Origin of the sequence: Qipengyuania aquimaris, assembly GCF_009827445.1 — a bacterium.
Lineage (GTDB): Bacteria > Pseudomonadota > Alphaproteobacteria > Sphingomonadales > Sphingomonadaceae > Qipengyuania > Qipengyuania aquimaris.
On record NZ_WTYI01000001.1, the window covers coordinates 822,440 to 935,089 of the forward strand.

The 112,650-nt window shown below is 61.3% G+C and carries 109 protein-coding genes and 1 tRNA gene (2 of these 110 only partly in view); 72 read left to right on the plus strand and 38 right to left on the minus strand.

The features are described 5' to 3' along the window. Both GRI34_RS04055 and GRI34_RS04060 read left to right on the plus strand, forming a co-directional pair. Nucleotides 1-366 carry the 3' end of an NAD(P)H-hydrate dehydratase gene (locus tag GRI34_RS04055; RefSeq protein WP_325065178.1) on the plus strand. 1,020 nt of this gene lie to the left of the window's left edge, so 366 of the gene's 1,386 nt are visible here — the last part of the coding sequence; its start codon lies beyond the left edge, outside the window; its stop codon occupies nt 364-366. Then, entirely contained in the window at nt 363-1,559 is a 1,197-nt protein-coding gene (locus tag GRI34_RS04060; protein ID WP_160594844.1) for a class I SAM-dependent RNA methyltransferase, read from the plus strand. The genes GRI34_RS04055 and GRI34_RS04060 overlap by 4 nt, the downstream gene beginning before the upstream one ends. On the opposite strand, the gene GRI34_RS04065 is transcribed toward GRI34_RS04060, so the two are convergent. The 4 genes from GRI34_RS04065 to GRI34_RS04080 are packed head-to-tail and all read right to left on the minus strand — an operon-like array spanning nt 1,556 to nt 4,342. Beyond that, nucleotides 1,556-2,329 (minus strand): hydrolase 1, exosortase A system-associated, encoded by a 774-nt coding sequence (locus tag GRI34_RS04065; protein ID WP_160594845.1) that lies wholly within the window; start codon nt 2,327-2,329, stop codon nt 1,556-1,558. The genes GRI34_RS04060 and GRI34_RS04065 overlap by 4 nt on opposite strands. Beyond that, nucleotides 2,326-3,006, minus strand: coding sequence for an alpha/beta hydrolase family protein (locus GRI34_RS04070; protein WP_160594846.1), 681 nt, complete (start codon nt 3,004-3,006; stop codon nt 2,326-2,328). Before GRI34_RS04070 ends, GRI34_RS04065 begins: the two co-directional genes overlap by 4 nt. A gap of 12 nt (nt 3,007-3,018) precedes the next feature. Continuing rightward, complete coding sequence (locus GRI34_RS04075) at nt 3,019-3,318, minus strand: phosphopantetheine-binding protein (protein WP_160594847.1); 300 nt, start codon at nt 3,316-3,318, stop codon at nt 3,019-3,021. Nucleotides 3,319-3,355: 37 nt separating this feature from the next. Then, a complete protein-coding gene (locus GRI34_RS04080; RefSeq protein ID WP_325065179.1) occupies nt 3,356-4,342 on the minus strand; it encodes a GNAT family N-acetyltransferase in 987 nt (328 codons plus the stop codon). Between GRI34_RS04080 and GRI34_RS04085 the strand changes: the two genes are divergently transcribed. The 12 genes from GRI34_RS04085 to GRI34_RS04140 all read left to right on the plus strand — a co-directional run bounded on the left by GRI34_RS04085 (nt 4,335) and on the right by GRI34_RS04140 (nt 19,381). Beyond that, complete coding sequence (locus GRI34_RS04085) at nt 4,335-5,888, plus strand: acyl-CoA ligase (AMP-forming), exosortase A system-associated (RefSeq protein ID WP_160594848.1); 1,554 nt, start codon at nt 4,335-4,337, stop codon at nt 5,886-5,888. The two genes, GRI34_RS04080 and GRI34_RS04085, sit on opposite strands and share 8 nt — an antisense overlap. Continuing rightward, entirely contained in the window at nt 5,885-7,111 is a 1,227-nt protein-coding gene (locus GRI34_RS04090) for a pyridoxal-dependent decarboxylase, exosortase A system-associated (protein WP_160594849.1), read from the plus strand. The genes GRI34_RS04085 and GRI34_RS04090 overlap by 4 nt, the downstream gene beginning before the upstream one ends. Before the next feature lie 159 nt (nt 7,112-7,270). After that, the gene (locus GRI34_RS04095; protein ID WP_090479425.1) at nt 7,271-7,912 is read left to right on the plus strand and encodes an XrtA/PEP-CTERM system exopolysaccharide export protein; all 642 of its coding nucleotides are present in this window, start codon (nt 7,271-7,273) and stop codon (nt 7,910-7,912) included. 15 nt (nt 7,913-7,927) lie between these two features. Continuing rightward, nucleotides 7,928-9,448: an XrtA system polysaccharide chain length determinant gene (locus tag GRI34_RS04100; protein WP_160594850.1), complete on the plus strand. Its 1,521-nt coding sequence runs from the start codon at nt 7,928-7,930 to the stop codon at nt 9,446-9,448. Nucleotides 9,449-9,452: 4 nt separating this feature from the next. Then, complete coding sequence (locus GRI34_RS04105) at nt 9,453-10,463, plus strand: P-loop NTPase family protein (protein ID WP_160594851.1); 1,011 nt, start codon at nt 9,453-9,455, stop codon at nt 10,461-10,463. 4 nt (nt 10,464-10,467) lie between these two features. Then, a complete protein-coding gene (locus GRI34_RS04110) occupies nt 10,468-12,108 on the plus strand; it encodes a preprotein translocase subunit YajC (RefSeq protein WP_325065180.1) in 1,641 nt (546 codons plus the stop codon). A gap of 13 nt (nt 12,109-12,121) precedes the next feature. Continuing rightward, a complete protein-coding gene (locus GRI34_RS04115) occupies nt 12,122-13,318 on the plus strand; it encodes an XrtA/PEP-CTERM system-associated ATPase (RefSeq protein WP_160594852.1) in 1,197 nt (398 codons plus the stop codon). A 20-nt stretch (nt 13,319-13,338) separates the two neighbouring features. After that, a complete protein-coding gene (locus GRI34_RS04120) occupies nt 13,339-14,211 on the plus strand; it encodes an XrtA system polysaccharide deacetylase (RefSeq protein ID WP_160594853.1) in 873 nt (290 codons plus the stop codon). Beyond that, nucleotides 14,208-15,269 (plus strand): FemAB family XrtA/PEP-CTERM system-associated protein, encoded by a 1,062-nt coding sequence (locus GRI34_RS04125; protein ID WP_160594854.1) that lies wholly within the window; start codon nt 14,208-14,210, stop codon nt 15,267-15,269. The genes GRI34_RS04120 and GRI34_RS04125 overlap by 4 nt, the downstream gene beginning before the upstream one ends. A 2-nt stretch (nt 15,270-15,271) precedes the next feature. Continuing rightward, complete coding sequence (locus GRI34_RS04130) at nt 15,272-16,486, plus strand: TIGR03087 family PEP-CTERM/XrtA system glycosyltransferase (protein ID WP_160594855.1); 1,215 nt, start codon at nt 15,272-15,274, stop codon at nt 16,484-16,486. Next, a complete protein-coding gene (gene xrtA / locus GRI34_RS04135) occupies nt 16,476-17,471 on the plus strand; it encodes an exosortase A (protein ID WP_325065181.1) in 996 nt (331 codons plus the stop codon). Before GRI34_RS04130 ends, xrtA begins: the two co-directional genes overlap by 11 nt. 11 nt (nt 17,472-17,482) lie before the next feature. Beyond that, on the plus strand, nt 17,483-19,381 hold the full coding sequence (locus GRI34_RS04140) for an XrtA/PEP-CTERM system amidotransferase (RefSeq protein WP_160594856.1): 1,899 nt from the start codon (nt 17,483-17,485) through the stop codon (nt 19,379-19,381). Here the strand turns inward: GRI34_RS04140 and zapE are convergent. The 3 genes from zapE to GRI34_RS04155 are packed head-to-tail and all read right to left on the minus strand — an operon-like array spanning nt 19,378 to nt 21,744. After that, nucleotides 19,378-20,493: a cell division protein ZapE gene (gene zapE / locus GRI34_RS04145; RefSeq protein ID WP_160594857.1), complete on the minus strand. Its 1,116-nt coding sequence runs from the start codon at nt 20,491-20,493 to the stop codon at nt 19,378-19,380. The genes GRI34_RS04140 and zapE overlap by 4 nt on opposite strands. Beyond that, nucleotides 20,490-20,960, minus strand: a complete 471-nt coding sequence (locus GRI34_RS04150) for a PaaI family thioesterase (protein WP_160594858.1) — start codon at nt 20,958-20,960, stop codon at nt 20,490-20,492. Before GRI34_RS04150 ends, zapE begins: the two co-directional genes overlap by 4 nt. A gap of 1 nt (nt 20,961) precedes the next feature. Next, nucleotides 20,962-21,744 carry a succinate dehydrogenase iron-sulfur subunit gene (locus GRI34_RS04155; RefSeq protein WP_090479401.1) on the minus strand — a complete coding sequence of 261 codons (783 nt, stop codon included), beginning with the start codon at nt 21,742-21,744 and terminating at the stop codon, nt 20,962-20,964. A 121-nt stretch (nt 21,745-21,865) separates the two neighbouring features. Between GRI34_RS04155 and GRI34_RS04160 the strand changes: the two genes are divergently transcribed. After that, the gene (locus tag GRI34_RS04160; RefSeq protein WP_160594859.1) at nt 21,866-22,519 is read left to right on the plus strand and encodes an HAD family hydrolase; all 654 of its coding nucleotides are present in this window, start codon (nt 21,866-21,868) and stop codon (nt 22,517-22,519) included. Here the strand turns inward: GRI34_RS04160 and GRI34_RS04165 are convergent. Next, on the minus strand, nt 22,497-23,669 hold the full coding sequence (locus GRI34_RS04165; RefSeq protein WP_160594860.1) for a hypothetical protein: 1,173 nt from the start codon (nt 23,667-23,669) through the stop codon (nt 22,497-22,499). The two genes, GRI34_RS04160 and GRI34_RS04165, sit on opposite strands and share 23 nt — an antisense overlap. Nucleotides 23,670-23,751: 82 nt before the next feature. On the opposite strand from GRI34_RS04165, the gene GRI34_RS04170 reads away from it, so the two are divergent. The 3 genes from GRI34_RS04170 (at nt 23,752) to GRI34_RS04180 (ending at nt 26,538) form a co-directional block, all read left to right on the plus strand. Next, nucleotides 23,752-25,083, plus strand: a complete 1,332-nt coding sequence (locus GRI34_RS04170) for a lipopolysaccharide biosynthesis protein (RefSeq protein ID WP_160594861.1) — start codon at nt 23,752-23,754, stop codon at nt 25,081-25,083. Next, on the plus strand, nt 25,080-25,835 hold the full coding sequence (locus GRI34_RS04175) for a nucleotidyltransferase family protein (RefSeq protein WP_160594862.1): 756 nt from the start codon (nt 25,080-25,082) through the stop codon (nt 25,833-25,835). The genes GRI34_RS04170 and GRI34_RS04175 overlap by 4 nt, the downstream gene beginning before the upstream one ends. Nucleotides 25,836-25,944: 109 nt before the next feature. Then, nucleotides 25,945-26,538 carry a class I SAM-dependent methyltransferase gene (locus GRI34_RS04180; RefSeq protein WP_325065182.1) on the plus strand — a complete coding sequence of 198 codons (594 nt, stop codon included), beginning with the start codon at nt 25,945-25,947 and terminating at the stop codon, nt 26,536-26,538. Between the two features lie 48 nt (nt 26,539-26,586). Here GRI34_RS04180 and GRI34_RS04185 read toward each other — a convergent pair whose 3' ends face one another. Beyond that, nucleotides 26,587-29,316: an Rne/Rng family ribonuclease gene (locus GRI34_RS04185; protein WP_160594864.1), complete on the minus strand. Its 2,730-nt coding sequence runs from the start codon at nt 29,314-29,316 to the stop codon at nt 26,587-26,589. A gap of 436 nt (nt 29,317-29,752) precedes the next feature. Here GRI34_RS04185 and GRI34_RS04190 point away from each other — a divergent pair, with 436 nt between their 5' ends. The 6 genes from GRI34_RS04190 to GRI34_RS04215 all read left to right on the plus strand — a co-directional run bounded on the left by GRI34_RS04190 (nt 29,753) and on the right by GRI34_RS04215 (nt 36,962). Next, a complete protein-coding gene (locus tag GRI34_RS04190; RefSeq protein ID WP_160594865.1) occupies nt 29,753-30,634 on the plus strand; it encodes an N-acetylmuramoyl-L-alanine amidase family protein in 882 nt (293 codons plus the stop codon). A 117-nt stretch (nt 30,635-30,751) separates the two neighbouring features. Further along, nucleotides 30,752-33,196, plus strand: a complete 2,445-nt coding sequence (locus tag GRI34_RS04195; RefSeq protein ID WP_199800228.1) for a penicillin-binding protein 1A — start codon at nt 30,752-30,754, stop codon at nt 33,194-33,196. An 89-nt stretch (nt 33,197-33,285) separates the two neighbouring features. Then, nucleotides 33,286-34,413, plus strand: a complete 1,128-nt coding sequence (prfB, locus tag GRI34_RS04200) for a peptide chain release factor 2 (RefSeq protein ID WP_160594867.1) — start codon at nt 33,286-33,288, stop codon at nt 34,411-34,413. Between the two features lie 56 nt (nt 34,414-34,469). Then, complete coding sequence (locus GRI34_RS04205) at nt 34,470-35,129, plus strand: class I SAM-dependent methyltransferase (protein WP_160594868.1); 660 nt, start codon at nt 34,470-34,472, stop codon at nt 35,127-35,129. A gap of 36 nt (nt 35,130-35,165) precedes the next feature. Continuing rightward, nucleotides 35,166-36,572 (plus strand): NAD(P)H-dependent flavin oxidoreductase, encoded by a 1,407-nt coding sequence (locus GRI34_RS04210; RefSeq protein ID WP_160594869.1) that lies wholly within the window; start codon nt 35,166-35,168, stop codon nt 36,570-36,572. Nucleotides 36,573-36,578: 6 nt separating this feature from the next. Continuing rightward, nucleotides 36,579-36,962 (plus strand): hypothetical protein, encoded by a 384-nt coding sequence (locus tag GRI34_RS04215; RefSeq protein WP_160594870.1) that lies wholly within the window; start codon nt 36,579-36,581, stop codon nt 36,960-36,962. Between the two features lie 3 nt (nt 36,963-36,965). On the opposite strand, the gene GRI34_RS04220 is transcribed toward GRI34_RS04215, so the two are convergent. After that, nucleotides 36,966-37,394 carry a nuclear transport factor 2 family protein gene (locus GRI34_RS04220; RefSeq protein WP_160594871.1) on the minus strand — a complete coding sequence of 143 codons (429 nt, stop codon included), beginning with the start codon at nt 37,392-37,394 and terminating at the stop codon, nt 36,966-36,968. A 289-nt stretch (nt 37,395-37,683) separates the two neighbouring features. Further along, nucleotides 37,684-38,706: a 2-hydroxyacid dehydrogenase gene (locus GRI34_RS04225; RefSeq protein ID WP_160594872.1), complete on the minus strand. Its 1,023-nt coding sequence runs from the start codon at nt 38,704-38,706 to the stop codon at nt 37,684-37,686. Nucleotides 38,707-38,789: 83 nt separating this feature from the next. Here GRI34_RS04225 and GRI34_RS04230 point away from each other — a divergent pair, with 83 nt between their 5' ends. Further along, nucleotides 38,790-39,260, plus strand: a complete 471-nt coding sequence (locus GRI34_RS04230; protein ID WP_160594873.1) for an SH3 domain-containing protein — start codon at nt 38,790-38,792, stop codon at nt 39,258-39,260. Here GRI34_RS04230 and GRI34_RS04235 read toward each other — a convergent pair whose 3' ends face one another. Together GRI34_RS04235 and GRI34_RS04240 are read right to left on the minus strand one after the other, a co-directional pair. After that, nucleotides 39,261-39,575: a hypothetical protein gene (locus GRI34_RS04235; RefSeq protein ID WP_160594874.1), complete on the minus strand. Its 315-nt coding sequence runs from the start codon at nt 39,573-39,575 to the stop codon at nt 39,261-39,263. It abuts the gene before it with no gap. 67 nt (nt 39,576-39,642) lie between these two features. Then, nucleotides 39,643-40,839, minus strand: a complete 1,197-nt coding sequence (locus GRI34_RS04240) for a thiolase family protein (RefSeq protein ID WP_160594875.1) — start codon at nt 40,837-40,839, stop codon at nt 39,643-39,645. A gap of 89 nt (nt 40,840-40,928) precedes the next feature. Between GRI34_RS04240 and GRI34_RS04245 the strand changes: the two genes are divergently transcribed. The 23 genes from GRI34_RS04245 to GRI34_RS04350 all read left to right on the plus strand — a co-directional run bounded on the left by GRI34_RS04245 (nt 40,929) and on the right by GRI34_RS04350 (nt 62,491). Beyond that, nucleotides 40,929-42,359: a coniferyl aldehyde dehydrogenase gene (locus GRI34_RS04245; protein WP_199800108.1), complete on the plus strand. Its 1,431-nt coding sequence runs from the start codon at nt 40,929-40,931 to the stop codon at nt 42,357-42,359. Nucleotides 42,360-42,412: 53 nt separating this feature from the next. After that, nucleotides 42,413-43,606 carry an SMP-30/gluconolactonase/LRE family protein gene (locus GRI34_RS04250; protein ID WP_234028144.1) on the plus strand — a complete coding sequence of 398 codons (1,194 nt, stop codon included), beginning with the start codon at nt 42,413-42,415 and terminating at the stop codon, nt 43,604-43,606. 118 nt (nt 43,607-43,724) lie between these two features. Then, nucleotides 43,725-44,099, plus strand: a complete 375-nt coding sequence (gene ndhC / locus GRI34_RS04255; protein WP_160594877.1) for an NADH-quinone oxidoreductase subunit A — start codon at nt 43,725-43,727, stop codon at nt 44,097-44,099. A 13-nt stretch (nt 44,100-44,112) separates the two neighbouring features. After that, entirely contained in the window at nt 44,113-44,679 is a 567-nt protein-coding gene (locus tag GRI34_RS04260; protein WP_245755806.1) for a NuoB/complex I 20 kDa subunit family protein, read from the plus strand. A 10-nt stretch (nt 44,680-44,689) separates the two neighbouring features. Continuing rightward, the gene (locus GRI34_RS04265) at nt 44,690-45,538 is read left to right on the plus strand and encodes an NADH-quinone oxidoreductase subunit C (protein WP_160594878.1); all 849 of its coding nucleotides are present in this window, start codon (nt 44,690-44,692) and stop codon (nt 45,536-45,538) included. After that, complete coding sequence (locus GRI34_RS04270) at nt 45,538-46,068, plus strand: hypothetical protein (protein ID WP_160594879.1); 531 nt, start codon at nt 45,538-45,540, stop codon at nt 46,066-46,068. Before GRI34_RS04265 ends, GRI34_RS04270 begins: the two co-directional genes overlap by 1 nt. Next, complete coding sequence (locus GRI34_RS04275) at nt 46,065-47,282, plus strand: NADH-quinone oxidoreductase subunit D (RefSeq protein WP_160594880.1); 1,218 nt, start codon at nt 46,065-46,067, stop codon at nt 47,280-47,282. Before GRI34_RS04270 ends, GRI34_RS04275 begins: the two co-directional genes overlap by 4 nt. Next, the gene (locus tag GRI34_RS04280; RefSeq protein WP_160594881.1) at nt 47,282-47,953 is read left to right on the plus strand and encodes a complex I 24 kDa subunit family protein; all 672 of its coding nucleotides are present in this window, start codon (nt 47,282-47,284) and stop codon (nt 47,951-47,953) included. Before GRI34_RS04275 ends, GRI34_RS04280 begins: the two co-directional genes overlap by 1 nt. After that, on the plus strand, nt 47,950-48,093 hold the full coding sequence (locus tag GRI34_RS13185; RefSeq protein ID WP_177201835.1) for a hypothetical protein: 144 nt from the start codon (nt 47,950-47,952) through the stop codon (nt 48,091-48,093). The genes GRI34_RS04280 and GRI34_RS13185 overlap by 4 nt, the downstream gene beginning before the upstream one ends. Further along, a complete protein-coding gene (nuoF, locus tag GRI34_RS04285; RefSeq protein ID WP_160594882.1) occupies nt 48,093-49,385 on the plus strand; it encodes an NADH-quinone oxidoreductase subunit NuoF in 1,293 nt (430 codons plus the stop codon). The genes GRI34_RS13185 and nuoF overlap by 1 nt, the downstream gene beginning before the upstream one ends. After that, nucleotides 49,385-51,373, plus strand: a complete 1,989-nt coding sequence (nuoG, locus tag GRI34_RS04290; protein WP_160594883.1) for an NADH-quinone oxidoreductase subunit NuoG — start codon at nt 49,385-49,387, stop codon at nt 51,371-51,373. Before nuoF ends, nuoG begins: the two co-directional genes overlap by 1 nt. After that, the gene (locus GRI34_RS04295) at nt 51,370-51,561 is read left to right on the plus strand and encodes a hypothetical protein (RefSeq protein ID WP_160594884.1); all 192 of its coding nucleotides are present in this window, start codon (nt 51,370-51,372) and stop codon (nt 51,559-51,561) included. The genes nuoG and GRI34_RS04295 overlap by 4 nt, the downstream gene beginning before the upstream one ends. Continuing rightward, nucleotides 51,558-52,619, plus strand: coding sequence for an NADH-quinone oxidoreductase subunit NuoH (gene nuoH, locus GRI34_RS04300; RefSeq protein WP_090479330.1), 1,062 nt, complete (start codon nt 51,558-51,560; stop codon nt 52,617-52,619). The genes GRI34_RS04295 and nuoH overlap by 4 nt, the downstream gene beginning before the upstream one ends. Further along, entirely contained in the window at nt 52,616-53,101 is a 486-nt protein-coding gene (nuoI, locus tag GRI34_RS04305) for an NADH-quinone oxidoreductase subunit NuoI (RefSeq protein WP_090479327.1), read from the plus strand. The genes nuoH and nuoI overlap by 4 nt, the downstream gene beginning before the upstream one ends. Nucleotides 53,102-53,128: 27 nt before the next feature. Further along, nucleotides 53,129-53,749: an NADH-quinone oxidoreductase subunit J gene (locus tag GRI34_RS04310; RefSeq protein ID WP_090479324.1), complete on the plus strand. Its 621-nt coding sequence runs from the start codon at nt 53,129-53,131 to the stop codon at nt 53,747-53,749. Beyond that, nucleotides 53,746-54,051, plus strand: coding sequence for an NADH-quinone oxidoreductase subunit NuoK (gene nuoK / locus GRI34_RS04315; RefSeq protein ID WP_090479321.1), 306 nt, complete (start codon nt 53,746-53,748; stop codon nt 54,049-54,051). The genes GRI34_RS04310 and nuoK overlap by 4 nt, the downstream gene beginning before the upstream one ends. A 6-nt stretch (nt 54,052-54,057) precedes the next feature. Beyond that, nucleotides 54,058-56,049 (plus strand): NADH-quinone oxidoreductase subunit L, encoded by a 1,992-nt coding sequence (nuoL, locus tag GRI34_RS04320; protein WP_160594885.1) that lies wholly within the window; start codon nt 54,058-54,060, stop codon nt 56,047-56,049. Next, nucleotides 56,049-57,593, plus strand: coding sequence for an NADH-quinone oxidoreductase subunit M (locus GRI34_RS04325; RefSeq protein ID WP_160594886.1), 1,545 nt, complete (start codon nt 56,049-56,051; stop codon nt 57,591-57,593). The genes nuoL and GRI34_RS04325 overlap by 1 nt, the downstream gene beginning before the upstream one ends. After that, complete coding sequence (gene nuoN, locus GRI34_RS04330) at nt 57,593-59,047, plus strand: NADH-quinone oxidoreductase subunit NuoN (protein WP_160594887.1); 1,455 nt, start codon at nt 57,593-57,595, stop codon at nt 59,045-59,047. The genes GRI34_RS04325 and nuoN overlap by 1 nt, the downstream gene beginning before the upstream one ends. Next, nucleotides 59,044-59,766 carry a biotin--[acetyl-CoA-carboxylase] ligase gene (locus GRI34_RS04335; protein WP_160594888.1) on the plus strand — a complete coding sequence of 241 codons (723 nt, stop codon included), beginning with the start codon at nt 59,044-59,046 and terminating at the stop codon, nt 59,764-59,766. The genes nuoN and GRI34_RS04335 overlap by 4 nt, the downstream gene beginning before the upstream one ends. A 3-nt stretch (nt 59,767-59,769) precedes the next feature. Further along, nucleotides 59,770-60,546 (plus strand): type III pantothenate kinase, encoded by a 777-nt coding sequence (locus GRI34_RS04340; protein WP_160594889.1) that lies wholly within the window; start codon nt 59,770-59,772, stop codon nt 60,544-60,546. Beyond that, nucleotides 60,543-62,198, plus strand: coding sequence for a ribonuclease J (locus GRI34_RS04345; RefSeq protein ID WP_199800109.1), 1,656 nt, complete (start codon nt 60,543-60,545; stop codon nt 62,196-62,198). The genes GRI34_RS04340 and GRI34_RS04345 overlap by 4 nt, the downstream gene beginning before the upstream one ends. A 17-nt stretch (nt 62,199-62,215) precedes the next feature. Continuing rightward, a complete protein-coding gene (locus GRI34_RS04350) occupies nt 62,216-62,491 on the plus strand; it encodes a DUF1467 family protein (protein ID WP_160596389.1) in 276 nt (91 codons plus the stop codon). A gap of 4 nt (nt 62,492-62,495) precedes the next feature. On the opposite strand, the gene GRI34_RS04355 is transcribed toward GRI34_RS04350, so the two are convergent. After that, on the minus strand, nt 62,496-65,105 hold the full coding sequence (locus tag GRI34_RS04355; RefSeq protein WP_160594890.1) for a coiled-coil domain-containing protein: 2,610 nt from the start codon (nt 65,103-65,105) through the stop codon (nt 62,496-62,498). Nucleotides 65,106-65,177: 72 nt separating this feature from the next. On the opposite strand from GRI34_RS04355, the gene GRI34_RS04360 reads away from it, so the two are divergent. The 4 genes from GRI34_RS04360 (at nt 65,178) to GRI34_RS04375 (ending at nt 69,146) form a co-directional block, all read left to right on the plus strand. Continuing rightward, entirely contained in the window at nt 65,178-65,477 is a 300-nt protein-coding gene (locus GRI34_RS04360; protein WP_160594891.1) for an Hpt domain-containing protein, read from the plus strand. Nucleotides 65,478-65,701: 224 nt separating this feature from the next. Beyond that, on the plus strand, nt 65,702-66,736 hold the full coding sequence (locus GRI34_RS04365; protein ID WP_160594892.1) for a hypothetical protein: 1,035 nt from the start codon (nt 65,702-65,704) through the stop codon (nt 66,734-66,736). Nucleotides 66,737-66,777: 41 nt separating this feature from the next. Beyond that, nucleotides 66,778-67,734, plus strand: coding sequence for a hypothetical protein (locus GRI34_RS04370; protein ID WP_160594893.1), 957 nt, complete (start codon nt 66,778-66,780; stop codon nt 67,732-67,734). Next, nucleotides 67,731-69,146, plus strand: a complete 1,416-nt coding sequence (locus tag GRI34_RS04375) for a sensor histidine kinase (RefSeq protein ID WP_160594894.1) — start codon at nt 67,731-67,733, stop codon at nt 69,144-69,146. The genes GRI34_RS04370 and GRI34_RS04375 overlap by 4 nt, the downstream gene beginning before the upstream one ends. Before the next feature lie 51 nt (nt 69,147-69,197). On the opposite strand, the gene gltA is transcribed toward GRI34_RS04375, so the two are convergent. Next, nucleotides 69,198-70,484 (minus strand): citrate synthase, encoded by a 1,287-nt coding sequence (gltA, locus tag GRI34_RS04380; RefSeq protein ID WP_160594895.1) that lies wholly within the window; start codon nt 70,482-70,484, stop codon nt 69,198-69,200. A gap of 10 nt (nt 70,485-70,494) precedes the next feature. Further along, entirely contained in the window at nt 70,495-71,949 is a 1,455-nt protein-coding gene (gene gltX / locus GRI34_RS04385; protein WP_160594896.1) for a glutamate--tRNA ligase, read from the minus strand. A gap of 28 nt (nt 71,950-71,977) precedes the next feature. On the opposite strand from gltX, the gene GRI34_RS04390 reads away from it, so the two are divergent. Next, on the plus strand, nt 71,978-74,161 hold the full coding sequence (locus tag GRI34_RS04390) for a ComEC/Rec2 family competence protein (protein ID WP_160594897.1): 2,184 nt from the start codon (nt 71,978-71,980) through the stop codon (nt 74,159-74,161). Nucleotides 74,162-74,226: 65 nt separating this feature from the next. On the opposite strand, the gene lexA is transcribed toward GRI34_RS04390, so the two are convergent. From lexA to GRI34_RS04435, 9 genes are all read right to left on the minus strand, one after another. Beyond that, complete coding sequence (lexA, locus tag GRI34_RS04395) at nt 74,227-74,931, minus strand: transcriptional repressor LexA (RefSeq protein ID WP_160594898.1); 705 nt, start codon at nt 74,929-74,931, stop codon at nt 74,227-74,229. A gap of 125 nt (nt 74,932-75,056) precedes the next feature. Beyond that, complete coding sequence (moaC, locus tag GRI34_RS04400; RefSeq protein WP_160594899.1) at nt 75,057-75,530, minus strand: cyclic pyranopterin monophosphate synthase MoaC; 474 nt, start codon at nt 75,528-75,530, stop codon at nt 75,057-75,059. After that, nucleotides 75,527-76,330, minus strand: coding sequence for an indole-3-glycerol phosphate synthase TrpC (gene trpC, locus GRI34_RS04405; RefSeq protein WP_160594900.1), 804 nt, complete (start codon nt 76,328-76,330; stop codon nt 75,527-75,529). Before trpC ends, moaC begins: the two co-directional genes overlap by 4 nt. Further along, the gene (gene trpD / locus GRI34_RS04410; RefSeq protein ID WP_160594901.1) at nt 76,327-77,319 is read right to left on the minus strand and encodes an anthranilate phosphoribosyltransferase; all 993 of its coding nucleotides are present in this window, start codon (nt 77,317-77,319) and stop codon (nt 76,327-76,329) included. The genes trpC and trpD overlap by 4 nt, the downstream gene beginning before the upstream one ends. Next, complete coding sequence (locus GRI34_RS04415; RefSeq protein WP_160594902.1) at nt 77,316-77,930, minus strand: anthranilate synthase component II; 615 nt, start codon at nt 77,928-77,930, stop codon at nt 77,316-77,318. Before GRI34_RS04415 ends, trpD begins: the two co-directional genes overlap by 4 nt. Nucleotides 77,931-77,989: 59 nt before the next feature. Next, nucleotides 77,990-78,952 (minus strand): prolyl aminopeptidase, encoded by a 963-nt coding sequence (gene pip, locus GRI34_RS04420; RefSeq protein WP_160594903.1) that lies wholly within the window; start codon nt 78,950-78,952, stop codon nt 77,990-77,992. Beyond that, nucleotides 78,942-79,793, minus strand: a complete 852-nt coding sequence (locus GRI34_RS04425; protein WP_160594904.1) for a phosphodiester glycosidase family protein — start codon at nt 79,791-79,793, stop codon at nt 78,942-78,944. Before GRI34_RS04425 ends, pip begins: the two co-directional genes overlap by 11 nt. After that, a complete protein-coding gene (trpE, locus tag GRI34_RS04430) occupies nt 79,790-81,304 on the minus strand; it encodes an anthranilate synthase component I (RefSeq protein WP_160594905.1) in 1,515 nt (504 codons plus the stop codon). The genes GRI34_RS04425 and trpE overlap by 4 nt, the downstream gene beginning before the upstream one ends. Before the next feature lie 8 nt (nt 81,305-81,312). Beyond that, nucleotides 81,313-83,250 carry a peptidylprolyl isomerase gene (locus GRI34_RS04435; RefSeq protein WP_160594906.1) on the minus strand — a complete coding sequence of 646 codons (1,938 nt, stop codon included), beginning with the start codon at nt 83,248-83,250 and terminating at the stop codon, nt 81,313-81,315. Nucleotides 83,251-83,464: 214 nt separating this feature from the next. On the opposite strand from GRI34_RS04435, the gene tpiA reads away from it, so the two are divergent. The 3 genes from tpiA (at nt 83,465) to GRI34_RS04450 (ending at nt 86,398) form a co-directional block, all read left to right on the plus strand. Continuing rightward, nucleotides 83,465-84,226, plus strand: a complete 762-nt coding sequence (tpiA, locus tag GRI34_RS04440) for a triose-phosphate isomerase (RefSeq protein WP_160594907.1) — start codon at nt 83,465-83,467, stop codon at nt 84,224-84,226. A 76-nt stretch (nt 84,227-84,302) separates the two neighbouring features. After that, entirely contained in the window at nt 84,303-84,662 is a 360-nt protein-coding gene (gene secG / locus GRI34_RS04445) for a preprotein translocase subunit SecG (protein WP_160594908.1), read from the plus strand. Between the two features lie 101 nt (nt 84,663-84,763). Further along, nucleotides 84,764-86,398 carry a CTP synthase gene (locus GRI34_RS04450; RefSeq protein WP_160594909.1) on the plus strand — a complete coding sequence of 545 codons (1,635 nt, stop codon included), beginning with the start codon at nt 84,764-84,766 and terminating at the stop codon, nt 86,396-86,398. A 329-nt stretch (nt 86,399-86,727) separates the two neighbouring features. Here the strand turns inward: GRI34_RS04450 and GRI34_RS04455 are convergent, their stop codons facing one another. Continuing rightward, on the minus strand, nt 86,728-87,195 hold the full coding sequence (locus tag GRI34_RS04455) for an Hsp20 family protein (RefSeq protein ID WP_090479249.1): 468 nt from the start codon (nt 87,193-87,195) through the stop codon (nt 86,728-86,730). A gap of 170 nt (nt 87,196-87,365) precedes the next feature. Between GRI34_RS04455 and grxC the strand changes: the two genes are divergently transcribed. The 4 genes from grxC (at nt 87,366) to GRI34_RS04475 (ending at nt 89,042) form a co-directional block, all read left to right on the plus strand. Continuing rightward, nucleotides 87,366-87,632: a glutaredoxin 3 gene (gene grxC / locus GRI34_RS04460; RefSeq protein ID WP_160594910.1), complete on the plus strand. Its 267-nt coding sequence runs from the start codon at nt 87,366-87,368 to the stop codon at nt 87,630-87,632. Continuing rightward, nucleotides 87,629-88,444 carry a carbon-nitrogen hydrolase family protein gene (locus GRI34_RS04465; protein ID WP_160594911.1) on the plus strand — a complete coding sequence of 272 codons (816 nt, stop codon included), beginning with the start codon at nt 87,629-87,631 and terminating at the stop codon, nt 88,442-88,444. The genes grxC and GRI34_RS04465 overlap by 4 nt, the downstream gene beginning before the upstream one ends. Nucleotides 88,445-88,450: 6 nt before the next feature. Continuing rightward, nucleotides 88,451-88,927 (plus strand): DUF1178 family protein, encoded by a 477-nt coding sequence (locus tag GRI34_RS04470; protein WP_160594912.1) that lies wholly within the window; start codon nt 88,451-88,453, stop codon nt 88,925-88,927. A gap of 38 nt (nt 88,928-88,965) precedes the next feature. Next, nucleotides 88,966-89,042, plus strand: a tRNA-Arg gene (locus GRI34_RS04475). A gap of 128 nt (nt 89,043-89,170) precedes the next feature. On the opposite strand, the gene GRI34_RS04480 is transcribed toward GRI34_RS04475, so the two are convergent. From GRI34_RS04480 to hppD, 5 genes are all read right to left on the minus strand, one after another. Beyond that, nucleotides 89,171-90,328: an MFS transporter gene (locus GRI34_RS04480; protein WP_199800110.1), complete on the minus strand. Its 1,158-nt coding sequence runs from the start codon at nt 90,326-90,328 to the stop codon at nt 89,171-89,173. A gap of 14 nt (nt 90,329-90,342) precedes the next feature. Then, on the minus strand, nt 90,343-91,257 hold the full coding sequence (locus tag GRI34_RS04485) for a haloalkane dehalogenase (RefSeq protein WP_160594914.1): 915 nt from the start codon (nt 91,255-91,257) through the stop codon (nt 90,343-90,345). Nucleotides 91,258-91,318: 61 nt separating this feature from the next. Further along, the gene (locus GRI34_RS04490; protein WP_160594915.1) at nt 91,319-92,197 is read right to left on the minus strand and encodes a mechanosensitive ion channel family protein; all 879 of its coding nucleotides are present in this window, start codon (nt 92,195-92,197) and stop codon (nt 91,319-91,321) included. Nucleotides 92,198-92,281: 84 nt separating this feature from the next. Further along, nucleotides 92,282-92,854, minus strand: coding sequence for a VOC family protein (locus GRI34_RS04495; RefSeq protein ID WP_160594916.1), 573 nt, complete (start codon nt 92,852-92,854; stop codon nt 92,282-92,284). Continuing rightward, nucleotides 92,851-93,972: a 4-hydroxyphenylpyruvate dioxygenase gene (gene hppD, locus GRI34_RS04500; RefSeq protein ID WP_160594917.1), complete on the minus strand. Its 1,122-nt coding sequence runs from the start codon at nt 93,970-93,972 to the stop codon at nt 92,851-92,853. Before hppD ends, GRI34_RS04495 begins: the two co-directional genes overlap by 4 nt. A 140-nt stretch (nt 93,973-94,112) precedes the next feature. Between hppD and GRI34_RS04505 the strand changes: the two genes are divergently transcribed. From GRI34_RS04505 to GRI34_RS04545, 9 genes are all read left to right on the plus strand, one after another. Continuing rightward, nucleotides 94,113-95,267: an acyl-CoA dehydrogenase family protein gene (locus tag GRI34_RS04505; protein WP_199800111.1), complete on the plus strand. Its 1,155-nt coding sequence runs from the start codon at nt 94,113-94,115 to the stop codon at nt 95,265-95,267. A 132-nt stretch (nt 95,268-95,399) separates the two neighbouring features. Then, nucleotides 95,400-95,636: an FtsB family cell division protein gene (locus tag GRI34_RS04510; RefSeq protein WP_325065183.1), complete on the plus strand. Its 237-nt coding sequence runs from the start codon at nt 95,400-95,402 to the stop codon at nt 95,634-95,636. Between the two features lie 126 nt (nt 95,637-95,762). Further along, nucleotides 95,763-96,845: a pyruvate dehydrogenase (acetyl-transferring) E1 component subunit alpha gene (gene pdhA, locus GRI34_RS04515; RefSeq protein ID WP_160594919.1), complete on the plus strand. Its 1,083-nt coding sequence runs from the start codon at nt 95,763-95,765 to the stop codon at nt 96,843-96,845. A 3-nt stretch (nt 96,846-96,848) separates the two neighbouring features. Then, entirely contained in the window at nt 96,849-98,231 is a 1,383-nt protein-coding gene (locus tag GRI34_RS04520) for a pyruvate dehydrogenase complex E1 component subunit beta (protein ID WP_160594920.1), read from the plus strand. 214 nt (nt 98,232-98,445) lie between these two features. After that, entirely contained in the window at nt 98,446-99,717 is a 1,272-nt protein-coding gene (locus GRI34_RS04525; protein WP_160594921.1) for a pilus assembly protein TadG-related protein, read from the plus strand. Beyond that, nucleotides 99,714-100,172, plus strand: a complete 459-nt coding sequence (locus tag GRI34_RS04530) for a TadE/TadG family type IV pilus assembly protein (protein WP_160594922.1) — start codon at nt 99,714-99,716, stop codon at nt 100,170-100,172. Before GRI34_RS04525 ends, GRI34_RS04530 begins: the two co-directional genes overlap by 4 nt. Continuing rightward, nucleotides 100,172-100,576 (plus strand): TadE/TadG family type IV pilus assembly protein, encoded by a 405-nt coding sequence (locus tag GRI34_RS04535; protein ID WP_160594923.1) that lies wholly within the window; start codon nt 100,172-100,174, stop codon nt 100,574-100,576. Before GRI34_RS04530 ends, GRI34_RS04535 begins: the two co-directional genes overlap by 1 nt. 59 nt (nt 100,577-100,635) lie before the next feature. Then, nucleotides 100,636-101,307, plus strand: coding sequence for a hypothetical protein (locus GRI34_RS04540; RefSeq protein WP_160594924.1), 672 nt, complete (start codon nt 100,636-100,638; stop codon nt 101,305-101,307). Nucleotides 101,308-101,341: 34 nt separating this feature from the next. Further along, nucleotides 101,342-101,812 carry an EF-hand domain-containing protein gene (locus GRI34_RS04545; RefSeq protein WP_160594925.1) on the plus strand — a complete coding sequence of 157 codons (471 nt, stop codon included), beginning with the start codon at nt 101,342-101,344 and terminating at the stop codon, nt 101,810-101,812. Here GRI34_RS04545 and trmFO read toward each other — a convergent pair whose 3' ends face one another. After that, complete coding sequence (gene trmFO, locus GRI34_RS04550) at nt 101,813-103,180, minus strand: methylenetetrahydrofolate--tRNA-(uracil(54)-C(5))-methyltransferase (FADH(2)-oxidizing) TrmFO (RefSeq protein ID WP_160594926.1); 1,368 nt, start codon at nt 103,178-103,180, stop codon at nt 101,813-101,815. It abuts the gene before it with no gap. 68 nt (nt 103,181-103,248) lie between these two features. Between trmFO and GRI34_RS04555 the strand changes: the two genes are divergently transcribed. Continuing rightward, nucleotides 103,249-103,920 carry a lysoplasmalogenase gene (locus tag GRI34_RS04555; RefSeq protein WP_160594927.1) on the plus strand — a complete coding sequence of 224 codons (672 nt, stop codon included), beginning with the start codon at nt 103,249-103,251 and terminating at the stop codon, nt 103,918-103,920. On the opposite strand, the gene GRI34_RS04560 is transcribed toward GRI34_RS04555, so the two are convergent. Then, a complete protein-coding gene (locus GRI34_RS04560; RefSeq protein WP_160594928.1) occupies nt 103,917-104,759 on the minus strand; it encodes a TauD/TfdA dioxygenase family protein in 843 nt (280 codons plus the stop codon). The two genes, GRI34_RS04555 and GRI34_RS04560, sit on opposite strands and share 4 nt — an antisense overlap. After that, nucleotides 104,756-107,590 carry a DNA gyrase subunit A gene (gene gyrA / locus GRI34_RS04565; protein WP_160594929.1) on the minus strand — a complete coding sequence of 945 codons (2,835 nt, stop codon included), beginning with the start codon at nt 107,588-107,590 and terminating at the stop codon, nt 104,756-104,758. Before gyrA ends, GRI34_RS04560 begins: the two co-directional genes overlap by 4 nt. A 303-nt stretch (nt 107,591-107,893) precedes the next feature. Here gyrA and GRI34_RS04570 point away from each other — a divergent pair, with 303 nt between their 5' ends. Continuing rightward, nucleotides 107,894-109,186, plus strand: coding sequence for a hypothetical protein (locus GRI34_RS04570; RefSeq protein WP_160594930.1), 1,293 nt, complete (start codon nt 107,894-107,896; stop codon nt 109,184-109,186). 63 nt (nt 109,187-109,249) lie between these two features. On the opposite strand, the gene GRI34_RS04575 is transcribed toward GRI34_RS04570, so the two are convergent. The 4 genes from GRI34_RS04575 to GRI34_RS04590 are packed head-to-tail and all read right to left on the minus strand — an operon-like array spanning nt 109,250 to nt 111,952. After that, nucleotides 109,250-109,975 carry an NYN domain-containing protein gene (locus tag GRI34_RS04575; RefSeq protein ID WP_160594931.1) on the minus strand — a complete coding sequence of 242 codons (726 nt, stop codon included), beginning with the start codon at nt 109,973-109,975 and terminating at the stop codon, nt 109,250-109,252. Nucleotides 109,976-110,011: 36 nt separating this feature from the next. After that, a complete protein-coding gene (locus tag GRI34_RS04580; protein WP_160594932.1) occupies nt 110,012-110,653 on the minus strand; it encodes a carbonic anhydrase in 642 nt (213 codons plus the stop codon). Further along, nucleotides 110,653-110,961, minus strand: a complete 309-nt coding sequence (locus tag GRI34_RS04585) for a P-II family nitrogen regulator (protein WP_160594933.1) — start codon at nt 110,959-110,961, stop codon at nt 110,653-110,655. Before GRI34_RS04585 ends, GRI34_RS04580 begins: the two co-directional genes overlap by 1 nt. 10 nt (nt 110,962-110,971) lie before the next feature. After that, entirely contained in the window at nt 110,972-111,952 is a 981-nt protein-coding gene (locus GRI34_RS04590; RefSeq protein ID WP_160594934.1) for a sodium-dependent bicarbonate transport family permease, read from the minus strand. 101 nt (nt 111,953-112,053) lie between these two features. Between GRI34_RS04590 and lipA the strand changes: the two genes are divergently transcribed. Continuing rightward, nucleotides 112,054-112,650: the 5' portion of a lipoyl synthase gene (gene lipA, locus GRI34_RS04595; RefSeq protein ID WP_160594935.1), read on the plus strand. 357 nt of this gene lie beyond the right edge of the window; only the first 597 of its 954 coding nucleotides appear in the window; its start codon is at nt 112,054-112,056; the stop codon falls past the right edge of the window.

Here is a 112,650-nt window from a genome sequence, read left to right on the forward strand (position 1 = left end):
CACGAGGGCGAATTGGCGGCATTGTGCGAATCCTTCGGAGTCGAGAAGAACGGCAAGCTCGATGGGGCACGCTCATTGTCGGCGGCGACAGGCCTGACGGTCCTGGCCAAGGGGCCGGACACGATCCTGGTGGGTCAGGGCACTACGGTGTTCTTTCCGCAAGGAAGCAGCTGGCTGTCGGTGGCCGGGTCCGGGGATGTGCTCGCTGGGATATGCGCGGCGCGCCTCGCCGGATCGCGTAGTCCTATGGAGGCGGCACAGGACGCAGTCTGGTTGCATCACGAGGCAGCGCGCCTGGCCGGTCCGGCCTTTACCGCCTTGCAGCTTGCACATTGCGTCAAACCGGCCATGGCGTCGTTCTCATGAGCGAGACAGAGGAAATCGTCCGTATTGCCGCCAAGGGCGACGGCGTCACACAGTCGGGCAGGCACATTGCGGGTGCCGTCACCGGAGACACAGTGACGCCGGATGGATCGATCGAAGCCGGTCCACATCAAGTGACGCCACCTTGCCGTCACTTCGGCAAATGTGGCGGGTGCCAGCTCCAGCACGCGGATGAAGCGGCCCTCATGCAATTCGTGACCGACCGTGTGGTCAATGCCGCGCGGGGCCAGGAGATCGAGATCGGCGAGGTCCTGCCGACCCACCTTTCACCGGCGCGCTCGCGGCGGCGTGCGACCCTCCATGCGCTCAAGGCGAGGAAGGGCGCCGTCGTCGGTTTCCGCGAAGCGCGCAGCAACCGCATCGTCGACATGCAGCAATGCGAGATCCTCGACCCGCGCCTGTTTGCGCTGGTCGCACCCCTTCGCAAGCTGGTCGCCAGCCATGCCGAACGCACACCGGTGGATGTTTCGCTGACCCTTGCCGACCAAGGCATCGATTGCTCAATCAAGGGGATCGAGGCTGACGGACTGGCAGCCACCGAAGCCCTGCTGGACTTTGCGCGGGACCATTCCCTTGCGCGTCTCTCGCTTGACCAGGGGTTCGGCCCGGAAGTTGTCTGGGAACCCGAACCCGTGACGATTTCGCTCGGCGAGGTTCCGGTCGGCCTGCCGCAAGGCGCATTCCTCCAGCCGACGACGGACGGCGAGGAGGTGTTGCTCGCCGATGCGAAGCGCTGGCTGGCAGGGGCGAGCACGGTAGCCGACCTATTCTCAGGCCTCGGGACATTCGCATTCGCTCTCGCAGGCTCGGCCAAGGTTCTTGCTGCAGAAGCGGCGCGCGACGCGCATCTCGCTTGCAATTCGGCCGCCAACAGCCGCGGCATCGCTGTGCACGCCATGCATCGAGACCTGTTCAGGAATCCATTGCAAGCGACCGAAATTTCGAAGTTTTCTTCTGTCCTTCTCGATCCGCCCCGTGCAGGGGCACGGGAACAGGTCGCGCAGATTGCCGCGAGCGAAATCGAACGGGTTGTGTATGTGAGCTGCAACCCGTCAAGCTGGGCGCGCGATGCGAAGACGCTGATCGATGCCGGGTTCAAGCTGGAAGCGTTACGTCCGGTCGGTCAGTTCCGCTGGTCGACGCACGTCGAGCTTACCAGCTACTTCACGCGCTAGGACCGCAGCGCTGCGAGCACCTGCGTCCGCAGCCATTCACGGGCGTGAGATTCGGCATAGGCGTGGCCGGCCGAACTGCAGATGGCGATACGCTCGTCGAGGCCCCAATCGGCAGCGAAAACCTGCGCTGTCCGGTCGTTTTCGGCGACGAGGAAGCGGACTTTCCCTTCGAATTGCGAAAGACCCTCGCGGAGCGGGGCGATAGGGGGATTGGTTGTCGGGCCGCTTCCGGACGCGTGCCGGATACCGCTTGCCAGTTTCTCAAGGTCGACCTTTCCGCTCAGCAGGCGCCAGATTTCCTTCGGCTTGCCGAGTTTTGCGAGATAGCGCGATCGTACAGTGGCGGCAGGCGGTAGCGTCTGCGAACTGTCAGCAATCGCCCAGGGGTTGCTCAGCACGAGACCATCGAACCCGGCACCCTCTGCCAACATGAGCGCCGAGGCACCATCGCAATTGCCGAAACCGACCACACGGTTCACCTGGGGCGAGAGCGCGCGAAAGGCCTGTAGTGCGGAGGTGATGTCCTTGCGCGACTTCTCGTATCCGCGATCTTCGCCTTCGCTATCGCCGATCCCGCGCCTGTCGAAGCGAAAGACGGGAAAACCAGCTTTGGCGACTTCGGCAGCAAGGCGTGCCTGCCATCCGAATGCCCCCGCGCGCGGCTCCTGACCGCCCGTCACGATCAGCAATCCGGTCGTGCCGGGCGCATTGTCGAGCGTTCCGCCGAGGCTCAGCCCACCGCAGTGGAAGGCAAGATGGAGGCGGCTCATGAGGCTCCAGCCTCTTTTGCGATGACAGCGGCGAGGGCTTTCGCCTGCTTTTCGTCTATGCCACCCTCGCTGCTTAGCCAGAGCGCGCGGCCTCCGATTTCCTCATGCGCGATAGTTGTGACCCCATCGCTCTGGTCCGTTTGCGTTTCGCAAAGCTGCTGCGCCATGGCAGGCGCGATCTGCCAACCCGCAATGGTACCTCCGCTTGCGCGGGCGCTATCGAGAATTTCCGAGGGGCTGCGGTGGTTGCCTGCCTCCTTCTCGGCAAGGCTCTGCGCACGTGCCATGGCGCGCAGCAGTTTTGCGGGATCGTGCGAGGCGTAATGGAAGGCGGGAACCGCGCCCGTGTCGAGCGTACAGGCCGATCTTACGAAGAGTGCGCGGCTGACACCGAAATGTTCGGTCGCTGAAGTAACTGCTGCGCGCCATGCCGACAGGGTTTGCGCGGCCTGGGGCTGGAGGCTTTCGTTCGTCCCCGGCAAGTCCGGCATGACGCTGGTTAGGCCGAGATCCTGCAAGGTGCGCATCAACAGGACGAGCTGCGCGCGCACCCGATTGGCCTCATCGAACAGCGGCGGAATTATCAGAAGGTCGGGATTGGCCTTGCGGGCAGTGGAGAGCGCCATTTCCATGCTCGTCCCGCCATCGGGAAGCGGGGCGGGCCATTCAATAAACATGGAAAAGCGCGCTCAGCCTTCGATGACCTTGGCTTCGGCAAAGGCCAGGAGAGCGCCGTAGGTCTCCAGCATTTCTCCGTCGACGTCGTCGTCTTCGATGATGATATCGAGGCGGTCTTCCATCTCGGTGAGAAGTGTTGCGACGGCCATAGAGTCGAGTTCCGGCAGGTGACCGAACAACCCGGTATCGCCGTCGAATTCGGCAACCTGCTCGGGATCGAGTGCCAGCACGTCGGACATGATGGACCGCAAGGCGGGATCGATGGCGGTGCGGCTCGGACCGGTCGGCTCGGATGTGGCGGTTTCGCCCATAGGTCTGAAAGGTTCCCCTCTTGAAGCGGAGGCCGCCTTAGCCGTGCGCCTTGCGCGGTGCAAGGCGGCCAAGCATCCGCTTGGCAAGGGCCGGCCAGGCAGCCGGTTGCCGGATGTCGAGGCAGGTAAGGTGGAAGCGAGGGCGGCACTCCTCCATCCAGTCGCGTTTGTAAGAGTCCGAACCCGTCCCGAAGTCGATCAGGTCTACGCGATCGACGTCGATTGCATATTCGAACAGCGCCGCAGTGAGGACAGTGCCTGCCGAATAAGGCTCCGCGCTCTCGAGGTGGGCGAGCTTGTGGATGGAGGCGACACCGTTTTCGACGCTCCAGAACTGCGCGGCGACGGGGTCACCGTCTACCCGAGCGATGCCGAGACGGTAGGCTCCGCGACTGTCTTCCTGCCGTGCAAATGCCTTCAGGATGTCGGCCCGCTCCTCGCGTGGTTTCCAGCTCCTGTCATAGATTGCTTCGTAATTTTCCCACTCATCTTTCTGGAATTCAGTCGAAATTTCGATATCGACCTTGGGTGCCTTGCGCTTGACTGTCGTTTTCATCCGGCCCGGACGCGCGTTCCAGTATTCGGCGAAACTGCGTCCCTGGACGTAGAGGACGTGATTCTCATCGCACTGCTCGCCATGCACAGACCAACCTGCATGCTCGAAAGCTTCGCATAGCTCTTCGTAGCACCCGTCTTCCGCCGCTAGCGGGTACAGGTCGAGGCGATGCGTTGTCTTCTTCAGGTCGTGGGCGATCTCGACGAGAATGCGCGATGTATCGCCGCCGCTGGCAAGCGGTTTCCAGGAAAATGCGAACCAGTTCGTGAGCGGCTCGAGACCTTTTTGCCCGCGCGTCAGCGGAAGGGCGACAGTCCTCTCCCCTTCGGTACCGACAGCGACCAGCGGCGCTGCGCCATGCGTTTCCAGCAGGCGGTACCATTCATATCGGTCGAAAGGTCCCGCTTCCGGGCTGCCGAGCCCTTGCAGTTTTGTAACCGTGTCGTGATAGCTGACCGTGATGACCACCGGTAACTCCCCGTCTGGATCGCTCCAGCCTGATCCCACGCCGCAACCGTTGGATCAACTCGCCGAGCTTGGCGATGCACAGTCACGCGCTCTCGTGTTGAGAGCCAAGGTGCTCACCTACGCTGACTTGCGCCAGGGTGTGGCGCTACTGGCAGGGTTGCTGGCCAGCAAATGCGAGCAGGGATCGCGGGTTGCCAGCTGGGCCGCGAAGGGAGAACTCACCTGCCTCCTGCCGCTTGCCGCTGCACGTGCGGGGATGATCCATGTACCTATCAATCCCCTGCTCAAGCATGGGCAGGTTGCGCATATCCTGCGGGACAGCGGCGCCTGCCTGCTCATGGCGACGCCTGCACGCCTCAAATCGCTGGAAGAAGGCGACATCCCGCCGAACTGCGAAGTAATCGCGGAGGACGATGTTTCCGGGCTGGCCAGCGCAGCCGGCCAGTCGCTTGGTCCTTCGGACCGCGACCCGGACGAGCTCGCTGCGATCCTGTACACCAGCGGATCCACCGGAGCGCCCAAAGGCGTAATGCTGAGCCATGCGAACCTGTGGCTGGGCGCGGTCTCGGTCGCCCACTACCTTGGCATGGAGGCGGACGATGTAACACTCGCCGTACTCCCCTTGAGTTTTGATTACGGGCAGAACCAGCTGCTCAGCACCTGGTACGCAGGCGGCTGCGTCGTGCCGCTAGATTACCTGTTCCCCAAGGACGTCGTGAAGGCCTGCGCCAAACATGCCGTGACGACCCTTGCGGCCGTGCCTCCGCTCTGGGTGCAGCTTACCGAGGTCGAATGGCCTGAAGAGGCTGTCGCATCGATGCGCCGGATGACGAACAGTGGCGGGGCATTGACCGAAGACTTGGTCGCAGACCTGCGCGCGATGTTCCCCGAAGCGCAATTGTTCCCGATGTACGGCCTGACGGAGGCGTTCCGATCGACTTATCTTGATCCCGCTCTTGTGAACACACATCCTACCTCGATGGGCAGGGCCATCCCGTTTGCGGAGATCCTCGTGATCGACGACGAGGGCGATCCCGCAAGGGCAGGGGAAGAAGGCGAACTGGTCCACTGCGGCCCTCTGGTTGCCCAAGGCTACTGGCAGGATCAGGACCGTACCGCCGAACGGTTCAAGCCGGCTCCCCCTTCTTCCAGCTATGGCGGCGTTGCCGTTTGGTCCGGCGACAGGGTTAAACGCGACCAAGATGGCCTGCTGTATTTTGTCGGACGCCGCGATGCGATGATCAAGAGCGCGGGAAACCGCATCAGCCCGCAGGAAATCGAAAGCGCGGCGCTGGCGACGGGACTGGTAGCCGAGGCGGTCGCCTTCGGTGTAGCGGACGCCAAGCTGGGCCACGCTATCCACGTGGTTTCGCGTCCCGACGGGGAAGGGGCCATCGAAGAACTGGAGAAGCAGTTGAAACGCCAGCTATCGCGGGAGTTGCCTAATTTCATGCAGCCGCACGTCTATCACTGGCGTGATACGATGCCGCTCAATCCGAACGGCAAGATTGACCGGACCGCGCTGAAAAAGGAGTTAGGGGCATGAAGCCGATCGGTCCGATACCCGAAGGTTTCGAAGCCCTGAACGGTGAACTTGCCTTTGGCGGTGTTCGCGTGTCGGAGATGGAAGCAAGGGCGGGGCGTACGCCGTTCTTCGCCTATTCCAAGTCCCTGATCTCGCAGAGGATCGCGGATCTGCGTGCATCTCTGCCCGAGCGTATCAAAGTCAATTACGCAATCAAGGCAAATAGTTACACGCCACTTCTCGAATTCATTTCGGGATTGGTCGACGGTTTGGACATCGCCTCGGGCGGCGAGCTGGAGATGCTGCAGGACCTCGGCATCGACGGTCGCCGCGTCAGCTTTGCCGGTCCGGGCAAGCGCGACGCCGAACTGGAGGCCGCGATCGCCGCGGGGGTCACACTGAACCTGGAAAGCGAGAACGAGGCCTCGCGCGCGCTGGCCATTGCGGAACGCATCGGGAAGACGCCCCGGCTCGCGGTGCGGGTCAATCCGGATTTCGAGCTCAAGGGCTCGGGCATGAAGATGGGTGGCGGTGCCAAGCCCTTCGGTGTCGATGCCGAACGCGTTCCCGCGCTCATCCGCAGGATCGTGGACGCAGGCTGCGAATGGCGGGGTCTGCATATCTTCACCGGCAGCCAGGCCCTGAGTGCGGATGCGATTATCGAGGCGCAGGCCAATATCCTCGCACTGGCCCACAGGCTGGCGCGAGAGGCCGATATCACCTTGCCCAAGCTCAATATGGGCGGTGGTTTCGGCATTCCCTACTTCCACGGGGACGAACCACTCGATCTCGATCGTGTGGGAGAAGCCTTGTCCAAACATCTGCAAAAACTTCCGGATTCATTGAAGAGTGCAGAGCTCTTCGTGGAACTTGGCCGCTATCTGGTTGGCGAAGCAGGGGTCTATGTCACCCGCATCGTCGACCGGAAGGAAAGCCACGGTCAGACTTACCTCGTGACGGACGGGGGGCTGCACCACCAATTGGCCGCATCGGGAAATTTCGGCACCGTCGTTCGGCGGAACTACCCTGTCGCCATCGCCAGCCGTTTCGACGAGGAGCCTACCGAAGAGGTGAATATCGTGGGTTGCCTGTGCACCCCGCTCGACAGGCTGGCCGACAAGGCTTTCCTCCCGCGTGCGGAAGTGGGAGACCTTGTGGCGGTGTTCTGTGCGGGCGCCTACGGAGCGAGCGCTTCTCCCAGCGCATTCCTTGGTCAGGGCCCGGCTGCAGAAGTCCTGATTTGAGACACTCTGATAATTCGTGCTAAATCCTAGCGATTCCGCGCGTTCGCGGGTCTATGACTAACGGTATGTTCACCTTTTTCGCGCAAGAAGCGGGGCGAATTTGGGATGATGCGTTTGTAGCGTTCGCTGCAGGTGCATCCACTATCAGGGATTTTCGGAATGCAATCGTCGCGATCTGCCGCTCTCGCTCTCGTCCTTGGCGCAGGCGTTTCCTTGGGCGGCTGTGCCACCACCGGTGGTGAAGAACTGCCGCCGGCAACCTTCGTGTCCGCTCAGGAAGAGCCGGGTGCAGAATACATCATCGGACCGCTCGACGAGCTGACCATCCACGTGTGGCGCAATCCGGAACTGGGTGCGGAAAACATCCAGGTGCGCCCTGATGGCCGCATTACGATCCCTCTGGTCAAGGACCTTGCTGCGGTCGGCAAGACGCCTTCGGAGCTGGAAGAAGACATCCGGGCGCAGTTGAGCCAGTATATCGAAGAACCGCTCGTGTCGGTCATCGTCAACGAGTTTGCGGGCACTTTCAGCCAGCAGATCCGCATTGTCGGCGCGACGGAGAAGCCTGCCTCGCTGCCGTATCGCGCGAATATGACCGTGCTCGACGCCATGATTTCGGTCGGCGGCCTCAGCGAATTTGCTGCGGGCAATCGCGCCAAGCTGATCCGGTTCGACAAGAACGCCGGAACGCAGCGGGAATATGCACTGCGTCTTACGGACCTGCTCAAGCGCGGCGATAGCGATGCCAACGTACTGCTCCAGCCCGGAGATGTGATCATCATACCGGAAAGCGCCTTCTAAGGCGGAGCAGGGGGCATGCAGGATATCATCGACCAGTTTCGCAGCGCGCTGCACACGATCTGGAACCGCCGCTGGATAGCGCTTGCGGTTGCCTGGGGCGTGTGCGTGCTGGGCTGGATGGCTGTGGCCCTGATCCCCAACAGCTACGAAAGCCGCGCGCGCATTTTCGTGGAACTGGAAGATGTGCTGGGTGAAGAGCTGCAGATCGCTAATGGCGGCGAGGAAGCGATCACGCGTGTTCGCCAGACCCTGACCAGCACGACCAATCTTGAGAAGATCATCCGCTCGACGCGATTGGGCGACAAGATCCAGACCGATCTCGAAATGCAGAACGCGGTTGCGGACCTGTCCGAGAATATCCGCGTCAGCCTGCAGCAGGAAAACCTGTTCGAAATCACCGCGACCATCGGGCGGAGCGGGTTTTCCGATGCTGAGAACGCCAAGCTGGCGCAGGAAGTCGTCCAGCGCATGATCGACCTGTTTCGCGAACAGAATATTGCCGACAATCGCGGCGACGTGGCGCAGACCATGATTTTTCTCGAGCAGGCCCTCGAAGAGCGCAAGGCCGAGCTCGAAGCGATCGAGGAGCGTCGCCTCGCCTTCGAAGCTGCAAATCCCGAAGCCGTTGCCGGAGCAGGTGCGAGCGCCATGCGCCTCCAGACGATGCGTAGCGAGATGCGCAATGTCGATTCGGATATCGCCGCGGCGCAAAGCTCGCTTGCCGCCATCAACGGCCAGATCGCCGGAACACCGCGTACCATCGTGACCGCAGGAGCCGGGGGCGGCCCGCAGGGCGCCTTGATCCAGGCGGAATCGCAGCTCGCAGCGATGCGCGCGCGCGGCCTGACCGACAGCCACCCTGATGTCGTGGCTCAGCTTCGGCAGGTAGAGGCACTGCGGCAGCAAGCCAGCGCAGCGCCAGCCAATTCCGGCGGCACGATCAATCCGGCCTATAGCTCGCTGGTATCAATCCGTGCCGAGCGGCAGGCCAACGTGCAGGCTCTACAGGCCCGCAAGGTTGCGCTGCAGTCCGATATCACGGCGCTGATCGCCTCGCAGGCCTCCGAACCGGCAGTTGCTGCCGAGGCGCGTCGCATCAGCCGCGATTATGAAGTCCAGAAAGAGAAGTACGACGAGCTGCTGCAAAGCAGGGAGCGTATGCGTGTGCGAGGGGATTATGAAACCAACCGCAACTCGTTCCAGTTCGACGTGATTGATCCGCCGATCCTGCCGCAGACACCTGCAGCGCCCAACCGGCCACTCCTGCTCGTGGGGGTCCTGATGGCCGGTCTTGCTATCGGAGCAGGCGTTGCTTTCATCCTCGGCTTGCTGCGCTCAAGCTTCACCACTGCCGAACGCCTCGAAAGTGCTCTGGACTTGCCCGTCATCGGGACGATTTCGCGATCCATGACCGACGCAGCTGCAAGGCACCAGAAATTGAGACTGAAGCAGTTCTTCGCCGGCAGTGGAGCGCTGGCCGCACTGTGCCTGCTGCTGCTGGTTGTCGAAATCGTGCAAGTAAGCTCGGTTGCGTGAGGAGATGAGCGTGAACAAGCCCACCAATCTATCTCCTGACGGCAAGGCCGACGCGAAGGACAAGCGCGACTCGCTCCTCGAAAGGGCAAGCGGTGCTTATGGCCTGGACAAGCTGGCACCTGCTGCCGTTCCTGTCATGCTGGACGCGAACGCGAAGAAGAAATTCGCGCCTGCGCGCAAGCCCGCACAGGAGCCATCTCCCGTGGAGCGTCTCGCTGAAAAGAGCACACAGGGCGAACCCGCAGTGGAGGGTCGCCGCCGCAGCGATGCAAGCCCGGCGGTTCAATTCTGCGGTGAGAAACATCCCGTGTCGCGTGAACTTCTCCGCGAGCAGGGTCTGATCGATCCCGACGGGGGAGCCTCGCGGCTGCTTGAGGAATTCCGGATCGTGAAACGCCAGGTCCTGGCCTCTGCACGCTCCGAAGGAACCTCCGTTGCAAGGCGAGTATTGGTTTGCTCGCCGCATCCCGACGAGGGCAAGACTTTTTGTGCGCTGAACCTGGCACTGGCCATGGCTGCAGAGCGCGACAGCGAAGTACTGTTGATCGACGCCGATTTCGGAAAGCCCAGCATCCTCTCCAAGCTTGGCCTTACCAACGATACCGGTTTCATGGACGTGCTGGCAGATCCTGCCAGCCATGTGGAAGATCACGTAATCGGCACCGATATCCCTGGCCTTTGGGTGCTGGGGGCAGGCGCCCGTACGGGACGTGACAGCGAGTACCTCGCAAGCGAGCGGACGTGGGAAGTCCTCAACCGCCTCACGCGCGGGGCGCCGAACCGGATGATCGTCTTCGACAGCCCGCCGGCTCTTGCAGCTACCCCTGCGAGCGAGCTGGCGAAGCACGTCGGCCAGGCGCTGCTGGTGGCGCGTGCGGACGTGACCGGCCAGGTCGCGCTCGAAGATGCAATCGACCTGCTTTCGGCGTGTCCCGACATCCGCCTCTTGCTGAACGATGCCACGTTCAGCCCGAGCGGCCGCAAGTTCGGTAGCTATTACGGGTACGGGGATTAAAGGCGTGGCCCGCCTCTTCGCTCTTCTTGCGACAGTGCTTGCGCTGTGTGCGGCTCCTGCGGCAGCGCAGGGCTATGGCAACGGCGAGCGTGAGGAAGAAGGCGCGAGCGCGGTCGATCGGACGCGTATCGATCCGTATATTGAAGCCTCGCAGATTTTCACTTGGCAGCTGTCGCCCGGCGACGATGTCGTGACCTACACGCAGGTTGCCGCCGGTGTCGACGCGCAGTTGCGCGGCCGGAACAGCGGGGCTGCGGTGTCCGTCCGCTACGAACGCAATTTCGCCTGGGACGACAATGCCCGCGATACGGACCGCATTACCGGCATCGCCCGTGCTTACACGGCGATTATCCCGCGCACCTTGCAGGTCGAGGCGGGTGCTCTAGCCAGTCGGACGCGCACGGCCGGAACGGGCGGCTCCGTCATCGCTCCGATCATCGGCGACGACGATACGACGACCAAGACCTATTCGCTTTATGCCGGGCCTACCCTGACCACCCGCGTCGAGGATGTGCAGATCGATGCGAATTACCGTATCGGCTATACAAGGATCGACGGTCCTGATTTCGTGACATTGCAAGGCGATGAAGTCGACCTTTTCGACGAGAGCGTTTCGCATTCCGCGATGGTTCGTGCCGCGACCTCCCCGGGAATGCCTTTTCCGGTTGGCGTGGGAGCGGGCGCAGGATTCTACCAGGAAGATATCGATAATCTCGACCAGCGGGTGAGGGATGCCTACGTGCGCGGAGACGTGACTATACCGGTTTCGCGCACGCTTGCGATTGTCGCCGGCGCTGGCGTCGAAGATGTCGAGGTCTCTTCCCGCGATGCGATACGCGATGTCGATGGCAATCCGGTTATCGGTTCGAACGGTCGCTATCTTGTCGACAAGAGCAGCCCGCGGCGGATCGCCTATGAGGCCGACGGCCTGATCTGGGACGTCGGTGTTATCTGGCGCCCCAGCAGCCGTACCCAGCTCCAGGCCACCTTCGGTCGTCGCTACGACAGCGACACCTTCTATGGCAGCTTCAACTGGCAGCCGAGCAGCAGGTCCAACGTGTCGATTGGCGTTTACGATTCTCTGCAGGGTTTCGGCGGGCGCGTGAACGATGCGCTGGCCACGCTTCCGACCGATTTCGATGTGCTGCGCGATCCCGTTTCGGGCGATATCACCGGCTGCACCAGCCCGACCGTGGGCAGCAATTGCCTTGCGGGCCTGCTCGGCTCGGTCCGTTCTTCGGTGTTCCGCGGACGCGGGGTTGTGGCGAGTTACTCGCACCGTGTGGGCCTGATGACCGCCGGCATTGCTGCCGGATACGACAATCGCAAATTCATCGCTGCGCAGGGCACCGTGCTGGCTGCGGCCAACGATGTGGTGGACGAAAGCTACTACGTCACCGCTGGGGTCAGCGGACCTATCTGGGAAGGCAGTTTCAGCGTGAACACCTTCGGCAGCTGGTTCGACAGCGGTGTTGGCGAATTCGGCGATACCTTCTCTTACGGAAGTTCCGCTTCCTACTACCAGTCGATCTGGCAGAACCTTTCTGCCCGCGCTGCGGTTTCGATTTATGCCGTTGATTCCGAACTCAGCGAGGCGGATATTCGCGCGGCAACCGCGCTTCTCGGCCTGCGCTACGATTTCTGATAAGGACGCCCTGATGTACGAGGAATTCTACGGCTTTACCGAGCGCCCTTTCCAGCTCACCCCCGATCCCGCTTTCTATTTCGAAAGCATCACGCACAAGAAGGCGCTGAGCTATCTCGGTTATGGCCTCAACCAGGGTGAAGGATTCGTCGTCATCACGGGCGAAGTTGGCGCGGGTAAATCCACGCTGGTTGCGCATCTCAAGCAGAAACTGGACGACCGCCGCATGACGGTGGGCGAAGTCGTGACCAGCGCGCTCGACGGCGAAGAGATGATCCACGTCGCGGCACGCAGCTTCGGCCTCGATGTCGAAGGCGGCGACAAGGCGAGTGCGCTGGCGGCGATTGAACTGTTCCTTCATGAAGAGGCGCGAGGCGGCCGCCGTGTCCTGCTGATCGTCGACGAAGCGCAGAACCTGTCCATCGGCGCGCTCGAAGAATTGCGGATGCTGTCGAACTTCCAGCTCGGCTCGCACCCGCTGCTGCAGACGCTCCTCCTCGGCCAGCCGGAATTCAAACACCTGCTTGCCCAGTCGGACGAACTCGAACAGCTGCGCCAGCGCGTGATTGCGGCACATCACCTGGAGGCCATGCAGCCGGGCGAGATGGAGCCTTATGTCACCCACCGCCTCGAACACGTTGGCTGGACCGGTAATCCCGAATTCGCCAGCGCGATCTGGCCGCGCCTGCACAAGGCGACGCTCGGCATTCCGCGCAAGGTGAACCAGGTGATGAACCGCCTTCTGCTGATGGGCGCGCTCGAAGAACAGTCGATGCTCGAAGTCGATATGCTCGACGCGGTGATCGAAGAGATGAGCGGCGATGCATCTGCCGAAGCACAGGAGGCGCCGCAGCGTGCGCGTCCCGATCGCAACCTGCCTGCCTCCGATGCGATCGCAAAGGCTCGTACGGAAGCTGCCCCCGCCATGTCGAAAGCCGACGAGGCTGCTCGCAAGAAAGGCCTTCTCGATCACCAGATCGAAGCGATCGAAGGCGCATTCGCCCAGCGGGACAAACACATGGCGGCGCTCCGCCGCGAGGTGGAAAAGCTTGCCGCCGCCAAGGATAGCGAGGGTGCCGTGCCCGAAGATCTCGACCAGCGCCTCTCCGCCATCGAACAGCGCCTCGACGACCAGGAACGTTCGCTGCGTCACGTGCTGACCATGATGATCGACTATTTCGAGTCGACCGGAACCCGCGAAGCGGCGTGACGGCGTCGGAGGGGGCGTCCATGAAACCGGGTAAAATCGTGAACGGCCTGTCGGTCGACGTCGAGGACTGGTTCCAGGTGGGCGCTTTCGAAAAGACCCTCAAGCGCGAGGATTGGGACGGGCTGGAACTGCGTGTCGGCGACAATGTCGCGCGCATCCTCGACCTGTTCGACGAGGCTGGGGTTAAGGCGACCTTTTTCACGCTTGGCTGGATTGCCGAACGCAACAAGGCCGCCATGCGGGCCATCGTCGAGCGGGGTCACGAACTCGCCAGCCACGGCTATGACCACACGCGGGTATTCACCTTCACGCGACAGCAGTTTTCCGACGATCTCGCGAAATCGCGCGCCATCCTCGAGGATGCGGGCGGGTGCGCGATCACCGGCTACCGCGCACCGAGCTTCTCCATCGATGCGCGCAACGCCTGGGCGCACGAGGTCCTTGCCGAGCACGGCTACGCCTATTCCTCCAGCGTCGCACCGGTGGTGCATGACCACTACGGTTGGCCCGATGCCCCGCGATTTGCCTTCAATCCGGTTGCGGGCAGCGACCTCGTCGAAATCCCGGTGACCACCGCCGTACTCGCCAACCGCAGGCTGGCAGCGGGCGGCGGGGGCTTTTTCCGCGTGCTTCCATATGGCTTCAGCCGCTGGGCCATCCGGCAGGTCAATCGGGAGGAAGGTCGTCCGGCGATCTTCTACTTCCACCCATGGGAAATCGACCCCGAGCAACCGCGCGTTGCCGAGGCGCCGCTGCGTTCGCGCCTGCGCCATTACACCAATCTCTCGCGCATGGCGGGCAAGCTGGGCGACCTGCTTGAGGATTTTTCCTGGGGTCGCATGGACGAGATTGCCCGGATCGAACGGGCGCGCGCCATGGACTGGGCCGCGTGAATGCGCCTGTCGCCGTGAATGTATCGGTCGCGCTTGCAGATATCGGCAGCGCGCAGGATCGCGCGCGCATCGAGGATTTCGTGCACGATCGGAACGGCAACGTTTTTCAGCGTCCAATGTGGCTCTCCGCGATCGAAGCGGGCACCGGTCAGAAGGCTTTGGGATTGGTCGCGGAACGCGGCGGGGTAATATGCGGGTGGTTGCCGCTCAGCGACGTCCATTCGCCGCTGTTCGGCAGGGCTCTTGTATCGAGCGGTTTCGCGGTCGGCGGTGGCCCTCTGTATTCCGACGAGTTGGCTCTAGAGGCGCTTCTTGCCTCGGCTGCCGAACTCGCCATGCGGAACAGCGTCTCGACCATAGAGCTACGCTCATCAGAAGCGGTCGAAGGCTGGGACCTGATCGAAGGTCAGCACGCTGGCTTCGAAAGACCTCTCGAAGGCGACGACGAAGCGCAATTGCTCGCCATCCCCCGCAAGGCGCGCGCGGAGGTTCGTAAGGGCTTGGCCAACGATGTGGAGGTCACTGTCGGTCGCAGCGAGCAGGATCTGGAGGCGCACTACCAGTGCTATTCCGAAAGCGTGCGCAACCTCGGCACACCGGTCTTCCCGCGCAGCCTGTTTGCGGCCGTGATTGAGGCGTTCGGGGACGACGCGGACATCCTCACGGTGTCGCACGAGGGCCGCCCGGTCTCGAGCGTGCTGTCGCTCTATCACGATGGGGCGGTCATGCCTTACTGGGGCGGCGGCCGCTGGGAAGCGCGGAGCCTGCGTGCGAACGAGCGGATGTATTACGAACTGATGTGCCATGCCCGTCGCAAGGGAATGGACCGGTTCGACTTCGGTCGCTCCAAGACCGGGAGCGGTCCCTTTGCATTCAAGAAGCACTGGGGATTCGAGCCGGAGCCGCTCACCTATCGGCGCTGGACTGCGCCGGGGGTTGAGGCGCGCAACATCGACCCCACCGACGAAGGCTATTCGGCCAAGATCGAGCTCTGGAAGAAGCTGCCTCTTCCTGTCGCGAATCTGATCGGCCCGTGGATCGCACGCGGTCTGGGTTAGGCATGGGCGACATCCTCTTCCTTGCGCACCGGATGCCGTTTCCGCCTAATCGCGGAGACAAGATCCGCTCGCATCACTTGATCAAGGCCCTGGCGCGCCTTGGCCCCGTGCATGTCGGCACATTTGCCGAGACGCAGGAAGACCGCGATCATTGCGCCGAGCTGTCCACTATCGCGGCGTCGAGCCATGTGGCGGACAGGAATAAGCCCCTGGTGCTCGCAGGCATTCAGGCGGTCTTATCGGGCAAGTCAGTGAGCCTCGCAGCTTTCCATGACTGTGGCTTGCAATACTGGGTAGAGCAGACGCTTGCCGCAAACGCGATCGACACCATCGTTATCTTTTCGGGGCAGATGGGTCAGTACCTGCCGGATAGCTTCGATGGCCGCGTCGTCATCGACCTGTGCGATGTCGATAGTGCGAAGTTCGAGGCCTATGCCGAAGCGGGAATCATGGCCTGGATCAACGCGCGGGAGGGGCGCTTGCTAGCCGCTGAAGAAGAGTGGCTCGCCCGGCGCTCCGATGTGACAACCCTCATAAGCGAAAGCGAAGCCGATCTCCTGCGTTCGCGCTTGGCGCCCGAAACCTCCGCCGAAATCCGTGCCTTCGGAAATGGCGTCGACACGCATTTCTTCGATCCGCAGGCCGACTTGCCACCTTCGCCATTCGAGCAAGCTGGCCCCAATATCGTGTTCACGGGGCAGATGGATTACGCCCCCAATGTCGCTGCGGTGGAGCGGTTCGCCCATCACGTCCTCCCGAAGCTTGTCGCCGCGCACGGAGCGCATTTCCACATCGTCGGGCGCGCGCCGACAGAAGCCGTCCGCGAGCTCGGGACGCTGCTCAATGTGACGGTATGGGGCGCAGTGCCGGACATGCGACCGTTCCTCGGCGCTGCAGACGCGGTCGTCGCACCTCTCTCGATTGCGCGGGGCGTGCAGAACAAGGTCCTTGAGGCGATGGCGATGGCGCGGCCGGTCGTTCTTACCGCAGAGGCGGCAACAGGTATCCCTGCAAGGGATGGCGAACACTTCTTGGTTGCGCGGGATGACGCTGCCATGATCGAAACCCTGGAAAGTTTGCTGGAAGGTCGTCTCGACGGTGGTGCAATCGGAGCGAATGCGCGGCAATTTGTGGCAGACGAAATGAGCTGGGAGGCCATTTACGAGCAAGTGGGCGAGCTTGTTAGGCCGTCAGGGAAGAATAGCCGTGCAGCTTGATCTCGCTCCTGCAGACACACCGGCGGCAGAGGGTCGGAACTGGTCGGGCGCAGTCGTGCGCATGCTGCTCGCTTGGGCGGCCCTGTTTGCACTCACATTCCGAGAATGGACGCGCATGGCGCACCAGTGGTGGAATATCGATACCTACAGCCACATCCTTCTCATCCCGGCGATTATAGCCTGCCTGGTGTGGCTGCAGCGCGAGGAATTGCGCAAGATCCGTCCCTCGGCAGGGTGGATCGGGTTTGCATGGCTGGTCCTCGGCCTGGTCGTCTGGCTTGCGGGGCGTGCACTCGACATCAATCTGATCGCGCAGGCAGGCACGCTGGCCGCATTCCAGGGGGCAGCGATGGCCCTGATCGGCGCGCGCGCCAGCCTCGTCCTCGCCTTTCCGCTGTTCTATTCCTCATTTCTGGTGCCCTTCGGCGACGAGATCATCCCGCAGCTTCAGGCGATTACCGCGCACATCACCACATGGCTGACAATTGCGAGCGGGATCGAAACGGTTTCGGATGGGATCTATATCGACACGCCTGCCGGACTGTTCATCGTGGCGGAGGCCTGTTCCGGGGTGAAGTTCCTGATCGCGATGGTGACGCTCGGCATCCTTGTCGCGCATGCCTGCTTCAACAGCTGGAAGCGGCGGTTCTTGTTTCTGTTTGCATGCGTAGTCGTGCCCATCATCGCCAATGGCATAAGGGCGTGGGCTACCATCTTCATCGCGCAATATGTCGGCGCGGAGGCGGCGGGCAGCTTCGACCACATCGTCTATGGCTGGTTCTTCTTCGGCATCGTGATCGCGCTGGTGCTGGGTGTGGCGTGGCGCTGGTTCCAGCGCGACCCGGAAGATGCGGGGTTCACCGCTGAAGAGGCTACCCGATTCCCGGCTATCGAGAGGTTCGACGGAGCACCCACTACCGCGCGTGTCGGCCTGGCTATCGCAGCGATGCTAATCGCTTTTGCCGTTCTGGTGCGTCTGGTCTAGGGCACTCCGCCATGTGCGGGATCGCGGGTATCTTCCATTACGAGACGGTGAAGCCGGTCGATCCAAAGCGGGTCGAGGCTATGACCCTTGCACTGGCCCATCGGGGGCCGGACGGGGCGGGCGTATGGACTGCGCCCGGCGTAGGCCTGGGTCATCGACGGCTTTCGATCATCGATCTCGAAGGTTCGCCGCAGCCGATGCATTCGGCAGATGGCCGCGCGACGATCGTATTCAACGGCGAGATCTATAACTACCGCACACTTCGCCGCCAGCTTGCGCAGGACGGGGCAAAGTTTCACACCGAAGGCGACACCGAGACCATCCTCGCCGCCTGGCAGAAATGGGGTCCGGATTGTCTTTCGCGTCTCGATGGCATGTTCGTCTTTGCTTTGTACGACCATGACCGGCGCCAACTGTTCATCGCGCGCGACCGTTTGGGTGTAAAGCCACTCTACATGGCTCAGCTTCCCGGAGGGACACTCGGCTTTGCGAGCGAGTTGAAGGGCCTGATGGCACACCCGACGATGCGGCGGGACATCGATCCGCTCGCGATCGAGGATTACATGACCTGGGGCTATGTCCCCGATCACCGCGCGATCCTGAAGAATGTCACCAAGCTGCCGGCCGGGTATTTCATGTTGCTCGACCACGGACGGCCCCTGCCTGAGCCCAGACGATGGTGGGATGTGAGCTTCGAGGCGAGGGCGAAGGGCAAGACCGCCGACCGCTCCGCCGAATTGCTGCACCTGATGCGCGAAGGCGTGACCAGTCGCATGGTCGCAGACGTTCCGCTGGGCGCCTTCCTATCCGGCGGGGTGGACAGCTCCTCTGTCGTCGCCCTGATGAGCGAGGCGAGCAATCGCGCGGTGACGAGCTGCTCGATCGGCTTCGATGTCGAGAGCGTCGATGAAACGGCCCACTCCCGGCAGGTGGCGGAACTGTTCGCGACGGGCCATCATGAGCGCATCGTATCGTCCGACCAGTTCGGCGAGATCGACCGCATCGCCGCTATCTTCGACGAGCCTTTTGCCGATGCCAGCGCCCTGCCGACCTTGCGGGTCTGCGAATTGGCAAGGGAGCATGTTACGGTTGCCCTCTCCGGCGACGGGGCGGACGAGGCCTTTGCAGGCTACCGCCGCCATCTGTTCCAGCTGAGGGAAGAGCAGGCGCGCTCGGTTCTGCCGGCAGGGCTCAGAGGCGCTATATTCGGCGCGCTCGGCAAGGCATGGCCAAAGGCGGACTGGGCGCCGCGCCCCTTGCGCGCGAAAACGACTTTGCTGTCCTTGGCTGAAAGCGGGGAAAGCGGATATGCGCGCGCCCTTGCGATCCTTTCACCGGAGCTGCGCGAAGGCCTTTACGGAGACGCGCTGCTCAAGGCGCGGGGTGATTACCGCGCCGAACAGTCCTTCGAAAAGCTGATGCGCGATGCACCGGCGCGCTCCGGCCTCGACCGGGCGCAATATGCCGACCTCAAATTCTGGCTGCCCGGCGATATCCTCACGAAGACTGATCGCACCAGCATGGCAGTCGGCCTCGAAGCACGCGAGCCGCTGCTGGATCATCGCCTAGTCGAGTTCGGTGCCACACTACCGCAGCGTGAGCGCATCCGTGGCAATGACGGCAAATGGCTGATGAAGCACACGATGGAGCGCTATCTCCCGCACGACATCCTTTATCGCAGGAAGCAGGGGTTCGTGACTCCGCTGGCGCAGTGGTTCCGCGGCCCGCTGGCCGACGAGGCGCGGCGTATCGCGTCGAGCAGCCTGCTGGTGGACAGCGGTTGGTTTCAGCGCAATGCGCTTGTCCGCCTCGCGGAAAACCATATCGAAGGGCGGTCCGACAACGGTCGCACCCTGTGGCAATTGCTGATGCTGGAGCGCTCGCTGCGCCACCTGCGGCCGAGCGCCTAACCCGCCAGGCCGTGGCCCCGCGCCATGTAATCCGCGCTCTGCATTTCCTTCAGGCGGCTGACGGTCCGCTCGAACTCGAACGATCCATCGCCCGATGTGTAGAGGTCTTCCGGCTCCGCCGCGGCGGTGGCGAACAGCTTCACGCTATTTTCGTAGAGCGCGTCGATCAGCTTGGTGAAGCGGATCGCTTCGTTGCGGTTCTCCGGTGACAGGCGCGGGATGCCGACGACGATTACCGAGTGGTATGCATGCGCGATGGCGAGATAATCGGCAGCGCCGCGATTTTCGCCGCAGAGGCGCTTGAAGCTGAACACGCCGACGCCCTTGAAGCTTTTGGGCACATGAAGGGTTCGCCCGCCGCCGAGGTCCAGTTCGCCGCTCGGCACATGCTCTGCATCTTCGGGAGCGTAATCGGTAAGCCGGAAGAACGCCTCCCGCACCTGCGCGGTAGCTTCATCCCCCAGCGGCGTGTGCCAGGTTGCCAGATCGCCGAGGCGGTCGAGGCGATAGTCGGTCGGCCCGTTGAGAGGCACCACATCGAGCTCTGCCTGCACCAAGTCGATGAACGGCAGGAAGAGGGAGCGGTTCAGGCCGTCCTTGTAGAGATCGCTCGGCGGGCGGTTCGAGGTTGTGACGATGGTCACGCCTTCATCGCAAATCAGTGCGGTAAACAGGCGCGCCATGATCGCTGCATCGGCGGTGTTGTTGACCACCATCTCGTCGAACGCGAGGCAACGGACGTCGTTTGCGATCCGGGCGGCCACAGGCGCTATCGGATTGCCCGCGTCCTTGGCCCGCTCGTCGCGGATCATGCGGTCCAACTCGAGCATGAATTCGTGGAAATGAACCCGCCTCTTTTCCGCGATCGAAAGGCTCTCCACGAACAAGTCCATCAGCATCGACTTGCCGCGCCCGACGCCGCCCCACATGTAGACGCCTTGCGGCCGCGTTTTCTTTGCCTGGAACAGTCGCGAGAGGAGACCGCCGGGCTCGTCGGCCTCGAGGTCTTTCTGGAGCCTGTCGAGCCGCTGGGCAGCGCGCCTCTGGTCCTGATCCGGCTGCAATTCGCCTGCCGCCACCAGGCGCTCGTAGCGGGCGAGCATTCCGGTCATTGGGGGAGGGGGCGCGGGCGCATCTTTTTTACGATGCCGGAGAAGGCGCAGATGACATCTTCTTCCTGTACGACCGAGCCCCGTACGAACACGAGACTGCCTGTCTCGCGAACGATTTCACATACTGCGTCCAGCGGCCGTTTCGGATCGCCACCACCGACAAACTGGGTGGAAAGTTCCAGTGTGACCGATGGGCCTGCGTTACCCGTCCCGATCGTATGCATGGTCGTGAATAGGGAGATGTCGATCAGGGACAGCGAAACCGCCCCGTGAATGATGCCCTGCAAGTTTTCGTGCCGGCGTTCCGGGAACATCCGCAGGCGGGACCGCCCGTCTTCGTCGACGCGAGTGATGAGCTTGCCCATCACGGCGCCGTTGAAAAGGGTCTGGTCTTTCAGGTTCCAGTGACGCCAGCCCGGGTTTTCCGGATCGGGGCCATGTTCGAAAACGGTGTCGGGCAGGACCACGTCAGATTGCGCGTTCGGCCATCATCTTCTTGGTTTCCGCGATTGCCTTTGCCGGGCTGAGACCCTTGGGGCAGACATTCGCGCAGTTCATGATCGTGTGGCAGCGATACAGGCGGAAGGGATCTTCCAGCTGGTCCAGGCGCTCGCCGGTCATTTCATCGCGGCTGTCTGCGAGCCAGCGATAGGCCTGCAGCAGGATGGCGGGGCCGAGGAACTTGTCCGAATTCCACCAATAGCTGGGGCAGGCGGTCGAGCAGCAGGCGCACAGGATGCACTCGTACAGGCCGTCGAGCTGTTCGCGCTGTTCGGGGGTCTGGAGCCGTTCCTTGCCGCTGGGCGTCGGGCTGACGGTCTGCAGCCAGGGACGGATCGAGGCGTATTGTGCATAGAAATGCGTGAAATCGGGCACCAGGTCCTTCACCACTTCCATGTGCGGAAGCGGGGTGATGCGGATTTCTCCCTTGAGGTCGTCGATCGCCGTGGTGCAGGCGAGGCCGTTCTTGCCGTTGAGGTTCATCGAGCAGGAACCGCAAATGCCTTCGCGGCAGGAGCGACGGAAAGTGAGCGTGGGATCGATCTCGTTCTTGATCTTGAACAGGGCGTCGAGAACCATCGGGCCGCACTCGTCGAGATCGATCTCGAACGTGTCGTAGCGCGGGTTTTCGCCGCTGTCGGGATCGTAGCGATAGATCTTGAATTTCTTTACCCGCGTCCCGCCGTCTGCCGTATGCGCACGGCCCTTGCCGCTGATCTTGGAGTTCTTGGGGAGGGTAAACGTAGCCATTTTCAAGCGATCCTGTTGCTTTACGCAACCCATCTAGCGGTTCGAGCGAGTGGCGCAAGGCCCGGAACGGCCAATTTTCAGCGGACTTGCGTGCAAAACACGCACATGGCAGCGCATCGAAGTGCACATCGCGATTTACGACCTCGACCGGACTTTGACCCGCCGTCCGACCTTTACCCCGTTTCTCGCCTTCGCGGCGCGGCGGCATTCGCCTTGGCGACTTGGCCTCTTGCCCGTCTGGGTCATAGCCATGATCGGTTACCGGATGGGTATCTACTCGCGCACTGCGCTCAAGCGGTTCGGGATGAAGCTGATGCTCGGCAATGTCCGGCTCGACCGGTTGGAGGAGATCGGCGACGGCTATGCCGGGGCACGCATCGAGCATCCGGGCCTGATGCCGGCAGTCATGAAACTGGTCGAAGAAGACCGCAATTCTGGCGCCAAAATGATGGTGGCCACTGCTGCTTTCGACTTCTACGCTCAGTCCTTTGCCACCCGTCTAGGGTTCGAACATTTGATCGCAACACGCTGGGACGGCTCGCAAATTCCGGGCGGGAACTGTTATGGCGAGGTGAAGAAGGACCGCGTCCTCGCATGGTTTGCCGAACAGGCCATTGACCGCGATGCGGCGCATGTGCGGTTTCTCAGCGACAGCTTCGCCGACGCTCCTTTGCTCGACTGGGCGGACGAGCCCCTGTTCGTCACCGGTTCGCCTGCCGAGGCCGCGAAGGCGAGGGCACGTGGCTGGAAAGTTATCGACCCGCTTGCTCCTTGACGGCGTCGGCAATCGCGTCTGCCGCGCGCTCGCTGGCCGGCCGATCGCCGAGGTCGATGGTATAGGAAAATAACTCGACCTGCTTATCGCGATATTCGGATGCGATGCGCTCGTAATCGGGCAAGAGGGCCGCAAGATCGGCGGTGGTTTGGACGACGGGGCCGGCGTCCCAGAACAGGTGCCATTCGTCGTCTTCCTCCAGCTTCTCGCGGCGGCTGTCGTAGAAGAATGCGGCGCGCGGACGGGCGAGGAATTCGTAGATCTGGCTCGACACGTCTCCGATATAGCCATCGGCGGCGAGCGTGTAGCTCATGTCGAACAGGCGCGGTGAATTGACGTCGATTAGGACGTTTTCGGCTTCGAGTGCCTCTTCCGGCACATCCGGACGCTTGCGCGCGATCTTGTACTCGGGCGAGACGTGAAGCTTTTTCTTGAAGAGCATCACGTGCGGCGCGAAGATGAGGTTGAAGTCCTTCCCCGCATCGCTCGCGAACCATTTCAACAGCTCCGGTCCCTCGTCGTACCAGCTGGACAGGTTCGGATCGAAGTGCGGGTTGTAAACGAAGGTCGGGTTGTCGTTGTCGAAGAAGCGCGGCTTGGCATCGAGGTCGATGCCCTCGAACTTGGGATATCCGACGATGACGAGCCGTTCGCGCGAGACGCCGTGGGCGACAAGCTGGTCGACGACCTTCGGCCCGGCAACGAAGCTGCGGTCGAAGCGCGTGTAATCGGGATGGTAGGCCACGCTGCGATCCCCGGCGCCGTGCGGAACCTTCGCAAAATAGGGCATGCTGTCTTGCGGGAGGTGCTTCTTCAGCCGCAGGCAGGTCCGCTCGGTCGAGATCATCATGTTCGCGCTCGCAAACAGCGCAATGTTGGCGCGCAGGCGCATCAGGCGACTTGCAGGAAGCACGCGGTCTAAAATCGTAGCGACAGCCCTGCGCCAGCCGGGCAATCTCAGTTCTTCCCAGCGGATCAGCTGAGCCGAGGCGGGCTCGATGAGTTCCTCCAGGCGGCCACGTATCTCGGGAGTCGCATAGGCAACCACCGTCTCGATATCGGGATGCAATCTGGCCGTCGCGGCGGCGATACCGGCAAGGTGAGCAACCTGGTGACCTGCGTCGTGATTGAAAAGGAAAATGGCCCGCATGGCAGGCGCCATAGTGCGGGCGGTGGGTAGTCGCAAACCATGCAATTGCGCCGCAAGGACAATTCGTTCAAAGGTCCGCGTCATGCAGCCGGCTTCAGAACCCGCAAAAAGACGTGACGGGTTGTCCAATATCCTGCGCAACCTTGCCTGGATTCTCGGTGGCAAGGGGTTCGGCGCGGTCTGCAGCTTCTTTTATCTCGCCATCCTTGCCCGTTCGCTTGGGCTGAAGGATTTCGGCCACTTCTCACTGATCTTCGGCACTGCGCAGGCGCTTGTAGCCGTCGCCGGCTTCCAGACCTGGCAGACCCTGGTGCGGTTCGGCGCCCAGCCCGTTCTCGAAGAAGACCATCCCAGGTTCGGTCGTCTGATCTGGTTTTGCACCTCTGCCGATGTGCTCGGGGCGATCACGGGCTGCGTGATCGCGGCCTTGCTCTATTTCGGGTTCGCGGAAATACTCGAGCTGAACCCCGAATATGTGACGATGGGCTTCCTGTTCGCCTGCGCCCTGATGTGGTCGCGCCTGACCACGCCGAGCGGTATCGTCAGGGTTCTCGGACGTTTCGACGTGGGAATGTATATCGAAGCGGTCGTTCCCACCGGCCGCCTAATCGCCAGCGGCATCATCCTCTGGACGGGCGCGAGCGTGGGGAAGTTCCTCTTCGCCTGGGCATTCTTCGACCTGCTGTCCGCCGCCCTTTACTGGATCGCCGCACGGCGCCTTGCCCCGCAAGCGTTCCACCGCAGGCACTTCGGGCACTGGAACCAGATGCTGCGCGAAAACGAGGGGGTCAGGAGCTTCTTCGGCGTGACCTACGTTGCAACCACGCTCGACGCGGCCGTGCGGCAGGGTCCGCTACTCGCCGTCGGTTATTTCCTCGGGACGTCGGCTGCGGGTCTATACAGGCTTGCAGATCAGCTGGCCCAGGGGGTGAAGCAGTTCGCCGTCCTCATCGCGCGCGCCGTCCTGCCGGAGTTCGCTATTTCATCCATGGCGGACGAAGCCCATCGCTTCGAAGGCCTGGTCAGGAAGGTCACCCGGATTGCTGCCCTGGCCGGAGTTACCGTGCTTGTGCTGGCGGTGTTCCTCGGTGAACCGCTGCTCGTCCTTATCGGCGGCTTCGACTATGCGCGCGGGGCCGTGGTGCTCATTCCGCTGGCCGTCGGCGCCGCGTTTGAACTGGCCAGCGTGTCTTACGAACCGATGCTCTATTCCACCGGCCATGCGAAATACGCCCTGCGCGTTCGCGTGCTGGCCCTTGCGGTTCTGGTCGGCGCGATCCTTGCCTTCGTGTCGTCGGGCCCGGTCGGGGTTGGTTGGGCGGTGGCGCTGGCCATGAGCATTTTCTACCTCGCCATGAGCGCGACCGTGTGGGTCATTCTACGCCAGCTCCGCAGGAAGGCGGCTGCGGCGTGACCTACTCGGCATTGATACTGGCGGGCACGCGGCCGGGTGGAGATCCGCTGGCCGGAACCGAAGGAAAACCGCACAAGGCCCTGATCGAGCTCGAGGGCACAGCGCTGCTCGAGCGTGTGTCGGCTGCGTTACGAGAGGCAGGTGCGGACCGCATCGCGGTATCCTGCGATCACCCGGACGTCGTAGCCCTGGCTCGCTCGCTCGATCTGGAGGTTCTCCCCACCGGCCAAGGGCCGAGCGAAAGCACGGCGATCGCATTTGCTGCGCTGGGTGCCCCACTCCTCGTGACGACCGCGGACCATGGCCTGCTGAAGCCCGAATGGGTCAGGCACATCGTCGATACCACACCGCGAGCGGCAGACCTGTCGATCATGCTGGCAGAGCGCCGCGATATCGAAGCGGCCATGCCCGGATCGAAGCGGACCTACCTTCGCCTTGCGGACGGTGCATGGTCCGGGTGCAACCTGTTCTACCTCCAGCACGAAGGGGCAGGGCGGGCCATCGAAAACTGGAAAGCGGTGGAGGCCGACCGCAAGCGCCCGTGGCGTATCGTGCGCCGTCTGGGTGTTTCCACGCTCCTCAAATACGCGCTCGGCCGCTTGTCGATGGCGCAGGCTATCGAGATGCTAGGCCTGCGGATGGGGGTGCGGGCAAGTCTCGTGAAAGCACCTGACGGCCTTGCCGCAGTCGATGTCGACAAGCCGCAAGACCTCAACGATATCCGCGAGTTACTCCGCAAGGGACGCGCATAGACGCCAAAAGCGGTTTTCACCGCCATTTTTTCAGGCATAGTGCGGTCAAAACGTGGGGAGAGAGCGTTTGGGCTTGCGCAGTCTTTACGACCGGCACGTCATGCCGAGGATGATTACCCTTGCCTGCGGGCAAAAGGGGATCGAGGAAAGGCGCAGGCAGGTAATTCCGCTCGCCGAAGGCCACATTTTCGAACTGGGGTGCGGCGGCGGCCTCAACCAGCCACTCTACGATCCCGACCGCGTGGAAAGCTTCGCTGGCATCGACCCCAACGAAAAGCTGCTCGCAAATGCACGAGACAGGGCGCGCGAGCGTGGCTGGAGCGCCGATATTCGTGAAGGCGTCGGGGAAGATATTCCGTTTGCAGACAGCACGTTCGACACGGCGGTGTGCACGTACACGCTTTGCAGCGTCGAAGACCCTGCCAAGGTGCTGGGAGAATTACGCAGGATATTGAAGCCGGGAGGGCGGCTGCTGTTCCTCGAACATGGGCGCGCGCCCGATGCATCGGTTGCCAAGTGGCAGGACCGGATCGAACCTGTCTGGAAGCCGCTGGCAGGCGGATGCCATCTGACGCGACCGATCGGCTCTGCCCTACGCGGCGCAGGCTTCGAAGTGGAGCCGCTGGGCCAAGCCTATCTCGATCGTGCGCCCAAGGTGATGGGCTGGATGGAATGGGGTGTGGCCCGCCGGGCCGGGGTCTGAAAGAAAACCGCCCACCTGACAGGAGCCAGGCGGGCGGTTAGCTTCAAATTATTCGCCGAAAGTGCGTTGCCACCAGCCGCGCTTGGGCTTGCCGCCGTCGTCGGATGACTGGTCGTCCTGCTTCGCTGCCGCCTCGGCAGTTTCGGGAGTGCCTTCGGGACCGGCGACGACGGGCATGTCTTCCTTGACCTGCTCGGCTACGTTTTCGGTGACCTTCTTCTTGCGCGTACGCTTGGGCTTGGGCTTCTCTTCAGCCTCGGCAGCGGCCTCCGCAGGTTCTGCCGGAGCCTCGTCCGCCTTCTTCTTGCGAGTGCGCTTGGGCTTCGGCTTTTCCTCGGTAGCATTGTCACCCGAAGCTTCGTCCGCAGCCTTGTCGTCGGCCTTTTTCTTGCGCGTCCGCTTGGGCTTCTCGGCCGGAGCTTCCTCGGCAACGGCCTCGGTGTCATCGGCCGCCTTCTTCTTGCGCGGGGCCCGCTTCTTCTTGGGCTTTTCCTCTTCGGCGGCCTGCTCGGCAGTTTCCGGAGCGTCCTCGGGACCGGCGACGACCGCCATGTCCTCGGCCACCTGCTCCGAAACCTGTTCAAGCTTCTCGGCGTCCTCAGCCGTTACCTCGTCGGACTTGCCGCCGCGACCGCGACCACCGCGCCTGCGCCCGCCGCGACGGCGGCGCTTCTTCGGTTTGTCGTCACCGTCGTCGTCTTCGGAATGCGCGTCGTTATCGCTATCCTCGTCGGACTCGTCTTCGTTGTTGCCATCCGAATCCTGCTCGCGGTTCCGGTTGCGGCCACGTCCACCGCGGCGACGACGGCGCTTCTTGCGCGGACGGTCATCGTCTTCGTCCTCGTCCGAGCTGTCGACGAACTCTTCTTCGTCGTCGTCCTCGTCATCGACGATAGTGTCGAACTTCGGCGCGTCCTTGGGCTTGGGGCCGTGGCTCGACACAGTCATCTTCGCGCCTTCGTCTTCGCCTTCCGGCACGACTTCGGCAATGACGCCATAACGCTGTTCGATCTCGATCAGGTCGTTGCGCTTTTCGTTGAGGAGGTAGACGGCGGCCTCGGTGCTGGCTGCAAGGCGGATGCGCGAACCCTTACCCTTGGCAGCCTCCTCTTCGATCAGGCGCAGGGCTGAAAGACCGGCAGAGCTGGCCGTGCGGACGAGGCCCGTTCCGTCGCAGTGCGGGCATTCGCGCGTGGTCGCTTCGAGCACGCCGGTACGCAGGCGCTGGCGGCTCATTTCCATGAGGCCGAAGCTGGAGATGCGGCCCACCTGGATACGCGCGCGGTCGCTCTTGAGCGCATCCTTCATAGCGCGCTCGACCTTGCGGGTATTCGAATGGTGTTCCTGGTCGATGAAGTCGATCACGACGAGGCCGGCCATGTCGCGCAGGCGCAGCTGGCGGGCGATTTCCTTCGCCGCTTCCAGGTTCGTGTGGAGCGCCGTCTGCTCGATATTGTGCTCCTTGGTGGAGCGGCCCGAGTTGATGTCGATCGAAACCAGGGCTTCCGTCGGATTGATGACGAGATAGCCGCCGCTCTTCAGCTGGACGACCGGATCGTACATCGCCTTGAGCTGGTCTTCCGCGCCGTAGCGCTGGAACAGCGGCACCGGGTCGACATATTGCTTAACCCGGCGCGCATGGCTGGGCATGAGCATCTTCATGAAGGCCTTGGCGGATTTGTAGCCTTCCTCGCCTTCCACCACGACTTCCTCGATCTCGCGATTGTAGATGTCGCGGATGGCGCGCTTGATCAGGTCGCTGTCCGAGTGGATCAGCGCGGGCGCCGCCGACGACAGCGTTTTTTCGCGGATCTCGTCCCACAGGCGGGCGAGGTAATCGAAGTCGCGCTTGATTTCGGTCTTGGTGCGCGAAAGGCCGGCAGTGCGAACGATCAGGCCCATGGTCTTGGGCAGGTTCAGATCACCGACGATCTGCTTCAGGCGCTTGCGGTCGCTGGCGGAATTGATCTTGCGCGAGATGCCGCCGCCGTGGCTGCTGTTCGGCATGAGAACCGTGTAGCGGCCGGCGAGGCTGAGATAGGTGGTGAGGGCAGCGCCCTTGTTGCCGCGCTCTTCCTTGACGACCTGGACGAGCAGCACCTGGCGGCGCTGGATGACGTCCTGGATCTTGTACTTGCGACGCAGGGCCATGCGCTTGGCGCGGGCTTCATCCACTTCCTTCGCGCGGCTGCGGCCCTTGCCCTGGCGGCGGCCACGGCCACGGCGCGAGCGGGACTTGGACTTCGAGCCGTCGTCCTCGCTCTCTTCATCGTCGTCGCCATCGTCCGAATCTTCGTCATCTTCGCCGTCGAGATGGCCTTCCTCGATCGTTGCGACCTTGTCCTTGTCGGAGGTGTCGACTTCTTCGAGGCCGTCTTCGGCGAGGTCTTCAGCAAGCGCTTCGGAGCTTTCATCCTCGGCGTCGTACTCTTCGCCGGGCAGTTCGCCGCGCTCTTCCTCTTCGGCGCGCAGGCGCTGTTCTTCCTCGGCAGCTTCCGCTTCGGCGGCGAGCAGCGCGGCGCGGTCTTCCTTGGGAATCTGGTAATAATCTGGATGGATTTCGCTGAAGGCGAGGAAGCCGTGACGGTTGCCGCCGAAATCGACGAACGCCGCCTGCAACGAGGGTTCGACCCTCGTGACCTTGGCTAGATAGATATTTCCTTTGATCTGCTTCTTGTCGGCAGATTCGAAATCGAATTCCTCAATCCGGTTTCCCTTGAGGACTGCCACCCGGGTTTCTTCCTGGTGGCGCGCGTCGATGAGCATGCGCGTTGCCATTAATTATTCTCCATGCGCGGCGGGGCGGGGCGAGCCCGTCCTTCCTGCTGCGCGATTGTGTGTGAAATCCGCGTCCCATTGGTGGAATCGCGGCATTAGCGGTCCGGTTCAGAACACTGCGATCGTCTGTCCGGATATTCGTGTCTGCATCCGACGCACTGCGCAAAATCTGCGCCCCTGCATCCGTCGCGGCAGCCGTCTTGCCGAAGATCGGCGCAGGGACTGCGGAAAGGGATGAGTGCGTTCTGTGCATCAACCTGTACAAATAAGGGCCACGCCAGGATGGCGGGGCGAATACGATATCGGCGACCCTCTTCGTCGCGACTTACGCGCCGATCGGAGGCACCGAACCGATATGAGGAGCGCTAGCACCGTGGGTTTCGATCGGCAACTATATTGCGCATAAGGTGCACGAAGCCTTAAGGTTTTGGTGACCATGAAATCGATCATGCATCTCGCCGCGCCCCTTCTCGTCACGGTAACTGCGCTTGTCGCAACGATCGGTGTCGTCGTTGGCGGCGGATTGGCCGCGGCGGAGCCGGGTCTGGTGCTGAGGGCAGCTTTGCCGGGCAAGGCGGTCGAGCCCGAATTGCCCGAGGTTCGCGGTGAGGCGGAATTGCCTCTGGTTGTTATCGACCCCGGTCACGGCGGCTTCGACCCTGGCGCCACCGCATCCGGCTACCGAGAAAAGACGCTCGTACTCGGCTTGGCGCGGGCGCTTCGCGACGAGATCGAAGAGAGAAATATCGCGCGTGTCGCCCTTACACGTGACGATGATCGATATCTTCTTCATTCGGAACGGTACGGATTGGCCCGCCGGCTGAATGCGGACCTGTTCATTTCCATCCACGCCGACAGTGCAGGGGAAGCAGGAGAGGTCGAGGGGGCAAGCATCTACACGCTGTCCGATCGCGCATCGAGCGCGGCAGCGGCCCGGTTCGCCGCGCGGGAAAATGCCGCCGACACGTTGAACGGCGTATCCCTTGGCGGGGCCAGTGCGGAAGTGAACGAAATTCTCGTCGAATTGTCCCGGCGGCGGACCCGCGCCGAATCCGACGAGTTTGCGAGGCTCATACAGCGGGTAGGCGAAGGGAAGGTGCAATTTCATCCCCAGCCGCGGCATTCGGCCGACCTGTTGGTTCTGCGCGCGCCCGACATTCCGTCTGTGCTTTTCGAAAGCGGCTTCATCACCAATGAGGAGGATGCAAAAAGGCTGGCTTCGGCCGAGGGGCGGGAAGACTTTGCCGAGGTGATGTCCCAGGCAATCGGGCTGTATTTCGCACGCCAGCAGCAGCGCTCGTCGCAAATACAAATGTAGGTATAGCGCGCCCGATAATCGGCGTGCTAGAGGCCTGCTTTGATCATGGATTACGCCAGCCACCTCCAGTATTACCGCGACCGCCTCACCGGCGATCCCGTGCGCTTTGTCAATTGGATGCGCGAGAACTGGCATGACAACCAGCGCTTGCGCGTGTTGACCTATCTGATCGGCATCGCGCTGATGCTGCTGGTGCTCTTGTGGGCATCGCTTGCGCGCAACCTGCCGGATGCTGAATCCCTTCTCGAGTACGAAACACCGCTTCCCTCTGTTGTGCGAGGTGTGGATGGAGAAATCGTACATTCATACGCGCGCGAGCGGCGCGTCCAGCTTCAGTACGTCGACTTTCCGCAGCCGATGATCGAGGCTTTCCTTTCGGCTGAGGACAAGACGTTCTTCAGCCACGGCGGGGTCGATTTCACAGGCACGGTCAACGCAGTTTTCGATTACGCGACCAAGTACGGATCGGGCGAACGGGCGGTCGGCGGATCGACCATCACGCAGCAGGTGGCGAAAAACCTCCTTCTTGGTGACGAGTATTCGGTCACCCGGAAGGTGAAAGAAATGATCCTCGCTCAGCGGATCGAGCAAGTCCTGACCAAGCAGGAAATCCTCGAGCTGTACCTCAACGAGATTCCGCTCGGAAGACGTAGCTTCGGTGTCCAGGCAGCCGCGCGCGCCTATTTCGACAAGGACGTCGACGAATTGGACCTGCATGAAACCGCGTTCCTGGCGATCCTTCCGAAAGCGCCTGAAAGGTACGGCCGAGACCGCCATCGTGATCTTGCCGTCACGCGTCGCAATTTCGTCCTCGACCAGATGGTGGCCAATGATTTTATCACAGTCGCCGAAGCGAATACCGCGAAGGCGCAGCCGCTTGGCCTGGTCCAGCAGCGCAGCGAACGTTCGGCCGATGCCGGCTATTTCCTCGAAGAGGTTCGCCGTCAGTTGATCTCGGAGTTCGGCGAAACCGCCGATGATGGCGGGAATAGCGTTTACGCCGGCGGCTTGTGGGTGCGCACGTCGCTGGACGTAGAGCTTCAGGACGCGGCGCGCGATGCTCTTAGGGCACAGCTGCTGAGCTATCACGGCAATCGTGGTTTCACGGGTCCGATTGCAACGCTGAACCCGGAGAATGGTAGCCTGCACTCGCAGCTCGCCTCTTCGAACCTTAGCATCAATTACGAGAATTGGCGTGTCGGCGTCATCACCAAGGCCGGCAGTTCGCCGACGATCGGCCTGACCGATGGCGAGGACTATGCGCTTTCGGGCGCCCCGAACACGCTCAAGGTCGGCGACGTCGTTGCTGCAGAGCCATCGGGTTCCGGTTACCGGCTGCGGGTCGTGCCCGAGGTGTCGGGCGGCTTCCTGGCGGAGGCCCCGCAGACTGGCCGGGTCCTCGCAATGCAAGGCGGGTTCGACAGCCGCTTGGGCAGCTTCAACCGCGCCACGCAGGCCGATCGCCAGCCGGGCTCGACCATCAAGCCCTTCGTCTACGCCTCTGCGCTCGACAACGGCATGACGCCTGCCACGCAGGTTCCCGACCAGACGTTCTGCGTGTGGCAGGGCGCACAGCTGGGCGAGAAATGCTTCCGCAACTTCGGCGGCGGTGGCGGTGGTGAACATACGCTGCGCTGGGGCCTCGAACAGAGCCGCAACCTGATGACCGTCCATATCGCCGACGACACGGGGATGCAGAACGTTGTCCAGACGATCTCACGCGTCGGTATCGGCGATTACGAGCCCTATTATTCCTTCGCTCTCGGAGCGGGGGAGACGACCGTGGCGAAGATGGTCAATGCCTATGCCGCGCTTGCGAACTGGGGACGCCAGAACGAAGGGTCGGTCATCGATTACGTGCAGGATCGCCGCGGAAAAGTGATCTACCGCACGGACAAGCGCGAATGCACCGGCTGTAATATGGCGGAATGGGACGGGCAGCCGATGCCCCGCTTCGAACCGCCCGGCAAACAGGTCCTCGATCCGCGCACCGCTTTCCAGATGGTCCACATGCTGCAGGGCGTCGTAACGCGCGGTACCGCCGTGCGCCTGCGTAGCCTTAAACTGCCGCTCTTCGGCAAGACCGGGACCACCAATGGTCCGACCAATGCGTGGTTCGTCGGGGGCACGCCCGATATCGTTGCGGGCATGTATGTCGGCTTCGACCAGCCACGGAACCTTGGTGGCTGGGTGCAGGGCGGCAATACCGCGGCGCCCATCATGAAGCGCTTCGTCGAAGCTACGAAGGACCGCTGGACATCACCCGATTTCGTCGCTCCTCCCGGCATTCGCATGGTCAAGATCGACCGCCGGACCGGCAAACGCGTGTTCGACGGCGAGCCTTCGAAAGATCCCAAGGCATCCGTGATCTGGGAGGCTTTCAAGCCTGATACCGAACCGCCGCGTTCGACCCGTTCCGACGAGATGGCCGCGCAAAGGGCCGAGATCCTCGAGCTAATCAAACGGGCTCGCGAGGGGGTACGCGCGAACCGTCGGGTCGAAGCCGAAGGCCGCGACGATTCCGCCGGCGACTTCGTCGAAGAGAATGAGGGGCTCTACTAGCCAGTCCCCTCCAACCCGGCCCGCGCAGCTTTACAATTGCGGCCTGCGCGCTAGGTGGGCGAACCAACGGAATACAAGGAATTCGACTTATGCGTGCCGAAGGGCAGGCCAATATCGACCGTATCGAAGCTGCTCTCGCGCTTGTGCGCCAGTCGCTCGACTGGGACCACGCGCTGCGCCAGCTGGACGAGCTCGACGCGCGGGTCCAGGACCCGACCCTGTGGGACGATCCCAAGCAGGCCCAGGCCATCACGCAGGAGCAAAAGCGCCTCGAGACCGCGATCAACACGGTGCGCGAGATCGAGAGCGAAATGGGCGATGCCATCGAGTTCGTCGAAATGGGCGAAGCCGAGTGCGACGACGATATCGCCAATGAAGGGCTCGCGAGCCTTGCCGCGCTCGCCGACCGGGCCGACCGCGACAAGGTGCAGGCGCTTCTTTCCGGCGAGGCCGACGCCAACGACACCTACCTGGAAATCCATGCAGGCGCGGGCGGTACCGAAAGCAACGACTGGGCGGAAATGCTCTTTCGCATGTACGCGCGCTGGGCGGAACGCCGCGGCTTCAAGGTCGAGACGGTGGAATACCAGGCCGGGGACCAGGCCGGCATCAAGTCGGCAACGCTGCTGCTCAAGGGCGAAAATGCCTATGGCTACGCCAAGACCGAAAGCGGCGTCCACCGCCTCGTCCGCATCAGCCCCTACGACAGTTCAGCGCGGCGACACACCAGCTTCTGTTCGGTCTGGGTCTATCCGGTGATCGACGACAATATCGACATCGAGATCAATCCAGCCGACCTCAAGATCGACACCTACCGTGCATCGGGTGCTGGCGGTCAGCACGTCAACACGACCGACTCTGCCGTGCGTATCACTCACCAGCCGACCGGTATCGTGGTCGCCAGCCAGAACGACCGCAGCCAGCACAAGAACCGCGCCACCGCGATGAACATGCTGAAAGCACGCCTGTTCGAGCGTGAGATGGCGGAACGCGAAGCGGCTGCATCCGGCGAATATCAGGAAAAGAGCGATATCGGGTGGGGACACCAGATCCGTTCCTACGTCCTGCAGCCGTACCAGATGGTCAAGGACTTGCGGACCGGTGTTACTTCGCCGACTCCCGACGACGTTCTGGACGGCGCGCTGGATCCGTTCATCTCAGCCGCGCTCGCGCAGCAGGTCACTGGTGAAACGGTTGAGGTGGAGGACGCCGAGTGAGGCGCGCCTCGCTCCTACTGATTGCGTTCGGCTCGCTTGCCAGTTGCGATGCGGTCATGAGCGACACAGAAGGCGGACCTGTGTTCCCCGAGCCGGACAGGCCCGTTTCCGAGGTCGTCTCCTACCAGTTCTCGACTGAAGATGCCCGCGACAGCAGGGGCGAAGCGCAGAAGGTCATGGACCTGGCGGAAATCGAGCCCGGCATGACCGTGGCCGACATCGGTGCGGGTAACGGCTATTATACGGTTCGCCTCGCGCCGCGCGTGGGCGAATCCGGACGGGTGCTCGCACAGGACATCGACCCCGAAGCGATCCAGAGGCTGGGTCGACGGGTAGAGCGCCAGCGGCTCGACAATGTGTCGATCAGGTTGGGCGAACCCAGCGATCCGCGTCTGCCGGACAACAGCTTCGACCGGATTTTCATGGTCCACATGTATCACGAGATCCAGCAGCCCTACGAGTTTCTGTGGAACATGTGGCCGGCCTTGCGGGACGGGGGACAGGTGATCGTCGTGGACGTCGATCGCCCGACCGACCAGCACGGGATCGATCCCCTGCTGCTGTCGTGCGAATTTCGCCGGGTTGGTTACGAGCTCGTCGCATTCAAGGACGCGCCCGAGCTTTCGGGGTACTATGCACAGTTCAAGGCAGCGGCTAACAGGCCACAGCCGGAAGAGATAACGCCCTGCCGCGCAGATAGCGGCAACGAGGGCTAGGCACGACAACGTGCCCAATCAGGGAAAGAGGATTGCATGAGTTTCAAGGGTCTTAGCCCGATCGTCTATGGTGGGCGCGAAGTGTGGCCGCTTATCGAAGGCGGCAAGGGCGTCTCCGCGACCAACCACGCAAGCTCCGGCGCCTGGGCGGCAGCCGGGGGCATCGGCACCGTCAGCGCCGTGAATGCGGACAGCTATGACGAGGACGGCAACCCGATCCCGCAGGTCTATCCGCAGGCAACCCGTGTGGAGCGTTTTGAACAGCTCGTTCGATACGCAATCGACGGCGCAACCGAGCAGGTGAACCGCGCTTATGAAATTTCCGAAGGCCGCGGCGCCATCAACATCAACGTCTTGTGGGAACAGGGCGGGGCGCAGCAGGTACTCGAAGGCGTGCTGGAAAATTGCGCCGACAAGATCACCGGCGTCACGTGCGGTGCAGGCATGCCCTACAAGCTGGCCGAGATCGCCCAGCGCTATAACGTCTACTACCTGCCGATCGTCTCCTCCGCTCGCGCCTTCCGCGCCCTGTGGAAGCGCAGCTATTCGAAGGTGCCGGACCTCCTCGCCGCCGTGGTCTACGAAGATCCGTGGCTGGCGGGCGGCCACAACGGCCTCTCCAACGCGGAAGACCCGACCAAGCCCGAAGATCCCTATCCGCGCGTGAAGGCGCTGCGCGAAACGATGCGCAAGGAAGGTGTCTCCGAAGATACGGCAATCGTCATGGCTGGCGGCGTGTGGTTCCTGCGCGAATGGAACGACTGGATCGACAATCCTGAGCTCGGCAAGATCGCCTTCCAGTTCGGCACGCGCCCGCTGCTGACTGAAGAAAGCCCGATCCCGCAGGTCTGGAAGGACATGCTGCGCACGGTCGAACCGGGCGACGTCCTGCTGCACAAGTTCAGCCCGACCGGTTTCTATTCGAGCGCGGTGAAAACGCCGTTCCTCTACGACCTCATGCACCGCTCGGAGCGCCAGATCCCGATCTTCAAGCGCGACGAGGAAGAGGGCACCATCCCGCTTTCCGACCACGGCAAGGCGAAGTACTTTTTCGTCCACCCGGGTGACCAGCGCAAGGCGCAGGCCTGGATGCACGAAGGCTTTACCGAAGCGCTCAAGACCCCGGACGATACCGTCGTCTTCGTGACGCCCGAAAGCGCTGAGCAGATTCGTGCCGACCAGCAGGGTTGCATGGGCTGCCTGTCCCACTGCCAGTTCTCGAGCTGGAAGGATCACGACAATCACACGACCGGCCGCCTCGCCGACCCGCGCAGCTTCTGCATCCAGAAGACGCTGCAAGACATCGCCCATGGCGGCGACCCGGACGAGAACCTCGCCTTCGCGGGTCACGCTGCCTACCGGTTCAAGCAGGATCCTTTCTATTCGAACAACTTCACCCCCACGGTGAAGGAACTGGTCGAGCGGATTTTGACCGGGGACTGAGGCCTTATGGCGCTGCAAATTTTATTCGATCCTCCGGTCGATGACGGTTTCGACGATGACCGGTGTCTGGTAATTGTCGATACTGGTTCATTCCGCGGTGAAACACGTTTCCGGAACCGGTCGCCGCTGGAGCTCAGTAAACTAGCCGAAGAACTCCGCAGGTTTCCGATCTCGGACGCAGTCAAATTTCAAGCCTTCGACGGCTTATTGAAAATTCGTCTCGAACCAAGAGACGAGCTAGGTCACTTGAGACTGCAGATTTGGCTGGCTGAAGAGATTGACTGCAACAGCGTGTCGATCGACGCGAATGTCACGCATTCCGAGTTGCAGAGATTTGAAACCGAACTCTCGAATCTAATCTCGAAAAACTGCGGTTCCGCCAACCTTTGAGGTCTAGCGCCAGAGCTGCATCGACCTGATGGCGTCGGGCATCTTGTCGTCAGTATCGGGCCGCGAGATGGTGCGTTCGACGATGCGCCATTTGCGGCGCACCTTGCCCTTTTGCCACAGGTCCATGAGCCAGGTTTCGCCCGACCAGTCATGGTCGCCCATCGTCGCATCCAGCGTCATGCGGGTGGCGAAAACCGCGATGTTGCCGTGACGGCGAACGTAGACTTCGTCGAAGCGATAGCCGTTGCAGCGAAAACGCGTGGTCGCTGCCTCCAGCCAGCTTGCGCGGTCGAGGATCGCGGGGCTGTTCGATCCGAGCAGGAAGATGAAGTCTTTCGACGCGAGCGTCTTCATCACATTGCGATCGCGTTGAGCCCACGCGCGCATCCACTGGTGTTCGAGAGCTTCTATTCGGCTTGAAAATTCATCCATGGGGCGGAGCGCTTAAAGCCACTCGCCGACAATGCAAAGCCGGTATCGGTTGTGATTGGGGAACAAGGCTTTTCCTACTCGCACAGATTATGCTCGCTAGGCCCTGATGCATTCCCGCAAATTCTCGAAACCACTTCCACTCGCGGTTGCCACTTCGGAGCTGTGCAACTCGCCGAGATTCGACAGGGCAATGTGTCACCTTCGCGAGAGGAAAGAAAACGCTCTTATTATCATCGAGTTACTAGGCGAATTTGAAGGCGACACACTGTCGCCTTTGTCACCTTCGGCGTCAGAAACCGCTCAGCACCTGGTCGGGCGGCCGATGGCCGTCGGCCCACATGCGGATATTGGCGATGACCTTGATACCCGATTCCTCGCGGCCTTCACGGGTGGCGCTGCCGATGTGGGGCAGGGTCATGACATTGGGGTGCCGGATCAGCCGCTGATCCACATTGGGTTCGTCCGGATAGACGTCGAGACCTGCACCGGCGAGCCGTCCGCTTTCGAGGGCCGCAACCAGCGCCTCGTAATCGACCAGGTCGCCGCGCGCGGTGTTGATTATGCTCGCACCCTCTTTCATCAGGCCGAGCCTGCGCGCGTCGATCATGTGGCGGTTTTCCGCATCGGCGGGGCAGTGCAGGGTAAGTATGTCGGCTTCGGCCACCAGCTCGTCGAGGGTTTCGACGTAGCGAGCGCCGAACATGCGCTCGATCGCCTCGGGCAGGCGCTTGCGGTTGTGGTAGGCGACCTCCAGTCCGAAGGCGCGTGCGCGGTGGGCGACTGCTTGGCCGATCCGTCCCATTCCCACGATACCGAGGGTCTTGCCGCCCAGCTTGCGGCCGAGCATCGCGGTCGGCGCCCAGCCGGTCCACTTGCCGCTGCGGACGAGTTCCACACCCTCGCGGATACGGCGCGGAACGCCGATGATGCCGGCCATTGTCAGATCGGCCGTATCGTCAGTGAATACGCCGGGCGTATTCGTGACGATGATGTCTTTCTTGGCGGCTGCCTTGAGGTCGATATGCTCGGTCCCGGCGCCGAAATTCGCGATGAGGCCGAGATCGCTTCCCGCAGCCTCTATCATCTCCGCATCGATCCGGTCGGTGACGGTGGGAACCAGCACGTCGCAGTCCTGCATCGCGGCGACGAGCGCATCGCGGTCCATCGGGTGATCATCCGTGTTGAGCCGCACATCGAACAGTTCGGACATGCGCTGTTCCACCGCTTTGGCGAGGTGACGCGTAACGGTTACGCGTGGCGTCCTGTCGAGGCGCTTTTCGGGTCGGTCGAATGAAGTGTCGTGCTCGCTCATGTTGTTCACATCGCTACGCTTACGTGCGGGAAACGGTCAAGCGATGCTTGATGCGAAACCTTCGCCATTCTACAGCTATCGCCATGTCGCGAGTGCCGTTTCTCCTCCTGCTTGTCTCCATGCTCGCATTCGCGTCGCCTGCCTCGGCGCAGGATCGCGAAGTGCCGTACTGGGCGAGCATTCGGGCCACCGAACTCAACATGAGAGTGGGGCCGAGTGCGGACTACAAGATCGCGTGGGTCTACCGGCGCCAGGGGCTGCCGGTGAAGGTTTTGCGCATTATGGAAGGATGGCGCCTGATCGAGGATCCGGACGGTTCTCGCGGATGGGTCGTCTCGCGTTTGCTGACACCCGATCGCGCAGCCATCGTTATCGGCGAAGGCGAGGGGGCCATTCTCGCAGATCCGGAAACCGGCGGTGCGGTCAAATGGCGCGTGGAGCCCGGTGTCGTCGGTACGCTTGGCGATTGCGACGAGGGCTGGTGCGAATTCGCCGTGGGGAACCGGGCGGGATATATCGAGCAAGCCCGCCTCTGGGGTGCGGGCGAGCCCTGATCACTCGGGGGCCGGGGCCTCGTTTTCGATCCGTTTTACCGATGCATTTGTGCCCTGGTCGTAGCAGGCTTCGGGCTCGCTGCCTTCGGGATCGTAGCAAAGCTGCGTTCCCTCCAGCCGCCAGTTACCGTTCTCGGCCGGGTTCCCATCCGCATCCGTGTCGAGATAGGTCCCGTCGGCATTCAGGGTGTGCCGGATGGTGGAACCATCGGCCAGCGTCGCCTCGTAGGTCCCGGCGATTTCCTCTGGGGAGGGAGCTTGCTGCGCTGGCTCCGGCTCGCTCCGCTCTTGATTGCAGGCTGCGAGCAGGAGCACGGCAGCGATCGGAAGGCGGGAGGCGCATCGGCCCCTCCTGCCGTTCCGTTCGCTTTCGTGATTCACGTCAGGCCAGTTCGACTGCAACGGCAGTAGCTTCACCGCCGCCGATGCACAGCGATGCAACGCCGCGCTTCTTGCCCTGCTGCTTGAGCGCATTGAGTAAGGTGACGATGATGCGGGTGCCGCTTGCACCGATGGGGTGGCCTAGCGCCGTGCCGCCGCCATTGACGTTGATCTTGTCGTGCGGGATGCCGATGTCGCGCATCGCGAACATCGCGACGCAGGCAAATGCTTCGTTCACTTCCCACAGGTCGACATCGTCGGCCGACCAGCCGGCCTTTTCGAGGACCTTGTTGATCGCGCCAACCGGAGCGACCGTGAATTCCGAAGGTTCCTGCGCATGGGCTGCCATTGCGACGATCTTGGCGACCGGAGCCTGGCCGTTTGCCGAGGCCACGCTCTCGCGGGTCAGCACCACGGCAGCTGCGCCGTCGGAAATGGAAGAGGACGTGGCTGCCGTGATCGTGCCATCCTTGGCGAAGGCAGGGCGCAACTGCGGGATCTTGTCGGGACGGCCCTTGCCCGGCTGCTCGTCGTGTTCGACCGTTACGTCGCCCTTGCGGGTCGAGAAGGTGACGGGGACCACTTCGTCGGCAAAGGCGCCGCTGTCGATGGCTGCATTCGCGCGGCGGAGCGATTCGATGGAATATTCGTCCATCTGCTCGCGCGTCAGCTGGTAGTCGTTGGCGGTGTCCTGAGCGAAAGTGCCCATCGCCCGGCCTTCCTCATAGGCATCTTCGAGCCCGTCGAGGAACATGTGGTCATAGGTCGTGTCATGGCCGAGGCGCGCGCCGGAGCGGTGCTTCTTGAGGAGGTAAGGCGCATTGGTCATGCTCTCCATGCCGCCTGCAACGACATAATCTACAGTGCCGCTGGCGAGCGCTTCGGCACCCATGATGACGGTCTGCATTCCGCTGCCGCAAACCTTGTTCACCGTGGTTGCCTGTACGGATTTGGGCAGTCCTGCCTTGATCGAGGCCTGGCGGGCCGGGGCCTGTCCAAGGCCTGCGGGAAGGACGCAGCCCATGTATGTACGGTCGAACTTGTCGCCTGCGACGCCCGAACGTTCTACGGCTGCCTTAACCGCCGTCGCTCCGAGATCGGTCGCGGACACATCGGCGAGGGCGCCCTGCATGCCGCCCATGGGCGTGCGAGCGTAGGAAAGAATTACGACGGGATCGTTTGCGCTGAACTGGGTCATGCTTGTGCTGGTCCTCTGGTTCTGGAATATCTTGTCGTCGAGATAGGATAGGCGTCGCTGCGGCGCAACACAGACCAAGGGAGAATATCATGGCTGATGAGCGACTGAACCGGATGGAAGAGGTCCTTCGCAAGCAACGCGCGGCTCATCACCAGATGCGGCCCGAGCCCATGGCGTTGCGCAAGGATCGTATCGAGCGTTCGATCAAGCTGCTGAAAGATCACGCCGACGACCTGTGCAAGGTCATGAGCGCAGACTTCGGCAACCGTTCTCCGCAGCAATCGATGATGACCGACATCGTCGGCACGATCAATTTCGGGAAATATTGCCTGAAACGCATGGATGGCTGGGCCAAGGCGGACAAGCGCCACGTGCAGTTCCCGCTCGGCCTGCTGGGGGCAAAGGCGGAGGTCCGCTATGAACCCAAGGGCGTGATCGGCATCCTCAGTCCGTGGAATTTCCCCGTGAACCTCACGTTCGGACCGCTGATGCAGATTTTTGCTGCCGGAAACCGGGCGATGATCAAGCCGAGCGAATTCACCGAGAAGACCAGCCTGATGATGAAGGAGCTGGTCGAGGAATATTTCACCGAAGACGAGTGCGCCGTTTTCACCGGCGGCCCTGAAATCGCCGGAGCGTTCTCCGAACTGCCGTTCGACCATCTGGTCTTCACCGGCTCGACCGCTACGGGTCGCAAGGTCATGGAGGCGGCCTCCAGGAACCTGGTCCCGGTTACCCTCGAGCTTGGCGGCAAGAGCCCCGTTTTCATGGGCGAAAGCGCCGATTTCGCGAAAGCTGGCGAGCGGATCGCGATGGGCAAGATGATGAACGCGGGCCAGATCTGCCTGGCGCCAGATTATCTCTACGTTCCGGAAAGCAAGCAGGACGAGGCTATCCACGGGGTCTGGCAGGGCACGGCCAACATGTACCCCACGCTGCTCGACAACGACGATTACGCCAGCGTCGTCACCGACCGCCATTTCGATCGGCTTCAGGGTCTCGTCGCCGACGCACGCGACAAGGGTGCGGAGGTCATCGAGGTCAATCCGGGCAATGAGGATTTCTCGAATACCAACAGCCGCAAGATGCCGCTGACGATCCTCAAAAACGTGACCGAGGACATGAAGGCGATGCAGGAGGAAATCTTCGGGCCGGTCCTGCCGGTGAAGACCTACCGCCACATGGATGAGGCGATCGAATACGTGAACGAGCACGATCGTCCGCTGGGTCTCTATTATTTCGGGCAGGATTCCGATGAGCAGTCGAAGGTCCTGACGAAGACGATCAGCGGCGGCGTCACCGTCAACGACGTGATCTTCCACGTTTCCATGGACGATCTGCCATTCGGCGGGGTCGGTCCTTCCGGAATGGGAAGCTATCACGGTGTCGAGGGCTTCCGCGAATTCAGCCATGCTCGCAGCGTCTACACCCAGCCGAAAATCGACGTTGCGAAGCTGGCCGGTTTCAAGCCGCCATACGGCGACGCTACACGCAAAGCGATCGACAAGATGATGAAATGAGGGCGCTGCTTGCAAGCGCAGTTCTCCTGCTTTCTGGATGCGGCCAGTATTCGTTGGCCGATGTCGGCGCAGACATTCCGGAGGAGTTCGCCTGGGCAGGAGCGAACTCCGAGACCGGGCAGGTTCGCGACCTGCAAGGCCTCGAAAACCTGGCATTGTCGTTTCCCGACAGCACTTCGGTTCGCCTTAGATTGCTCAATGCACAGCTTGAAGCTGAAGCCTACGAGGATCTGCTAGGGACATTATCCTGGCTGAACGAGCGGGGGTATGTTTTCTCATCCACTGCACGGGCGCAGATCCCCAAGCTTGTCGGTGAGGAATTCGCGGAGCGAGCCACCAACCTTCTCCGTGAGCATCCCGATCCGTTGGAACGAAGCAAGGTTGTGGCGATGGTCCCTGCGGCTGCTGGTCTGGTTGAAAGCGTCCTGATGGATTTGGAGGGCGGGAATATCGCTGTCAGCTCCGTGTCTGGCAAAAACTTGTGGGGGAAGGGCCCGCGCGGCAACTGGAGCGACCATACCCTCGAAGGCGCCGGCAATTTGAGCGGAATCGTCTATGATCCCGGGCGCGCCCTGGTGTTGGCGGCATCGGGCAAGATCGATGGTTCTGATGCCAGCCAGCCTTATTTCTCTGGCTTGGTGGGGATAAGGTTTCCGGGCGACACACCGCGCTTCTTTCCTGCGCCAGTAGGGTCGAACCTTTCTGATCTTCATCGTTCGCCCGATGGCACCATCTACGCCAGCGATCCGCTAGGAGGCGGCATCTACCGGCTTCTACCAGGTGCAGAAATCATCGAGATTCTCGTTGCTCCCGGCACCTTCCGCTCGCCACAGGGCTTGGTCACGAGCAACGACGGAAAAGGGCTTTACGTGAGCGATTATCGCTATGGGCTTGCTGCTGTCGATCTCGATAGTGGTGACGTTCACCGGGTCCCAGCGAAAGGCCCGTTCCCGCTCGATGGGATCTATGGCCTTTGGCGTCGCGGTGACGAGCTGATTGCCGTACAGAACGGCACCAGCCCCATGCGAATAGTGGCGTTCCAGCTCTCGCCCGACGGGAAATCGGTCGTCAGCCAGCGCAATCTGGAGCTATCCCACCGCGACTGGACCGAACCTCTCTCCGGTTACCTTGGCCCGGACGCCCTGTATTATGTCGGGAATGGGCAGTGGGACCGTTGGGTGGCCGGACAGCCTGCGCAAGACAAGCCCTTCGTTCCGACGCAGATACGGAGATTGCCCCTCGACTGAGGTCGATTGTGCGTCTCCTGCAACCATGCTTACGGGAATTGCGCCTTTCGCACCCTTGCACCTGTCACGCGAGGGGCCTAGAGGCGTGCCCGAACCAAGCCCCGCTTAGGAATCATTCGTGGTCGACCTCGAACAATATCTACCGATCCTGATCTTCCTCTTCATCGCAGTCGTCTTGTCGACTGCCTTCGTGTTCTTGCCGATGGGCGTATCCCGCCTGACCGGCGCTCACGCTCCCGATGCGGAAAAGCTCAGCGAATATGAGTGCGGATTTCCCGCATTCGACGATGCCCGCAGCCAGTTCGACGTTCGCTTCTATCTGGTCGCGATCTCGTTCCTGCTGTTCGACCTCGAAGCCTCGTTCCTTTTTCCATGGGCTGTCAGCCTCGACATCACCGGATGGACGGGCTGGATTGCGATGGTGATTTTCCTTCTCATTCTGGCGATCGGCCTCGCGTACGAATGGAAGATGGGCGCACTGGATTGGGACTGATATGAGCCAGCAAATGACCTCCAGCCCGCACGGACGCGACGCACTGCTGCAGCCGACGGCTCAGCCAGGGGACGTACGCCAGCCCGACCAGGACTATTTCAACGCGCTTCAGACGGAAGTGAACGACAAGGGTTTCCTCGTCACCAGTACCGAGGACCTGTTCCAGTGGGCGCGCACGGGTTCGCTGTGGTGGATGACTTTCGGCCTCGCTTGCTGCGCGGTCGAGATGATCCACGTGAACATGCCGCGTTACGATATGGAGCGCTTTGGCGTCGCTCCGCGTGCTTCGCCCCGTCAGTCCGACGTGATGATCGTCGCAGGCACGCTCTGCAACAAGATGGCTCCTGCGCTGCGCAAGGTTTACGACCAGATGTCGGAACCGAAATACGTTATCTCAATGGGCAGCTGCGCCAATGGCGGCGGCTACTATCACTATAGCTACAGCGTCGTTCGCGGCTGCGATCGCATCGTGCCGGTCGACATCTACGTGCCTGGTTGCCCTCCGACGGCAGAGGCACTGCTCTACGGCGTGATGCAGCTGCAGCGTAAGATCCGCCGCGTCGGCACGATCGAGAGGTAAGGGCGAAGAGATGGCAACGCTTCATTCCGCGCCCCGGTTCACCCAAATCGACGGCCTCAAGAACACGATCTCGAAAGCGCTTGGCGATCATCTCGTCGAGGCACACGAAGAGCATGGCGAGCTGCTCTTCCATGTCCAGCGTGGCAGCATCGAAACTGCGCTGCGCACCCTGCGCGACGATTTCGAATACCAGCAGCTGATGGAAATCGCCGGTGTCGACTACCCGAGCCGCGATGAACGGTTCGAAGTGGTCTACATGCTGCTTTCGGTCACCACCAACAATCGCATCATGGTCAAGTGCCGCGCATCGGAAGATACGCCGGTACCGACGGTGACGACGCTCTGGCCCAATGCGGGCTGGCTCGAGCGTGAAGTTTTCGACATGTACGGCGTGCTGTTCGACGGGAACACCGACCTGCGCCGCATCCTGACCGACTACGGTTTCGAAGGTCACCCCTTCCGCAAGGATTTCCCGCTCACTGGCTATGTCGAGCTGCGGTATTCCGAAGACGAAAAACGCGTGGTCTACGAACCCGTGAAGCTGGCACAGGACCTGCGCCAGTTCGACTTCATGAGCCCGTGGGAAGGCGCGGATTACGTCCTTCCGGGCGACGAAAAGGCGGATATGCCGCCGATCGACGATCCGAAGACCACCGAAAGCCCCAAGCAGACGGGTGCCGGTGCGAAGGCTGACGAAAAAGCCGCTGAAAAAGTCAGCGCCGATGCGCCAGCCGAAAAGGACGGCGGACCCGATGCTCCGCCGCCGGAGCCCACAGAAGATCAGCCGGGGCGCAAGAAGCGGGTCGGCAAGACGACCGATACCGCGAAGGCCACCAAGCCGAAGAAGGGCGCCAATTGATGCGCGCGCTTATCCTTCCTCTGACTGCGCTCGCGCTCGCGGCGTGCTCTTCCGAGCCCGCGCCTCAGGAAAGCGCGGATGACTTCGCCAGCCGTATCAACGGCGGGGAGCAGGGTGCTGCTGCGCCTGTCGATGCCGATGCGCCGAATGTCGCTGCGGAAGCCCCTCCGGCGGGTGTCAATGTCACCCAGCTCGAGCAGCTTCGCGATATCGCCAATGTCGACATGGGCCCGCGCGATGGCGGTTGCACCTTCATGGACGGCAATCGTGAACTCGTCATGGCGAGCGCGCTCAGGGAACCGACCTTGCCAGGCAAGGCCGTGATCCGTGTTGGAGGCGGTCTGACGCTGCTCGACACGGGGCCCGGTGGCCTCGACTCGCTCAAGGCAGGAGCCACATTTTCGGGTGAGGGCGTGACCGTCCAGGTCGCACCGCAGGCAGGCGATGCGGCTTCGCGTGCCGCCAACCTCACCGTAAGCGCTGCCGACGGCAGCACCGCCACCTACTCCGGCAAGTGGATTTGCGCATGAGTACCGGTTTCCAACTCGAAGAATCGCCGACCACCGGCGACGAGACGATCACGAACTACACGATCAATTTCGGACCCCAGCACCCTGCTGCGCACGGCGTGCTGCGCATGGTCATGGAGCTCGACGGCGAGATCATCGAACGCATCGATCCGCACGTCGGCCTGCTGCACCGCGGCACCGAAAAGCTGATCGAGCACAAGACCTACCTGCAGGCGCTGCCGTATTTCGACCGGCTCGACTACTGTTCGCCGCTGGCGCAGGAATACAGCTACGTCCTCGCGATCGAGAAGCTGCTGAATGTCGAGGTGCCCGAGCGTGCACAGTACATCCGCGTGCTGTTCGCCGAGCTGACCCGCATCTGCAACCACATGCTCAACATCGGCGCGCACGTCATGGACGTCGGCGCGATGACGCCGAACCTGTGGGTGTTCGAACTGCGCGAAGATTGCATGAATTTCTTCGAGCGCATGAGCGGCGCGCGCATGCACCACGCTTACCTGCGCCCGGGCGGTGTCCACCAGGACGTGCCGGAAAAGCTGCTGGTCGACATCGGGGAATGGATCGACACGCGCCTGCCTGAACTGTTCGGCGATGCGATGAGCCTTGTGCTCGACAACCGCATCTTCAAGCAGCGCAACGTCGATATCGCCGTGGTGAGCAAGGAAGACGCGCTGGCCTGGGGCTTCTCCGGCCCGATGATCCGTGCTGCCGGTATCCCGTGGGATCTCCGCAAGTCGCAGCCCTATGACGTTTATGACCGGATGGAGTTCGACATTCCCGTCGGCACCAATTCGGACTGCTACGATCGCTTCGTGGTGCGCGTGAAGGAAGTTTACGAGAGCGCGAAGATCATCAAGCAGTGCCTGCGCGATATGCCGACCGGCCCCATCTCCAGCAGCGACCGCAAGGTTTCGCCGCCCAAGCGCGCCGAGATGAAGCAGTCGATGGAAGCGCTGATCCACCACTTCAAGCTCTACACCGAGGGCTTCCACGTGCCCGCGGGCGAAGTCTATGTCGCCACCGAAAGCCCCAAGGGCGAATTCGGCGTCTACCTCGTCAGCGACGGCTCGAACAAACCCTATCGCTGCAAGATCCGCCCGACGGCCTTCAGCCACCTGCAAGCAATGGATTTCATGAGCAAAGGCCACATGCTGCCCGATGCCACGGCCATCCTCGGCGCCATCGACGTCGTGTTCGGGGAGTGTGACCGCTAATGGCTGACCGTAATCCCGCACCCGATACTCCCGAGCTGCGCGAGCGCTGGGGTGCTTTCGAATTTACCGAGAGCTACCGCGAGCGTGCGGACAAGGCGATAGCGCGCTATCCCGAGGGGCGCCAGCGTTCCGCCGTGATGCCGCTGCTCGACCTTGCCCAGCGCCAGGTCGGTGAAGAAACGAACACTCAGGGCTGGCTGCCGCTGCCAGTGATCGAATATGTCGCCGACTATCTCGACATGCCGGTCATCCGCGTGCTCGAAGTCGCCAGCTTCTACTTCATGTACAACATGAAGCCGGTGGGTAAGTACCACGTGCAGGTCTGCGGCACGACGCCATGCATGCTGCGCGGTTCGGACGGATTGTTCGAAACCTGCAAGAAGCGCGGTATGAGCAAGGGACATGTCTCGGAAGACGGTCTCTGGACCCTCACGGAAGTCGAATGCATGGGCAATTGCGCCACCGCGCCGATGGTACAGATCAACGATGACAATTACGAAGACCTCACGCCCGAGCGTCTCGACACCATCCTCGACGCGCTGGCCAAGGGCGAACAGCCCAAGGCTGGCACGCAAGAACCCGGCCGTCACACCAGCGAACCGGCCAACGCGCTGAGCTCGCTCGAAGCGATGGTCGACGAAAACCACGATTACCGGAGTGAATGGTCATGAGCGCCGACTGGCTCACCATCATCCTCGCGCTGGTCGCGATCGTGGTCGCTTGGAAGGTCTTCAAGGGCGTCGTGAAGACGATCGCCCTGGTCGTGATCCTGATCGCGGCTGCCATTTTCGTATTCGGAGGTCTCGCCTGATGCTCGCCGACAAGGATCGCATCTTTACCAACCTCTACGGCTTCCAGGACTGGGGCCTGAAGGCGGCACAGCAGCGCGGCGACTGGGACGATACCAAGTCGCTGATTGCGCGTGGGCATGACAATATTATCGAGGAAGTGAAGGCCTCCGGTCTGCGCGGGCGCGGTGGTGCTGGCTTCCCCACCGGCCTCAAATGGTCGTTCATGCCGAAGGAATCGAAGGACGGCCGTCCGAGCTTCCTCGTCATCAACGCCGACGAATCCGAACCCGGTTCCTGCAAGGACCGCGAGATCATTCGCCACGATCCGCACAAGCTGATCGAAGGCGCACTGGTCGCCGGTTACGCCATGCGGGCGAGGGCGGCCTATATCTACATTCGCGGTGAATATATCCGCGAGGCGGAGACGCTGCAGGCCGCCATCGACGAGGCCTATGACGCTGGCCTGATCGGCAAGAACGCCTCGAAATCGGGCTATGATTTCGATGTCTTCCTGCACCGGGGCGCAGGCGCCTACATCTGCGGCGAAGAAACCGCGATGATTGAAAGCCTCGAAGGCAAGAAGGGCCAGCCCCGCCTGAAGCCACCGTTCCCGGCAGGCGCGGGCCTCTATGGTTGTCCGACCACGGTCAACAACGTGGAATCGATTGCCGTCGTCCCGACCATCCTGCGCCGCGGAGCGAGCTGGTTTGCAAGCTTCGGCCGCGAGAACAACAAGGGCACCAAGCTCTTCCAGATCAGCGGCCATGTGAACAAGCCCTGCGTCGTCGAGGAAGCGCTCAGCATCCCGTTCAGCGAGCTGATCGAGAAACATTGCGGCGGCATCATCGGCGGCAAGGACAACCTCCTCGCCGTGATCCCCGGTGGTTCGTCGGTTCCGCTGGTCCCGGCAGAGCAGATCTGGGACGCGCCGATGGATTTCGACGGCCTCAAGGACCTCGGCTCGGGCCTCGGTACGGCCGGCGTCATCGTGATGGACAAGTCGACCGACATCGTCCGCGCGATTTCCCGCTTAAGCTATTTCTACAAGCACGAGAGCTGCGGCCAGTGCACACCTTGCCGCGAAGGCACGGGCTGGATGTGGCGCATGATGGAACGCCTGCGCACCGGCGATGCAGCCATCGAGGAAATCGATATGCTGCAGCAAGTCACCAAGCAGGTCGAAGGCCACACCATCTGCGCGCTAGGTGACGCGGCCGCATGGCCGATCCAGGGCCTCATCCGCCACTTCCGCCCCGAGCTCGAGCGCCGGATCGAAGAACACAACGCAAAGTTTGCCGAGGCAGCTGAATAATGCCCAAGGTCACAGTAGACGGACAGGAACTCGAAGTCCCAGAAGGCGCAACCGTCCTTCAGGCGTGCGAGCTTGCGGGCAAGGAAATCCCGCGGTTCTGCTATCACGAGCGGCTGAGCATTGCCGGCAACTGCCGCATGTGTCTCGTCGAAGTGAAGCCCGGGCCGCCCAAGCCGCAGGCGAGTTGTGCGCTCCCGGCCACCGAAGGCCAGGAAATCCGCACTGATAGCGAGATGGTGAAGACCGCGCGCGAAGGCGTGATGGAATTCCTCCTCATCAACCACCCGCTCGACTGCCCGATCTGCGACCAGGGTGGCGAATGCGACCTGCAGGACCAGTCGGTCGCTTACGGCCGCGGCGCGACGCGCTATGAGGAAAACAAGCGCGCCGTCACAGAAAAATACATGGGCCCGCTGATCAAGACGGTCATGACCCGCTGCATCCACTGCACCCGCTGCGTGCGCTTCAGCGAGGAGATCGCCGGCGTGGACGAAATCGGCGCTGTCGGTCGCGGCGAGGACATGCAGATCACGACCTACCTTGAGCAGGCAGCCGAGCATGAGCTGTCCGCCAATGTGATCGACCTCTGCCCGGTCGGCGCGCTCACTTCGCGCCCCTATGCGTTCGAAGCGCGTCCGTGGGAGCTCAAGAAAACGCTCAGCATCGACGTTTCCGATGCGGTCGGCGCGAATATCCGCCTCGACAGCCGTGGCCGCGAAGTCATGCGTGCGCTTCCGCGCGTCAACGATGCGGTCAATGAGGAATGGCTGTCGGACAAGGGCCGCTACATGGTCGACGGCCTGTCCAAGCGCCGCCTCGACAAGGTCTTCATGCGCAAGCGTGGCAAGTTGCAGCCTGCGACCTGGGACGAGGCTTTCAAGGCCATCGCCAAGGCCAAGCCGGGTAAGGCCATTGCCGCCGTGGCCGGTGACATGGTTGATTGCGAAACGATGTTCGCCGCCAAGTCGCTGCTCAAGGCATGCGGTTCGAAGCTGATCGAAGGCCGTCAGACCGGCATGGATTACGACGTGTCGAACCTGGCCGCGGTCAACTTCAACTCGACCTTCGAGGGTCTCGAACACGCTGGCGCGATCCTGATCGTCGGCAGCCACATCCGCTGGGAAGCGCCGCTGGTCAACGTGCGCATTCGCAAGGCCGTGAAGCGCGGCGCGAAGGTTTACGTCGTCGGACCTTACTGGGACACGACCTATCCTGCTGAATTCCTTGGTGAAGACCTTGGCGTCCTCAACAAGCTGCCCAAGGAAGTCGCGGACGCATTCAAGAATGCCGACCGCGGCGCAGTCATCGTCGGCGGCGGTGCGCTCAAGAGTGCGCATGGCAAGGCAATGGCGCTCGCCAGCGATTGGGGTGCGGACTTCAATGTCCTGCATTTCTCCGCCGCGCGCATGGGCGGCCTGATGCTCGGCTTCGCACAGAAGGGCGGCATGGCGGACATCGTCAAAGCCAAGCCCAAGGTCCTCATCAGCCTCGGCGCTGACGAAATGGACTACGAGCCGTTCGCCGATACGCTGAAGGTCTACATCGGCCACCATGGCGACAAGGGCGCGCATTCGGCCGACATCATCCTTCCGGCAGCTAGCTATGCCGAAAAGGACGGGACCTACGTCAATACCGAAGGCCGGGTGCAGTTCGCCGAGAAGGCCGTATTCGCACCGGGTGACGCACGCGAGGACTGGACGATCCTGCGCGCGCTTGCCGATGCCCTCAAGGTGGAAGTCGGTTTCGACAATTTCGCTCAGCTGCAGTCCGCGATGATCGCCGAAGTCCCGGCTCTCGGTGAAGAAGGCCTGGCCGATTATGGTGCGCTTCCCAAGGCCGACGCCACGGCGAAGGCGGAAGGCACGATGAGTGCCTATCCGATCAAGGATTTCTACCTCACCAACCCCATTGCGCGTGCCAGCGAAGTGATGCAGCGCTGCTCCAGCGAACTCCTGCATGGCGGCGAGCTTGCGGAGGCGGCGGAATGAGCGATCCTCTCACCCGCGTGGTGGCGCGTTTCACGCCGCACTTCCTGATCCTGTTCTTCGTTGCTGCTGTTGCGGCGACGATCGCTTCCGGCGGTCCGGTAATCGATAATGTCTTTTACGGCAGCTGGTTGCTGGTCGCTGCCGCCGCTCTTGTGCGGTTCGATATTCACATGGAAGGTCGCAAATGACCGAGTTCTTCCAATCCCTCGGCATGAGCTATGAATGGGCGTGGGGCGTTGCCACCGTCGCCGGCATCCTGCTCATCGCGCTGCCGCTGATGCTGGCAGTCGCCATGATCATCTACGTCGACCGCAAGGTCTGGGCTGCGATCAACCTGCGCCGCGGCCCCAATGTGGTCGGGCCCTTCGGCCTGCTGCAGAGCTTTGCCGACGGTCTGAAGGTTTTCCTCCAGGAAACCATCATTCCGAGCGCGGCGAACAAAGGCATCTTCCTGCTCGCGCCTATCGTGACTTTCACCGTCGCGCTGGCAGCATGGGCAGTCATTCCCTTCGATGCGGGCATGGTGCTGGCCGATATCAATGTCGGACTGCTCTACATCCTCGCGGTGAGTTCGCTGTCGGTCTACGGCATCATCATGGCGGGCTGGGCTTCGAACTCGAAATATCCTTTCTTCTCGGCGATGCGCGCTTCGGCACAGATGATCAGCTATGAAGTCTCGATCGGCTTCATCCTCGTTTGCGTCGTCCTGTTCGCAGGCACCTTCAACCTCAACGACATCGTGCGGGCGCAGGAAGGCTTCGGCCTCGGCATCGTGAACGCCTATGTCGTCCACCCGCTGATCTTCCCGATCTGGGTGATGTTTTTCATCTCCTGCCTCGCGGAAACGCAGCGTGTCCCGTTCGACCTTACCGAGGCGGAATCGGAACTCGTCGCCGGTTATCAGACCGAATACAGCTCGATGAGCTTCGCGCTCTTCTGGCTCGGTGAGTATGCGAACATCCTGCTGATGTGCATTCTCAACGCGCTGCTGTTCTTCGGTGGCTGGCTGCCGCCGCTCGATATCGACCTCATCCCCTGGTTCGACATCCCGGGCATCGTCTGGCTGCTGCTGAAGGCGTTCTTCTTCTTCTTCATGTTCAGCTGGGTCATGGCGACCGTCCCGCGCTATCGCTACGACCAGCTGATGCGTTTGGGCTGGAAGGTGTTTCTGCCGCTGAGCCTCGTTTTCGTCCTCGTCATTTCCGGTTACCTGATGGCGACCGGTCACTTCGGAGCCGCCGCATGAGCGTCGCCCATCTGATCAAGTCGTTCACCTTGTGGGAATTCGTGAAGGCGCACGCCCTCACGCTGAAGTACTTCTTCAAGCCCAAGGTCACGATCAACTATCCGTTTGAGAAGAACCCGCTGAGCCCGCGTTTCCGCGGCGAGCATGCCCTGCGCCGCTATCCCAACGGCGAAGAGCGCTGCATCGCCTGCAAGCTGTGCGAAGCTGTCTGCCCGGCGCAGGCTATCACGATCGAGGCCGAACCGCGCGAAGACGGCAGCCGTCGTACCACGCGCTATGACATCGACATGACCAAGTGCATCTACTGCGGCTTCTGCCAGGAAGCCTGCCCGGTCGATGCCGTCGTCGAGGGTCCGAACTTCGAATATGCAACCGAAACCCGCGAGGAGCTGCTTTACGACAAGGCCAAGCTGCTCGCGAATGGTGACAAGTGGGAGCGGGCCATCGCCGCGAACCTTGAAGCCGACGCACCCTATCGCTAACCGCGCCGCAACCGTAACCGGGGCAACATGATCCAGACTATCGCCTTTTACATGTTCGCGATCATCATGATTGCATCGGCCGTGATGGTTATCACGGCCCGCAATCCGGTGCATTCCGTCCTGTGGCTCATCCTCGCCTTCTTCAACGCGGCCGGCCTCATGGTGCTGGTCGGTGCAGAGTTCATCGCGATGCTGCTGGTCATCGTCTACGTCGGTGCAGTCGCCGTACTGTTCCTGTTCGTGGTCATGATGCTCGATATCGATGTCGCGGCCATGCGCGCGGGCTTCATCCGCAATTTCCCGCTGGGGATTGTCGTGGCCCTGATCCTGCTCGCAGAGCTGGTGCTGGGCATCGGCGCTTATAACGTCGGCGCGATCAACCTCGGTACGCCGCCTGCAGGCGATGCATCGGTCGTGGCCGAAAGCAATACGGCGGCTATCGGTGCGCTGCTCTACAGCAAATATGTATTCCTGTTCGAGATCGCCGGCATCATCCTGCTCGTCGCGATGATCGGCGCGATCGTCCTCACCCACCGTCCTTCCAAGTCGAAGCGCGGTCAGCAGGACATCGGCAAGCAGGTCCGCCGCAATCCCGACGAGGCAACCGTCATGAAACAGCCCGAAGTGGGCAAGGGAGTCGAGCTGTGATTGGCATCGAACACTATGTCGTCGTCAGCACGATCCTGTTCGTGCTCGGCGTCCTGGGGATTTTCCTCAATCGCAAGAACATCATCGTCATCCTGATGGCGATCGAACTGATCCTGCTCGCAGTGAACATCAATATGGTCGCGTTCAGTGCCTTCCTGGGCGATCTGGTCGGGCAGGTCTTCGCCATGTTCATCCTGACCGTTGCTGCTGCCGAAGCCGCCATCGGTCTGGCGATCCTGATGATCTACTTCCGTGGCCGCGGCACGATTGCGGTCGACGATGCGAACCGGATGAAGGGGTAAGCAACCGTGCAATCGATCCTCGTCATCGTATTCCTGCCGCTTCTCGCGTCGATTGTCGCGGGACTGGTCAACAAGAGCGCGCCCAGTGTATTCGCGAAGAGCATCACCACCGGCGGCCTGTTTGTCTCCTGCGCCCTTAGCTGGCCGATCTTTCTTTCGTTCTGGTCGGGTAATGCCGAAGCCACCGTCGTCCCGGTCCTCACGTGGATCCAGTCGGGTACGCTGAGTTTCGACTGGGCGCTACGCGTAGATACGCTCACTGCCGTCATGCTTGTGGTCATCACGACTGTGTCGGCGCTCGTACACCTCTATAGCTGGGGTTACATGGACGAAGACCCGGACCAGCCGCGGTTTTTCGCCTACCTTTCGCTGTTTACCTTCGCCATGCTGATGCTGGTGACCGCCGACAACCTCGTCCAGATGTTCTTCGGTTGGGAAGGGGTGGGCCTCGCCAGCTACCTGCTGATCGGTTTCTGGTTCAAGAAGCCGAGCGCGAATGCCGCCGCTATCAAGGCTTTCGTGGTCAACCGGGTCGGCGATCTCGGCTTCATGATGGGCATCTTCGGCACCTTCTGGGTATTCGGCACGGTGTCGATCCCCGAAATCCTCGAAGCGGCGCCCGGCATGAGCGGTGCGACGATCGGCTTCCTGGGCCTTCGCGTCCATACCATGGATGTGCTGTGCATCCTGCTATTCATCGGTGCGATGGGTAAGTCGGCGCAGCTTGGCCTGCACACGTGGCTTCCGGATGCAATGGAAGGCCCGACGCCCGTTTCCGCGCTGATCCACGCCGCCACCATGGTCACCGCCGGCGTCTTCATGGTCTGCCGCCTGTCGCCGATGTTCGAGACCGCGCCGATCGCGCTCGCAATGGTGACCTTTGTCGGTGCTGCTACGTGTATCTTCGCGGCGACCGTCGGCACGACGCAGTGGGACATCAAGCGCGTCATCGCCTATTCGACCTGTTCGCAGCTTGGCTACATGTTCTTTGCCGCAGGCGTGGGCGCCTATGGCGCGGCCATGTTCCACCTGTTCACGCACGCTTTCTTCAAGGCACTGCTGTTCCTCGGTGCAGGCTCGGTCATCCACGCGATGCACCACGAGCAGGACATGCGGTATTACGGCAATCTGCGTAAGCACATTCCGCTCACCTTCTGGGCCATGATGATGGGCACGCTCGCGATTACCGGCCTCGGCATCTATCACCTTGGCGTTGGTTTCGCAGGCTTCTGGTCGAAGGATGCCATCATCGAGGTCGCTTTCGCGCGCGGCACCGAGCTCGGCAACTTCGCGTTCTGGATGGGCGTGTTCGCAGCACTGCTCACCAGCTTCTACAGCTGGCGCCTGATGTTCCTCACGTTCTGGGGCAAGCCGCGCTGGATCGAGAGCGAGCATATCCAGCACTCGGTCCACAAGACGCCCGAAGAAGCGGGCGAGGACACGACCGGTGGCTATCATCCGCATGAGAGCCCCATTTCGATGCTGATCCCGCTTGGGGTCCTTTCGCTCGGCGCAATCTTCGCTGGTCAGGTGTTTGCGCCTGCATTCCTCGACAGCGCAGCGTTCTGGGGTGGTTCGATCTTCTACAATGAAGCGCTGATCCATGCGATGCATGCGGTGCCTTACGCGGTGAAGTATGCCGCCCTGATCGTCATGCTGATCGGCCTGTTCGTCGCCTGGCTTGCCTACATCAAGGATACCTCGATCCCCGGCAAGGCAGTCGAGCAACTCGGTCCGATCTACCGCTTCCTCTACAACAAGTGGTATTTCGACGAACTCTATCACTACCTCTTCGTCGTGCCGGCCTTCTGGCTGGGCCGCCAATTCTGGAAGCTGGGCGACATCGGTACGATCGACCGCTTCGGCCCCAATGGCGTGGCCTGGGTCGTCGAGAAGGGTGCCGTAGGCGCCAAGAAGTTCCAGACCGGATATTTGTATAGCTATGCGCTGGTGATGCTCCTCGGACTTGTTGCCGCCGTCACCTGGGTGCTGTTCTGATGGAGTTCCCCATCCTCTCGCTCATGCTCGCCGTGCCGCTGGTTGCGGCCATCGCCTGCCTGTTCCTGAATGCCGGCAGCGCGCGGATGGTCGCGCTGTTCGCGACGCTGTTCAATCTCGCGCTCGGCATCCTGCTGTGGATCAATTACGAGATCGGCGGCGCACAGTGGCAGTTCGTCGAACGCGCCGAATTGTTCGCCGGGTTCAGCTATGCCCTCGGCATCGACGGCATCGCGCTGATGCTGATCATGCTGTCGGTATTCCTGATGCCGATCTGCATCCTTGCCAGCTGGGATTCGATCACCAAGCGCGTGGGCGAATACATGGCGGCCTTCCTGCTTATGGAAGTGTTGATGATCGGCGTGTTCGCGGCGCAGGACCTGTTCCTGTTCTACATCTTCTTCGAGGCCGGCCTGATCCCGATGTACCTGATCATCGGTGTCTGGGGCGGCGATAACCGCATCTACGCGTCGTATAAGTTCTTCCTTTATACACTGCTCGGTTCGGTGCTGATGCTGATCGCCATGCTTTGGATGGTGAACGAGGCGGGCACGACCGACATTCCCACGTTGATGCAGTACGACTTCCCGGTCGATGCGCAGCTGTGGTTGTGGCTGGCGTTCTTCGCGAGTTTCGCAGTGAAAATGCCGATGTGGCCGGTCCACACATGGCTTCCCGATGCCCACGTCCAGGCACCGACGGCGGGTTCGGTCATCCTGGCTGGCGTCTTGTTGAAACTCGGTGGCTACGGCTTCATCCGTTTCAGCCTGCCGATGTTCCCCGATGCCAGCGCGGATCTCGCGTGGCTGGTCTTTGCACTCTCCATGGTCGCCGTGATTTACACCTCGCTGGTCGCGCTGGTGCAGGAGGACATGAAGAAGCTCATCGCCTATTCCTCCGTCGCCCACATGGCGATCGTGACCGTTGGTCTCTTCGCATTCAACGTGCAGGGTCTTGAGGGCGCGATGATGGTTATGCTCGGCCACGGCCTCGTATCCGGCGCGCTGTTCCTGTGTGTTGGGGTTATCTACGACCGCCTGCATACGCGTGAGATTGCTCGTTATGGCGGCCTGTCGATCAACATGCCGAAGTACGCGCTCTTCTTCCTGCTGTTCACCATGGCCTCGATCGGCCTGCCGGGGACCAGCAACTTCGTCGGCGAATTCCTCGCCCTTGCAGGCATCTACAAGGTTTCGACTTTCGTGACGCTGGTGTGCACCACCGGCATCATCCTTGGCGCTGCTTACATGCTCTATCTCTATCGCCGCGTGGCATTCGGCGAGCAGGTCAATGCCGACGCTGCCCGCATGCCCGATCTCAATGCCCGCGAATGGGCCATGCTTGCACCCATCGCCGCCGCCGTGCTGTGGATGGGCGTCTATCCGGAAAGTTTCCTCGCCCCGATGCGCCAGGACATTGCCACCCTTGAAGCCCGCCTTGCCAGCGTCGCGCCCGAATATGACAGCGCACTGACGGTAGGCACGCCTGACGAACACGCTGCGAATTATATCGCCGCAGAGCACGGATCGGAGGGAGAGCACTGATGTCCTACGCGAACTCGCTCTACCTGACCGGTGCGGAAATCGGGCTGTCGATTGCCGGCCTGGTCCTCCTGCTCGCCACCGCCTGGACGACGCGTTCTTCAGCCCGCGCCATTACGATCGCCGCGGTTACCGCACTTTTCGGCGCCCTGATCTTCAACCTCTCGCTCGCGAATGATGGCGTAGGCGCTGCAGCATTCGGTGGCCTGCTGGAAGTCGATGCTTTCAGCATCTTCGCGAAATCGCTCGTCTACATTGCGACCATCGCCTGCCTGATCGTCGCACCTCGCTACTTCGAGGATCGTGGCCAGTTCCGCGGTGAATTCGCCGTACTGATGCTGTTCAATGCAGTTGGCATGGGCATCATGGTGTCCGCGGTCGACCTGATGACGCTTTATATCGGTCTCGAGCTCTCTAGCCTCTCGTCCTATGTCCTCGCGAGTTTCGCGCGGCGTGACGACAAGTCGAGCGAAGCCGGCCTGAAGTACTTCATCCTTGGTGGTCTCGCCTCGGGTATCATCCTTTACGGCGTCAGCCTCGTCTACGGTTTCTCCGGCACGACAAGCTATGACGGCGTCAGGGCTGCATTCGATGCGGACTTCTCGACCGGCGCGCTTTTCGGCGTCGTGTTCGTACTCGCCGGCCTTGCCTTCAAGGTCGCGGCAGTTCCGTTCCACATGTGGACGCCGGACGTTTACGAAGGCGCACCGACACCGGTCACCGCATTCTTCGCCAGCGCTCCCAAGGTCGCTGCGGTCGCCATGCTTGTACGCATGGCCGCCGTCCCGTTTGGCGGTCAGGCGGAAGCGTGGCAGCAGATTGTCATCTTCGCGGCCCTCGCTTCGATCGTTGTGGGTGCACTTGGCGCCATCGGGCAGCAGAATCTCAAGCGCTTGCTGGCCTATTCGTCGATCAACAATGTCGGCTTCATCCTTATCGGCCTTGCAGCGGCGACACCGGCCGGGATTTCCGGCGTGCTCATCTACCTTTCGATCTATGTGTTCATGACCATCGGCAGCTTCGTTGCCCTGCTCATGCTGCGGACCGAGAAGGGCGAGGCGCTTGCAACATTCGACGATATCTCCGGCCTTTCGACCAGCAGTCCGGCGCTCGCATGGTGCCTGCTCGCTCTCATGTTCAGCCTTGCGGGTATTCCGCCGCTGTTCGGGTTCTGGGGCAAGTTCGTGGTCTTCCAGGCCGCGGTGCGGGCCGACATGATCGCACTGGCTGCCATCGGTATCGCCGCCAGCGTTATCGGCGCATTCTATTACATCAAGTTCGTCAAGGTGATGTTCTTCGACGAACCCAAGGGTGCAGAACCTGCAAAGGCACCGGTATCGCACTGGGTTGTCCTCGGCCTGTGTGTCCTTGTCATTTCCCCACTCGGATATCTGCTTACCCCGTGGCTGGGATCGGTAGCTGACGCTGCGTCCCAGGCGCTGTTCTTCGCAGCTTGATCGAGTACCTAGCCGAAACCGGGTCGACCAACGCGGATCTGCTGGAGCGCGTTCGTCAGGGCGAGCGCGTCAGTGAAGGCAATTGGCTGGTAGCCGACCGCCAGCTGACGGGGAAGGGCCGGCAGGGTCGCACATGGTTCGACGGTGCGGGCAATTTCATGGGCTCTACCATCGTAGAGGTACGTGCGAGCGATCCTCCTCCGGCGAGCCTTGCACTTGTTGCCGGACTGGCGGTCTATGAAACCGTAGTCGCGATGGTCAGCGAACCGGGCGCTCTGGCACTCAAATGGCCCAATGACCTGCTCCTGCGAGGCGCCAAGCTTGCCGGGATCCTTTTGGAGCGAGAGGGTGATGCTATCGTCGTCGGCATCGGTGTGAACCTCGGCAAGGCGCCCGACCTTCCAGACCGTGAGACCATTGCCCTGTCGGCCCTGGGACCAGCTCCCGATCGTAACCAGTTCGCGACTTCGCTCGCCCGGCAGCTGGATACCGAACTCGAGCGCTGGCGGACCTTCGGCCTGCCACCCATGATCCGGCGCTGGGAACTCGCGGCGCACGCCCTGGGGACGGAGCTTCGCGTCCAGCCACCGGGTGAAGATGTATTGCTGGGTGCTTTCGCCGGATTGGACGACAGCGGGGCATTGCAATTGCGGTTGCCTGATGGCGAAGTGAAGGTCATCCATGCTGGTGACGTGATGTTGGCACGAGAGGAGGGCTGATCCATGCTGCTTGCAGCCGATGTCGGAAATACGAATGTGGTCTTTGCGCTTTTCGAAGGGCGGCAGATCAAGGCACGCTGGCGCATCGCGACCGACCCGCGGCGGACCGGCGACGAATACGCCGTCTGGCTGCTCCGCCTGCTCGAACTGCAGGGTTATGCGAAAGAGGATATCGACCAGATCATCGTAGGATCGGTGGTGCCCCGTTCCATCCACAATCTCACCGTTTTGGCGCAGAAGTATTTCGGCATCGAACCGCTGATCGCAGGCCAGGATGCGGCAGAGTGGGGCATAGCCATCGATGTAGACGACCCGCGAACGCTGGGCGCCGACCGTGCTCTCAACACCATTGCAGCCCATGCGAAGTACGAGGGCGACCTGATCGTGATCGACTTCGGTACTGCGACGACTATCGATGCCGTGGATTTCACAGGCGCTTACAAGGGCGGTATCATTGCCCCCGGGATCAATCTTTCGCTCGATGCGCTGGTTGGGAACACGGCAAAACTGCCGCGTATCGCAATCAGGAAACCCGATGATGAGAACGTCATCGGCCGCAACACGGAAGACCAGATGCTGATAGGCGTGTTCTGGGGTTACGTAGCCCTGATAGAGGGCCTCGTAGAGCGCATGAGGCGCCAGATAGGCCGACCGGCCAAAGTCGTCGCAACCGGCGGACTGGCACTCCTGTTCGATGAAATTACCGACCTGTTCGACGAGGTCGATAGCGACCTCACATTGGATGGTCTCGCCATGCTGGCTGAAAGGGCCTCCGCTTGAAAAAGAACTTCACTCCCGAAGACGAACTGCTGTTTCTCGCCCTTGGTGGCTCGGGCGAGATCGGGATGAACGTCAACCTTTACGGCTGCAACGGCAAGTGGTTGATGGTGGACCTGGGCATGACTTTTTCGGGCGGTGAGTATCCCGGCGTGGATCTCGTCTTCGCCGACCTCGACTTCATCGAGGAAAGGACCAAGCAGCTCGAAGCCATCGTTCTCACCCATGCGCATGAAGATCACATCGGCGCCGTGCCGTATTTCGCAGCCGACCTGGGCGTGCCGATCTATGCAACGCCCTTCACGATGGAACTGGTGCGGCGCAAGCTTGAGGAAGCCGGCCTGCTTGGTGAAATCGAGCTGCACGAGATCGAAGAGGATCACGGAAGTTTCCAGGTTGGCCCTTTCGAGGTCACCTACATTCCGCTGGCCCACTCTATCGCAGAGGGCAATGCGCTGCTGATCGACACGCCGCATGGCAAGATTTTCCACACCGGTGACTGGAAGCTGGACGATGACCCCATCATTGGCGAGCCCGCGACCGACGAAGAGCTTACCGAGATCGGCGACGATGGCGTACTCACGCTGGTGTGCGACAGCACCAATGTCTTCAATCCTTCGCCTAGCGGTTCGGAAGGCGCGGTGTACAAGGGCCTTCTCGAAGAGGTCCAGAAGCACAAGGGCAAGCGCGTCCTCGTGACGACCTTCGCCAGCAACGTAGCCCGTTTGCAGACCCTCGGAAACGTTGCGCGCGAAACCGGGCGACAGCTTTGCGTGGCCGGTCGATCGCTCGACCGGATCATCGAAGTCGCGCAGCAGAACGGATACCTCGAAGACCTGCCGGAACCGGTGGATTTCGACACCGCCATGGGCCTGCCACGCGGAGAGGTCATGATCCTGGCAACTGGCGGGCAGGGTGAGCCGCGGGCCGCACTTTCGCGCATTTCCGAGGACAATCACCCGCTGGAACTCGTGCCGGGCGATGTAGTCCTTTTCTCAAGCCGCCAGATCCCGGGCAACGAGCTCTCCATCGGCGCTGTCCAGAACCGTCTTGCCGAAAAGGGTGTGACGATGGTGACTGACCGGCAGAGCATGATCCACGTATCGGGCCACCCTGGCCGTCCGGAGCTCAAGGCGCTCTATGGCTGGCTCCGGCCCGAGATACTCGTGCCGGTTCATGGCGAAATGCGGCACATGCAGGAGCAGGCGAGGTTCGGACGCGAAAACGGCATTCCCGATGCCGTCGTCCAGCAGAACGGCGATATCGTGCGTCTTGCGCCCGGAGCGCCGGGCACGATCGCCAAGGTAAGGGCAGGGCGCCTGGTCCTGGATGGCGACATCATCGCCCCGGCCGATGGCGATGCGATCGTCATGCGCCGGCGAATTATGCATGAAGGCGTAGTGATCGTCGCGCTGGACAGCGATCTATCCCCGCGCATCGACAGCATCGGCTTGCCGCTCGACGAGGACTACGAGGATTTCACCGAAGAAGCGTTAGCGGACATCCGCCAGGCCATAAGCAAGCTCAAGGGCAAGGATGCCCGCAGCGCCTCGGCGGTACATGAGGCGGCGCGGCTTGCAGCGCGCCGGGCAGCCCAGCGCTGGTCGGGCAAGCGTCCGCAAGTGCGCGTCCTCCTGCCAGAGAACCTGGGGTAAGCGTCATGGAACTGCCGATGCAGTGGACCTCGATCCTTGCGATATACGTTCTGTTCTGGGTCGTCAGCGCATTCGTGCTGCTGCCGTTCGGGGTGAAGACGCCGGACGAGGTCGGGGCGACAAAAGTGCCCGGGCAAGCCGATAGTGCTCCGGTGAACTTCCGACCTGGCGTGATTGCGGTGCGCGCCACGATCCTGTCGATCGTCTTCACCACGCTCTACGTGCTGAATTACGCCTACGGGTGGATCGAGGCGGAAGACCTCATCTTCTGGGGACCGACCGTCAACCGGTGAGCCTTTAGTTACGCAGGCGTTCGAGAGCCTGTGCCATCGCCACATACAACTTGCCCATGTCGCTCGACAGCAAGGTTACGCTGATCGCGTTGCCGTCGCGCGTGGACAGCAGGTTGCGTAGCAATGCCTCGAAATCGTGGATGTAGCGGTTGGCGTGTTCGCGGAAGTCCGGATCTTCGTCATAGAGTTCGGCAATTTCACGGGCCTCGCCATTGTCGATCAGGCGCACTGCGCGGCGCGTGAAAATCCCGCGATCGCCGCGCAGATAGCTGGCCCACGCGCTGTCGGTAACTTCTGCCGAAAGGGCCTTGGAGATATCGATCGCGTTCGAGTTGAGACTTTCGGTGATGAGCGCAACGCGGCGCGCAAAATCGCTGTCGACGCTGTCGGTAGCTTTTTCGCGTGCATGGGCGATACGGGCTTCCAAGTTGCCCGTCAGGTCGTTGAGGCGCTTCAACTGGTCACGCAGCTGCTTGGTCGCGTCGCGCGCAGCATCGCTGGAACGCTTCCGAGCCTCGTCGAGGCGGGCGAGTGCGGTATCGGTGTGTTCCGCCAGGGCGTTGTCAATCGCCTCGGCGCTGCGTTCCGCAACCGACTTGGCGAGATTTTCGACGCGCGCCGTTTCTTCGCTTTCGATTGCGGTCATCGCATCGCGTGCGCTTGTTTCCAGCGCTGCAATTGCTGTCTGCAACTCGCCCTGGACGCGTTCGGCCAGCTGTTCGCTTTCGGCCGATAGCGCAGTGATACCCGAGCGCAGGCGCTCGACGCTGTCGACTTGGGCTGCAGCTGTCTCTCCGAAACCCGACTGGAAGTTTTCGAACCCTTCCATCGCTTCACGCGTACGGCGTTCAACGTCGGCCATGCCCTCGGTAAGCGTGTCTCCGGACCTGCGTGCTTCTCCAAGCAGATCGCGGATTTCCGAAGTCCGACGCTCGATCTGCACGAGGCGATCCTCCGAAGCCTCCATGGCGACGGGCAGATCCTCGCGGCTCTGGCGCGCGCTGGCTTGGATGAGTTCGAGCAGGCGCACGCTGGCGTCGGTTAGCGATGCTACGGCTGTGTCAGTGCCATCGAGAGCCTCGCGGCTGCCGATCAGCTTCTCGTTCAGGGCATCGATTGCGGCCGCTAGCGTTTCGTTCGCTTCACGGCCCTGGCCGGTGACGGTTTCGAATGTCGTGCCGAGATTGGCGATCTTTTCCGCCAGAGCGTCACCCTCGGCGGCAATGACGGTCATCTGGTCGCGCTGGGCTTCGCGGCGTTCCGCGATTGCTGCGTCGATCGCGCCCAGTTTTTCCGCCAGTTCGCGGCTGATGCGATCCTGCGCGTCACCAAGAGCAGTAAGGCGCTGCTCCGCTCCGTGATCCAGCGCTTCGCCATTGGCGCGGATTTGCGTGTTGATCGATTCCGCCCGTTCGAACAGGACGTTGAGCCTTGCGGTCGCCGCTTCGATAACGGCAGCGTCCATCTTCTCGATCTCGCTTACGGCACCGGCAAGACGGTCCTTCATCTCGGCGACCTGGGTACTCCAGGCATCCATGGCGCCTTCTTCGCCCTTGCGGATCGCGCCCGATGCCTGGGCTGCTTCGACCCGCAAGGCGGTGAAACGTTCGCGCATCGAGGACAGTGCCAGTTCTTCTTCGGCATTGGCGGTCTGTTGTGCCTCCGCCAATTCGCTGCGCAGCGTTTCGGAACGCGTCCGGATAGCGGCGAGAGCCTCTACCTCGCGGCTGTCGAGGTCTGCGCGGGCTGCCTCGCTGCCCTCGCGAAGAGCCGCGAAGCGTTCTTCGGCGATGCGTTCGAGATCGCCAGCCTGTGCAGAGAACGCTTCGACCGCTTCGTCGACCCGCTCGCGCAGGGAAACGACCTGTCGTTCGCTGGCGGCGCCGAATTCGTTGAGACGCTCGAACCCTTCGACCAGCTTGTCGAGCTGTTCCTGCGCATTCCGGCCGGCTCCGCCGATCTGGTTCGTCACATCCTTTGCCGAAGTGGCGATGACCGGAAGGCTGTCCCGCAGGCGCGTCATGTTGTCGAGCGCTGTAGTGCTGACGCTGGCAATGGCGTCGACCTGCTCGCCGTTGTTACGAACGAGGCCCTGCAGGCGGTCAGCGTGTTCCGACAGGCGCTCGCTCGCGGAGCGGCCGGCAAATTCGAGTTCGCGTGACTGGCTTTCGAGAAATTCGCGCGCGAGGCTCAGTTCGCGGTTCACGACCGCAAGTTTGGCTTCGAGCCGGGCCGATTCCTCGGAAAGCGACCGTGAAACTTCGCCGAAGCGGCGCGCCTCCACCGTGGAATTGCGACGTGCCAGCATCAGGAGGGAGACGATCAGGAGGACGGGGATCGCCCACGCGGTGATCCAGCCGCTCCATTGCTGGGGCGCACCGCCAGCAAGGATCTCGCTACGGTGGGCCCAGGCGTAAAAGCCGCTCCATGCAGCAGTCAGCAGCGCGGCGAGGGCAGGGGCGATCCATCCGGCGCGGGAAAGCGGTTCGGGCTCTTCATCGAACCATTCCTCGGGGTCGACAAATTCCTCTTTAAGTTCAAGAGCTTCCGGTTCCTGAACCGCTTCGGTTGCAGGCTCACCCTCGACGACACTGATGTGCGAACGCTTTCTCATAGTCGGCAAGGCTACCACTTTTGCCGTATGCTTAAAGCCTCTTTAACTCCGTTCGCCGTATTTCGTGGCTCCATGGCCTATCATTCTGCCAGTTTTGACAGTTCCTTGGCGAAGGCGGCGGGGGAGGATGCCCGGATCGCTGCCGAATTGCGTTCGGCGTTCCTGGGCAGCGTCGAACAGCGGTTGGACCTGCTCAAGAGAGCGCGCTGCGATGCGAATTGGTACCAGGCGGCGGAACGACTTCGCGGCCTTGCGGCCAGCTTTGCGGCAGATGAGCTGATGATGCTCGCCGAAAGCGCCCTGGATGCGGCGCCGGGTGAACCCACCGTGGTTCGCTCCATCGAGGCATTCATCGATAATTTCGTGGAATAGGCGAGGGCGACAATCGTCGCTCCTTCCAACTCATGCACTGTGCTCCTAAGGTCGACTGACGTCGTCGGAGAATAAAAGTCGTGCGCATTGCCTTGCTGTCCACTCTCGACCGGGACCCCAAGCCCGGACGGACGAGACCGGCATTCGTCCCGTTCGCAGGGGCACGCGTGATAGACCGTCAGCTGGACCTTGCCCTTTCACTCGGATGCGAGGCGGTTGCTTGCATGGCCGACGGTATCGGGCGCGAGGTAATCGAGTTGCAGCACCGTGCCGAACGTGCCGGCGCCAAGTTCATGGCATTGCGCGAGCCTGCCAAGCTTTCGGATCTCGTCACGGCAACCGATGAAATACTGGTCATCGCTTCCGGCGTCTTGCCCGACGCGCAAACGACAGAGCGCCTGCTAACGAAACCTGCCGTCATCGCATTTCCGGCCGATATCGCCGTCCCGGCGGGGTTCGAACGTATCGACCCCGAATTCGCTTGGAGCGGCGTATTGCTGACACGGGGCAATCTGGTCGAACGGCTCGTAGAGATGGAACCGGACATCGATGTGCCCTCGGTGCTGATGCGGCTCGCGCTCCAATCCGGGACGAGGCTGGTCCCCGCAGAACGCAAGCTCGTCGACCAGAACGACTGGACGATCGACGCGACGCGTGAAGGGCTGACCGCAAGGGAATTGCGGTGGATAGAGGCGCAGCGGGAACCGGTTTCATTCCACGCGCCGGGTATCGCGGTTGCCGAGCGCGCGGGCACGCGTCTTGCGCGCGATGTCGTAGGAGGGCGCGGAGAGAATGGCCCGGTGGTCGCTTCGGGTGTGTTCGCACTTTCCTCGGTGGCGGCCGGTGCACTCTCCATGCCGGCTGTCGGCTTGGCGCTCGTTACTCTGGCCGCACTATTCTCCCGGATGGGCCGCGTGGTGGAGCGCGTTGCAAACAAAGGGCAGGTGGCTGCCAAGCGCAGCCCGCTGCTCAAATTCCTCGAAGCGTCATTAGATATCCTCTTCATCCTTCTGATATATCTCGCAGCCCCTGACGAAAGTGACCTGACGCGGGTATTCGTCCCACTCGTCCTGATGGGTCTTCTGAGGCTCGGGGAACGTCACGGTAGCGAGGTGTGGAAGCGAACCTATGCCGACCGGATATTGCTCGGTTTCCTCCTTGCGCCAGCTGCCTTCTTCGGTTTTGGCGCACAAGCAGCAGCCGTCATCGCGCTGCTTGTCTTGCTGACGCGGTTTTTCGGCCCATTTCGCAACGACTAACTCCGAATTAACCAAGTCACTGCTACGCGCGGAGAATGATGATGGCGAAGGACTTTGCTGGGGCCACGGATGGAGGCGAGGCCGATCTGCGCGCCGCGCTTTCCCGCGGCGACCAGACACTTTCGCGCATCGAGCCTATTCTTGGCCATCTCCTGTCGACGCCCGACCACTCCCTGTTCAGTGACGAGATACTTGCCCGCCTTCGCGGCATGCTCAACGACCTTGCGTGGCAAATACTGCGCGTGCAGGCACAGGCGACGGGCCAATCGGGCAGCGAGGCTTTCGCCGAACGCCACGGGGAAGCGCTTGCGATGCGACTGCAGGAAAATTCGGCCTTGCTCTCGCATTGCCACGCGCTTGCGGTCGAATGGCAGTTGACGGAGCGGCTCGAAGCGCAGTTTGGCGTCGATCCGGTCCTTTCGCCTCTCTTGCAGGACCTTATCGCCAGTGAGGATACGGGGACAGCCAGTACGGCCATGTCGGCCTTGGCTGCCCAGGCGCGCTTCGTGCAGGCCCAGCGGCGCATGGAACTGCCCCTGTCGGAGTTGCCAGGCGACCTATTCCATAGCGTCCTCCTGACATGGCGCGCATACAACGGGGACCGCGCTTCGGATGCTCTGACGAGGGCCGAGGCCAAATTGCGCAGCGATTTCGACGAAGCATCTGGAAGGCTCGCGCTGATGGCGCGGCTTGCCACGGGTGTCGAACGGGGGAACGAGAATGCGCTGCTTCCGGAAAAAGCCGGGGTTGCCCTGTTCCTGACTATCCTCGCAGCGAAATCGGGGCAGGACCGAGGTATGGTTGTCCTAGCGACCAATGCGAGGCAGGTTACGCGTCTCGCGGTGAGTTTGAGATCCGCCGGCCTGGCAGCGACGCAGATCGATGAGGTATTGTTGCAGTTGCATCCCCAAGCCGCACCTGTCGCAGGCTTGGCGAACCTGAGCTCGAACGAAGCGCGCTCCATGCTGAGCGATACGAGGCCGGATTTCGGGCAATGAATGTAAAGACAAGCCATATCGCCAGGGGCCGTAGTGACGAGGCCGACCGCCTGACCGAGGCAACGGGTGTGCTCGCTCAGCTAAATCGCGATTGCGGCGGAAGCATCGGCTCGACAATCGCCATTCCGGGCCTGCTTTCCCTTGTCGAAAAAGCCCGCTCATATGGGCTCAAGCTCGCTCGTCAGTTCGAAGCAATCGACGGTGAAAACCGTATCACGGCCTGGGCCGAGATTACCCCTGTCGACGGGGGGCAGGGCGGCTGCGAGATCGCTATTGCAAGCTGGCAGGCTGAACAATTGCCGCCGGAAAACGAGATCGATGCCGAGCGGCGCAGGATCGAAGTAAATCGCCATCTCGCTGAATGCACTGCGCGGCTCGATGCAAACCAGTCCATTCTGTCGGTAGAGACCGAGGCACCCGATCTCGAAGAGTTCCGTTCGCGCTCCTTGGCCGCAGTCGGCCAATCGTGGACAACCCTGGTCGACATGCCGACCAAGGATTACCAACAACCGCTGCATTGGCGCCTGCTCGACGGTGCCGAATGCACGATACCGGGTTCCAAACGGCAATGGACGGCACATCTCGAGCCTCTAGGAAAGGGTGAGCCCGGAAGTGCGGGCTTTGTCCTGTATCTCGCGGCCAGCACACCTCTTTCCGAGCGTTCCGGCGATCTTCAGGCGGACACGCCTTCGCTCGGCAAGGACCTCACGCCGGTACTGCGCCAACCGATCAATCGCATCATCGCAAACGCCGAGACGATCCGGACCAAGCTCGCAGGGCCATTGGCAGAAGAATACAGCCAGTATGCGGCGGATATTGCAAGTGCAGGGCAGCACTTGCTGGCGCTGGTAGACGATCTTTCCGATCTGGAAATCGTGGAGTCTGACGATTTCGTCACCGCGCCCGACCGGATCGACCTCGCCGATGTGGCACGTCGTGCTTGCGGTATCCTCGGGGTTAGGGCGCAGGAGCGCGGGATCACGCTGGTCCCGCCAGTCGAAGGCGAGAGCCAGCTTGCGATCGCCGAATTCCGCAGGGTGCTGCAGATCCTCCTCAATCTTGTCGGCAATGCAATCCGCTACTCGCCCGAAGACAGCCAGGTCTGGCTGCGTCTCGACCAGATCGGATCGCGTGCGCTGATCACCGTGGCTGACCAGGGACACGGTCTGGAAGAGGACCAGCAGGCTCGGGTGTTCGAGAAGTTCGAACGGCTCGGCCGCAGCGGTGACGGAGGTTCGGGTCTTGGTCTCTATATTTCCCGCCGGATTGCACGCGCGATGGACGGGGATCTGACGGTGGAGAGTGCTCCGGGCCTAGGCGCGCGCTTCACCCTTTCAGTCCCGGCTGCCGAAGACCTGCGTAGTGAACGGCGCGATGGCCCGGGATCGACTGTCCCTGACGCCGACAGCTAATACGAAAAAGGGGCGCCGAAGCGCCCCTGATCCCATTTATCGATCTGTCGCTTAGCGCTGATTCATCATCGGATAATCGCGCTGCGTCGGGCCGGTGTAAAGCTGGCGCGGACGACCGATGACCTGTGCAGGATCGGAAATCATCTCGTTCCACTGCGCGACCCAGCCCACGGTACGGGCGAGGGCGAAGAGCGCGGTGAACATTGTCGTCGGGAAACCGATCGAGTTGAGGATGATCCCGGAATAGAAGTCCACGTTCGGGAAGAGCTTCTTTTCCTTGAAGTAATCATCGTTCAGCGCGAGCTCTTCGAGCTGTAGCGCGGTTTCGAAGACCGGATCGTTGACGTTCAGCGCGTCGAACACTTCACGCAGGGTCTTCTGCATGACCGTCGCACGCGGATCGTAGTTCTTGTAGACGCGGTGACCGAAGCCCATCAGGCGGAAAGGATCGTTCTTGTCCTTGGCACGCTCGATGTAGTGCGGGATGCGATCGGGCGATCCGATTTCCTGCAGCATGTTGAGCGCCGCTTCATTGGCGCCGCCGTGTGCCGGACCCCAAAGGCAGGCAATACCGGCAGCGATACATGCAAACGGGTTTGCGCCCGACGAACCGGCAAGACGCACGGTCGAGGTCGACGCGTTCTGTTCGTGGTCGGCGTGGAGGATGAAGATACGGTCCATCGCGCGTTCGATCGCGGGGTGGATCTCATATTCCTCGGCCGGCACACCGAAGGTCATGCGCAGGAAGTTTCCGGTGTAGCTGAGGTCGTTCTTCGGCTGAAGGAACGGCTGCCCCACGGCATATTTGTACGCCATCGCTGCGATCGTCGGCATCTTGGCGATGAGACGGTGGCTGGCAATCTTGCGCTGCTCGGGATCCGAAATGTCGGTGCTGTCGTGATAGAACGCTGACAGAGCGCCGACGACACCGCACATGATGGCCATCGGGTGCGCATCGCGGCGGAAGCCCTGGTAGAACTGGCGCAGCTGGTCGTGCACCATGGTGTGGCGCGTAATGGTATAGACGAAATCGTCGAGTTCGCCCTGGTCCGGCAGTTCGCCGTTCAGCAACAGGTAGCTGACTTCCATGAAGCTGGAGTGTTCTGCCAGCTGGCCGATCGGGTAACCGCGGTGCAGCAGTACGCCTTCTTCGCCGTCGATATAGGTCAGCGCGCTTTCGCAGCTGGCGGTCGACTTGAAACCGGGGTCATAGGTGAACTTGCCGGTCGTGCCGTACATCTTGCGGATGTCGATGACATCCGGGCCGATGCTTCCTTCGAGCACGGGGAATGTCTGGCTCTGTCCGCCCAGATCGAGAGTTGCCTGTTTATCGGCCACGCGAGTCTCCTCAGTCAGTTTTGCCCGTGCCTGCCGGGGAGGCCTGCGCGTCTATCCGCGCGAGAGATTCCTCCTTGCCCAACAGGACCAGAACATCGAAAATTCCGGGCGACGTGGTCGTGCCCGTTAGTGCGGCGCGCAGGGGCTGCGCGAGCTTGCCGAGACCCAATTCAAGCTCTTCGGCATACGATTTCGTAGTGGCTTCGAGAGCCTCGATTGTCCAGCTATTTTCCGCGCTCAAACGCTCCGAAAGGCCAGCGAGGCGGCCGCGTGCCTCGTCATCGAGCAGCCCAGCAGCCTTTTCGGTCAATTCCAGCGGGCGCGTTTTGAACAAAAAGGCAGCACCTTCAGCAAGTTCGTGCACAGTCTTGGCACGCGGCTTGAGGACTGGCATCGCCTCAGCGAGCACCGAAGTCTCGCCTGGCTTGCCGATTTCCTGTGCTACCAGTTCCGCCAAGCGCTGGTCGTCGGCCTCGCGGATGTAATGCGCGTTCAGGTTCTGCAGCTTCTTGATGTCGAAGCGGGCTGCGCTCTTGCCGACACCGTCGAGGTCGAACAGCTGGATTGCCTCTTCGCGGGTGATCTCTTCGCGGTCGCCATGTCCCCAGCCAAGGCGCAGCAGGTAGTTGAACAGGGCTTCGGGCAACACGCCTTCCTCGTCGCGATAGGCCTCGACCCCGATGGCGCCATGTCGCTTGGACATCTTCGCACCGTCCGATCCGTGGATCAGCGGGACATGGGCATAGACCGGATCAGGCCAATTGCCTTCGATTTCCTCCATCGCACGGATGATCGGCAATTGGCGAAAAGCATTATTGAGATGGTCATCCCCGCGGATGATATGGGTGACGCCCATGTCGTGGTCGTCGACCACCACTGCCAGCATATAAGTCGGCGTGCCGTCTGCGCGCAGGAGGATGTAGTCGTCGATTTCCGCGTTCTGGACAGTGACATCGCCCTGCACGGCATCCTTGATCGTAGTCGCGCCTTCGGTCGGGACTTTCAGGCGGACGGTGTAGGGTGCGCCTGCCGGAGCTTCCGCCTCATCGCGGTCGCGCCAGCGGCGGTCGTAGCGCATGGGCTGTTTGTTCGCCCGCTGTTCGGCGCGCATCTGTTCGAGTTCTTCGGGCGTGGCAAAGCACTTGTAGGCATGGTCGGCTTCGAGCAGCTTTTGCGCGACGTCCGCATGGCGTTCTGCGCGATCGGACTGGAAAACTGGCGGCTCGTCATAGTCGAGGCCGAGCCAGTCTAGACCTTCGAGGATCTTGTCGATCGCTTCCTGCGTGCTGCGCTTCTTGTCGGTGTCTTCGATCCGCAGCAGCGCCTTGCCGCCGTGGTGACGGGCAAACAGCCAGTTGAACAGCGCAGTGCGTGCCCCGCCGATGTGCAGGAATCCGGTCGGCGAGGGGGCAAAGCGGGTCACGACTTGCTTTGCGCTGGTACCTGCCGCGGTTTCACTTGCCATCTGCTTTTCTTTCCTTTCAAAGACTTCCATGGCGATAGAGGGGACGCCACAGGTGCCGTTTGGCGAGCCGGACGGCATCGCCGATGTTGCAGTGCAGCGCCCTTGGCGCATGCGCGCTGTCTTGTCCAGAACGGGTGAGGCCGCAGAGAGGTTTCTGACAGCCTCGTCATTCGACCGCGGGCCCTGGATTACGGTAGCTTTTGCAGCAGGGATCGGGGCCTGGTTCTTGCTTGATAACCGCTGGCAATGTTCGGTTGCCATGGGTGCTGCCGTGCTGGCGGCCCTGGCTGCGATAGCCGTGTGGCGTGGACGGGATGATCGCGCGGCCTTACGGCTCGCCGTTACTGTCCTTTCCGTCGCTTTCGCCCTTGGCATGGCGACTGTGTGGAGCAAGTCGGAACTTGTCGGCGCAGCTGCAATCGAACGTCCGACCGTAGTCAGTCTCGATGCCCGCATTCTCGATCGCGAAGAGCAACCGGCCGTAGAACGCGTTCGCCTGACCCTTGCGGCAAGGGATGCAGAGGCAGGCCGGCCGATCAAGGTGAGGGTGAACGTACCTCTCGAAAAGGACGTGGGCGGGCTTGAGGAGGGCGCTCGTGTTCGACTGAAGGCACGGCTCATGCCGCCGTCCGCGCCGATCCTGCCCGGCGCATATGACTTCGCCCGCGCGGCTTGGTTCAAGGGGCTGGCGGCGACCGGCTCCTTGGTCGGGGAGATAGAACTGGTCGAACAGGTCGGTAATCGCAATTCGCCGATCGCGCAGGCACAACGCTTCCTTTCCAAGCACGTCCGATCCCGGCTCGATGGAGCGCCGGGCACGATCGCAGCGGCATTCGCAAGCGGTGATCGCGGCGGCATATCAGCCGTGGATGAAGACGCCATGCGTGATGCGGGTTTGACGCACTTGCTGTCGATTAGCGGGTTGCATGTCAGCGCAGTTATCGCCGCTGCCTATTTCCTCGCCAGCAAGCTCTTTGCATTGTGGCCATGGTTTGCCCTGCGGGTACGCCTACCACTGGTTGCGGCGGCGGTCGGCGCGGGGGCGGGTATCGCCTATACCTTGCTGACCGGCGCGGAGGTCCCGACCGTGCGCAGCTGTATCGGAGCGATGCTGGTGCTCGGTGCGCTTGCTCTGGGACGCGAACCCTTATCAATGCGCATGGTCGCTGTGGCCGCTGCGGCCGTCCTGTTCGCTTGGCCGGAGGCACTGGTCGGACCCAGTTTCCAGATGAGCTTTGCGGCGGTTATTGCGATCATCGCGCTGCACAATTCAGAGCCGATACGGGCTTTTCTGGCGCCGCGGGAGGAAAGCCGCGCGAGGTGGCTGGCGCGGCGTACAGTTATGCTGTTCGTGACAGGGCTTGTCATCGAAATTGCCCTGACACCCGTGGTGCTTTTCCACTTCCATCGAGCGGGGCTCTACGGCGCGTTTGCCAACGTTGTCGCCATTCCGCTGGTCACCTTCGTCTCGATGCCTCTCATCGCGATCGCGCTGTTGCTCGACATGGTCGGGGCAGGGGCACCGTTCTGGTGGCTTGTAGGCGTGTCGCTCGACCTATTGCTCGATCTCGCGCACTTCACTGCATCTCAGCCAGGAGCGGTGAAACTGGTGCCGCATATGGGGCTGGGTATCATCGCCCTCTTCGTAGCGGGAGGGCTGTGGCTGGCGCTGTGGCGAGGCAAGGCGCGGCTATGGGGTCTAATCCCGGCAGCACTGGCTGCGCTAATTCTGGCAGTATCGCCCGTGCCGGATATTCTCGTGACGCGCGATGGCGGAAACCTCGGTCTCGTCGATGAAAGGGGCAATCTCTTCGTCCTGCGAGGTGCGCCGGGCACTTATGCGCGTACCAACATCGTGGAGCTTGCCGGGAGCGAGATAGAACCCCGGAATATCCGGGATTACGCGGGCGCCGATTGCAGTGCCGATTTTTGCACGCTCCGGCTGAAAACTAGCGACAGAGAATGGATTGTCCTTGTGGCGTTGAACAAGCAGCGCGTCGATGAGCGCCAGTTGGCGGCAGCTTGCGAGCTCTCGGATGTCGTTGTCGCGGACCGCTGGCTGCCGCGTAGCTGCATGCCGCGCTGGCTGAAACTGGATCGGCGCTATCTCGAGCGTAATGGCGGCGTCGCCATCTATCTGGAAGACGAACAAGTCCGCACCGTGGCATCATCGCAAGGCGATCATGGCTGGTGGCAACCCGTCCAAGATTGACGAAACCCAAAGAGAAAGGGCGCCCTGCTGGACGCCCTTTCGAAAATTCAAACTATAGATGGGTCTTAGTGGTAGCGACGCAGGAGGCCTGCCAGCTTGCCCTGAACCTGCACGCGGTTCGCTTCGTAGACCTGCGGGTCGTATGCGCCATTGGCCGGATCCAGGCGGATCATCGGGCCTTCCTTGCGCAGGTATTTGAGAGTGGCTTCCTCGTTATCGACCAGAGCCACCACGATTTCCCCGTCACGGGCCGAATCGGCCCTGCGGACGAGGGCGAAGTCGCCATCGAAGATACCGGCTTCGATCATCGAATCGCCCGACACTTCCAGCGCGTAGTGATCGCCCGGTCCGAGCAGCGCTGCGGGGACCGGCATGCTCGACTGGCCTTCGATCGCTTCGATCGGGGCGCCGGCCGCGATCCGGCCGTGCAGCGGGACTTCGATGATATCGTTCGCAGGTGAGGGCGCCACCTGTTTCGCCGCGTGGGCCGCGAGTATCGTGTCATTCGCCGCGGGAGCGGGCGAGGGTGCGGGAGCATTCGATCCGGTCACCGCATCTTCGGGCAGCTTGATCACTTCCAGGGCGCGCGCACGGTTCGGCAAGCGGCGGATGAAACCGCGTTCTTCCAGGGCCGAGATCAGCCGGTGAACGCCAGACTTGCTCTTGAGATCGAGGGCTTCCTTCATCTCTTCGAACGAAGGCGAAATACCGGTGTCTTCCAACTTTTGCTGGATGAAGCGGATCAGTTCATGCTGCTTTGCGGTCAGCATAGGTCACTCCCATATTCCTGTTCACAACCTTGTGAACGAATGTGGAACAATTAGGCAACCAATTTTCGTAAGTCAAGCAATTCAGCCATTTCGGAGGTGATTGCAGCGGAACAACCGTTCTCGTTTCAGTCCCGGGCGTGCCAGTCGCCGGATTTGCCACCGGTCTTGGCGATCAGGCGGATGCCGTCGATCCGCATTCCCTCATCGAGCGCCTTGCCCATGTCGTATAGGGTGAGCAAGGCGACGCTCGCGGCGGTCAGCGCCTCCATCTCCACACCGGTCTTGCCATTAAGCGAAGCTGTTGCAACGACTCGTATGGCATCGTCTTCAGGGTGGAACTCTATAGAAACAGCTTCGAGACCCAGCGGGTGGCACAGCGGGATCAACTCACCGGTCTTCTTCGCCGCCATTATACCCGCAATGCGGGCGGCGGCGATTGCGTCACCCTTTGGCAGATCGCCTTGCGTGATCGCGGCGAGCCCTTCGGCAGTCATGAGAATTCGGCCTTCGGCAGTTGCAGAGCGCCGTGTCACCAGCTTGCCCGATACGTCGACCATGTGAGCCGCGCCGTCTTCGTCAAGATGCGTCAGCTTACTCATGCCTTTGCGGCTTTTTCACCGTGCAACAGGCGACGCGTTGCGAGTTCGACATCGGGCTGTCTCATCAGGCTTTCACCGACGAGGAAGCTTTTCACACCCGATTGGGCGAGACGGAGGCAATCATCATGCGTGAAGATTCCGCTCTCTCCCACCAACAGGGCATTCTCAGGAGCAAACGCTGCAAGCCGTTCGGTGGTGGCAAGATCGGTCTCGAAGGTCTTCAGATTGCGATTGTTGACACCAAGCAGGCGCGATCGGAGGCTGCTCGCGCGGGCAAGCTCTTCCTCGTCGTGAACCTCGACCAGGACATCCATGCCGCGCTCGATCGCCGCAGCTTCGATCTCCGCCATTGCTCCATCGTCCAGTGCGGCGACGATGATGAGGATCGCGTCGGCCCCGAGGGCACGCGCTTCGGCAACCTGCCAAGGATCGACCATAAAGTCCTTGCGCAAAACAGGGAGGTCACAAGCTGCGCGCGCCTCGACCAGATAGTCCTCGTGACCCTGGAAATATGGCGCGTCGGTCAGCACCGACAGGCAACTTGCCCCGCCGGCGGCATAAGCGCGCGCATGGTCGGCCGGTGCGAAATCGTCCCGGATCAACCCTTTGGAGGGCGAAGCTTTCTTGATTTCCGCGATCAGGCCGAAGCCCGATTGCTGAGCTTTTTCGAGCGCTTTCATGAACCCGCGCGGTTCTGTCTGTCCGGCCGCGCGGCTGTCCAGGTGGTCGAGCGTTGCGCCCCTGCGCCGCGCCGCGACTTCGTCACGCTTAGTGGCGCAAATTTCGTCGAGCTTGTTCATTGCGCCAGTGCAATCCAGTCGGTCAGCAGCTTGCGGGCACGGCCGCTGTCGATTGCCTCGGCAGCGAGTTCGGCAGCCTCCGTCCAGTCGTCGGATTTTCCCGCCACGATCAAGGTAGCAGCGGCATTGAAGAGCACCGCATCGCGATAGGCGCCGGGTGTCCCGAACAGCAGCGCTTCCAGAGCCTTTGCGTTGTGTAGGGGACCTCCGCCGCGAATGGCTTCGACGGGAGCGTGGGCAAGATTGGCCTGCACCGCGACGACCCGGCGCATTTCGAAATCATGGTCGCGCACATCGGCAAGTTCGTTACCGCCTGCAAGCGACAGTTCGTCGAGACCTTCGTCACCGGAAACGATGAAGCTGCGCTCCGTCCCGAGAGTGGCCTTGGCCCTTGCATAGATCGGGACATAGGCGGGCCGGGCGATCCCGATAAGCTGGCGCTTCACTCCGGCCGGATTGGACAGCGGACCCATCAGGTTGAAGATTGTTCGAACACCCAGCTTCTGGCGGATGGGCTGGATGCGCCCCATCGCCGGGTGGTGGTTCTTCGCGAACAGGAAGCAGATGCCGAGTTTCTCAAGCGTTTTCTCGGCGGTGCGGCCGACGGCATCCATGTCGAGGCCGAGAGCTTCCAGCGTATCGGCGGCCCCGGACTTGGAGCTTGCGGCACGATTGCCATGCTTGGCGACCGGAACCCCGCAGGAAGCGATGACCAGGCTGACAGCGGTCGAAACATTCAGGGTGTGGTGGCCGTCACCGCCGGTGCCGCAGCAATCGACAGTGCCTTCGGGCGCTTCAATCGGGATCAGACGGGCACGCAAAGCACGGGCCGCGCCTGCAATTTCTTCCGCCGTCTCGCTACGCGAGGACATATCTACGAGAAAGCGAGCAATCTCCTCGTCGCTGGTCTCGCCATCCAGGATCCAGCCGAAAACCTCTTCGGATTGGGCCGCATCGAGATGTGTGTCTGCAGAGGGTAGCTGTTTCATGCCGGAACCTTGGCGGGGATACCGCAAATCTTGAGGAAGTTCGCGAGAAGGGCATGGCCATGCTCTGTCGCGATGCTTTCAGGGTGGAACTGCACGCCGTGAATGGGCAACACGCGGTGGCGGAAGCCCATGACGCTGATCCCGTCGAGACCCGGGGTTTCGCTATGCGCATTCGCTGACAGGGTGTCGGGAATTTCTTCGACTACGAGCGAGTGATAACGGGTCGCGAGGAACGGCGATGGCAGCCCTTCGAAGACGCCAGTCGCGTCATGCGTTACCGGGCTGGTCTTGCCATGCATCAAGCCGCCACGAACCACCTTGCCGCCAAAATGCTGGCCGATGGCCTGATGTCCGAGGCACACCCCGAGGAGCGGTTTTCCCGCATCGGCAGCAGCAGCGACGAGATCGAGGCTCACGCCCGCCTCGTTCGGTGTGCAGGGGCCGGGCGAGATCAGGAAACCGGCAGCGCCGCTGTCCAAAGCCTGTGCGGCGGTGATGGCGTCATTGCGAACGACTTCGACCTCGGCCCCCAGCTCCATAAGATAGTGGACGAGGTTGAAAGTGAAGCTGTCGTAATTGTCGACGACGAGGATAGATCGGTTTTCGGTCATTCGGCTCGTCAATGGCTGGGCAGGCGACGGGTTTCAAGCAAGCTTTGCGTCGCGCGGCGTCAGGCCTGCTTGCCGGCCAATTCGTCGGTCGCGCGCACGAGCCCGTCGACTATGCCCGGCTCGCTCGCGCTGTGACCGGCATCATGGACTATGTGCAGCTTGGCTTCGGGCCACGCTTTCTTGAGCGCCCAGGCGCTGGTCGGAGGGGTACAGATGTCGTGACGCCCTTGCACGATGATGCCCGGGATGCCGGCAATATTGCCGATGTCGCGGAGCAGCTGCGCTTCTTCGAGGTAGAAGTCATTGAGGAAGTAGCGCGCACAGATACGCGCGAAAGGCAGCGCCTTGGACGCGTCGGCAAAGCTTTCCAGCAAATCGTGGTTGGGCAATAGCGTCGCCACCTGGCCTTCCCAGATCGACCACGCCTTTGCCGCAGTCAGCCTTGTATCCTGATCATCGCTCGTCAGGCGCGCGTAATAGGCTTTAACCAGGTCGTCGCGTTCGTCTTCGGGAATGATCGAGATAAAATCGTCCCACGCTTCCGCCATGATCTGGCTCGCGCCATAACGATAAAGCCAGCCTTTCTCCTCCGCGCGGGCGAGGAAGACACCGCGCAGGACAAGTTCGCTGACCCGCTCGGGGTATTTCTGCGCATAGGCGAGCGCGAGCGTAGAACCCCAGCTACCGCCGAATGCCTGCCACTTCTCGTAGCCGCACATTTCGCGCAGGCGCTCAATATCCTCGACGATCCGCCAGGTATCATTGTTCTCGATCTCGGCGAAGGGAAGTGACTTTCCGCAGCCGCGCTGGTCGAACAGCAGGACGTCATAAAGTTCCGGGTCCCACTGGCGCCGATGGTCGGGACTCATCCCGCCGCCCGGTCCACCGTGGAGAAATACCGCAGGCTTCGCCCCTGGTGTGCCGACGCGTTCGTAATACAGCGAATGACATTCGCCGACGTCGAGCATCCCGGTCTCGTAGGGCTCTATCTCCGGATAGAGCGTCCGCAGATCATTCGTCATCCGATGTATCCTTCCTTTCGACCACCACGATCGGACCGATGGGGGCACCGGTGTCGAGTCTTTCCGTAGCGGGGTTCCAGAGCGCCGACACGTTCCCATCAAGAAAAAGGGCATCGGTGGCGTTCAGTTCGTCTTTGAAGAAGCGGGCCAGCTTCCCGAACGAAAGCGGGGCATTGGAAATCACGAAGTGCGCCCGTCCACGTTCGTCCATCCCGACTCCGTTGCGCACAAACCGTGATGGACCGTCGCGGGTTATCTCGGGATGGATTTCGCCATCAATCACCAACATCGGTCCGGATTGCGTCCCGAATTCCGGTCGGTCGGAAACATTGGCGAGGAAATCATCAGTCGTTCGGATCTCCCACTGATCCCCGGTGCCGAAAAACACCCCGTTGGGTTTCATGTGGAAGTTGCCGTCACCGTCGTTTGTATTGAGAGTTGCCAGACGCTGCGAATTCACCACGAAATATCCGATCGGTCGCCCGTCCTCGCCGTACATCCCCGCGTTCATTGCAAAAGCCAGACCGCTCGCACCGCGAGCACGGGAAAAGGCCGTCAAACTGCGGTAGGGATCGCCGCCATCGGGTCCCAACGTCATGGCAATCCGGTGACGCGACGGCACCGCAAGGCAATGTGTGAGTGAGGTATCCTCGAAAATGATCGCACGACAGGCGCTTTCCACCTGGGACGTGACCGATGATGCGCCTGATGCGGAAGGCGACGGGGAAGGCGATGCCTCCGCCTGACCGTCGATGCGGGTGCGCGTGACTGGTTCCCCCGCTGGCGGCGGCTCGCAAGAGGAAAGGATCAGGGCTGAAAGTGCGACCAGAACGTATTTCATTGACCGTAACCGGGTTCCTTGGCGAGGCGAATGGCATCGCGTGCTGCTGCAAATAGCGCACCTGCCTTCGCTTCGCATTCTCGTTGTTCATAGCTGGGGTCGCTATCGGCCACGATCCCCGCGCCCGCCTGGACGTGCATGGTCCCGTCCTGGATGACCGCGGTCCTCAGGACAATGCAACTGTCGAGTGTGCCGTCGGGTGCGAAGTAGCCGACACCACCTGCGTATGCACCGCGCTTCGCCGGTTCGAGTTCTGCAATGATTTCGCAGGCACGGACCTTGGGCGCGCCGCTGACCGTGCCGGCAGGAAAGCCCGCGAACATGGCATCGAGCGCGTCGAACCTGCTATCGAGCGTGCCGGTGACATTGCTGACAATGTGCATGACGTGGCTATATCGTTCGACCGTATAGCTGTCCGTGACGGTGACGGACCCGCTCTGCGCCACCCGCCCGACATCATTGCGGCCGAGGTCGAGCAACATCAGGTGTTCTGCCAGTTCTTTGGGATCTGCAAGCAGCGAGGCTTCCGCTTCCCGGTCGAGAGCGGGAGTGGTTCCGCGAGGCCTGGTCCCGGCAATAGGCCGGATCGTCACTTCGTTATGGCGCACCCTGACGAGGATTTCCGGGCTGGAACCGACAATCGCGAACCCCGGCATGTCGAGGAAATAAAGGAACGGAGAGGGGTTCACACGCCTCAGGGAGCGATATAGCGCGATCGGAGGAAGGGGGAACGGCGCGGTGAAGCGCTGGGACAGTACGACCTGGAAGATATCGCCAGCAGCGATGTATTCCTTGGCACGCACTACCATCGTTTCGTAATCTTCCGTCCCCATTGTGGGTTGTGGCTTGATGTCGGGGAGGGCCGATGTGTCCTCGCGAACAGGAGCGACAGCTCCACTCAGGCGCGCCAGAGTTGTGTCGATTGTCTCCGCCGCACGCGAGACCAGGTCTTCGTGATCCGCATCATCGGGCCACAAGGGCGCGATGCAGAACAATTGGTCCGACAAATTGTCGAAAATGAGGATGAGGGTGGGCCGGACGAAAAGCATGTCCGGAACTTCGAGCGGCGCGGATTTGGGCCGTGGGAGTTTTTCTACGAGTCCGATTGTTTCATAGCCAAAGTATCCTACCAGACACGCAAGGGCGGGCGGCAGGTCTTCGGGCACATCGAAACGGCATTCGGCTAACAGATCACGTAGTGCGTCCAGTGTCGGCGCGGTGCACGCTTCGAATGCTTCGCGGTCGCGCTTCCAGGCGCGGTTGATTGCTGCACTGTCGCCCTCGGCACGAAAGACGAGATCGGGGTCCAGCCCAAGTAGGCTGTAACGCCCGCGCACTTCTCCGCCCTCGACCGATTCAAGCAGGAAATCGCCACGCCCATCCTCCATGAGATTAAGCGCAGCCCCGACCGGGGTCACGGTATCGGCTACGACCTTGCGCCAGACGAGGGAAGGGCGACCGGCTTCCAGTTCCGCACGGGCGCGTTCGGTTCCCTCGAGATTGTTCGCCAAGAGCGCTCTCAGTTCGTTTCGCCGAGCAATTGGCGGCGCACAGCCGCAATTGCATCGGGATTGCGTTCGACACCGACTTCAGCGCGCATCGCGGCGATCATCTGTTCCGAAAGCTCTGCCGCCCAACCCTGCGATATCTGGCCTTTCGCCTGCGCTACAAGCGGGTCGTTCTCTTCGAGCTCGCCGAGCGAGATGTCTTCCAGCGCCACGACATACCAGCCCTGATCCTGGCTGCCTTGCAGCTTTTTCGTGGTCCCCTCTGCCATCGAGAAGAAGAGTGCCAACGGCGCGGGTACGCTTGCATTACGCATCTGCGCGATTTCTTGGCGGGTGATGTTGACACCATCCGGATTGGGAAGGGTGACATCCTCGGCTGACAGGGCAGCTGCCAGGCTTGCACCATCCTCAATCCTTTTGAGAACGCGATCCGCCGCCGCACGCGCCCCTTCGTTGCCGCGAACACGGCGCCATTCGGCGATCACATTGTCCCGGATTTCCGTAAGCGGCGCGGTTGCCGAAGGGGTAATCGTGCCCACCTCGTAAACGATGAAATTCTGGCCGTCGGGAAGTGCGGCGATTTCTGGTTCGCCCTCATCGATTTGGAACGCGAAATCGAGCGTCGGAAGCAATGCTTCAGGCGCGCGCTGCTGCGTTCCGTAGACGAAGCCGGACGCTGTCAGCGGAGCGGTGGACTGGATTTCGAGATCCAGTTCCTCTGCAACAGCCGTCAGCGAGGCCCCGTCCGCAAGGCGATCCTCGATCGTCGTAGCAAGCTCAGCGATACCTCGCTGACGATTGCGTTCGCGCAGGACGTCCGCGATCTCGCCGCGGACGGAAGCAAGGCTTTTTGCTGCTTCCTGGTTAACGTCGTCTACGCGGGCGATATGCCAGCCGAGTGGGCTGCGTGCAGGAGCGGTCAGACCGCCTTCGGAAGCCGAGAAATACGCGTCCGCTACTGCGGCACTCGACTGTTCGAGGACTGTTTCGCGCTCCTGGTTTTCGAGCTGAGCCGTGCGAAAGCCAGCTTCCGCGGCGGCGGCGGCAAAGCTTTGACCGGAGGAGACACGCTGCGCGATTGCCTCTGCACCTTGGCGGGTTGAAACGATCAGTTGAGTAAAGCTTCGCGTTTCACGAGCGGCATAGTCTTCCGCATTCTCACGGAAATATTCCTGGATCTGGGTATCGCTCGGCTCGATCGTCTCGCCCAGTGCATCTGCACCGAAGCTTGCATAACGAAGGCTGCGGCGTTCCGGGCGGACGAACCGCTGCCCATTTTCGGCATAGAACTCACGAAGCTGCGCGTCGGTCGGATTCCCGGTCGGGGCAAAGGCAGCGGCGGGAATGGCCGCTACGAAGCCACGACGGCGCTCCTTGAATGTGCGCGCATAGGTTTCGGCAATCGAATCCGGCACCAGAGTTCCGTAAGTCGCCGGAATGACCGATTGGCGGAAGAACAGCGACGTGCGGACCTGCTGACGCAATTGGGCATCAGTGAGGCTCTGGGCGCTGAGAAACGCCTGATAGGCACCTTCCTCGAAATTGCCGCTCGGGCCGCGTGCGCCCGGAATCTGCCTGATCTCGCTATTCACCAGGTTACGCCCTGCACGCAGACCGTTTTCTTCGCCCCATGCAATGAGCACGTAACGGTCGATGAGTCCGCCGAGAACATTGTCGAGCCCGTCACCTGCGAGCAGGGTCTGAATCGTTGCATCCGGATTTTCCTGCCTCACCCGGCGAAGCGCTTCGCTTGCCGCATCATTGAGCGCCGCCGTCGAGATTTTCTCGTCTCCGACGACAGCGACCCGTTCACCACCTGCAACGCCGCCGAATGCGCCGGTGCTGGAGACGTCCATGCTGGCGAAGGCGAAGCCGATCAGGCCGAGAAAGGCGAGGGCGATGGCGAGGCCGACCTTCGTCTTAAAGAAGTTCCGGAAAAAAGTGAGCATGACTTGCGGGAATGCCTCTTCAGTGCTTTGGGGCGCACCGCACCCGCTGGGGGTACGAAGCGATACCGTTTCGAGCACGGCGCTTTATCCGCCATGCGACCTCCCCGCAACAGGTGCTGTCCGCTTTTGACGCAATTACAAGCCCGGTCTGGCGATTGCGCGCGCGCTCTCTATATAGCGCCAGCCAGATTTGATGACGTGACAGGAAATTTACATGGCCGATCGGCCCTATATTGTTGGCAATTGGAAAATGAACGGCACGCGTGCAATGCTCAGCGAAGCACGCGCGATCGATCGTGCTGCCCAGCGTTACATGAAGGCGGAAGTCGCCGTTGCGCCCCCATATACCTTGATCCATGCCGTCCATCGCGAAGCGGAACAGATCGGCGTGGGCGCCCAGGATTGCCACCCAGGTGCAGAAGGTGCGCACACCGGCGATATCTCCGCCACCATGCTGGCCGATGCCGGTGCGAAATTCGTGATCCTCGGGCACAGCGAACGACGCGGTGCCCACGGCGAATCGAACGATCTTATCAATGCGAAGATCGAAAGCGCCCTCGACGGGGGTCTTCGGATCATTTTGTGCTGCGGTGAGAGCCTCGATCTGCGCGATTCGGGTAAGGCTGAAGAGTTCGTTTTGGGACAGCTGAGCGCGAGCCTGCCGAAAATCGAAGATGCGGGCGAACGCGTCACCGTCGCGTACGAACCAATCTGGGCAATCGGCACCGGGCGTACGGCGACCGTTGAAGATATCGCCTCGATGCATGCGGCCATTCGCAAACTTCTCGATGAGACCTATGGTCCCGAGCAGTCCGCAGGGGTTCGCATCCTCTACGGTGGCTCCGTCAATCCCGATAATGCGAGTGACATCCTGTCTACTCCGGAAGTCGGCGGTGCACTAGTCGGCGGGGCAAGCCTCTCGGCAGAGAGTTTCCTGGGCATCGTGGTTGCCGCATCCGAGGCAGAGGACGCCTAAGTCGCAAACCTTGCCGTTTCACGTACGCACGCTTAGATGCTGCGCGTCAAATCCAATTCGATCGAGATAGATACCCATGTTTCTCTTCCTCACCGTCGTTCAGGCGATTGTCGCGGCAGCGCTCGTTGGCGTAATCCTCATGCAGCGCAGCGAAGGCGGTGGCCTTGGTATTGGCGGCAGCCCCTCGGGCATGCTCAGTGCGCGTGGTGCGGCGGACTTCCTGACCCGTTCCACGAAGTGGCTGGCAATTGCCTTTGTCGCGCTTTCGATAGCCTTGGCTGCGATGGCTGTGGAAGGCGTCGGCGCAGACGGTGTTGAATCGACCCTCGATCGCTCGGTCACACCTTCCGAGACCGTTGATCCGCTGGGCGGCCCGGGCGCGGCACCGGCACCGGACGCTGCACCAGCGGAGCCTGTCGACCCGCTGGCCGACTAAGCCAAAAACAACCTATTTCGCTGGCGTCTGTGGACGGCGCGCAATTCTGCGCGTCTTTATCCTTGCGCCGACTCACTCCCCACGCTTAAGGCCCAACTCCCATGGCGCGGTATATTTTCATCACCGGCGGCGTGGTCTCCTCGCTCGGCAAAGGTCTCATGGCTGCGAGCCTCGCGGCGCTTCTTCAGGCGCGCGGGTACAAGGTCCGCATCCGCAAATTCGATCCCTACCTCAATGTCGATCCGGGCACGATGAGCCCGTATCAGCATGGCGAAGTCTATGTGACGGACGACGGGGCTGAGACCGATCTCGATCTCGGTCACTACGAACGCTTCACCGGCGTTTCGGCCCACCAGGGCGACAACATCACTTCGGGCAGGGTTTACCAGCAGATTATCGCTAAGGAACGCCGCGGCGATTACCTCGGCGCGACGGTCCAGGTGGTCCCGCATGTGACCGATGCGATCAAGGAATTCGCGCTCGCGGGTCAGGACGACCACGATTTCATCCTGTGCGAAATCGGTGGCACGGTCGGCGATATTGAGAGCCTCCCTTTCATGGAGGCGATCCGCCAGCTGCGTAACGAGCTCGAGCCGATGCAGTCACTCAGCGTCCATGTGACGCTGGTGCCCTACATTGCGGCAGCAGGTGAGCTGAAAACCAAGCCGACCCAGCACTCGGTCCGAGAACTTGCCAGCCTCGGGATCAAGCCCGATGTGCTTTTGTGCCGCGCAGAGCATCCCATTCCCGACGGCGAACGCCAGAAGATCGCGAACTTCTGCAACGTTCGCAAAGAAGCGGTAATCCCCGCTCTCGATGCACCGTCGATCTATTCGGTACCGCTCCAGTATCACGGCGAAGGTCTCGACACCGAGGTCCTGCGCGGCTTCGGCATCACCGATGCGCCCGAACCCGATTTGTCACGCTGGTACGATGTGGTGGATCGCCACTCCAATCCAGAGGGCGAAGTCACTATTGGTGTGGTCGGAAAATACGTCGGACTGCAGGACGCCTACAAATCGTTGAACGAAGCGCTTGTTCACGGCGGTATGGCCCACCGGGTCAAGGTCAACATCAAGTGGATCGATGCGGAGGTCTTCGAACAGGGTGACAGCGATATCGCAGCCCAGCTCGAGCCGATGCACGGCATTCTCGTGCCCGGCGGCTTCGGTGAACGCGGCAGCGAAGGAAAGATCGCAGCCGTCCGCTTCGCCCGCGAACGCAAGGTGCCTTTCCTCGGCATTTGCCTGGGGATGCAGATGGCCTGCATCGAAGGTGCGCGCTCGGCAGGTTTCGACAAGGCAAGCTCGACAGAGTTCGGTCGTACAGAAGAGCCGGTTGTCGGTATCATTACCGAATGGATGACGCAGGAAGGGCTTGAAAAGCGCGAAGCGGGTGGGGACCTGGGCGGAACGATGCGCCTGGGTGCCTACGACGCAAAGCTTGCCGCTAACAGCCATGTGTCCGCAATCTATGGCGGCAAGAGCGAGATCTCCGAGCGGCATCGCCATCGCTACGAGGTCAACGGCGCTTATATCGAGCCGCTGGAGAAGCAGGGCCTCATCTTTTCCGGCATGTCACCCGATGGACTGCTGCCGGAAATCGTCGAACGGCCTGACCATCCTTGGTTCGTTGGCGTCCAATTCCACCCTGAATTGAAGTCCAAACCCTTTGATCCGCATCCACTTTTTGCGGGTTTCATAGGCGCTGCACTGGATCAGGAACGCCTAGTCTAAAAAAAAATTGGGACCACCATGTGAACGTAAACACTTGTTTTCTCACATGTCGGTTTTCTACAAATTGTATGAGCACGACACTAGGCTCCCTCTCCGCCGAGAGGGGGCCTTTATCTTTTGTTGCATTTGATGCAGACACTACTGAGTTCAGCGGTCGCAGACCCTTGAATTTACAGACTAACGCTGCGCCAGCAAGCGGTGGGCTTGCCTCGAGTTCGGTTGTCTTCTGCGACCCGGACGGCCGAATTAGGGGCTTGGCGGCGCTAGACGTCGCGGGGGCGGAACCTTCGGGTTCCGCCCCCTTTCATTTCACACGTCAATTCGAAAGATCAGGCAGCAGCGCTGTCGTCGTCATCCTTGACGATTTCGAGCGGCTTCTGACCGCCGATCGCGATCTTCTTGGGCTTCATCGCCTCCGGCACTTCGCGAACGAGATCGATGACGAGCATGCCGTCCTTGAGATCGGCATTTTCAACGCGCACGTAATCCGCCAGGTCGAAACGGCGTTCAAAGCCGCGGTTCGCGATGCCGACGTGCAGCATGTCGCCTTCGGGCTGGTCGTCGCGCTTGCGTCCGTGGATGGTCAGCAGGTTCTGCTGTGCGGTGATATCGAGGTCTTCGGGACGGAAGCCCGCGACTGCCAGCGTGATGCGATATTCGTCATCGTCGCGGCGCTCGATATTGAAAGGGGGATAATTATCGCCACCGGCATTGCGAGCCTGGCGTTCCATCAGGTCGAACAGGCGGTCGAAACCGACGGTGGAACGGCGATAGGGTGTTGTATCAAAACGGTTCATCGAAACAAATCCTCTGTTGAGCAATTTGACAATATGAGGAGCCCGAAACCGGCGCTCCGATATCGCTGCCTCGTGCAGCGACAGAACCAAGATAGTCAGCGACCAAACGCTTTCAAGCCGCCCGCCTGTCAGCTAAGTCGTTCTTCCACACAAGCCCCGAAGGACACCCGATGAGCCAGCCCAAGATCGATATCTACACCAAGTTCGGCTGTGGCTTCTGTTATCGCGCGAAAAGCCTGCTCGACAGCAAGGGTGCCGATTACGCGGAACACGACATCACGATGGGCGGTCCCAAGCGCGACGAAATGCTTGAGCGCGCGCCCAACGCGCGAACGGTGCCGCAGATCTTCATCGGCGAAACATACGTTGGCGGATCGGATGAACTTGCCGCGCTCGAGCGGGCGGGCAAGCTGGACGCGCTGCTGGCTGCAGAATGACCCGGGTTGCCCTGTTCCAGCCGACTACCGGTATAGACCCGTCGCGCAATGCTGCTGCGTTGGTCGAGGCCATCGGATCGGCGGCCCGGGGCGGGGCACAGATGCTTTTTACTCCCGAGATGTCGGGGCTGCTCGATCGCGATCGCAAGCGAGCTGCGGGCAATATCGTGCATGAGAGCAGCGATCCCGTCCTCGCCGCTGTGAGGAGCGAGGCAGCGAAGCGCGGGCTTTGGGTCCATCTCGGTTCGCTTGCAGTCGACGCGGGCGAGGGCAAGTGGGCCAACCGCGGCTTCGTCATCGATGAGACCGGCGACATCGCTGCGCGCTATGACAAGATGCACATGTTCGATGTCGATCTGGACAGCGGGGAGAGTTGGCGGGAATCGAACGCCTACCGGCCTGGCGACAAGGTCGTCACCGTCGATTGTCCGGTGGGTAAGCTGGGCCTCACCATCTGCTACGATCTTCGCTTTCCTGCACTTTACGAGGCGCTCGGCCGCCTTGAATGCGATGCCATCGCTACTCCCGCAGCGTTCACGGTTCCCACCGGGAAAGCTCATTGGCATGTCATGCAGCGCGCGCGCGCCATCGAAGCCAGCTCTTTCGTCATCGCCGCGGCACAGTCGGGCAAGCACGAGGACGGTCGCGAAACCTACGGGCACAGCCTCGTCGTGGATCCCTGGGGCGAAGTCATTCTGGACATGGGCGAAGGCGGTGGTGATCTCGGTTTTGCGGAGATCGATCGCAGCCGCATAGAAACCGTGCGTGCACAGGTGCCGAGCCTTGCCAATCGGCGAGAAATCGCCATTTAGGCGCCCATGATCGTATTCGACCTTCATTGCGACAATGGCCACCGCTTCGAGGGATGGTTCGGGTCTTCTGCCGATTACGACCAGCAGAGAGAACGCGGCCTCCTCGACTGTCCCGAGTGCGGATCGTCCGTGGTTGGCAAGGCCCCCATGGCGCCCGCCGTTCCTGCCAAGGGCAATGCCTCGCAAGCGGCAAGGCCGGTGGAAGAGCCGAAAGCCGAGGCGCAGCTTTCAAACGCACCCATGCCGCCGGAAGTGAAGAAGGCGCTCGAGACGCTTGCGAAAGCACAGGCCAAGGCATTGGAGAAGAGCACCTGGGTCGGAGACAAGTTCGCCGAGAAAGCGCGATCCCAGCATTATGGCGAGATCGACGAGATACCCATCCACGGCAAGGCAACGCGTGAAGAAGCGGAGGACCTGGCTTCGGAAGGCATTGCGGTGGCGCCGATCCTTTTCCCGATCGCCCCTCCCGACGAACTCAACTGATTGCCACGAAAAACTCAGGCGCTATACGAAGCGCCGGGGCGCCCGTAGCTCAGCTGGATAGAGCGACCGCCTCCTAAGCGGTAGGCCACAGGTTCGAATCCTGTCGGGCGCACCAACAAAGGAGGTCCAGCAGGACCGCTTTTGTTGGTTCGGCGCATCAGGATCGAAAATCGTTCGGAATCGGAGCGAAGCGGAGATGGCGTAGCTGCGAAGCAGCGGAGCAATACTGTCGGGCGCACCATTTCAGCGATTTTTTCTGAAGGAATACGCTGCCAGCGCGGTCAGCACTGCGGAGGAAATGACGAGCGCGAGGCACACGGCGCCCCAGCCGAAGGCGTCGTAGATTGCGGTGGCTGTGATGCTGCCGATCCCGCCTCCAACGAACATCAGGACGATGTAGATCGTGGTGAGCCTCGTCCGCAGGTCCGTGGCCAGCGAGAGGAAGGTCATGCGGCCGGTGACGTCGATCCCCGGGCCGACCAGGTTCACCAGTACCAGCGGCACGATCAGCCCCCAAAGCGAACCGCTAAGCGGATAGAACAGGGCGATACCGATCAACTGGATGGCTGCGAACACCAGTCGCGCCTTGCGCGCTCCAACCACGTCGGCCCAGCGTCCGAGCCTTGGGGTCGAAAAAATGGAGACGGCAGCAATCGCGGCGAGATAGCCCACCGTGTCGGTGCCGTATCCCACCTCCGGAGAGGTGAGATAAAGCGCGAGAGCCAACCACAGCGCAATGAATTGCGCGAAATTCAGCGCCTGGATCGCACCGGAAAGAACCACGTCGCGATGCTGCCGAGCGAGCGGGAATACCGAACCGACGAGCGACCAGTACCTGGCCTTGCCTCGCTCGCGTTCTCCGCCCTCCATCAGGTAGGGAAGGGCGATCGTAACGCTGATCATCAGGCCCGTCGCGATCCAGTAGACCAGCCGCCAGCCATAGTGCTCCGCTATCCAGCCGGCGCCGACGCGCGCGATGAGAATGCCAAGGATGACCCCTGCCGTCAGCAAGGCGGTGACCTGGCCCAGTCGCTCGGGGGCGACGCGCTTGGATGCGTAAGCGGGCAGGAGATAGGGAGCGATGGTGAAGAAGCCGAGAGCGGTGGAACCAGCAAGGAACTGGCCGAATGTGCCCGCCACGGTCATGACCGCGAGGCTGACTGTTTGACCCACCGTGAACGCAATCGTCAGGCGTCTATTCGAATATCTGTCGCCCAAGGGGAGCAGGAACAGGATGCCGACCGCCAGCGCGAGTTGGTTCAGGGCTGGCACCAGCCCGATCCTTGCCTCGCTGACCCCGAAATGGTCGGCGACCTCGCCGATGATCGGGTGGATGTAATAGGCGTTGGCCGTCACCACCGCTGCGGCGATGGCGAGAATGTATTCTTGCGAGCGCGTCATCAGCGCAGGCGAGGTCACCCCAGATGGCCTGCTTTGCGCGCCATTGCGATCAATCCAGCCGCCAGTTCTTCAGGTTGGTCTTCTTGGCAGAAATGCCCGCAATTCGGCAATGTGCGGTGGTCGAGGCCCTTGGCGCCTGCAATCCGGTCGATAAGAAATTTCTCGCTGCCCTTCGTTATAGGGTCGTCTTCGCCGAATAGCGTGAGGAAAGGTCCATCGTAGGCTGCAAGCACAGGCCAGGCTTTTTTGTTGTCCTCAACTCCCGGCATGCCGTCCTCAACCGGCACCAGACTTGGGAATGCTCGCGCTGCGGCCTTGGAGGGCTCGTCAGGGTAGGGGGCATCATATGCAGCGATCTCGGCTTCGGAACGCTGGGTTGCAGTAGCGCGGTCGAGCAAGGCGCCGATGCGGAATTCGGGAGATGACCGGGCAAATTCGCGCCATGCGAGAAATGCAGCGGAAGGCGTGCCGCCAGCGGGAAGGAAGGTATTGCTCGCCACGACGCAGGTGAAGAGGTCTGGATCATGTGCGAGCATCCGCAAGCCCAGCAAACCGCCCCAGTCTTGCACGAACAGGGCAGCCGGACGCGGTTCTACGGCTGCTCTCCATTGCTTCAGCCAATCGACGTGCCGCTCGTAGGTGAAGAACTCGGGATCGTCGGGCTTGTCGCTCTTCCCGAAGCCGATGAGGTCCGGAGCGAGCACGCGAAAGCCCGCATCGACGAGGATAGGGATCATCTTGCGATACAGAAAAGACCAGCTCGGCTCGCCGTGAAACAGCAGAACAGGAGGAGCCGACTTATCGCCTTCGTCGACGTAATGCTGACGCGCAGTGTACCCTTCGCCAAGGTCTATATCGATCCAGTTCTCCGCAAACGGATAGTCCGGAATGTCGGCGAAACGTTCTGCAGGCGTACGAAGGATTTTCATCGGGCTCTCCCATCACCGACGAGAACGGAACGCATTCTCGATCGGTTTCTGTTCGCAACCCTTAGGGTGTAGGTTTGCCGCTGTCACCCAGCTGGCTGACCGGCACCGTCTCCTTGAAGGTATGCGTCACATAGGGGAACGGGATTTCGATACCCGCGTCGTCGAGTGCAGCCTTGACCGCTCGTACGACTTTATCCTTGCTCTCCCATCCTGAGCGCGGCGTGGATCCGGACCACCAGCGGACGAGGAAATCGACCGAACTGGAATTGAATTCCTGGGCGAATATGTCGACGCCCTTGCTGGCCAATACGTCTTCAACGTCTTCCACCGCGCGGCGGATCACGTCGGCTGCATGATCGAGATTGGTGTCATAGGACACACCCACGACCACTTCGTGCCGACGCTGGTCCTCATCGGTGAAGATTTCCACCGGGTTCTTGAACAATATCGAATTGGGTACGACCGTAAGTTCACCCGACAGCTTGCGTACATGGGTTTCGCGAAGCGTGATATGCTCCACCTTGCCGGTGATGCCCTCGCACTCGATGATATCGCCGATACGCATTTTCTCGCGCAACATGATGAGGACGCCGGCGAGGAAATTTTCGAAGATGTCCTGAAAGGCGAAGCCGATGGCGACAGCGCCGATACCTAGGCCGGCGAGCAAGCTGGCCGGCGTGAGGCTGGGTATCACGACCACTGCGGCGATGAACAGACCTACCAGCCAGATGCCAAGACGGACCAACGTATCGATCAGGTTCTTCAGGCTGGCACGGATTTCCGTGCGACCGACAATCGCGTCCGAAATCTTCACGGCAAAGCGCGCCACGATCCACGTAACGAACATGATGATGAGCGCAATTGCGAAACTGGGCAGCGCCTCTACCAGGCCATTGCCCATGTCCTGCAGCTGGTCGCGCAGCGTTGCGATATAATTCACCCGAAGAACTCCCTTTGGGAGGCAACGTCATGCCTCCGCCAGGGTTCCGGAATTGCAAACTATTAGGGTTTGCCGGCCTTAGGGCTAATTTTTGCCGTGTTCTTTCCGCGCGATTTCATGCAGCCAGTCGGCATGACGAGGAGCCTTCTTCGTCTCGCTCCATTCCTCGAGCATCATCGGCGCGACCCGCTTGAGTTCGGCATATTGCTCGTCGGTCCCGATGTCGGCAGCGAGTTCGACGCGGTGACCGTTCGGATCGAAAAAATAGATCGATTTGAAGATGCCGTGATGGGTGGGACCGAGCACATCGATGCCGAGGCTTTCGATATGTTCCTTGGCGGCAAGCAGCTCGTCTTCCGATGCGACCCTGAATGCCAGGTGCTGAACCCACGCCGGAGTATTCTCGTCGCGGCCCATGTCCTTCTGGTTGGGCAGTTCGAAGAAGGCGAGGATGTTTCCATTACCCGCGTCGAGAAACACATGCATGTAGGGATCGTAGTCGCCGGTCGACGGCACATGGTCCTCTGCGAAGGCAGTGGTGTAATCCATGCCCAGAACCTTGCCGTACCATTCGACGGTTTCTTTCGCGTCCTTGCAGCGATAGGCGGCGTGATGGACGCCGCCCAGCTTTACGGGATGACCGGCTACGTCGTTCATTCCGCAGGCTCCGCTTCGACAGTCTGGGCCTCCTCGACGCTGAGCACGCCGCGCTTGATCTGGTCGCGCTCCATGCTTTCGAAGAGGGCCTTGAAATTGCCTTCGCCGAAGCCGTCGTCGCCCTTGCGCTGGATGAACTCGAAAAAGACCGGGCCGACCTGCGCTTCTGCAAAAATCTGAAGCAGGAGGCGCGGGTTGCCGCCCTCGGTGGTGCCGTCCATCAGAATGCCGCGCATCTTGAGGTCTTCGACTTCTTCACCGTGGCCGGGCAGGCGCTCTTCGAGCATTTCGTAATAGGTTTCGGGCGGGGCCGTCATGAAGGGAACGCCGAATTCCTTCAGCTTGTCCCAGGCCTTGACGAGATCGTCGCAGATGAGGGCGATGTGCTGGATGCCTTCGCCGTTGAATTCGCGCAGAAACTCTTCGATCTGTCCCTTGCCACCTTCGCCCTCTTCGTTCAGCGGAATGCGGATCTTGCCGTCAGGTGCGGTCAGCGCCTTGGACGTCAGGCCGGTATATTCGCCCTTGATGTCGAAGAAGCGGATTTCGCGGAAGTTGAAGAGCGTTTCGTAATAATCTGCCCAGTACTTCATGCGGCCATTGTAGACATTGTGCGTGAGGTGATCGATCACATCGAAGCCAGCGCCTTCCGGGTGTTTTTCCACGCCGGGGAGATATTCGAAGTCGATGTCATAGATCGACAGGCCCTCGCCTTCTTCGCTGGCATAGCGGTCGATCAGGTAGACGATCGCGCCGCCAATGCCGCGGATTGCGGGGATGCGCAGTTCCATTGGCCCCGGTTCGTTCGCGACCGGTTCAGCACCACGCTCGATCAGTTCGTCATAGGCTTTCTTCGCATCGCGGACGCGAAAGCCCATACCGCAGGCAGACGGGCCGTGTTCGCGGGCGAAGAACCACGCGGCACTCTTCGGCTCGTAGTTGAGGATCAGGTTGATCTGGCCCTGGCGCCAGAGCTGCACGTCCTTGGAACGGTGGTTCGCCACGTGCGAGAAGCCCATCGCTTCGAAAACGGGCTCGATCACGCCTTTTTCAGGGGCGCAGAATTCGACGAATTCGAAGCCGTCGAGGCCAATTGGGTTTTCGAAAAGATCGGGCATCTCAATCCTCTGTCATCTGAGTTAGTTTCAATCGAAACCAAATACGGGCACGCGCCCCGAATGTCAAGAAACCAACGGAGCGCAAGATGGCCTGTTCCGACGGATTGCCTTCCGGACGGGACGAGTCCATGTGTCAAACGATGGCAAAAGAAGACCGAGATGAAATCCGCCGCGCCGTGAGCGCAGTCTGCTCCGATTTCCCTGGTGAGTACTGGCGGGAGAAGGATCGCGATCGCGCCTATCCGGCAGAGTTCGTCGATGCGATCACGCGGGCAGGCTTCCTCGCGGCGCTCATCCCGGAAGAATACGGGGGCAGTGGCCTCAAACTCGATTCCGCTGCGGTCATCATGGAGGAAATCCAGGCTTCCGGTTGCAACGGCGCCGCAGCCCACGCCCAGATGTACGTGATGAATACGCTGCTTCGCTACGGCAGCGAGGAACAGAAGCGCAGCTATCTTCCGGGCATCGCCAACGGTGACCTGCGCCTGCAGGCATTCGGCGTTTCCGAACCGACGAGCGGAACCGACACGCTTTCCCTGCGCACTTTCGCCAAGCGGGAAGGCGATGAATATGTGATCAACGGCCAGAAGATCTGGACGAGCCGCGCCGAGCATTCCGACCTCATGGTCCTGTTGGCGCGCACGACACCGCGTGACGAAGTATCCAAGAAAACGGAAGGCCTCTCGCTCTTCCTCGTCGACATGCGCGAAGTGGTCGGGAACGGCATGACCATCAAGCCGATCCGGACGATGATGAACCATTCTACGACGGAGGTTTTCTTCGACGATATGCGTATCCCGGCGTCGGCGCTGATCGGTGAGGAAGGGAAGGGGTTCCGCTATATCCTTTCGGGCATGAACGCCGAGCGGATCCTGATCGCAGCGGAATGCATCGGTGATGCGAAATGGTTCATCGAAAAGGCCAGCGATTACGCAAAGGAGCGGCAGGTTTTCTCAAGACCCATTGGCAAGAACCAGGGCGTGCAGTTTCCCATCGCGCGCTGCTATGCTCAGATGCGCGCGGCCGAACTGATGGTTCACCATGCTGCCGAAGTCTATGACGAAGGCGGTAACGCAGGGGCCGAAGCCAACATGGCCAAGATGCTCGCTAGCGAAGCGAGTTGGGCGGCGGCCGATATGTGTGTCCAGACGCTTGGCGGTTTCGGATTTGCAGAAGAATACGACGTTGAACGCAAGTTCCGCGAGGCACGTCTGTACACGGTCGCGCCGATCAGCACGAACCTGATCCTCAGCTATCTTGCAGAGCATGTGCTCGGACTACCGCGTTCCTACTGACGGGACTGCAAATAGCCCTTGCGCGTAAAGGTTAACTGTGATTCTGTGTCCCTGATGAGAGGGAAGGTCAGACTCAACACACGGCAAAGGCAGAAAGCGTCGCACACTGCGGCGCTTGCGGCGTTGCTCGTGATGGGCGGAATTGCCGTCGCTGGACCTTCCGGCCTCCTTGCTTGGAGCGAGAACCTGCGCCTCCTCGACCAGCGTGAAGCGCAGCTGGCCGCACTCCAGAAGGAACGGTCCGCGTTGCAGAACAAGGTTGCCTTGCTGCACCCCGATCATGCCGATCCCGACATGGTGGGCGAATTGCTCCGCAGCCAGCTCAATGTCGTCCACCCGGACGAAGTGGTCATCAAGCTCGACGACTGAGCCGGGCGCCAAGCCCTCAATTCCGTAAGGTTTTCGTATGCGCGCAGCTTGGGCGTTGCGCGGTGTGCGCCGCTATGCCTATAGGCTGAGCCATATTCCTCCCCGGAAGATAAAGGATGCTGTAGTTTGGCAAAGGCCCCTAAGAGCAAAGCAGCCGCGAAGGCCCCGAAGAGTCCCGCTGAAGATACGGAATTCGTCCTGCACTCATTGCAGGAAGAACTGGAGAAGAAGCAGCGCTTCGATGCCAGCACCGACCAGATGATGCACTTCTACGAACAGATGCTGCTCATCCGCCGTTTCGAAGAGCGCGCGGGCCAACTCTACGGCCTTGGCCTCATCGGCGGTTTCTGCCACCTCTACATTGGCCAGGAAGCGGTCGCCATCGGTCTGCAATCCGCGCTCGATGGAGACAAGGACAGCGTGATCACCGGGTACCGCGATCACGGACACATGCTTGCATACGGCATCGACCCCAAGGTCATCATGGCCGAACTGACAGGCCGCGAGGCTGGCATCTCGAAGGGCAAGGGCGGGTCGATGCACATGTTCTCGACCGAACATAAGTTCTACGGCGGCCACGGCATCGTCGGCGCGCAGGTCGCACTCGGCGGTGGTCTGGCGCTCGCACACCAGTACAACGAAGATGGCGGGCTGTGCCTTGCCTATTTCGGTGACGGTGCGGCCAACCAGGGCCAGGTTTACGAGACGTTCAACATGGCGGCCTTGTGGAAACTGCCGATCGTCTTCGTCATCGAGAATAACCAGTACGCCATGGGGACTGCGGTCAGCCGAAGCTCTGCGGAGACCGAGTTCTACCGCCGTGGCACTGCGTTCCGCATCCCGGGGATGAAGGTCAACGGCATGGATGTCCTCGAGGTACGTCAAGCCGCCGAGATCGCCTTCAAACATGTCCGCGAAGGCAAGGGCCCGGTCCTGATGGAATGCGAAACCTATCGCTATCGCGGCCACTCCATGTCCGATCCGGCCAAGTACCGCACCCGTGAAGAAGTGCAGGACATGAAGGACCACAAGGACCCGATCGAGGGCCTGAAGAAGGTCCTGATGGAAAACGGCGCGAAAGAGGAAGACTTGAAAGTCATCGACAAGGACATTCGCAAGGTCGTCAGCGAGGCAGCTGATTTTGCCGAGAATTCGCCCGAGCCGGAGGCTTCCGAACTCTACACCGATGTCCTGGTGGAGGAGTATTGAGCCATGGCTATCGAACTCAAGATGCCCGCGCTGTCTCCCACCATGGAAGAAGGCACGCTCGCCAAATGGCTCAAGTCAGAAGGTGATGCCATCGAGATCGGCGACATCATCGCCGAGATCGAAACCGACAAGGCCACGATGGAATTCGAAGCGGTCGATGAAGGCACGCTGGGCAAGATCCTGGTCGAAGAAGGCACCGAAGGCGTAAAAGTCGGCACGGTCATCGCCATGCTGGCAGGCGAGGGCGAAGACGCCTCCGACCTCGCAGCTCCTGAAACCGCCGAAGTGGATGCCGTCCTGGGCGAGGGCAAGGACGTCGGCCAAGACGCTTCGGAGGCCGAGATCACCAAGCCTACCCGTAAGGCGGATGTGAAGGATCCCGAAGTCCCGCACGGCACCAACATGGCCAAGGTCACGGTACGCGAAGCGCTGCGCGATGCCATGGCCGAGGAGATGCGCCGCGACGAGCGCGTCTTCGTGATGGGCGAAGAGGTTGCGCAGTACCAAGGCGCCTACAAGGTCACCCAAGGACTGCTCGACGAATTCGGTCCCAAGCGGGTCATCGATACGCCGATCACGGAATATGGTTTTGCCGGCATCGGTGCCGGTGCCGCCATGGGCGGGCTGCGCCCGGTGGTCGAATTCATGACCTTCAACTTCGCGATGCAGGCCATCGACCACATCATCAACTCGGCTGCCAAGACCAATTACATGTCGGGCGGACAGATGCGCTGCCCGGTCGTCTTCCGCGGGCCTAACGGCGCGGCAAGCCGCGTGGGTGCTCAGCACAGCCAGAACTACGGTCCCTGGTACGCAAGCGTGCCCGGCCTGATCGTAATCGCGCCGTTCGACAGCTCGGACGCCAAGGGCCTGCTCAAGGCGGCTATCCGCTGCGAGGATCCGGTGGTCTTCCTCGAGAACGAACTGGTTTATGGGCGCACGTTTGAACTGCCTGAACTGGACGATCATGTGCTGCCGATCGGCAAGGCCCGGATCATGCGGGAAGGCAGCGATGTGACCATCGTGTCCTATTCGATCGCCGTGGGCCTCGCTCTGGAAGCAGCCGAAGAGCTGGCTGGCGAGGGGATCGACGCCGAAGTCATCGATCTTCGCACTTTGCGCCCGCTCGACAAGGAGGCGGTGCTCAAGAGTCTCGCCAAGACCAACCGCGTCGTCATCGCCGAAGAGGGTTGGCCGACCTGCTCGATCGCTTCGGAGATCACGGCGATCTGCATGGAGGAAGGCTTCGATCATCTCGATGCTCCCGTCACGCGGGTGTGCAACGAAGATGTGCCGCTCCCCTATGCTGCCAACCTCGAGAAGATGGCGCTGATCGACAGTGCGCGCATCGTCGAAGCTGCGAAGAAAGTCTGTTACCGGGACTGAGGTTTCATTGCGCGAGCTTTCCAGCTGATTCGCTTTCGCCGTCAGCGTCCGCGTCCCATTAACCTCTTCCCCATTGCATGGGACTCGCTGCGTTCTCCGTTTCGCGGAGGGCTGCGACCTGTCATTTTAACTTGTCTTTAGGGCTGTTGCTTTACCTCGCCGACATCCGTGGCCCCTATCAGGGAGCCTCGAACAGTTGGATATGGGGTAGTCAATGCTTCGCAAAGCGGTGCAGTTTCTGAAGCAGGTTCGCGATGACGCTCGCGGCAATGTGCTCGTGCTCGTCGCCGCCTCGCTTGTGCCGATGGTCGGAACCATGGGCCTCGCCGTCGATGCGGCCCAGTGGATCAGCTGGCGCCGTGATCTCCACAGCGCTGCCGACGCAGGCGCGATGGCGGGTGCGCTCGCGATGAAAAATGGCGAAGACGTGCAGACCGTAGTCACGAAGGTGCTGGGGGAGAACTACCAGCATATCTACACTATCGATGCGATCGAAACCCCCCCGACCGCGGGCGACTTCGCAGGGGATCCAAGCATGGTCCGCGTGGTTCTTAGCACCTCGCGCGAACTCCCGTTTTCGAGCCTCTTCCTGGCAAATGCCCCCACCATCAGTGTGGAAGCGGTTGCAGAATCCAGCAACGAGGTCCCGAACTGCATGATCGCCCTTGATCAGGCTTCGGTCGGTTTGACTATTTCGGGTTCGGCCTCGGTCAACATGAACTGCGGCATGGCGTCGAACTCGAACTTTGACGCAACCGCTTCCGGTACGGGCACAATCAAGGCCGGCGCGCTCTCGGCAGTCGGTACTGTCACTAACTCGGGCGGCGTCACGGCTGACACAGCGATAAACAACGGCACGGCACCGGCGACCGACCCGTTCGAAAGCGTCGACACTCAGCCGAATATCACGTGCAGTGCATGGCCGCTTCCCTTCAAGGGACCAGGCAATACGCTCGGCCTGAATTACGGGACCTATGGGTGCTATCAGGGTATCCAGATCCAGAACAACGCCACAGTCACCTTGGCCCCCGGAACCTACTATATCGGCGCAAAGGGTCTCAGCGTTGGCGGCGGCGCGACCCTGATCGGGAACAACGTCACGCTCGTCTTCACCAACACAGACAATCCGTTCAACCAATCTGCCATCGGCACCATCTCGATCGCGGGTACATCGTCGATCCAGCTTACCGCCCCAGACACCGGACCTTACGCGGGTCTGATCATCGTTCAGGACAGTCGCATCGTGGCCGGCAACAAGAACCGCCTGTTCCTTACCGGTGACAGCAAGTCGAAATTCGACGGCGGTATCTATGCTCCGACGAACCATGTCGAGTTCAGCGGCAACAGCAGCATGACCACTGATTGCCTGCAGATCGTTTCGAAATTCATCACGTTCACGGGCAACACGAATGTGACCAACAATTGCCCAGCAGGACGCGGCGTGGCTTCGTTCAATGGCGGTGAATTTCTGAGGTTGCGTCAATGATCACAGCAATTTCCAAACTGGCCCGCAGCACACGCGGAAACGCAACGATCGAAGTCGCCCTGGTCATGCCCCTTGTGCTGGCAATGGCGCTCGGCGGCATCGATTTCGCCATGGGCTACCGCCACAAGGTGGAAATGCAGCAGACCGCCCAACTGGGTGCGGAATATGTGATGGGTACGCTGGAGAACGTCCCGCCGGATGCGGTTGTCGCCGCGGCAATCGCAAATGCGTCTGGCCTTCCGGTTGGTAGTATCAAGGTCAATACGACGCTGGAATGTGACGGCGTGAAGCAAACAGTCGGTGCACCGTTCTGCGTCAATCCGACGGCGGTCGAAACGAAATATATGACCATCACGGTCAATGAAGACTGGGAGCCGATGCTCAACATCAAGGGCATTGCGGACTACGCCACCAAGCAGAACCACGTCGGCTCGGTTACGATAAGGACGAAATGATGCTGAAAAGGATCAAGACCTTCCTGCGCGACAACCGGGGAACTGCCGCGGTCGAGTTTGCTCTCGTACTGCCGCTGACCGTTACGATGCTGCTGGGCACGCTCAACATGAGCATCTACCTGTTCTTCCAGAACTCGCTTTCCTCGGCGCTCGACGAGGCATCGAGGGCGGTTTCCGTCTGGCCGGTGCCGTCCGATGCCGAGTTGCAGACGGAATTCACCGATCATTTGCTAAGCGCACAGCAGTTCGGGAATGCCCAGCTCGCCATTACGCATGGCACCGATGTGTCGGGCAGGGACTATGTCGACCTCGAAGCGACGGGCGGTATCTACGTGAACCTCGTCTTCGTCGACCTGGGCACGATTCCGGTGCGCCTGACGAAGCGGTCCTACCCGCAACTCTGAGCTTTACGCCAGGAAGGGCGCGTCTTGCGCCCGACCTCCATGTTCGTCATGGCGAGGGCATGGTCGAAACAGCTCAAACCCACCAACAGGAGCTTGCGGAAGAAGTTCAGCTAGCGCTTGCCTATGCACGCCCGGCTGACAGACCGCTATTCAGGTCCATGTTCGAACTGGATCGACGGCTTGCGGGCGTTGTGGCCACAAGCAGCGAGACCGTTATCGGCCAGATGCGGCTTGCTTGGTGGCGTGACTTGCTAGCGAAGCCTGCAATCGAAAGGCCTATGGGCGAACCTCTGGTAAAGACAGTCAGCGATGCCTGGGGCGAACATGCCCGAGCGCTCGAAACCCTGGTAGATGGATGGGAGGCACTGCTAGTTGCCGAGGCGCTCGATCACGAGACCTTGAGGCAGTTCTGTGAAGGACGTGCCAGTGCATGGAGTGCGGCTGTTCGCGGATTTGGCTTTGCTGATACCGAGCAACAGAAAGCTCGCCGTGCGGGCTACCGATGGGCGTTGGCGGATCTGGCGGCGCATCTATCCGATGAGGATGAACGCCATCTCGTTCTGGCCCATGCCGACACTATCGCGCCAATGAAGGCCATGCATCGGCGCGTGCGTCCGCTGGCGATTCTATCGGGCCTATCCAAACGTTCGCTGTCGCTGGGCGGCAAGCCACTGCTTGAAGGACGCGCGGCGGCACTACTGGCCTTGCGCATAGGGATTTCCGGCCGCTAGACAGTGACTTAACGCAGATTCTGGGGGCGCAGGGATGAAGCATGCAATTACCGGGGCTTTGGTCACGCTTGCCGCGATGGGCCTGGGACTTTTCTGGTATCAGGGAAGGGCGGAAGTGGAAGAAGCCGCGCCCCCGCCAGACCTCTCCTCGCTGTTGCTCGAAGACCCTGCACCCGAAGGGCTGCCCATCGCGGATGCTGCCGACATGGTTGGGCCAACCCCGCCCGAAGCCAGCGACCTTACCAAGGAGCAGCAACGCTTCTTCCGCTACGACCGGGACCGGGACTGGCGCATTTCGCGTACCGAAATGCTGTCCACCCGCAGTGCCGCGTTCAGGAAACTCGACAAGGATGGCAACAACCTGCTGACCTTCGAGGAATGGGCCGTTACCACGGTCGACAAGTTCGAAAGCGCAGACGCCAATAGCGACAACGAGCTTACGCCGGGCGAATTCGCGACGACCCGTCCGAAGCCGACCAAACGCAAGGCCCGGTGCGCCTGCTGATCAGGCGGGGACTGCGTCCAGGTTTGCAATCCATTCGCCCATCTCGGTTTTCGCGCGCGAGGTATAGGCTTCCTTGCGCTGCTTCTTCTTCACATCGTGCAATGGCGGGAAGAGACCGAAATTCACGTTCATGGGCTGGAAGGTGTCCGCTTCCGCATCACCTGTAATGTGGCTGAGCAAAGCCCCGAAGGCGGTGGTGCGTGGAGGCGCCGTCCATTGCGCACCATTGAGTTCGGCCGCCGCCATCATCCCGGCCATCAAACCGACCGCGGAACTCTCGACATAGCCCTCGCAGCCGGTGATCTGACCGGCAAAGCGAATATGTTCGGCTCCGCGCAGGCGGAGCTGGCGGTCAAGCACCAGCGGCGAATTGATGAAGGTGTTGCGATGCAGGCCGCCAAGTCGGGCGAATTCGGCATTTTCGAGACCCGGGATTGTCCGGAACAGCTCGACCTGTGCACCGTATTTCAGCTTCGTCTGGAAGCCGACCATATTCCACAGCGTGCCGAGCTTGTTGTCCTGGCGCAGCTGCACTACCGCATAGGGCCAGCGCCCCTGGGGATGTTCTTCCGTGGTGTCATATGGATTGTCCAACCCGACACCCTTCATCGGACCGTAGCGAAGCGTTTCCACACCACGCGCCGCCATGACCTCGATCGGCATGCATCCATCGAAATAGGGCGTGTCGGCCTCCCACTCGCGGAACTCGGTCTTCTCGCCGTCCATCAGGCCCTGGTGAAACGCGAGATATTGGTCCTTCGTCATCGGGCAATTGATGTAATCGCCATCCTCGTTGGAGGCCTCGGTCCGCTTGTTCCAGCGGCTCTGGATCCAGCATTTCGACATATCGATGCTGTCCCGGTGGACGATGGGCGCGATGGCATCGAAGAAAGCGAGCCGGTCCTGCCCGGTCGATCCGACAATGCTTTCGGCAAGCGATTGCGCGGTGAGGGGGCCTGTCGCGACGATGGTCGGGCCGGAAGCGGGGAGGGCATCGACCCGTTCGCGGACCACGGTAACGTTAGGATGTTCGTCGAGCGTGCGCTGGACTTCGGCCGAGAACACGTCGCGGTCGACCGCCATGGCGCTGCCCGCTGGAACCCGCGCGACTTCGCCGGCGCGCATGACGATGCTGTCGAGTCTGCGCATCTCGTCGTGCAGCAGGCCAACCGCGTTCTTGTCACTGTCGTCCGAACGGAAGCTGTTGGAGCAGACAAGTTCTGCCAGCCCATCGGTCTGGTGGGCGGCGGTCATGTCCCCGCTGCCGCGCATTTCGGACAGGCGCACCTTGAAACCGCGCCGCGCCAATTGCCATGCGGCCTCGCTGCCCGCGAGACCACCGCCGATAATCTGGATGTCGTGTGTCATTGCGTTGCGCACCTAGTGCTTGCACATGCCCTCTATCAAGGCTTACCGACCGGCTAAGAGGGGATTCCATGCCGAAACGCGCTTTATCCGAACATCGTCCTTACCTGCTGGCCAGCCTGATCGCGGCAATCAGCTTTTACTTCGTGGAAGATGATCCCATCGGCGGCATTTGGTTGATGGGGTGGAAAGCCGCAGGCGTGGGCTTCCTCGCGGTTTATGCGGCGCATCGCGGGAAGGGCTTCGACGCATGGCTTATCGCCGCCGTCATGGCCTTCGGAGCGATGGGTGATGCAATCATTATGGTCAGCTTCCTGATCGGAGGCGGGCTCTTCGCCATCGGCCACCTGATCGCAATTTGGCTTTATCTTCGGCATCGGCGCGCGGCGACAACCGGAAGCCAAATAGCGACAGGGTTAGCCTTGTTGATCTTAACGCCGATCCTTGCCGCACTAATCACCTATCCACTTCCAAATTGGCAACTTGCCGCGGGCTACAGCCTCCTTGTCGGGGCCATGGCGGCGGCAGCCTGGACCAGTAACTTCCCGCGCGATCGAGTGGGTGGAGGCGCTGTGCTGTTCGTCGTCTCCGATTTGCTGATCTTCGGTCGGGAAGCGGGCAGGGTACCCTTTGAGGTGGCTGAATGGCTAATCTGGCCGCTATATTACGGCGGGCAATTCCTGATCGCGACCGGTGTGGTGCAGACGCTGCGGCATCCGGAGCTCAGGGCCGGAAAAGCCTAAACCTGCCAAGACGCTATGGTGGTGCGGTGCAGTTCGCGCCGCTGTCCCTCGTAACCGCCGGTCGCCTTGTGCAGCACGGCGCGATTGTCCCACATGACGAGCATGTCCGGCTCCCACTTATGCCGATAGACGAATTCGTCGCGTGATTGCCATTCGGCAAGTTCCGCCAACAGGGCAATCGCTTCTGCCTGCTCCATTCCGTCGATGCCGATAATGTATCCCAGCGTTGAGTAGAGGCACTCCTGACCCGTTTCCGGGTGTTTCTGGACGAGAGGATGCGTCCTGGTTTCTCGTGCGCTCTCATTTGGGCGGATCGCCATCGATCGGCCCTGATCCCTCTCCCCGTATGTCCCCTCGGGAGCATAGGCCAGCTGGGCGCTGTGAATGGCCGTCAGGCCTCTCAGGAAATCCTTCCGGTCATCGGAAAGCGCCTCGAAGGCGGCTTGCTGGTCCGCGAACAGGGTGTCGCCGCCGGTCGATGGTATGTCGACGGCAAGGAGACATGTACCAGCAGGCGGATATTCAAGAAAACTCCAGTCGCTATGCCAGTTCTCCGCGAATAACGGACTGGTTTCATCCGCCTCGCGCAGGATCGCGGCAATATTCTTGCGGCCTTCGATGGGGTCGAAGAAGGAGTCTTCTCCGAAGCCGCCCATGGCGATGGTGAACCGTTCCAGGTCGTCGTCGCCCATGGTCTGACCGGGAAAGGCCAGCACCTTATGCTCGAGCCAAAGCTCGCGGATCCGTTGTATGTCTGCTGCGGAAAGAGCGCGGGACAAATCGACGCCGGTTACCCTGGCGCCGAACGGCCCTTCGCTTCTTTCTGCAGTGATCGTCACCCGCCAGGCTCGCCTTCGATATTCTTGTCGGAATGGGCGGTGGTGTAAGGCTCGGTCGTCTTCGCGGCATTGTCCGCGATTTCTTCCGCGATAGCTTCTTCCGCCTCGTTCTCCGGTTCCTCCGTTTCGTCGATCAAGGCGGCACCGACGATCTTCTCGCCCTTGGCGACGTCGAAGATGCGGACACCCGACGACCCACGGCCGGAGATGGAGAAGCCCTTGTGGTCTTCGAACCCGTTGGCCATCTCGTGACGGAAATCGATCGGAAGGCGGATCAGCTTGGCCTGGTCGGTGACGAGCATAAGCTGTGCACCATGCCTGACGGGGAAGCTGCCGACGACGGGGCCGTTACGCTCCGGATTGCTGTCGGGCGTGCCGATGTTCGTCAGACCCTGACCGCCGCGCCCGATGGTGCGATATTCATAAGCCGAGGTAATCTTGCCATAGCCGTTTGCGGTTAGGGTGAGGATGAACTCCTCGTTCTCTTCCATCGAAGCGACGGTATCGGCATCGAGCGTATGGACCGCGTCGTTGTTCTTCCAATGAGCGGCGCGAAGATAGGCCTCGCGCGTTTCCATATCGGCAGTCAGCGGATCGAGCACGGCCATGGACACGACCTTTGCATCGTTCTTGAGCGTCATGCCGCGGACGCCAATACCGGTCCGGCTCTTGGTTTCGCGGGCATCGGTGGCGGCAAAGCGGATCGCCTTGCCCGCGTCGGAGGCCAAGAAAACCTCTTGGTTCTCGCTAAGCAATTCGACACCGATCAGACGGTCGCCGCTGCCCTCGACGAAGCCCATCGCGTATTTGCCGTTGCTGGGCACGTTGGTGAAGGCATCCATCGAATTGCGGCGGACCATTCCCTGTTCCGTTCCGAAGACGATGTTGAGCTTCGACCACTCGTCCTCGTTCTCGGGCAGGGCGAGAACGTTGGTCACCCGCTCCTCGTCGCCGAGCGGCAGGAGATTGACCATCGGACGTCCCTTTGTCTGGGGGCTGCCCTCCGGCAGTTTCCAGACCTTCATACGATAGACGCGGCCGGTATTCGTGAAGAAAAGCACGGGGTTATGCGTGGAAGTCACGAACATTTCGACGACGGCATCTTCGTCCTTAGTCGCCATGCCGGAACGACCCTTGCCGCCTCGTGCCTGGGCACGGAAGGCTTCGAGCGGCGTGCGCTTGATGTAACCGCCGTGGGTAACCGTGACGACCATCTCTTCGCGTTCGATGAGATCCTCATCTTCGATTCCGTCCCAGGCGGGTGCAATCTCGCTGATCCGCGGAGTTGCATAGGTCGCACGAATCTCGTCCAGCTCTTCGCGCATGACGCCGTAAAGCTTCACCCGATCCGCAAGGATCGAGAGGTATTCTTCGATGGCGATTGAGAGCTCCTTGAGCTCGTCACCGATTTCATCGCGGCCGAGCGCGGTCAGGCGGTGCAGCCTAAGGTCGAGGATTGCCTTCACCTGCCGTTCGGACAGGCGATAGGTTCCGCCGTCCTGCTCATCAGACGGTTCGATCGCTTCGACCAAGGCTATATACTGCCCGATATCACCGATCGGCCACTCCTTTGCGAGCAGCTTGCCGCGCGCTTCCGCCGGATTGGACGAACCACGGATCATCGCGACGATCTCGTCGAGGTTGGAAACCGCAACCACGAGACCGAGCAAGATGTGCGCCCGTTCGCGCGCCTTGTTCAATTCGAACTTCGTGCGCCGAGTGATTACCTCTTCACGGAAGGTGATGAAGGCTTGGATAAACTCGCGAAGGGTGAGGACTTCCGGTCGGCCGCCGCGAATAGCGAGCATATTTGCCGGGAAACTCGCTTGCGCGGGTGTATATCGCCAGATCTGGTTGAGCACGACTTCGGGAGAAGCATCGCGCTTGAGATCGACGACCACGCGCACACCTTCGCGGTTCGATTCGTCACGAATGTCGGAGATGCCCTCGATCCGCTTGTCCTTGGCGGCTTCCGCAATTTTTTCGACCAGGGCGTTCTTGCCGACCTGGTAGGGGATTGCAGTGAGGACGATCGACTGGCGGTCCTTCGCCTTGGTTTCGACCTCGTGCCGGGCCCGCATCAGGATCGAACCGCGACCGGTCGTATAGGCGGCACGTGCGCCGCTCTTTCCCAGGATTAGGGGAGCGGTCGGGAAGTCGGGACCGGGAATGATCTCGAACAGCTCGTCGCTCGTGATAGCGGGGTTGTCCATGTAGGCGAGACAGCCGTCGATAACCTCACCCAGATTATGCGGCGGGATGTTCGTCGCCATGCCGACCGCGATACCGCCGGCCCCGTTGACCAACAGGTTCGGAAAGCGGGCGGGGAGAACGGTCGGCTCCTGCCTCGAACCGTCGTAGTTGTCAGTGAAATCGACCGTGTCCTTGTCGAGATCGTCGAGCAGGGAGTTGGCGACACGCGCCAGCCTTGCCTCGGTGTAACGCATGGACGCAGGCGGATCCGGGTCCATCGATCCGAAGTTGCCCTGGCCATCGACCAGCGGAACCCTCAGCGACCAGTCCTGCGTCATGCGGGCCAGTGCATCGTAAATCGCAGCGTCGCCGTGCGGGTGGTAGTTACCCATCACGTCACCGACGATCTTCGCGCTCTTGCGGTAGGGCCTGCCGGCGACGAAACCGCCTTCCTGGCTGGCGAAGAGGATCCGGCGATGGACCGGTTTCAGCCCGTCCCGAACGTCGGGCAGCGCGCGGCTGACGATCACGCTCATCGCGTAATCGAGATAGCTGGTCTTCATCTCATCGACGATGTCGATGCGGGTGTATTCGGAGCCCGGAGCCGGGTTTTCCATCAATTCGGTTTCGTCAGACAAAACGCTGTATTTCCATGATCTGCGATCGAGGGATCAGTTCAAGCAGCCACCTTAGCGGAAGCGGCGGATTCATGCCAATTTCGAAGGGGGAAACGGGGCCAAAATCGGCGCTTTTTCCACATATGTCTTGAGGCCTTACGCATCGCTTTGCTGAATGGCCGGTCAGGGCGTCATTCAATGTCCATTCAGCGCGAAAAGCCTACAAGATTTGCAATGAGAGCGTTAAAAGGCCAATTGCCGCACCGTTGAGTGAATTCGGCGCCCTCGCGCTCATTCCCCCTATCCACTCTTGGGAGTTAAATGATGATTTTCACCCGTCTTTCCAAGGCTTCGAGCACGTCTTCGGCGCTCGCCCTTGCCATGATCCTCGGTGCGACCGGAACAGCTGCGACCGTCGCGCTGGAGCAGCCCGCTTTCGCGCAGAAGAAAAAGAAGAAGGACGCCAAGGCGGACGCTAAGAATTATTCCAAGGAATTCATCGCGGTCTATCAACCCGTTGCGGAACAGGTCAACGGTGGCAGCCCCGACTGGAACGCTATCTCGGCCCAACGTGCTGCAGTTGTCGCCGCCGTACAGACCGAAGACGATCGTATGGTCGCCGGTAACCTGGTCTACAGCATCGGTAACAACCTCAATGATCGCTCGCTCCAACTCGAGGGTGTCGAACTGATGCTCGCAAGCGGCAAGGTCGCAGCCGAATCGCAGGGGCAATACAACCTGCTAGCCGGCCAGCTCGCCTATAACGCCGATGACTACCCGAAAGCGCGTACCTACCTCATGAAGGCAGTAGAACTCGGTGCTACGGAAAGTCAGCCAGAAGGCCTCGTCGCCGAATCTTACTTCAGCGAAGAAAACTACAAGGCAGGCCTGGACTACCTGGCGTCCGCCATCGCCGCGCGTGAAGCTGCGGGCGAAGCGGTCAACGAGCAATGGGTCCGTCGCGGCCTGCAGATGTCCTACAACAACCAGATGAAAGCCGAGCTGACTGACTTCGCGCAGCTTTTCATCAAGCACTTCCCTACCCAGCAGAACTGGGGCGAGGTCGTTGCAATCACCGCCTATGGTGGTGGATGGCAGAATCCTGAAATCCTCGACCTCATGCGCCTTGCACGTGATGCCGACGCCCTGCGCGACGAGCGTATGTATGCCGACTACATCGACAGCGCCGATTATCGCCGTCTCCCCGGTGAAGTCGCTGCCGTCATTAACGAAGGCTACACCAAGGGTACGCTGAAGCGCACGGACACCTATGTTTCGGAAATCTTCGGTATGGCTACCGATCGTGCCAAGACCGACCGCGCCGATCTTTCGGGTATCCTGACCGGTGCGCGCGGAGCTTCCGATCTTCGTACCGTCATGACCGGAGCCGACCTCGCGCTCAGCTATGGCGATTACGCAGCTGCTGAAACGCTTTACACGAAGGCACTGGGCCTTGCCGGCGTCAACTCCGATCTCGCTCGGACGCGTCTCGGTATAGCTCAGCTGGAGCAGGGCAAGAGTGCGGAAGCTATCGAGAGCTTCAACGCCGTTGCGGGCCAGCGTGCTGCCATTGCCAAACTGTGGGCGATTTACGCCGAACAGCAGGGCGGCATGTAAGACTGCAATCTTCTGATTGAGAAGCGGCGCGGATCCTACACGGGGTTCGCGCCGTTTCCCAATCTAGCGCAGGCGCTTGACCCAGACCGTGTTGTCGCGGCGCTCGACCTTGAATTGCTCGATAGCCTCGAACAGGTCCGACAGTCGCTTGAAACCGTAGTTACGCACATCGAAGCTGGACCGGTTGCCTGCGATTTGGCCGACCTCTCCCATCTGGGCGAAACCTTCGTCGTCTCGACGGGCTGCTTTCCAGGCCGTGCCGAGCAGCTCGACCAGTTCTTCGTCGATCCCACCTTTCGGCTTCTTGCCGTTCTGCTTGGGAGCGTCAACTTCATCCGATGCGCCTTTGATGAGTGCGTCAATATCGATGAAACGGGTACACGCGCTCTTGAAGGCATCCGGAGTCTTGTTCTTGCTTCCGAAGCCGTAGACGAGCAGGCCGTCTTGCCTGAGGCGGGTGGCCAGCGGCGTGAAGTCGCTGTCCGAACTCATGATCCCGAAACCGTCTACCTTGCCTTGGTAGAGGAGGTCGATCGCGTCGATAGTCATCGCCATGTCGGTGGCGTTCTTGCCCGCCGTCATGTCGAATTGCTGGTAAGGAAGGATCCCGTACTTGTGGCTCAGCGGCCCCCAATTCTGGAGATTAGGCTTGGTGAAGTTGCCGTAGGCGCGCTTGATGTTCACCTGTCCCAGTTCGGCCATGACTGTCAGGACCGGATCGATCCCTTTGGGCGAGGTGTTGTCGGCATCGATCAGCAGCGCGATGTTTTGTAGCGGTTTTTCAGGCATGGGTGCTCCTTGGGGTTACAAGCGCGCCCTTGCAAGTCACTTCGCAGGCTGGAATTCGCGCGTCTCTTCATCGCGCACGTAGAGAACACCCTCTGCGATCGAGAAGAATGCTCCACGCAGCTTGAGCGTACCTTCGGCTTCGCCTTTCTGAACACAGGCGAAGGTCCTAAGATTGTCGAGGCTGACGCCGACAGCTGCAAGCTCCATTGCGCGCTCGGCCTCCGGGCCCTCGGTGCCGTATTTTGAGGCAACCTCGTCGCGAGCGTCATCGAGCAGGCCGACCCAATTTGCGATAAAGCCGCCTTCGCCCAAGGCATTGCCGTAAAGATCGCGCGATAATGCTGCCTGACAGCCCCCGCACATGCCGTGACCCATGACGACGATTTGCCGGACTTTCAGGAAGTTAACAGCAAACTCCAGAGCCGCGGAGACACCGTGCTGGCCGGGTGTGTCCTCGAACGGCGGAACCAGTGCGGCGACATTGCGCACGACGAAAATCTCGCCCGGATCGACGTCGAAGATCTGGGCAGGGTCCACGCGACTGTCGGAGCAACCGATGATCATGAGCTTGGGGCTCTGGCCTTCCGAAACCAGCTTGTCATATCGCTCACGCTGCTCGGGATAGCCGTCGGCCCGGAAGCGATGATAGCCGCGCAACAATTCGGTGAATTCGGGCATTAGAAACGTTCCCCGCGAATTACCTCGACATCCCACATCGACAGCAGCAGCCCGTGACTGGTGAGGATCGGCGCAATATCTTCCGCCAGGGCCATCGCCTTGTCCTGAGGAGCAATTGTCAGCACCAGGACCTTGTCCGTTCCCATCACTCGCTCTTCACGCCAACGCCCTTCGCGCCCCTTGCCGGACTGGACCGGAGTGATCGTCCATCCGGTAATGCCGACACGATCGATCGCATCGGTAACGCGGCGCTGCAACGCCGTGTCGGTGAGTATCTCTATGCGTTTCCGGATGACGGTTTCGATCATTTCAGGTCTCTCAGCCGGCAGCCAGGCGGCTCGCCAGAGCGCCAATCAAGCCGATATTGATTAGGATGTTGAACGGGAAGGTCACGCTCAGCGACATGGTGAGGTAGATACCCGCATCGGCTTGCGGCAGGGCAAGCCGCATGGCCGCAGGCACGGCAATATAGCTGGCGCTGGCACACAGGACGCCGAGAGCCGCTGCAGAGCCGACATCGAGCCCGATAGCGCTACCGAGCAGTGTGCCGAGCGCCCCGTTCACCAGTGGGAGGAATATTGCGACGAGGGCAAGGCGAACGGTCATTGCCCGGGCATCCATCAGGCGGCGCGCGGCGATCAGGCCCATATCCAGCAGGAACAGGCACAGCACGCCCTTGAAACCCGCCTGGAAAAACGGCTCGACATCGGCAAACCCGCTCGCGCCGGAAATCATGCCGATCGCGAAAGCTCCGAGGAGGAGCACCACTGATGCATTGAAGAACACCTCATGGAGCAGTTCGCCCGTTCCCTGCTGGCTCTTGGCGTCCGTCTTGTCGATCGCCTTGCGGGCAAGCATCAGTCCGGTGAGGATGGCCGGAGTTTCCATTGCAGCCATCACGGCCACCATGAACCCGCCGGGGGGGATACCGCGAAGCTCGTAAACTTGCACTGCAGTAACGAACGTGACCACGCTGACAGATCCATAGTGGGCCGCGACCGCGCCTGAATTCAGCGTGTCGAGCTTCGCAAAACCCTTGAGCACCACGAAGGCAAACAGCGGGAGGAGGAAACTTGCACTGATGCCGGCAAGAAGGGCGAGGGCGACCGTCGTGTCGACGCCGCTTTCAGAAACCGCGACCCCGCCCTTTAGGCCGATCGCGGCCATCAGGTACAACGACATGCCTTTGGCGAGCGCCTCCGGAACGGCAAGTTCGGACCTAGCGAAGGCCGCAAGCATCCCCAATACGAAGAACAGGATCACGGGAGATGTAAAGGTCTCGAGCGTTGCAGCATCCATGCGCGTTTCAGTAGAATGCGCCGAGTGCAACGGCAAGTAAGCAATGGGCAACATATCCACGGGTTGCTTGGGAGGCCCGGCAAGCCTAGATGGGCGGCGCAATGAACGACCTTTCCTCCGCTCCCGCCCCCGAAGACGAACGCCCGCGCAAGCAGCGCAAGCCGGACTGGATCCGGGTGAAAGCGCCCGTCAGCAAGGGTTACCAGGAAACGCGCAAGCTTATGCGCGACCTCAAGCTCAATACGGTATGCGAAGAAGCGGCCTGTCCCAATATCGGCGAATGCTGGGACAAGAAGCACGCCACCGTCATGATCCTGGGCGATGTCTGCACCCGCGCCTGCGCCTTCTGTAATGTGAAGACCGGAATGCCGCGGCTCGTCGATCCGATGGAGCCGGAGAATGTCGCGATCGCAGCTGGCCAGATGGGTTTGCAGCACATCGTTATCACGAGTGTCGACCGCGACGACCTGCCCGATGGCGGTGCCGGTCAGTTCGTGAAGGTGATCAAGGCGCTGCGTCGCGAAACGCCGGACACGACAATCGAGATCCTAACGCCAGACTTCCGCGGCAAGATGCGCCCGGCAGTCGAAGCGATCTGCGAGGCGGGACCGGACGTTTACAACCACAACCTCGAAACCGTGCCGCGCCTCTATCCAACGATCCGGCCTGGCGCGCGCTACTATGCCTCGCTGCGACTC

What these genes read in the sequence shown, in the direction of transcription:
- GRI34_RS04155 (WP_090479401.1), bottom strand. Translation starts at nt 21,744, where the DNA reads ATGGCTACGTTTACCCTCCCCAAGAACTCCAAGATCAGCGGCAAGGGC.
- GRI34_RS04090 (WP_160594849.1), top strand. Translation starts at nt 5,885, where the DNA reads ATGAAGCCGATCGGTCCGATACCCGAAGGTTTCGAAGCCCTGAACGGT.
- GRI34_RS04370 (WP_160594893.1), top strand. Translation starts at nt 66,778, where the DNA reads ATGGCGAAGGACTTTGCTGGGGCCACGGATGGAGGCGAGGCCGATCTG.
- GRI34_RS04355 (WP_160594890.1), bottom strand. Translation starts at nt 65,105, where the DNA reads ATGAGAAAGCGTTCGCACATCAGTGTCGTCGAGGGTGAGCCTGCAACC.
- GRI34_RS04180 (WP_325065182.1), top strand. Translation starts at nt 25,945, where the DNA reads ATGATTACCCTTGCCTGCGGGCAAAAGGGGATCGAGGAAAGGCGCAGG.
- gltX (WP_160594896.1), bottom strand. Translation starts at nt 71,949, where the DNA reads ATGGCAAGTGAAACCGCGGCAGGTACCAGCGCAAAGCAAGTCGTGACC.
- GRI34_RS04130 (WP_160594855.1), top strand. Translation starts at nt 15,272, where the DNA reads ATGGGCGACATCCTCTTCCTTGCGCACCGGATGCCGTTTCCGCCTAAT.
- nuoF (WP_160594882.1), top strand. Translation starts at nt 48,093, where the DNA reads ATGCTCGCCGACAAGGATCGCATCTTTACCAACCTCTACGGCTTCCAG.
- GRI34_RS04325 (WP_160594886.1), top strand. Translation starts at nt 56,049, where the DNA reads ATGGAGTTCCCCATCCTCTCGCTCATGCTCGCCGTGCCGCTGGTTGCG.
- GRI34_RS04350 (WP_160596389.1), top strand. Translation starts at nt 62,216, where the DNA reads ATGCAGTGGACCTCGATCCTTGCGATATACGTTCTGTTCTGGGTCGTC.
- GRI34_RS04575 (WP_160594931.1), bottom strand. Translation starts at nt 109,975, where the DNA reads ATGCCTGAAAAACCGCTACAAAACATCGCGCTGCTGATCGATGCCGAC.
- GRI34_RS04425 (WP_160594904.1), bottom strand. Translation starts at nt 79,793, where the DNA reads ATGAAATACGTTCTGGTCGCACTTTCAGCCCTGATCCTTTCCTCTTGC.
- GRI34_RS04435 (WP_160594906.1), bottom strand. Translation starts at nt 83,250, where the DNA reads ATGCTCACTTTTTTCCGGAACTTCTTTAAGACGAAGGTCGGCCTCGCC.
- GRI34_RS04480 (WP_199800110.1), bottom strand. Translation starts at nt 90,328, where the DNA reads ATGACGCGCTCGCAAGAATACATTCTCGCCATCGCCGCAGCGGTGGTG.
- GRI34_RS04545 (WP_160594925.1), top strand. Translation starts at nt 101,342, where the DNA reads ATGAAGCATGCAATTACCGGGGCTTTGGTCACGCTTGCCGCGATGGGC.
- GRI34_RS04095 (WP_090479425.1), top strand. Translation starts at nt 7,271, where the DNA reads ATGCAATCGTCGCGATCTGCCGCTCTCGCTCTCGTCCTTGGCGCAGGC.
- GRI34_RS04225 (WP_160594872.1), bottom strand. Translation starts at nt 38,706, where the DNA reads ATGAGCGAGCACGACACTTCATTCGACCGACCCGAAAAGCGCCTCGAC.
- GRI34_RS04470 (WP_160594912.1), top strand. Translation starts at nt 88,451, where the DNA reads ATGATCGTATTCGACCTTCATTGCGACAATGGCCACCGCTTCGAGGGA.
- GRI34_RS04210 (WP_160594869.1), top strand. Translation starts at nt 35,166, where the DNA reads ATGAGTTTCAAGGGTCTTAGCCCGATCGTCTATGGTGGGCGCGAAGTG.
- GRI34_RS04510 (WP_325065183.1), top strand. Translation starts at nt 95,400, where the DNA reads ATGGGCGGAATTGCCGTCGCTGGACCTTCCGGCCTCCTTGCTTGGAGC.
- GRI34_RS04245 (WP_199800108.1), top strand. Translation starts at nt 40,929, where the DNA reads ATGGCTGATGAGCGACTGAACCGGATGGAAGAGGTCCTTCGCAAGCAA.
- GRI34_RS04115 (WP_160594852.1), top strand. Translation starts at nt 12,122, where the DNA reads ATGTACGAGGAATTCTACGGCTTTACCGAGCGCCCTTTCCAGCTCACC.
- lexA (WP_160594898.1), bottom strand. Translation starts at nt 74,931, where the DNA reads ATGCTGACCGCAAAGCAGCATGAACTGATCCGCTTCATCCAGCAAAAG.
- GRI34_RS04215 (WP_160594870.1), top strand. Translation starts at nt 36,579, where the DNA reads ATGGCGCTGCAAATTTTATTCGATCCTCCGGTCGATGACGGTTTCGAC.
- GRI34_RS04415 (WP_160594902.1), bottom strand. Translation starts at nt 77,930, where the DNA reads ATGACCGAAAACCGATCTATCCTCGTCGTCGACAATTACGACAGCTTC.
- nuoI (WP_090479327.1), top strand. Translation starts at nt 52,616, where the DNA reads ATGAGCGTCGCCCATCTGATCAAGTCGTTCACCTTGTGGGAATTCGTG.
- GRI34_RS04190 (WP_160594865.1), top strand. Translation starts at nt 29,753, where the DNA reads ATGAAATCGATCATGCATCTCGCCGCGCCCCTTCTCGTCACGGTAACT.
- GRI34_RS04100 (WP_160594850.1), top strand. Translation starts at nt 7,928, where the DNA reads ATGCAGGATATCATCGACCAGTTTCGCAGCGCGCTGCACACGATCTGG.
- GRI34_RS04220 (WP_160594871.1), bottom strand. Translation starts at nt 37,394, where the DNA reads ATGGATGAATTTTCAAGCCGAATAGAAGCTCTCGAACACCAGTGGATG.
- GRI34_RS04105 (WP_160594851.1), top strand. Translation starts at nt 9,453, where the DNA reads ATGAGCGTGAACAAGCCCACCAATCTATCTCCTGACGGCAAGGCCGAC.
- GRI34_RS04505 (WP_199800111.1), top strand. Translation starts at nt 94,113, where the DNA reads ATGGCAAAAGAAGACCGAGATGAAATCCGCCGCGCCGTGAGCGCAGTC.
- GRI34_RS04555 (WP_160594927.1), top strand. Translation starts at nt 103,249, where the DNA reads ATGCCGAAACGCGCTTTATCCGAACATCGTCCTTACCTGCTGGCCAGC.
- GRI34_RS04530 (WP_160594922.1), top strand. Translation starts at nt 99,714, where the DNA reads ATGATCACAGCAATTTCCAAACTGGCCCGCAGCACACGCGGAAACGCA.
- GRI34_RS04540 (WP_160594924.1), top strand. Translation starts at nt 100,636, where the DNA reads ATGGTCGAAACAGCTCAAACCCACCAACAGGAGCTTGCGGAAGAAGTT.
- GRI34_RS04260 (WP_245755806.1), top strand. Translation starts at nt 44,113, where the DNA reads ATGACCTCCAGCCCGCACGGACGCGACGCACTGCTGCAGCCGACGGCT.
- GRI34_RS04270 (WP_160594879.1), top strand. Translation starts at nt 45,538, where the DNA reads ATGCGCGCGCTTATCCTTCCTCTGACTGCGCTCGCGCTCGCGGCGTGC.
- tpiA (WP_160594907.1), top strand. Translation starts at nt 83,465, where the DNA reads ATGGCCGATCGGCCCTATATTGTTGGCAATTGGAAAATGAACGGCACG.
- GRI34_RS04170 (WP_160594861.1), top strand. Translation starts at nt 23,752, where the DNA reads ATGCAGCCGGCTTCAGAACCCGCAAAAAGACGTGACGGGTTGTCCAAT.
- GRI34_RS04140 (WP_160594856.1), top strand. Translation starts at nt 17,483, where the DNA reads ATGTGCGGGATCGCGGGTATCTTCCATTACGAGACGGTGAAGCCGGTC.
- GRI34_RS04185 (WP_160594864.1), bottom strand. Translation starts at nt 29,316, where the DNA reads ATGGCAACGCGCATGCTCATCGACGCGCGCCACCAGGAAGAAACCCGG.
- GRI34_RS04065 (WP_160594845.1), bottom strand. Translation starts at nt 2,329, where the DNA reads ATGAGCCGCCTCCATCTTGCCTTCCACTGCGGTGGGCTGAGCCTCGGC.
- GRI34_RS04340 (WP_160594889.1), top strand. Translation starts at nt 59,770, where the DNA reads ATGCTGCTTGCAGCCGATGTCGGAAATACGAATGTGGTCTTTGCGCTT.
- GRI34_RS04495 (WP_160594916.1), bottom strand. Translation starts at nt 92,854, where the DNA reads ATGAACGACGTAGCCGGTCATCCCGTAAAGCTGGGCGGCGTCCATCAC.
- prfB (WP_160594867.1), top strand. Translation starts at nt 33,286, where the DNA reads ATGCGTGCCGAAGGGCAGGCCAATATCGACCGTATCGAAGCTGCTCTC.
- trmFO (WP_160594926.1), bottom strand. Translation starts at nt 103,180, where the DNA reads ATGACACACGACATCCAGATTATCGGCGGTGGTCTCGCGGGCAGCGAG.
- GRI34_RS04520 (WP_160594920.1), top strand. Translation starts at nt 96,849, where the DNA reads ATGGCTATCGAACTCAAGATGCCCGCGCTGTCTCCCACCATGGAAGAA.
- nuoH (WP_090479330.1), top strand. Translation starts at nt 51,558, where the DNA reads ATGACCGAGTTCTTCCAATCCCTCGGCATGAGCTATGAATGGGCGTGG.
- pip (WP_160594903.1), bottom strand. Translation starts at nt 78,952, where the DNA reads ATGACGAATGATCTGCGGACGCTCTATCCGGAGATAGAGCCCTACGAG.
- nuoN (WP_160594887.1), top strand. Translation starts at nt 57,593, where the DNA reads ATGTCCTACGCGAACTCGCTCTACCTGACCGGTGCGGAAATCGGGCTG.
- GRI34_RS04360 (WP_160594891.1), top strand. Translation starts at nt 65,178, where the DNA reads ATGGCCTATCATTCTGCCAGTTTTGACAGTTCCTTGGCGAAGGCGGCG.
- GRI34_RS04365 (WP_160594892.1), top strand. Translation starts at nt 65,702, where the DNA reads ATGGCCGACGGTATCGGGCGCGAGGTAATCGAGTTGCAGCACCGTGCC.
- GRI34_RS04570 (WP_160594930.1), top strand. Translation starts at nt 107,894, where the DNA reads ATGATTTTCACCCGTCTTTCCAAGGCTTCGAGCACGTCTTCGGCGCTC.
- hppD (WP_160594917.1), bottom strand. Translation starts at nt 93,972, where the DNA reads ATGCCCGATCTTTTCGAAAACCCAATTGGCCTCGACGGCTTCGAATTC.
- GRI34_RS04310 (WP_090479324.1), top strand. Translation starts at nt 53,129, where the DNA reads ATGATCCAGACTATCGCCTTTTACATGTTCGCGATCATCATGATTGCA.
- GRI34_RS04485 (WP_160594914.1), bottom strand. Translation starts at nt 91,257, where the DNA reads ATGAAAATCCTTCGTACGCCTGCAGAACGTTTCGCCGACATTCCGGAC.
- GRI34_RS04280 (WP_160594881.1), top strand. Translation starts at nt 47,282, where the DNA reads ATGGCTGACCGTAATCCCGCACCCGATACTCCCGAGCTGCGCGAGCGC.
- GRI34_RS13185 (WP_177201835.1), top strand. Translation starts at nt 47,950, where the DNA reads ATGAGCGCCGACTGGCTCACCATCATCCTCGCGCTGGTCGCGATCGTG.
- GRI34_RS04465 (WP_160594911.1), top strand. Translation starts at nt 87,629, where the DNA reads ATGACCCGGGTTGCCCTGTTCCAGCCGACTACCGGTATAGACCCGTCG.
- GRI34_RS04120 (WP_160594853.1), top strand. Translation starts at nt 13,339, where the DNA reads ATGAAACCGGGTAAAATCGTGAACGGCCTGTCGGTCGACGTCGAGGAC.
- GRI34_RS04165 (WP_160594860.1), bottom strand. Translation starts at nt 23,669, where the DNA reads ATGCGGGCCATTTTCCTTTTCAATCACGACGCAGGTCACCAGGTTGCT.
- GRI34_RS04075 (WP_160594847.1), bottom strand. Translation starts at nt 3,318, where the DNA reads ATGGGCGAAACCGCCACATCCGAGCCGACCGGTCCGAGCCGCACCGCC.
- GRI34_RS04195 (WP_199800228.1), top strand. Translation starts at nt 30,752, where the DNA reads ATGCGCGAGAACTGGCATGACAACCAGCGCTTGCGCGTGTTGACCTAT.
- grxC (WP_160594910.1), top strand. Translation starts at nt 87,366, where the DNA reads ATGAGCCAGCCCAAGATCGATATCTACACCAAGTTCGGCTGTGGCTTC.
- GRI34_RS04085 (WP_160594848.1), top strand. Translation starts at nt 4,335, where the DNA reads ATGACCACCGGTAACTCCCCGTCTGGATCGCTCCAGCCTGATCCCACG.
- GRI34_RS04390 (WP_160594897.1), top strand. Translation starts at nt 71,978, where the DNA reads ATGGCGATAGAGGGGACGCCACAGGTGCCGTTTGGCGAGCCGGACGGC.
- nuoG (WP_160594883.1), top strand. Translation starts at nt 49,385, where the DNA reads ATGCCCAAGGTCACAGTAGACGGACAGGAACTCGAAGTCCCAGAAGGC.
- GRI34_RS04525 (WP_160594921.1), top strand. Translation starts at nt 98,446, where the DNA reads ATGCTTCGCAAAGCGGTGCAGTTTCTGAAGCAGGTTCGCGATGACGCT.
- GRI34_RS04455 (WP_090479249.1), bottom strand. Translation starts at nt 87,195, where the DNA reads ATGAACCGTTTTGATACAACACCCTATCGCCGTTCCACCGTCGGTTTC.
- GRI34_RS04295 (WP_160594884.1), top strand. Translation starts at nt 51,370, where the DNA reads ATGAGCGATCCTCTCACCCGCGTGGTGGCGCGTTTCACGCCGCACTTC.
- GRI34_RS04585 (WP_160594933.1), bottom strand. Translation starts at nt 110,961, where the DNA reads ATGATCGAAACCGTCATCCGGAAACGCATAGAGATACTCACCGACACG.
- GRI34_RS04450 (WP_160594909.1), top strand. Translation starts at nt 84,764, where the DNA reads ATGGCGCGGTATATTTTCATCACCGGCGGCGTGGTCTCCTCGCTCGGC.
- GRI34_RS04275 (WP_160594880.1), top strand. Translation starts at nt 46,065, where the DNA reads ATGAGTACCGGTTTCCAACTCGAAGAATCGCCGACCACCGGCGACGAG.
- GRI34_RS04205 (WP_160594868.1), top strand. Translation starts at nt 34,470, where the DNA reads ATGAGCGACACAGAAGGCGGACCTGTGTTCCCCGAGCCGGACAGGCCC.
- moaC (WP_160594899.1), bottom strand. Translation starts at nt 75,530, where the DNA reads ATGAGTAAGCTGACGCATCTTGACGAAGACGGCGCGGCTCACATGGTC.
- GRI34_RS04590 (WP_160594934.1), bottom strand. Translation starts at nt 111,952, where the DNA reads ATGGATGCTGCAACGCTCGAGACCTTTACATCTCCCGTGATCCTGTTC.
- trpD (WP_160594901.1), bottom strand. Translation starts at nt 77,319, where the DNA reads ATGAAACAGCTACCCTCTGCAGACACACATCTCGATGCGGCCCAATCC.
- GRI34_RS04230 (WP_160594873.1), top strand. Translation starts at nt 38,790, where the DNA reads ATGTCGCGAGTGCCGTTTCTCCTCCTGCTTGTCTCCATGCTCGCATTC.
- secG (WP_160594908.1), top strand. Translation starts at nt 84,303, where the DNA reads ATGTTTCTCTTCCTCACCGTCGTTCAGGCGATTGTCGCGGCAGCGCTC.
- trpC (WP_160594900.1), bottom strand. Translation starts at nt 76,330, where the DNA reads ATGAACAAGCTCGACGAAATTTGCGCCACTAAGCGTGACGAAGTCGCG.
- GRI34_RS04535 (WP_160594923.1), top strand. Translation starts at nt 100,172, where the DNA reads ATGCTGAAAAGGATCAAGACCTTCCTGCGCGACAACCGGGGAACTGCC.
- GRI34_RS04375 (WP_160594894.1), top strand. Translation starts at nt 67,731, where the DNA reads ATGAATGTAAAGACAAGCCATATCGCCAGGGGCCGTAGTGACGAGGCC.
- GRI34_RS04240 (WP_160594875.1), bottom strand. Translation starts at nt 40,839, where the DNA reads ATGACCCAGTTCAGCGCAAACGATCCCGTCGTAATTCTTTCCTACGCT.
- GRI34_RS04070 (WP_160594846.1), bottom strand. Translation starts at nt 3,006, where the DNA reads ATGTTTATTGAATGGCCCGCCCCGCTTCCCGATGGCGGGACGAGCATG.
- GRI34_RS04060 (WP_160594844.1), top strand. Translation starts at nt 363, where the DNA reads ATGAGCGAGACAGAGGAAATCGTCCGTATTGCCGCCAAGGGCGACGGC.
- GRI34_RS04265 (WP_160594878.1), top strand. Translation starts at nt 44,690, where the DNA reads ATGGCAACGCTTCATTCCGCGCCCCGGTTCACCCAAATCGACGGCCTC.
- GRI34_RS04580 (WP_160594932.1), bottom strand. Translation starts at nt 110,653, where the DNA reads ATGCCCGAATTCACCGAATTGTTGCGCGGCTATCATCGCTTCCGGGCC.
- zapE (WP_160594857.1), bottom strand. Translation starts at nt 20,493, where the DNA reads ATGACCGGAATGCTCGCCCGCTACGAGCGCCTGGTGGCGGCAGGCGAA.